At 41.2% G+C, this 115,343-nt stretch carries 77 protein-coding genes, 1 tRNA gene and 1 pseudogene (1 of these 79 running past the window's edge); 32 read left to right on the top strand and 47 right to left on the bottom strand.

Going from position 1 to position 115,343, the window contains the following annotated elements; genetic code table 11:
* The 6 genes from AB657_RS01825 to AB657_RS01800 all read right to left on the bottom strand — a co-directional run.
* On the bottom strand, positions 1-638 hold the beginning of the coding sequence (locus AB657_RS01825) for a PAS domain S-box protein (protein ID WP_047244937.1). 1,729 nt of this gene lie to the left of the window's left edge; only the first 638 of its 2,367 coding nucleotides appear in the window; it begins with the start codon at positions 636-638; the stop codon falls past the left edge of the window.
* Positions 631-1,173 (bottom strand): heme NO-binding domain-containing protein, encoded by a 543-nt coding sequence (locus AB657_RS01820; RefSeq protein WP_047244936.1) that lies wholly within the window; start codon positions 1,171-1,173, stop codon positions 631-633. Before AB657_RS01820 ends, AB657_RS01825 begins: the two co-directional genes overlap by 8 nt.
* A 77-nt stretch (positions 1,174-1,250) precedes the next feature.
* Positions 1,251-1,652, bottom strand: a complete 402-nt coding sequence (locus tag AB657_RS01815) for a response regulator (protein WP_047244935.1) — start codon at positions 1,650-1,652, stop codon at positions 1,251-1,253.
* Between the two features lie 177 nt (positions 1,653-1,829).
* The gene (locus AB657_RS01810) at positions 1,830-4,064 is read right to left on the bottom strand and encodes a DUF7133 domain-containing protein (protein WP_047244934.1); all 2,235 of its coding nucleotides are present in this window, start codon (positions 4,062-4,064) and stop codon (positions 1,830-1,832) included.
* A 169-nt stretch (positions 4,065-4,233) separates the two neighbouring features.
* Complete coding sequence (uxuA, locus tag AB657_RS01805) at positions 4,234-5,430, bottom strand: mannonate dehydratase (RefSeq protein WP_047244933.1); 1,197 nt, start codon at positions 5,428-5,430, stop codon at positions 4,234-4,236.
* A 147-nt stretch (positions 5,431-5,577) separates the two neighbouring features.
* Positions 5,578-6,396 carry an SDR family oxidoreductase gene (locus AB657_RS01800; protein ID WP_047244932.1) on the bottom strand — a complete coding sequence of 273 codons (819 nt, stop codon included), beginning with the start codon at positions 6,394-6,396 and terminating at the stop codon, positions 5,578-5,580.
* A gap of 638 nt (positions 6,397-7,034) precedes the next feature.
* On the opposite strand from AB657_RS01800, the gene AB657_RS01795 reads away from it, so the two are divergent.
* The 13 genes from AB657_RS01795 (at position 7,035) to AB657_RS01735 (ending at position 19,227) form a co-directional block, all read left to right on the top strand.
* Entirely contained in the window at positions 7,035-7,994 is a 960-nt protein-coding gene (locus tag AB657_RS01795; protein WP_047244931.1) for an NADH-quinone oxidoreductase subunit B family protein, read from the top strand.
* Between the two features lie 21 nt (positions 7,995-8,015).
* The gene (locus AB657_RS01790) at positions 8,016-9,608 is read left to right on the top strand and encodes a nickel-dependent hydrogenase large subunit (RefSeq protein WP_047244930.1); all 1,593 of its coding nucleotides are present in this window, start codon (positions 8,016-8,018) and stop codon (positions 9,606-9,608) included.
* An 82-nt stretch (positions 9,609-9,690) separates the two neighbouring features.
* Positions 9,691-10,170: a hydrogenase maturation protease gene (locus tag AB657_RS01785; protein ID WP_047244929.1), complete on the top strand. Its 480-nt coding sequence runs from the start codon at positions 9,691-9,693 to the stop codon at positions 10,168-10,170.
* Entirely contained in the window at positions 10,167-10,487 is a 321-nt protein-coding gene (locus AB657_RS01780) for a hypothetical protein (RefSeq protein ID WP_047244928.1), read from the top strand. The genes AB657_RS01785 and AB657_RS01780 overlap by 4 nt, the downstream gene beginning before the upstream one ends.
* Complete coding sequence (locus AB657_RS01775) at positions 10,484-10,741, top strand: hypothetical protein (protein WP_047244927.1); 258 nt, start codon at positions 10,484-10,486, stop codon at positions 10,739-10,741. The genes AB657_RS01780 and AB657_RS01775 overlap by 4 nt, the downstream gene beginning before the upstream one ends.
* Complete coding sequence (locus AB657_RS01770; RefSeq protein ID WP_157491547.1) at positions 10,716-12,197, top strand: hypothetical protein; 1,482 nt, start codon at positions 10,716-10,718, stop codon at positions 12,195-12,197. The genes AB657_RS01775 and AB657_RS01770 overlap by 26 nt, the downstream gene beginning before the upstream one ends.
* Entirely contained in the window at positions 12,197-12,544 is a 348-nt protein-coding gene (locus AB657_RS01765; protein ID WP_047244925.1) for a hydrogenase maturation nickel metallochaperone HypA/HybF, read from the top strand. Before AB657_RS01770 ends, AB657_RS01765 begins: the two co-directional genes overlap by 1 nt.
* A gap of 65 nt (positions 12,545-12,609) precedes the next feature.
* Positions 12,610-13,305: a hydrogenase nickel incorporation protein HypB gene (hypB, locus tag AB657_RS01760; protein ID WP_047244924.1), complete on the top strand. Its 696-nt coding sequence runs from the start codon at positions 12,610-12,612 to the stop codon at positions 13,303-13,305.
* A 70-nt stretch (positions 13,306-13,375) separates the two neighbouring features.
* On the top strand, positions 13,376-15,637 hold the full coding sequence (gene hypF, locus AB657_RS01755; RefSeq protein WP_047244923.1) for a carbamoyltransferase HypF: 2,262 nt from the start codon (positions 13,376-13,378) through the stop codon (positions 15,635-15,637).
* A 3-nt stretch (positions 15,638-15,640) separates the two neighbouring features.
* Positions 15,641-15,919 (top strand): HypC/HybG/HupF family hydrogenase formation chaperone, encoded by a 279-nt coding sequence (locus AB657_RS01750; RefSeq protein WP_013993518.1) that lies wholly within the window; start codon positions 15,641-15,643, stop codon positions 15,917-15,919.
* A gap of 6 nt (positions 15,920-15,925) precedes the next feature.
* Positions 15,926-17,020, top strand: coding sequence for a hydrogenase formation protein HypD (gene hypD, locus AB657_RS01745; protein ID WP_047244922.1), 1,095 nt, complete (start codon positions 15,926-15,928; stop codon positions 17,018-17,020).
* A 9-nt stretch (positions 17,021-17,029) separates the two neighbouring features.
* Positions 17,030-18,091, top strand: coding sequence for a hydrogenase expression/formation protein HypE (gene hypE / locus AB657_RS01740; RefSeq protein WP_232304830.1), 1,062 nt, complete (start codon positions 17,030-17,032; stop codon positions 18,089-18,091).
* Positions 18,092-18,132: 41 nt separating this feature from the next.
* Entirely contained in the window at positions 18,133-19,227 is a 1,095-nt protein-coding gene (locus AB657_RS01735) for an NHL repeat-containing protein (RefSeq protein ID WP_047244921.1), read from the top strand.
* Here AB657_RS01735 and AB657_RS01730 read toward each other — a convergent pair.
* Positions 19,224-19,928, bottom strand: coding sequence for an urease accessory protein UreH domain-containing protein (locus tag AB657_RS01730; RefSeq protein WP_047244920.1), 705 nt, complete (start codon positions 19,926-19,928; stop codon positions 19,224-19,226). The two genes, AB657_RS01735 and AB657_RS01730, sit on opposite strands and share 4 nt — an antisense overlap.
* A 365-nt stretch (positions 19,929-20,293) precedes the next feature.
* Between AB657_RS01730 and AB657_RS17580 the strand changes: the two genes are divergently transcribed.
* Together AB657_RS17580 and AB657_RS18040 are read left to right on the top strand one after the other, a co-directional pair.
* Positions 20,294-24,814: a hybrid sensor histidine kinase/response regulator transcription factor gene (locus tag AB657_RS17580; RefSeq protein ID WP_052958596.1), complete on the top strand. Its 4,521-nt coding sequence runs from the start codon at positions 20,294-20,296 to the stop codon at positions 24,812-24,814.
* A gap of 113 nt (positions 24,815-24,927) precedes the next feature.
* Positions 24,928-25,071 carry a hypothetical protein gene (locus AB657_RS18040; protein WP_198146855.1) on the top strand — a complete coding sequence of 48 codons (144 nt, stop codon included), beginning with the start codon at positions 24,928-24,930 and terminating at the stop codon, positions 25,069-25,071.
* Between the two features lie 13 nt (positions 25,072-25,084).
* Here AB657_RS18040 and AB657_RS01715 read toward each other — a convergent pair whose 3' ends face one another.
* The 16 genes from AB657_RS01715 to AB657_RS01640 all read right to left on the bottom strand — a co-directional run bounded on the left by AB657_RS01715 (position 25,085) and on the right by AB657_RS01640 (position 57,240).
* The gene (locus tag AB657_RS01715; protein ID WP_047244919.1) at positions 25,085-26,716 is read right to left on the bottom strand and encodes a sulfatase family protein; all 1,632 of its coding nucleotides are present in this window, start codon (positions 26,714-26,716) and stop codon (positions 25,085-25,087) included.
* Between the two features lie 42 nt (positions 26,717-26,758).
* Positions 26,759-29,041 (bottom strand): beta-glucosidase BglX, encoded by a 2,283-nt coding sequence (gene bglX / locus AB657_RS01710; protein ID WP_047244918.1) that lies wholly within the window; start codon positions 29,039-29,041, stop codon positions 26,759-26,761.
* Positions 29,042-29,141: 100 nt separating this feature from the next.
* Positions 29,142-29,936 carry a carboxylesterase family protein gene (locus tag AB657_RS01705; RefSeq protein WP_047244917.1) on the bottom strand — a complete coding sequence of 265 codons (795 nt, stop codon included), beginning with the start codon at positions 29,934-29,936 and terminating at the stop codon, positions 29,142-29,144.
* On the bottom strand, positions 29,936-31,315 hold the full coding sequence (locus AB657_RS01700; protein WP_084696361.1) for a glucoamylase family protein: 1,380 nt from the start codon (positions 31,313-31,315) through the stop codon (positions 29,936-29,938). Before AB657_RS01700 ends, AB657_RS01705 begins: the two co-directional genes overlap by 1 nt.
* 1 nt (position 31,316) lies before the next feature.
* Entirely contained in the window at positions 31,317-32,681 is a 1,365-nt protein-coding gene (locus tag AB657_RS01695) for a glucoamylase family protein (protein WP_047244916.1), read from the bottom strand.
* A 56-nt stretch (positions 32,682-32,737) separates the two neighbouring features.
* On the bottom strand, positions 32,738-34,453 hold the full coding sequence (locus tag AB657_RS01690; protein WP_047244915.1) for a LamG-like jellyroll fold domain-containing protein: 1,716 nt from the start codon (positions 34,451-34,453) through the stop codon (positions 32,738-32,740).
* An 8-nt stretch (positions 34,454-34,461) separates the two neighbouring features.
* Positions 34,462-35,994: a RagB/SusD family nutrient uptake outer membrane protein gene (locus AB657_RS01685; protein ID WP_047244914.1), complete on the bottom strand. Its 1,533-nt coding sequence runs from the start codon at positions 35,992-35,994 to the stop codon at positions 34,462-34,464.
* Between the two features lie 22 nt (positions 35,995-36,016).
* Positions 36,017-39,049: a SusC/RagA family TonB-linked outer membrane protein gene (locus tag AB657_RS01680; protein ID WP_047244913.1), complete on the bottom strand. Its 3,033-nt coding sequence runs from the start codon at positions 39,047-39,049 to the stop codon at positions 36,017-36,019.
* 234 nt (positions 39,050-39,283) lie between these two features.
* On the bottom strand, positions 39,284-42,040 hold the full coding sequence (locus AB657_RS01675; protein WP_047244912.1) for a helix-turn-helix and ligand-binding sensor domain-containing protein: 2,757 nt from the start codon (positions 42,038-42,040) through the stop codon (positions 39,284-39,286).
* Between the two features lie 347 nt (positions 42,041-42,387).
* Entirely contained in the window at positions 42,388-44,328 is a 1,941-nt protein-coding gene (locus tag AB657_RS01670; RefSeq protein ID WP_047244911.1) for an OmpA family protein, read from the bottom strand.
* Positions 44,329-44,339: 11 nt separating this feature from the next.
* Positions 44,340-45,272 (bottom strand): PorP/SprF family type IX secretion system membrane protein, encoded by a 933-nt coding sequence (locus AB657_RS01665; protein ID WP_047244910.1) that lies wholly within the window; start codon positions 45,270-45,272, stop codon positions 44,340-44,342.
* Between the two features lie 24 nt (positions 45,273-45,296).
* Complete coding sequence (locus tag AB657_RS01660) at positions 45,297-49,316, bottom strand: T9SS type B sorting domain-containing protein (protein ID WP_047244909.1); 4,020 nt, start codon at positions 49,314-49,316, stop codon at positions 45,297-45,299.
* Positions 49,317-49,778: 462 nt separating this feature from the next.
* Positions 49,779-51,296 (bottom strand): hypothetical protein, encoded by a 1,518-nt coding sequence (locus tag AB657_RS17575; RefSeq protein ID WP_198146854.1) that lies wholly within the window; start codon positions 51,294-51,296, stop codon positions 49,779-49,781.
* 375 nt (positions 51,297-51,671) lie between these two features.
* Positions 51,672-53,015 (bottom strand): TolC family protein, encoded by a 1,344-nt coding sequence (locus AB657_RS01650; RefSeq protein ID WP_232304829.1) that lies wholly within the window; start codon positions 53,013-53,015, stop codon positions 51,672-51,674.
* Positions 53,016-53,059: 44 nt separating this feature from the next.
* On the bottom strand, positions 53,060-56,194 hold the full coding sequence (locus AB657_RS01645) for an efflux RND transporter permease subunit (RefSeq protein ID WP_047244908.1): 3,135 nt from the start codon (positions 56,192-56,194) through the stop codon (positions 53,060-53,062).
* 14 nt (positions 56,195-56,208) lie between these two features.
* Positions 56,209-57,240 (bottom strand): efflux RND transporter periplasmic adaptor subunit, encoded by a 1,032-nt coding sequence (locus AB657_RS01640; protein ID WP_047247727.1) that lies wholly within the window; start codon positions 57,238-57,240, stop codon positions 56,209-56,211.
* A 225-nt stretch (positions 57,241-57,465) separates the two neighbouring features.
* Here AB657_RS01640 and AB657_RS01635 point away from each other — a divergent pair, with 225 nt between their 5' ends.
* The 13 genes from AB657_RS01635 to AB657_RS01575 all read left to right on the top strand — a co-directional run bounded on the left by AB657_RS01635 (position 57,466) and on the right by AB657_RS01575 (position 76,956).
* Positions 57,466-58,347, top strand: coding sequence for a helix-turn-helix domain-containing protein (locus AB657_RS01635; protein WP_198146853.1), 882 nt, complete (start codon positions 57,466-57,468; stop codon positions 58,345-58,347).
* Between the two features lie 463 nt (positions 58,348-58,810).
* Complete coding sequence (locus AB657_RS01630; protein ID WP_047244906.1) at positions 58,811-59,695, top strand: AraC family transcriptional regulator; 885 nt, start codon at positions 58,811-58,813, stop codon at positions 59,693-59,695.
* A gap of 97 nt (positions 59,696-59,792) precedes the next feature.
* Positions 59,793-61,085, top strand: coding sequence for a GntP family permease (locus tag AB657_RS01625; RefSeq protein WP_047244905.1), 1,293 nt, complete (start codon positions 59,793-59,795; stop codon positions 61,083-61,085).
* A gap of 132 nt (positions 61,086-61,217) precedes the next feature.
* Positions 61,218-62,225 carry an L-rhamnose/proton symporter RhaT gene (locus AB657_RS01620; protein WP_047244904.1) on the top strand — a complete coding sequence of 336 codons (1,008 nt, stop codon included), beginning with the start codon at positions 61,218-61,220 and terminating at the stop codon, positions 62,223-62,225.
* Between the two features lie 54 nt (positions 62,226-62,279).
* Positions 62,280-63,449, top strand: coding sequence for a mandelate racemase/muconate lactonizing enzyme family protein (locus tag AB657_RS01615; protein WP_047244903.1), 1,170 nt, complete (start codon positions 62,280-62,282; stop codon positions 63,447-63,449).
* Positions 63,406-64,875, top strand: a complete 1,470-nt coding sequence (locus AB657_RS01610) for an aldehyde dehydrogenase family protein (protein WP_047244902.1) — start codon at positions 63,406-63,408, stop codon at positions 64,873-64,875. Before AB657_RS01615 ends, AB657_RS01610 begins: the two co-directional genes overlap by 44 nt.
* Positions 64,872-65,822 carry a 2-dehydro-3-deoxygalactonokinase gene (locus AB657_RS01605; protein ID WP_047244901.1) on the top strand — a complete coding sequence of 317 codons (951 nt, stop codon included), beginning with the start codon at positions 64,872-64,874 and terminating at the stop codon, positions 65,820-65,822. The genes AB657_RS01610 and AB657_RS01605 overlap by 4 nt, the downstream gene beginning before the upstream one ends.
* Positions 65,806-66,459, top strand: coding sequence for a bifunctional 4-hydroxy-2-oxoglutarate aldolase/2-dehydro-3-deoxy-phosphogluconate aldolase (locus tag AB657_RS01600; RefSeq protein WP_047244900.1), 654 nt, complete (start codon positions 65,806-65,808; stop codon positions 66,457-66,459). Before AB657_RS01605 ends, AB657_RS01600 begins: the two co-directional genes overlap by 17 nt.
* Positions 66,460-66,586: 127 nt before the next feature.
* Entirely contained in the window at positions 66,587-67,978 is a 1,392-nt protein-coding gene (locus tag AB657_RS01595) for a sulfatase (RefSeq protein ID WP_047247726.1), read from the top strand.
* A gap of 21 nt (positions 67,979-67,999) precedes the next feature.
* The gene (locus tag AB657_RS01590) at positions 68,000-70,084 is read left to right on the top strand and encodes a glycoside hydrolase family 127 protein (protein ID WP_084696360.1); all 2,085 of its coding nucleotides are present in this window, start codon (positions 68,000-68,002) and stop codon (positions 70,082-70,084) included.
* 11 nt (positions 70,085-70,095) lie between these two features.
* On the top strand, positions 70,096-71,757 hold the full coding sequence (locus AB657_RS01585; protein WP_232304828.1) for a sulfatase: 1,662 nt from the start codon (positions 70,096-70,098) through the stop codon (positions 71,755-71,757).
* A gap of 249 nt (positions 71,758-72,006) precedes the next feature.
* Complete coding sequence (locus AB657_RS01580) at positions 72,007-75,234, top strand: SusC/RagA family TonB-linked outer membrane protein (RefSeq protein ID WP_047244899.1); 3,228 nt, start codon at positions 72,007-72,009, stop codon at positions 75,232-75,234.
* A gap of 18 nt (positions 75,235-75,252) precedes the next feature.
* Positions 75,253-76,956 carry a RagB/SusD family nutrient uptake outer membrane protein gene (locus AB657_RS01575; RefSeq protein WP_047244898.1) on the top strand — a complete coding sequence of 568 codons (1,704 nt, stop codon included), beginning with the start codon at positions 75,253-75,255 and terminating at the stop codon, positions 76,954-76,956.
* A 228-nt stretch (positions 76,957-77,184) separates the two neighbouring features.
* Here the strand turns inward: AB657_RS01575 and AB657_RS01570 are convergent.
* The 3 genes from AB657_RS01570 to AB657_RS01560 form a co-directional block, all read right to left on the bottom strand.
* Positions 77,185-77,258 (bottom strand) — tRNA-Pro (locus AB657_RS01570).
* 62 nt (positions 77,259-77,320) lie between these two features.
* Positions 77,321-78,196, bottom strand: coding sequence for an alpha/beta hydrolase (locus tag AB657_RS01565; protein WP_232304827.1), 876 nt, complete (start codon positions 78,194-78,196; stop codon positions 77,321-77,323).
* A 43-nt stretch (positions 78,197-78,239) separates the two neighbouring features.
* Complete coding sequence (locus AB657_RS01560) at positions 78,240-78,959, bottom strand: M15 family metallopeptidase (RefSeq protein ID WP_047244896.1); 720 nt, start codon at positions 78,957-78,959, stop codon at positions 78,240-78,242.
* 127 nt (positions 78,960-79,086) lie between these two features.
* Between AB657_RS01560 and AB657_RS01555 the strand changes: the two genes are divergently transcribed.
* Positions 79,087-80,208: a glycoside hydrolase family 130 protein gene (locus AB657_RS01555; protein WP_047244895.1), complete on the top strand. Its 1,122-nt coding sequence runs from the start codon at positions 79,087-79,089 to the stop codon at positions 80,206-80,208.
* Between the two features lie 8 nt (positions 80,209-80,216).
* Here the strand turns inward: AB657_RS01555 and AB657_RS01550 are convergent, their stop codons facing one another.
* The 3 genes from AB657_RS01550 to AB657_RS01540 are packed head-to-tail and all read right to left on the bottom strand — an operon-like array spanning position 80,217 to position 83,494.
* Entirely contained in the window at positions 80,217-81,035 is an 819-nt protein-coding gene (locus AB657_RS01550; protein ID WP_047244894.1) for a sugar phosphate isomerase/epimerase family protein, read from the bottom strand.
* 17 nt (positions 81,036-81,052) lie between these two features.
* Positions 81,053-81,769 carry a gluconate 2-dehydrogenase subunit 3 family protein gene (locus AB657_RS01545; RefSeq protein ID WP_047244893.1) on the bottom strand — a complete coding sequence of 239 codons (717 nt, stop codon included), beginning with the start codon at positions 81,767-81,769 and terminating at the stop codon, positions 81,053-81,055.
* A gap of 3 nt (positions 81,770-81,772) precedes the next feature.
* On the bottom strand, positions 81,773-83,494 hold the full coding sequence (locus AB657_RS01540; RefSeq protein WP_047244892.1) for a GMC family oxidoreductase: 1,722 nt from the start codon (positions 83,492-83,494) through the stop codon (positions 81,773-81,775).
* Between the two features lie 199 nt (positions 83,495-83,693).
* On the opposite strand from AB657_RS01540, the gene AB657_RS01535 reads away from it, so the two are divergent.
* Positions 83,694-85,067, top strand: a complete 1,374-nt coding sequence (locus AB657_RS01535; RefSeq protein ID WP_047244891.1) for a Gfo/Idh/MocA family protein — start codon at positions 83,694-83,696, stop codon at positions 85,065-85,067.
* A gap of 1 nt (position 85,068) precedes the next feature.
* Here AB657_RS01535 and AB657_RS01530 read toward each other — a convergent pair whose 3' ends face one another.
* From AB657_RS01530 to AB657_RS01505, 7 genes are all read right to left on the bottom strand, one after another.
* On the bottom strand, positions 85,069-86,085 hold the full coding sequence (locus AB657_RS01530; RefSeq protein ID WP_047244890.1) for a LacI family DNA-binding transcriptional regulator: 1,017 nt from the start codon (positions 86,083-86,085) through the stop codon (positions 85,069-85,071).
* 63 nt (positions 86,086-86,148) lie between these two features.
* Positions 86,149-87,465, bottom strand: coding sequence for a xylose isomerase (xylA, locus tag AB657_RS01525; RefSeq protein ID WP_047244889.1), 1,317 nt, complete (start codon positions 87,463-87,465; stop codon positions 86,149-86,151).
* A gap of 10 nt (positions 87,466-87,475) precedes the next feature.
* On the bottom strand, positions 87,476-88,963 hold the full coding sequence (locus tag AB657_RS01520) for a xylulokinase (protein ID WP_047244888.1): 1,488 nt from the start codon (positions 88,961-88,963) through the stop codon (positions 87,476-87,478).
* A gap of 265 nt (positions 88,964-89,228) precedes the next feature.
* Positions 89,229-89,849: a response regulator transcription factor gene (locus tag AB657_RS01515; protein WP_047244887.1), complete on the bottom strand. Its 621-nt coding sequence runs from the start codon at positions 89,847-89,849 to the stop codon at positions 89,229-89,231.
* A 199-nt stretch (positions 89,850-90,048) separates the two neighbouring features.
* On the bottom strand, positions 90,049-90,195 hold the full coding sequence (locus AB657_RS17915; protein WP_157491543.1) for a hypothetical protein: 147 nt from the start codon (positions 90,193-90,195) through the stop codon (positions 90,049-90,051).
* A 294-nt stretch (positions 90,196-90,489) separates the two neighbouring features.
* Positions 90,490-92,214 (bottom strand): PorP/SprF family type IX secretion system membrane protein, encoded by a 1,725-nt coding sequence (locus AB657_RS01510; protein ID WP_047244886.1) that lies wholly within the window; start codon positions 92,212-92,214, stop codon positions 90,490-90,492.
* Between the two features lie 148 nt (positions 92,215-92,362).
* The gene (locus AB657_RS01505; protein ID WP_047244885.1) at positions 92,363-93,625 is read right to left on the bottom strand and encodes a TolB family protein; all 1,263 of its coding nucleotides are present in this window, start codon (positions 93,623-93,625) and stop codon (positions 92,363-92,365) included.
* A 253-nt stretch (positions 93,626-93,878) separates the two neighbouring features.
* Between AB657_RS01505 and AB657_RS01500 the strand changes: the two genes are divergently transcribed.
* A complete protein-coding gene (locus AB657_RS01500; RefSeq protein ID WP_047244884.1) occupies positions 93,879-94,073 on the top strand; it encodes a hypothetical protein in 195 nt (64 codons plus the stop codon).
* Positions 94,074-94,080: 7 nt separating this feature from the next.
* On the opposite strand, the gene AB657_RS01495 is transcribed toward AB657_RS01500, so the two are convergent.
* Entirely contained in the window at positions 94,081-94,911 is an 831-nt protein-coding gene (locus AB657_RS01495) for a DMT family transporter (protein ID WP_232304826.1), read from the bottom strand.
* 133 nt (positions 94,912-95,044) lie between these two features.
* Entirely contained in the window at positions 95,045-97,144 is a 2,100-nt protein-coding gene (locus tag AB657_RS01490) for a tetratricopeptide repeat protein (protein WP_157491540.1), read from the bottom strand.
* Between the two features lie 577 nt (positions 97,145-97,721).
* Here AB657_RS01490 and AB657_RS01485 point away from each other — a divergent pair.
* On the top strand, positions 97,722-98,198 hold the full coding sequence (locus AB657_RS01485) for a Dps family protein (RefSeq protein ID WP_047244882.1): 477 nt from the start codon (positions 97,722-97,724) through the stop codon (positions 98,196-98,198).
* 189 nt (positions 98,199-98,387) lie between these two features.
* Here the strand turns inward: AB657_RS01485 and AB657_RS01480 are convergent, their stop codons facing one another.
* The 9 genes and pseudogenes from AB657_RS01480 to AB657_RS01440 all read right to left on the bottom strand — a co-directional run bounded on the left by AB657_RS01480 (position 98,388) and on the right by AB657_RS01440 (position 115,031).
* A complete protein-coding gene (locus AB657_RS01480; RefSeq protein WP_232304825.1) occupies positions 98,388-99,800 on the bottom strand; it encodes an endo-1,4-beta-xylanase in 1,413 nt (470 codons plus the stop codon).
* Between the two features lie 69 nt (positions 99,801-99,869).
* Entirely contained in the window at positions 99,870-101,000 is a 1,131-nt protein-coding gene (locus AB657_RS01475; protein ID WP_047244880.1) for an IPT/TIG domain-containing protein, read from the bottom strand.
* A 9-nt stretch (positions 101,001-101,009) separates the two neighbouring features.
* Positions 101,010-102,527 carry a RagB/SusD family nutrient uptake outer membrane protein gene (locus AB657_RS01470; RefSeq protein WP_047244879.1) on the bottom strand — a complete coding sequence of 506 codons (1,518 nt, stop codon included), beginning with the start codon at positions 102,525-102,527 and terminating at the stop codon, positions 101,010-101,012.
* A 20-nt stretch (positions 102,528-102,547) separates the two neighbouring features.
* Positions 102,548-105,700, bottom strand: coding sequence for a SusC/RagA family TonB-linked outer membrane protein (locus AB657_RS01465; protein WP_047244878.1), 3,153 nt, complete (start codon positions 105,698-105,700; stop codon positions 102,548-102,550).
* Between the two features lie 536 nt (positions 105,701-106,236).
* Positions 106,237-110,412 carry a hybrid sensor histidine kinase/response regulator transcription factor gene (locus AB657_RS01460; protein ID WP_047244877.1) on the bottom strand — a complete coding sequence of 1,392 codons (4,176 nt, stop codon included), beginning with the start codon at positions 110,410-110,412 and terminating at the stop codon, positions 106,237-106,239.
* A 417-nt stretch (positions 110,413-110,829) separates the two neighbouring features.
* Positions 110,830-111,138 (bottom strand): hypothetical protein, encoded by a 309-nt coding sequence (locus tag AB657_RS01455; protein ID WP_157491538.1) that lies wholly within the window; start codon positions 111,136-111,138, stop codon positions 110,830-110,832.
* 53 nt (positions 111,139-111,191) lie between these two features.
* A pseudogene (locus AB657_RS01450) lies at positions 111,192-113,866 on the bottom strand (carboxypeptidase-like regulatory domain-containing protein).
* Positions 113,856-114,638: a GLPGLI family protein gene (locus AB657_RS01445; protein WP_047244875.1), complete on the bottom strand. Its 783-nt coding sequence runs from the start codon at positions 114,636-114,638 to the stop codon at positions 113,856-113,858. The pseudogene AB657_RS01450 and the gene AB657_RS01445 overlap by 11 nt, the downstream one beginning before the upstream one ends.
* A 72-nt stretch (positions 114,639-114,710) precedes the next feature.
* Complete coding sequence (locus AB657_RS01440; protein ID WP_047244874.1) at positions 114,711-115,031, bottom strand: hypothetical protein; 321 nt, start codon at positions 115,029-115,031, stop codon at positions 114,711-114,713.
* Positions 115,032-115,343: the final 312 nt, after the last annotated feature.

Raw genomic sequence — 115,343 nt, 5'->3', positions numbered from 1 at the left:
ATTTTCACAAAAGAATTATTGGTCTTAACAATTTTTCCGTTGGTAGAAAGTACTATACCCAAAGGGGAATTTTCTACAATAAGGTCTAGTTGCTTTTTTTGATCGGAAAGCAGTTTTTTTACTTCCATCTCTTGGGTAATATCCCTTATAATACCTTGAGCCCCTATTGGTGTTCTATTTTTACCATATACAATGCTGGCATTTATCTGCACCCATTTTACGTTATCTTCATTTATATTGATCTTGGCTCGGTAATTTTTTAAAATACCCACTTTCATCAGTGATTTTACCGATTCTCTGGTGTACTCCGCAAAATCTGTATGTATAAAGCGCGAAAGGTTTACACGCTGTTTGGTATGATCCACCTGCAAAAACTCTTTGGCAGACGAATTCATGTTTATTACATCGAAATTAAGATCCATAACAACATAGGGATCTATAATATTTATAAAGACGCCGTCTAGCTCAGAAGTTTTTTCGTTCAAAAGGTTCTCTAACCTGCTATTGGCCTCTCTAAGGTGTAGGTTTACTTCATACAGTTCGTTTGATTTGTCCTCCAGTATCTTCTCCGCTTGAAGACGTGCTTTTTTTTGTCTTTCAAGTGCCTTTTTTAACAGGACAACTTCCTTACTATCCATGCTGAACTATATCAAATTTAACCTCGGTACCATCATCCTTTAATAGTTCATATGTAATTTCCGCCTTACCATTAAAGTGTTCAAAAGTTTTCTCGATTAGACCGTGTGCCAATCTGTACAACCCCCTAGAAGAAGTATAGACCATTGAAAGTGAAGTGTCTGTCTTTTCCAATATTTTAAACGTGGGCAATTCGGCATCGGGATACAACTTTTTTACATGTACATGAATATGGTCTTCAATGGAATATAAAAGCCCTATGGGTGTTTTATAATTCTGTATTACCTCTGGATGCGATTTGCTCAGACCCGAAAAAAGATACAGTCCAAAAGCATATATCAAGTCTCCCGGTTCAAGCCCTACCTCATCACTCAATTGGGTGATAAGACTTACCATTTCATTAAAATCATACGAAGCAATGGATGTATAGATTCCCTGAGAAGGCAAATCTGATTTTTCAATGATATTGTCAACGGTCTCAAGTCCAAATTTGGCCTCTACCATTTCTAAAAATTCCGTAAAAACGATTCCTTTCATACTTTTTTGAATAACACATTAAAAGTAAGAAAAGTAATACAGAAATTTAGTTTTTTGTTGTGAATCACTATTTTATGTTAGGCTTTGACCAGTTCGTTTACCTCCCAATAAGACAAAACCTTTTTAATTTTTGACTCGTAATCCTCATATTTTAAAGGCTTTATAATGTATCCAGCTATGCCTGCCTTGTAACATTCCAGTAAATCTGCCCTGTTTTCAGAAGTTGTAAGAATTATAGTGGGCAAATATTTAAATGCTTCGTCTGTCTTAAGAATTGAAAGAAATTCTATCCCGCTCATTCGGGGCATATTCAGGTCCAGCAAAATAATATCGGGCAACCTGCTATCCGATTTTAGGTACTCTAATGCTTCTTCCCCATTCTTTGCCTTGGTAATCTTATGCTTTACCTCTAATTTAGAAACGGTTCTTTCCAGTTTCATAATTTCTATACTATCATCTTCAATAAGCAATATGTTCATAAGAAGCGTTTTTAATTAAAGGTCAAAAGTCTCATAAAGTTAAGACAATAAAAGTTAGCTGTAGACGAATAACGTAAAAGTGTCGTTAGATGGTAAACCACTTTCGGTAAACGAAACCCCTTTCTAAGATAATTCTTAGCTTATTTTTCAACAAATGCCACCTTAGTTATTTGGGCCTTAACGTGTGATTTTTAATAGCTCGGTTTCGGTAAATTCCTTCCCGGTCGAAGATTTTTTGTCCCTAAGCTCTTTTATACGCTTGGTAGCCAATGTTTTAGGATTATCGGAAAAAGCATTGGTTACATACGATATAATATCGGCAATGTCCTTATCTGAAATAGTTTCGTTTCGTATAAGGCCAGGCATGGCCAAATTAATGTTATATTCCTCTCCATTGACGTGTACGGGTCCTTCCAGACCATGCAATATGATAAGCGCCAGACGTTCTGTATTTTTTACATGTTCAGAATTCATTAGCGGGGGGGCCAGCCCATCGATACCTTGCCCGTTGGGTCCGTGACAAGAAGCACATATCTGAAAAAACATTTTTGCTCCACTTGTTCTTCTATCTTCCCCCAAGAACTTTCTGGTGTAAATAGCATTCATTTTTCCTTTTTTTCTATCAAAAGTGCTTCTGACCAATCCATTCACGAACTGTGTATGCTTTAATGAATCCATAATGGCCCTATTTTCAGAAATTTTCTTTGTAACACCTCCCAGACCACTGATAACAGCTTCTACGACCGTACTGTTGTTTTTCCTTCTTTTTAAGACCTGCATCATAAAAGGTATAAACCCCTGCTCGTCCAATTTTATCCAACTACCTAGAACACTACCTAAATAAAGGTCTATTTCAAGGTCATTTCTATTTACCAAAGAATCAAAAGACAACAATGCTTTTTGTTTGTTCTTTTCGGATACAAAAGATTTAGAAAGAACTATGGCATGGGCTACAACTTCAGAATTGGTATCTTTCATCAAATCCGTTAAAAAGTCAAACGTAAGTGCGTCCCAACCTTCCAAAACGTACAAAGCATGTATCTGTGCCAAGGGGTTCTTAGAATTTAGGGCCATTTCTTTAACGGCATCTATCTGCTCCCTTAATTCCTTAAAAACCAAATAGTGTTGCGCACGGTCACGGTTCCATCCATTTTTATCCGACAAGAGAGAAACCAGTTCCAGCCCGTTCAAGGTATCAAAATCAGGAACGGCATTCCCTTTCATACCTTCTTGTTTCACCTTAAGAATTCTTCCAAAATCTATTATGGTATCTAAACCTTCTTGCGCTGTCTTTATCTTTAAATAAGGACTCATATAGGCATGGTGACCGATCATTCCCCTATGCATATCTACAATGAACATACTACCATCGGGACCATTTTTTAAGTATACCGGACGAAAACCTTCATCTGTAGAAGCCAAAAACTCTTTTCCCTGCCATGCATGCTTTGCAATGGTAGAATCTCCTGTAAAGGTCAAAAGTGTACGTTTGATCAAATTGGCTTCGGGCAAGCAGATAAAGACGTTTTGATCATAGGAAGGGGGAAAGCTTCCTCCCCGATACACCATAGGGCCACAGGCCGCTGTTGCCGCGACCAAAATACTATCGGCATTTAATACCCCCTCGGCATATCCCCTATTCACAGAAGTTGCATGTAACGGATATACACGTTGATCCGATGTTAACAACTTATCCACACTTCTCTTCGGGGTAAAGTACTTGTTATCTATCAAGGTATTTGGCAATACATAATCTCCAAGTAAGATTCTAGAATTATCATTATAATACAATCTTCCGAAGTTATCATGCGATATGCCCCATTGCCCCCTAAAAGTTGTAGGTTCTTTTTGCCAAACACCATTTTTTCTTCTATATCTAAAATTAGATTTGGCATTATAGATCCAATTATCAATATTTAGTTCCAAGCCATTAGGTTGATGTTCAGGGTTACCGTCTACCGCGTACAAAGAATCTACCAAAATACGATTTACAGGTTTGTCGTCCTCTATCTCTACAAACCATAAATTTGGCGGTTCGGCATAGAGCAAACCTCCATAAACATGCGCCAAGGCCCTTGGCATAACAAGGCTATCCAAAAATATCTTTGTATGATCGGCGACGCCATCATTATCCAAGTCTTCTAGAATACGAATACTTCCTAGTGGCAAATCTTCCTCCGAACCTTGAATATCGCTCATATAACCAGGCATTTGCGTCACCCAAACCCTACCTTTGCCATCAAAGTCGATAGCTACGGGAGCTTTTAAAAGTGGTTCGGAGGCTATGACCTCCATTTCAAAACCATCTTCAATTTTATAAGACTTTAGAGACACCTCTGTTTCTTTATAAGAAGTTTGGCAAGAAAACAACAGAGAACTTACTATGAAGGTTAAAATGAACTTAAAGCGCATAGAGCAATAACAATTTTATTTAATATGGATATTCTTGAATAAGATGAAAAATTTGTTTCCGTAAAAAACAACAGAGAATTAATATAAAAGCCTCACTTACGTAGTTAGCAGGTTTTGTTCAAAGGTTCTGGTACCATAAAATTTAGATGGATAAGACATTATCAATAATTTAAATATTTAAACCTTGCCTAACTCCCATTTCCAAACCGGAAATTTGCGCCAGCCCCATGGCCCTGCCAATTAATGAATACCCCGAATAAAACTCGTTTTGACGCTTTTTATCATCCAACAAAACATGGCCATGATCGGGCCTCATGGGTATGCTGACAATTCCGTTTCCACTTTCGTGTCTTTTGTATTGTTGTTCAACAATGGCTTTCATTACTTTATCCATTGGCACGGACCCCGAAAGATGTGCTGCTTCATAAAAACTTCCGTCTTCTGAGCGGGCCACATTTCTAAGATGTATAAAATGTATCTTATCTCCAAAATCCTCGATAATCCTTACCATGTCGTTATTGGCAGAGGCGCCTAAAGACCCTGAGCAGAACGTTAGTCCGTTACTGGGAGACGGACAGCATTCCAACAAAAACTTAATTTCCTTATAGTTTGAAACTATTCTAGGAACCCCAAAGACCGAAAAAGGGGGGTCGTCCGGATGAACCGCCATACGTACCCCGAATTTTTCCGCTTCTGGAATTATGGCGTTAAGGAAATATGATAAATTTTCTTGAAGCTTTTCTTTGCTGATCTTTAAAACAGTGGCATGGTTGGCCTTAAAATCTTCCAATGCTATCAATTTTTTAGAACCGGGCATTCCAGCCAAAATAGCTTGCTCCAACTTCTTTTTCTGTTCTTCTGTTAGCCCTTCAAAATAAGACTTAGCTTCTGTATATTCTTGTTCTGTATACGACTCTTTAGCATTTTGTCGCTTTAGTATAAACAAATCAAAAGCTGCGGCCGAGATAGGGCTATATCGCAATGCAGATGCCCCTGTTGGCAATATATAGTCTAGATCTGTACGGGTCCAATCTATTAATTGCATAAAATTGTAGCATACATTATAAATACCGTTCTCCGCAAGGTTCTTTAAAGTCTGAATATAATTGGCAATATAATGGTCTCTCTCTGGAAGCCCATATTTGATAGCCGTATGAACATTAACACTCTCTACTACGGACCATTCCATATCGTACGCCTCGATCTCTGATTTAAGTGCTGCAATCGTCTCCGAGGGCCAAACTTCTCCAAGAGGCACTTCTTGGCATGCGGCCACTATTCCCTCTACCCCCAATTGTCTTATATCGGAAAGGGCAACCCCAAATTCTGGACCGAACCACCGAAAGGTTTTCTTTAAATAATCCATGTATTATGCTATCGAATAATTAATTTAAAAAATAGATTTTCAAAATGTTCTCAATAAATAAAAGTTTTCCTTATTAAAAAAGAAATCTTGATACATTCTTCTCGCACCCTATTAGGATAAAATGCAAGTGTTATAGAATGTGTTGGGTTATACTCCTGAGAACGAACTGAATCCACCGTCAACATCAAAAACACTGCCCGTAACAAAACTAGCAGCATCGCTTAACAGGTAATGAACCATACCGTTAAGTTCAGAAGCGTCACCAAAACGCCCCATAGGAGTATTTTTAATAATACTATTGCCTCTTTCGGTATAAGATCCATCTTCGTTTGTCAACAATCTCCTATTCTGATTTCCTATAAAAAAACCGGGAGCAATGGCATTTACCCTAATCTTATCACCATGTTTCGATGCCAGTTCATTGGCCATCCATTTGGTAAATATATCTATGGCACCTTTTGCCATTGAATACCCCAGAACCCTGGAAATACTTTGCTTAGCGGCCATTGAAGAAATGTTTATAATAGAACCATAGCCTTGTTCCACCATAATTTCACTTAATATAATTGTTGGTATTACCGTACCGAACAAATTTATATCCACCACCTTTCGGGTATCCGCCATGGCTATATCCCTAATGGTTTGATCAGGTTTTAAAGTTGCCCCAGGTATATTACCTCCGGCAAGATTTACAAGTCCGTCCAAATGGGCAAACTCTTTTTTTATTTCTTCTTTTAAAGCCAGTAAGGCCTGTTCGTCCATGACATCCACCTTAAAAATGTAAGTGCTGTCGGCAACGATAGAATTTAGTACTGTTTGTTTCTTCTCCAGTTTATCCACCGATCTACCCAATAACAACACTTTAGCCCCATTCTTAACTAAGTATTCGGCAATTGACCCTCCTAGGGTTCCCGTACCTCCGGACAAGGCATAAGTTTTATTTTTTAAAGACAGTAATTCGTTCATGTATTTCTTTTTCCCTTATTTCCTGATTATTTTTCACTTTCTTTATTCCATTCATGACCGTCTTTGCCCAAACCTCAAAAGTGCTAAACCACTATATGGCCCATGCCAAGTTAAGGGTTTTATTAAAAACCCGTTGACACCATTAACCCCCATATAACAATTTGAATACTATATACGCCACTTGATGCACTATAACGATACATGCAAAAAAAACGATTAAACACTTAAAGTATGGTTATCACCCTACTGAACACAAAAGTAATGGAACAACGTATTATGGGTAATCCCTATCGTGTAATATGAACCAACTATAGTATTTATTACATTCATAGAACTGGTGTCGCCCGCCTCTTTTTTTAAGAGGACACTCAAGATCCTAATTCACTTATAAATCGCATAATGTATTGATGTTGAATATTTTGAATACATAAATATTGTTATACAACCTTGGTCAAAACAAGAGTAACGTTCATATATCAACAACCCTTTATATTTTCTTCCGGCCTATTTCTCAACCATAAAACCACATTATATTTTATCTAGAATAATTCCAAATTAATAAGAATATAATAATTTTTTTGTCAAATAAGTGTCATATTTATACTTTAATACTTCCAAACCAAATATTTCATAAGAATATGGCAAATGTATTATGGTTGCAAGGAGGTGCATGCAGTGGCAACACGATGTCCTTTTTGAATGCCGAAGAACCCACGGTGGTGGAACTCATCACCGATTTCGGACTCAACATTTTATGGCACCCCACAACGGGTTTACAGATTGGGGACCAAGTTCAAGACCTATTAAAGGATATTCTCGCCGGTAAGGTGCAGATGGACATCCTTGTTTACGAAGGTTCATTGATCCAAGGCCCGAACAACACGGGTACAATGAACTATTTCGCCGACCGTCCGATGATGGACTGGATCAAAGAACTCTCTGAAGTTGCAGGTTATGTCGTCGCTATCGGCGATTGCGCAACATGGGGAGGTATACCTGCGGTTCCTCCGAACCCCAGTGAGTCTACCGGATTGCAATTCCATAAGAAAAACAAAGGTGGTTTCCTAGGGGCCGACTATGTATCAAAAGGAGGCTTACCGGTAATTAATATTCCCGGTTGTCCGGCCCACCCCGATTGGATCACACAAATTCTTGTGGCCATCTCCGTAGGAAGGATCGGTGATGTTCAAATCGACGATTACCACAGGCCAAAGACCTTCTTTACCGATTTTGTACAAACGGGTTGTACCAATGTGGTCAACTTTGCACAAAAAGTAGATGGTGGCTTTGGTAGGCGTGGCGGATGCCTATTCTATGAGGTTGGTTGTAGAGGCCCAATGACAAGGGCTAGCTGTAACAACATTTTGTGGAACAGACAGTCAAGTAAAACGAGGGCCAATCATCCTTGCCTTGGTTGTACCGAACCCGGTTTCCCGCACCACGACCTCAAAAAGGGAAGCGTTATGAAAACCATGAAATATATGGGCACGTTTCCAAAAGAGGTTCCTGAAGGAAGAACTAAACTAGCCTATTATATGGAGGCAGGTTTCCAAAAGATCATGCCTTCGAATAAGACAGTACAGGAAACTTCAAAATAACCGAACCTTAAAGAATCAAAAATGTCAGTTAAAGAATTAAATATATCTCCTGTTGGCCGCGTTGAAGGCGATTTGGACGTAAAGGTCTATATCGACAACGGCAAGGTTACCCGTGCCCATACACAAGCGGCAATGTTCAGGGGCTTTGAAAAAATAATGGCGGGCAAGGACCCTCAATCGGGTCTCGTGGTTACGCCTAGAATTTGTGGAATCTGCGGAGGGTCTCACCTCTATTGTGCCTCTTCGGCTCTCGATACCGCATGGGGTACCAAGTTAACGCCCAATGCCCTTTTGTTAAGGGCCATCGGCCAGGCTTCAGAAACCCTTCAAAGTATCCCAAGATGGTTCTACGCCATCTTCGCGACCGATTTGGCGAATAAAAAATATGCAGATAAACCTTTATATAAGGAAGTAGTGAAACGCTGGTCCGCCTACGTTGGCGAGACCTTTCAAATTGGGTTGACCGCCAGTGGACTGCCTGTTCAGATATACGCTTTGTTCGGTGGCCAATGGCCGCACTCGAGCTATATGGTACCAGGTGGTGTCATGTGTGCCCCTACCTTAAAGGATATCACTAGGGCACATGCCATTCTTGCCCAGTTCAAGAATGATTGGTTGGAACCCGTTTGGTTGGGTTGCTCCATTGAACGTTACATGGAAATAAAGACTTGGGACGATATGTTGGCGTGGGTAGAAGAGAACGAGTCGCAGAGAAATAGCGACCTTGGGTTATTGATCCGTGCAGGAATTGAATTCGGATTGGACAAATTCGGTCAAGGTGTGGGCAAATTCTTGGCAACGGGAACCTACTTGCACAAAGACATGTACAACAACCCGACCATTGAAGGTAGAAACGACGCCCTGATTTCTTCGAGCGGATTCTTCGACGGCGAGAACTATCACGTATTCGACCACATGAAGATCAGCGAGCACGTGAAGCACTCATGGTATGACAATCAAAAAGACGGACTCCATCCTTGGGATGAGCCCCTACCAACCCCCATGAAGTCGCAGACCCTGCATGAAACCGATTTCGACAATCAGTACAGCTGGGCCAAATCGCCACGTTACGACGGCCATGCCGCCGAAGCCGGACCATTGGCCCGTGCCATCATGAACGCCAACCCGGCCAACAAAGACCATCAAATTCAAGACCCTTTGTTCGGCGACATAATTAAAAAGCTAGGCCCCAGTGTATTTACCAGGGTCTTGGCTAGGGTACATGAGGCACCAAGAATCTACACCTTTATTGAAAAATGGTTGTCAGAGATCGATTTGGATGGTGAATTCTATGTAAAACCCGTAGAAAAAGACGGCAAAGGATTCGGTGCTACCGAGGCGGCACGTGGTGCCCTCGCCCACTGGATCGAAATCGAAAACGGTGTAATCAAAAACTACCAGGTCATGGCGCCGACCACGTGGAACGTAGGTCCGCAAGACGGTAACGACAACCCTGGCCCCATAGAGACCGCCCTGTTGGGTACCGAGATAGAAGATCCGTCAGATCCCGTTGAAGTGGGTATCGTGGCGCGTTCCTTCGACTCGTGCTTGGTATGTACCGTACATGCCCACGATGCACACAGTGGCGTTGAACTATCCAGATTTAAACTGTAATTACAGATTTCGATAATAATTATCTTAGGCCTCACAGATCTCATAGACCTGTGAGGTCTTTGTATCTAAAACAAGAGAGCTTATGAAGACGGCAATAATGGGCTTCGGAAACCCCGTACGTAGTGATGATGCGGTAGGTATTTACGTCATCGAGGAACTGCGAAAAAAACTCCCCGAAACCGAAGACATCAGTATATTTGACATGGGCACCGCGGCCTTTGAGGTACTCTTTGGCCTAAAAGGGCACGACAAGATTATTTTGGTAGATGCGGTACTTAACAGCAATGAACCTGTAGGCACCTTGTTCAAGGTACCTGCCGAAGAAGTGATGAAAGCCCCACAAGACGACCCCATGGTCTTCTTGCATGGCATGAAATGGGACCAAGCCCTATCCTATACAAAAAAAATACTACGCGATGAATATCCCGAGGATATTCAAGTATATCTCGTAGCTATAGAAAACACAAAACTAGAGGTAGACTTAAGCGATGAGGTAAAGGGCGCCGGAAATAAAATTGTACAACATATTTTGGAAGACCTAAAGCTATCGATACCCTCGTGAACCCTAAAATTAGCCTAAAAACTTCCCATATTTACTTAGACCATGAGCTGATAACCCCCATTTTTGGGGAAAGTCTTTATGCTTATGTAACCTATGTAAAGGAACAGGGCCATATTTTGATCACGCCCGTTACAAGCCAGTGGTTCGTAAAAATGTACAAACCCACGCAGTTTCTATTAAAAACGCGTACCTTAAAGGGTGACAAGACCCTTGCTGTTCGCGAGTTGTTGATAGATAACGATTTGGATATGAGCGATAGGGAACTGGACTATGAAATTATTGAAAAGACCCATTTGATCAAGGTGGCTATCTCATGACGAAACAACGAAATAATTGGCTTTTGGATGCCGAGGTACAGTACAAGGTTACCCCGGTAAAAGGCCGTTGGGAAGTTTCGCTGATATTCATCAACACCAAAGACCCGAAACAGGTCTTGGTTCAGACCATAGGGGATTACAGAACGGAACGCCTGGCCGAGATATATGGCAGAAACATGATGTTGACGGCGGCGAAAGACCCCCGCGGCACACAAAAAGTAGACAAAGATGCTTACGATATTAACAACAACTGAGGCCTTGCAGAAAGCACAGGATGCGATTGCGACAGTTAACCGATTGAACGAATTGGTCACGGTAACCGACAACCCCGAAGGCATAACGGACATAAAGACGCTGACATTGGAAGCCGATACTATATCGATTCCCTTGGATTGGTACGATTTGGAACCACCCTATGTGTTTCCCAAGTTTCCATTTACCCAAAAAAATTTGCTTGCCTTGGTATTCTACAAGTTGGGAAACCATCAGAAGGCCTTTGAATTTGTTTCGGAAGAATCGTCCCTGTACCACCATCTTTTAATTGCGACCCATTTACAGTTCGGCTACGAGATTTCGCCTAACATGATCGATTTCTGCTACAACACCTCGGCCCACAACAGTGCCATTATCCACTATTACGGTGCCGTGGCGCCCTCCCAAGGGCATACCGAGCTTAAAAAGGGATTTACCGAAGCCCTAGAAAAAGCCGAAAACGATGAGATCAAAGTTTTTACGGGTAAACATTACCTGAATTTGTTACTGGATTCGGGAGAATTGGAGGAAGCCGAACAATGGACGAAAAAACTCCTTAACATTGCCGTTTCAGACGATGCCAAAAATGCGATGAACAGTCATTTGGCCGGTATTCTAATGGCCCGGTTACAAGTGCCTTACGACCCGGAAAAATTAAATGAGGTGCACGAGCTGCAGATGGGCTGCATTGCCTATTACGAAGAAAAAGGATTGGGCGTACAGGCCGGCATGTTATTGGTGGACGCCTCTGAAATTGCCAATTTCAAGAAAGACTTCATCGCGGCAAAGGAATTGATCAATAGGGCCATCCAATATTTTCGGAAGGAAAACATTCCCGAATTCTTGGGAGAGGCCATGTACAAAAAAGCCATTCTTTTGTACACCTGGTCAAAGAATGGGAGTCCACAGTATTACAAGGCGGCCATCAATGCTTTCCAAGATGTTCTCAAAGTCTTTAAGCGCGATACCCATCCACAGAAATTTGCTGATGTGCATCACAATTTGGCACTTATCTACTCGGAAATTCCGGTATCGCCCGAAGAAAAACCCATGTGGACGGCCTTTTGCGCTTCTTCCTTTAAAGAAGTGCTAGCCTTCTATACCAAAGAAAAATATCCTTACGAAAACGCCATGGCCAGCCATAATTACGCAACGGCCCTGATGCATTTCCCCCCTGCGAAAATCCATAACAATCTGGAGAAGGCGGCGGGACTTTTCAATGAGGCCCTTGAAATACGAACGGCAAGCGAATATCCGTTCGAACGTGCCCTTACCCTATTGAACCAATTGGAACTGGGGTGGCTCACGCACAACGAAAACAGTTCTGAAGAACTCAAAAAATACGAAGCAATGAAAGCCAAGGCCGAGGAGATAAAAACCTTGGTCGACGACAAAAACCTGATTGCCCAAGCCGATCAGCATTTAGAAGAATTGGAAAAAGTAAAAAGTTTGATCTAATGCACGAAACATCGATCGTAAATAGCATTATGCGCACCTTGGAACAGGAGTTCGAAAGGGAGAAACTGAACAAAATGAAGGCCATTCATCTCAAGGTGGGTATCTTATCGAACATCGAACCCCGCCTTTTGCACAATGCCTATAGCGCCTATCACCTGACCCATCCGGGGTACCACCATGTGGAATTACACATCGAATCTACCCCGCTAAAAATCCAATGCGAGGTCTGTAACCATATTACCGATGTACAGAACTATCGGTTTATCTGTGAAAATTGCGACCGGCCCAGCAAAAATGTGATCCAAGGCGAGGAAATGCTGATCCATAAAGTAGAATTTGAAGACTGACCCCAGAGGCCAGCCCATTATAACAACGAATTACGACCCTTTAGGGTCACTAAAAAAAGGAAAAAATGGTAGAAAAATCAACGAAGACGGCACGGGGTACCGTGCAATGTGAAAACACGAACATCCATTTGCTGAAGGCCAATGATTTTGTGGCCGACATCATTAAAAAGGAAATGGCCAAGACCGGCACCCTTTTGATCAATATTACCTCTTCGGCAGGAAGCGGTAAAACGACCCTTATGCAGAAAACGGCCGAAAAGCTGAAAGACAAGATAAATATTGCCGTTATGGTCGGCGACCTCGAAACCGAACGCGATGCCGAACGCATCCGCGAAACGGGCATTCAGGCCCTACAGATCGTAACCGGGGGCATCTGCCATTTGGAAGCCCAAATGGTACACCAGGTACTGGACCAATTCGACTTGGAAAACATCGATTTGCTCTTCATTGAAAATGTGGGCAATTTGGTCTGCCCCTCTTCCTTTGATTTGGGCGAGGACTACCGCGTAACCCTAATGGCCACCACCGAGGGTGACGACAAACCCAAAAAGTACCCCAAAATGTTCTTGACGAGCGACATGATGCTGGTTTCCAAGGCCGATCTGTTACCCTACGTTCCATTTTCGGTAGAGGCCGTTACTAAGGATGCCCGAGAGGTGAACCACGAAATAGAGGTATTGCAGATATCTTCCATCACCGATGAAGGTATCGATCAATGGTGCGATTGGCTGTTGAAAAAGGTAAAACAAAAGAAAGGATAGGTCTTCATAAAAGGAATCTTACAATAGACCTCGCGGGCCTTAAAGACCCGCGAGGTCTATACTTGAAACCATGGCAAAAACTTTTCAAATCATTATTTCTGGGCAAGTACAAGGAGTCGGGTTTCGCCCCTTTGTCTATGGTTTGGCACAGCAATATCGATTAAAAGGCATGGTTTGCAATAATGAGGATGGTGTCTTGATCCACCTAAATTCCAAGGAAGAAAAGGCGGAGGAATTTTTAAGGGCCCTTATTGAAAACGCCCCTGAAATTTCAGTTATTCAATCACATTCCCTTTCAGAAATAGCCTTTCGTGAATATGATACCTTCAGCATAGCTCCTTCAGAAACCCAACACCAGATCAACATTCCGTTAACGCCAGATTTCGTTATTTGTGAATCCTGCAAATCGGAAATCAGGAATACGGCCGACCGCCGATACGCTTATGCCTTTACCACCTGCACCCAGTGTGGGCCCCGGTATGCGGTAACCACAAAATTTCCTTTTGAACGGGCCAACACCACCTTATCGGACTTTAGTATGTGTACTGAATGCGAAACGGAATACACCAATGCCGATGACCGGCGCTTTCATTCACAGACCAATAGCTGTAAGGAATGTGGTATTCAATTGAACCTAACGACTTCGGATGGAACGCCCCTAGCCACCGACACTACCGAGATTATAAAAAAAGTTTCGGGATTTATTCTTTCGGGAAACATTGTGGCCCTTAAAAACACGAACGGCTATTTGCTTTGTTGCGATGCCAACAACAAAACGGCCATAGCCCGACTACGGAAAAAAAAGCAACGCCCCAGCAAACCCTTTGCCCTCCTCTATCCATCACTCGAAAAAATAAAAAACGACTTTGAACTCGGTACCGATGAAGAGAAGGCCCTTACCGCTTCGGCCGGCCCCATCGTAATTCTCCGACCCAAGAAAAAGATTACCGATTTGGCAAAACGGACCATAGCTCCCGGGTTGAACCAACTGGGTGTCATGTTGCCTTCTTCGGCCCTGCTCACCCTTTTGATGGACGCCTTGAAAATCCCCATTATCGCCACGAGCGGAAACATTCACGGTTCACCGATGATTTCCGAAGCCGCCGATGCCGTAGCGAAGTTATCGGACGTTGCCGATTACTTTGTACACCATAATTTAAAAATAGCGTTTCCGCAGGATGATTCGGTCGTCCGTTTTGCCGGAGAACAACAGATTACCCTCCGACGTTCCCGCGGGCTCGCCCCCAATTATTTGAACGCCCCCCTATCGGGAGAGAAAAAGGTATTGGCCATGGGCGCCCACCTAAAAAGTACCTTCACTTTTGTTCCCAATGCCCACACCTATGTGAGTCCCTATTTCGGAAACCTCGACAGCTACGACGTCTTAGAACGTTTCCAAGAAAACATAACAAAATTCACCTCCCTCTTCGAAACACGGCCCGAGGTCGTTTTGATCGATGCCCACCCCCAATACCAGAGCAGTATTTTGGGAAGGGAATGGGCCAACAAATGGAAGGCCGAACTACGGACCGTTCAACACCACAAGGCCCATTTTGCCAGTGTTCTGGGAGAACATCGGCTCTTCGGTTCCACAGAAAAAATAATGGGCGTGATTTGGGACGGTACCGGCTTGGGTGATGATGGTGCCATTTGGGGCGGCGAGTTCTTCGTTTTTGACGACCAAAAGATGGAACGCTTGGCCCATTTTGAGTATGTAGATTGGATCGCTGCGGACAATATGGCCAAGGAACCCCGTTTGTCCTTGCTCTGTATGCTTCCCAAAACCCAAAGGGAAGGTGTTCGGCAAAAATTCTCTAAAACGGAATGGAAGGTCTACAACACAATGTTGGAAAAAAATACCTTGAAAACCTCTTCCGTCGGCCGCTTGTTCGATGCCGTGGCCTCTCTTCTTGATTTGGGGGATACAACTTCTTACGAAGGAGAGGCCGCCATGTATTTGGAAAACGAGTCCCTAAATTATACAGGCAATGATCCTATTGATTTTTTAGAAGGAATAGTGGAGAAAAACATCCCCGTAAAAACCCTAATGTCCAACATCTTAAAAACAAAAACGGAAGGGCTTTCCAAATCACAAATCGCACATGGTTTTATCCATACCCTGGCCTTATCTATTTTAAAGATGGCAAGGCAAAACCATTGCAAAACCATAGCCTGTAGCGGCGGTGTTTTTCAGAATTCGCTATTGGTCGAAAAACTGTCTCAACTAGGAAAAAAACAAGGCTTCAAGTTAAAATTTAATCGTATATTGTCTAGTAACGACGAGAACATTTCGTTCGGACAACTATGCTACTATCAATATATTAAAAATTGAATTATGTGCTTAGCAATTCCAGGTAAAATTAAGAGTATAGAAAGTCAATATGATGGTATGGTACGAATGGCCAAAGTCTCCTTTGGCGGTATCACCAAAGAAGCCAGTCTAGAGATGCTGCCCGATGCCGACGTAGGTGATTATGTATTGGTGCACGTGGGTGTCGCCATTAGCAAAGTAGACGAGGAAGAAGCACAAAAAACGTTCAAATACCTTGAGGAAATCGGGGAGTTGGGCGATTTGGAAGATGTAGACGAATATTTACCAAAAACCGATAATTAGTGAACTATGAAGTACATGTCGGAATACCGTGACCCCGAGTTGGCAAAAAAATATTTGGAAGAAATAGAAAGAACCGTTTCCCGACCTTGGTCTATCATGGAAGTTTGCGGTGGACAGACGCACAGTCTGGTAAAAAATGGCATCATCGATATGTTGCCCGATAAGGTCACTATGATCCATGGGCCTGGTTGTCCGGTCTGTGTAACACCCTTGAACCTGATAGACAAAGCTATTTATCTTGCTTCGGAAAAGGGAGTGATCCTCTGTTCCTTTGGTGATATGCTACGTGTACCTGGTTCACAAAAAAGTCTCTTGGAAGCCAAGGCCGAAGGGGCCGATGTACGTATTTTATACTCTCCCTTGGAGGCCGTAAAAATTGCCGAGGACAACCCCGATAAAGAGGTGGTCTTCTTTGCCGTGGGCTTCGAGACGACAGCCCCTGCCAACGCCTTGTCTGTAGTACATGCCCACCGTAGAGGGGTAAAAAACTATTCCATCTTGGCATCGCATGTATTGGTTCCCCCGGCGATAAAGGCGGTTATCGACGACGAAGAAAGTAAGATTGATGGATTTTTGGCGGCAGGCCACGTATGTACCATCATGGGCAATTCGGAATACCATCCCTTATCGGCCGAATATAAGGTTCCTATCGTCGTAACCGGTTTTGAGCCCTTGGATGTGCTTCAAGGTATCTTGATGGTTATCCGCCAGTTGGAACAGAGCAAGTCGGAAGTTGAAAACCAATATGCCCGTATCGTTCGGGAAGAAGGAAATCCCGAGGCACAAAAAATCATCAACGAGGTATTCGAGGTACACAACCAAACGTGGCGAGGTATCGGTGAGATTCCCGATAGCGGCTATGCGATCCGTGACAAATATGCCCAGTTCGATGCCGCCAAAAAATACAATGTCAATATAACGGAAGCCCCCGAAAACCCTTTGTGCATTTCTGGACAGATTATGAAGGGTATCAAAAAACCTTTTGAGTGCTCACAGTTCGGAAAAACATGTAAACCGACCAACCCCTTGGGCGCTCCTATGGTAAGTAGCGAAGGGGCATGCGCTGCATACTATCACTTTTCGGGAATGGTGGAAGCTTAATCAAATTTTATGTCAGAGAAGAATAAAATACGCATGCAACTGCAATGCCCTATGCCCAAACTTGACTTTGATGTCATTACCTTGGGGCACGGCAGCGGAGGAGTACTTACCAACAAACTATTGGACAGCGGGGTCTTTGACCTGTTCAGTAACGATATATTAAACGAAAGACACGACGGTGCCTTTTTGGAATTAGATGGAAAAACGGCTTTTTCCACCGACAGTTTTTTGGTCTCACCCATTTTTTTTCCGGGCGGGAACATCGGTGAGCTTGCGGTGAACGGCACGGTAAACGACCTGGCCATGTGCGGGGCCACCCCCAAATACCTATCCTTGAGCTTTATTATCGAGGAAGGACTGCCCGTAAAGGAGTTTTGGGACATTCTGGTCTCCATCAAATATGCCTGTGAAAAAGCGGGCGTGCAAATCGTAACCGGTGATACCAAAGTAGTGGAAAAGGGAAAAGGCGATAAAATTTTTGTGAACACCTCCGGACTCGGCCCCATACATCCGAAAGCGAACATTAGCGCCAAAAACATAGCGGTAGGCGATAAAATCATCATTAGCGGCAATATCGCTTCCCACGGAATGGCCATTATGTCAGTACGTGAGGGACTGGAATTCGATTCCGAAATACAAAGCGACACCACCAACCTCAACCATACGGTAATCAAACTGATCGATGAGTTTGGCGGGGATATCCACCTATTGACCGACCCTACACGGGGCGGCGTGGCCACGGTGCTAAAGGAAATAGCCCAATCGTCGGAAATAGGAATCGACGTGTTTCAAAAAGACCTGCCTATAGACGACCAAGTAGCCAGTGCCTGCGAACTCTTGGGCCTCGACCCCTTGTACGTGGCCAATGAGGGACTCTTCATAGCCTTTGTCTCCGATGCATCGGCCGATGCAGTTTTGGAACGTTTACGGCAAGATGAAAAGGGCAAAAACGCACGGATCATCGGAAGCGTAGTCGGCGAACACCCGAAACAGGTAATCATGGAAAGCGGTATAGGCGGTAAACGCGTAATCAGCATGTTGCCCGGCGAGCAGTTACCAAGAATCTGCTAATCATAGAATTAAAAAAGTTCCAAGACCAAGAAACCACATGTATGAATTTTGACACTTTAGGTACGAACGTTACCAACCACTATATTTTTAAAGGTTCGGAACAAACGCCCTTTTTGGCACCAAGAGGCGTTTTTGTGGCCGATAACCATCTCTTTGTTTCCGATACGGGACGGAATCGGGTGTTTATCTGGAAAGAGTTGCCCACATCGGAATATCGGGAGCCAGATGTGGTCTTGGGCCAACCGAGCATTTCGGAAACAGGAAGAAATTCGGGGGGGCTGGTATCGGAACGTACCCTACACTACCCCTCCGGTATTTGGAGCGATGGCACTATATTGATCGTCGGCGACGCATGGAACCATCGGGTGCTGATCTGGCATACCCTGCCTACAGAAAATGGGCAAGCGGCCGATGTGGTCCTTGGGCAGCCCGATTTTGCTTCCAACCAACCCAATGTTGACGGAATAGGAAACGACCCTTCGGCACAAACCTTGAATTGGCCCTATGGTGTTTTTTCGAATGGAAGCAGTCTATGGATAGCCGATACCGGAAACCGCAGGATCCTTTTTTACCAAGACATCCCCAAAACCAATTTTGAAGCGGCCGACAAGGTCATCGGGAAACCCGATTTTACGACCCGCGATTACGAAAATCACGAGCCCATTTGGCCCTATTCGGTGAAAGTGAACGCCAATAACCAAATGGTCGTCGCCGATACGCAGTTCTATAGAAGCCTCATCTGGCACAATGCCGAAGAAGCTTTTACCAAACCTGCGGATGTAATCATAGGCCAGCCCGATTTTGATGCTTGTGGACAAAATCAATTTGGTCTCTTCCCCAGTTCGAAATCACTGAACTGGACCTATGATGCCTGTTTTTATAAGGACGGACTTTTGGTAAACGATACGGGGAACAGTAGAATATTGTGGTTCGACACCCTTCCACAGAACAACAATGCCGAGGCTACGGCCGTCATCGGAAAGCGCGATTTTAAAACAGGAAGTGAAAACAAGGAAACCTTGCACGGTACCGCAAGTTCGCTCTACTGGCCCTTTTCCATATCTACCCAAGGGAACAAGCTGGTCATTGCCGATACGGGCAACCACCGTTTGGTCATTACCGACCTAAAATTTTAGAGTCCCAAATACAACCAATACACCCCTACGAAAATAGCGAAGAGTCCACCCGAAAGGCGCACCATTTTGAAAAGCGATTTGCTTTGGCCTTTGGCATAGCCCGATACTTTTCCCAATAGAAAGGTATATATGGTCATGGCCAGCACCGTACCTATGCCAAAGCCTACGATATATTGAAGGCTTTCGCCCTGACTTTCGAATCCCAGTACCGGGAGCAAAAGTATAAAATGCGCAACCCCGGCAAGCCCGTGCAGCACGCCTATACCAAAGGAAGACCAAACGTTCTGTTTTACCTTTTTATCATGGGCATGTGCGTGTTCGAGTTTATTGGTGTCATGATCGTGTTCGTGTACATGGATATAGGGCTCCTCCCCATCATGTACATGGGGGTGTTTGTGGTTTTTGGTTTTGTAGAAAAGGCTGAACAGGGCCCATAGTCCGATGGCAATCAATACCACCCCCACCAATTGCTCGCTGTGTTCCGAGATTTTTTCTATGGGAATGTACTCTCTAAAGGCAAGAAAAAGGAGTCCTATCAAAAGCATTCCTACCAAATGGCCAAAACCCCAAAAAAGGCCTATTCTCCATACTTTTCGACGGGTTTCAATGGCCAGGGGCGTAACTGCCGCTAAATGATCGGGCCCCGAAACCACATGTAGTACGGCAGCCGCAATACCAGCAAATAAAGGAAAGTTGAACATAGTGTGAATTAATAGTAACAATTTAATAAAATACCGTACAAAAAAGCAAAAAAGTACTATTTATATTACTGTTGGATATTATAAATTTTGGTAGATTTTAATGTTTTAAAGATTGGTACATAATTCATAACGATCAAAACCAAAACACGCTCATATCTCCATTTAAAAAAACTGCTTTCGGCATTCTTTTAAAAAAGACATTATTTACATTTATTTCTTCCCTTGCTGGCCTTAAAACAGATAACCTCAAAAAAAACCTTTTGCCCTAAACAGCTTAACGTAACTATTTAAATTTCAGCTAGTAATTAATTCTACAATTAAGAAAAAACCTATATTTAAAAGCTATTTACCAACCATTAAAAGTATTGCAAATATATCACAAGTATAGTGATCGTGTTTCTTACACACCTTGGCCCTTAATATTCCTTATCTTTTATTTTGGATATTATGCAACCTCTTATGCCCAAGATTCTTCAAGTAGTTTTAACGAATTTTCATTTAATAACATTACCGTAAATGAAGGTCTTTCTCAAAATAGTGTTGTAAGCATTGATCAAGACACTACAGGCTTTCTCTGGTTTGCTACGCAAGATGGATTGAATAGATATGATGGAAGGGAATTTAATATTATAAAAGAACAGTTTGAAGATGTTACCAGACCAACTTATAGCAGGTTAGGCAAAGTCTTTACCGATAAAACAAACAATTTATGGGCCATTACCTACCCTGGGATATTGAAATATTACGATAGAACCAAAAACGAATTTAAAAAAGTTAATTCAGTAAATAATGCCAGTGTTATATATGAAGATTCATACAATAACCTATATATAGCCACTTTTGAAAATGGTATTTACAAAATAGCGCATGACACAAAAGATACCGTTCAGGTGTTGGATAAGGCTTACCGAAATTTAAACGTATATGACTTAATAGAACATGAAAATGATATTTGGATTGCCGCCTCGGGAGGAATTTATAAGTTAAACCCAAAAAAGCACTCCTTAGATGTGGTTCAAGAGTTGCCGGACACCAACTTTAGCTCCTTTACCCAAATAGCGGACAAACTATATATTGGCAGTTACGGCAAAGGGTTGTTCGTATATTCTACCAGTACTAATTCTGTTGAACAGTTTAGGGGGTTCAACAATAAAAGATTCCACACAAATTTTGTGATACAAGATCTATTGACAGATAATTACGATAGACTATGGGTCGCAACTTACGGTCAAGGCCTATATATAATCGATTTCAACAATAAAATAATTAGCCATTTCATGGCTGATAAGAATAACCCCTATGCCATTCATTATAACGATATACTATCCCTTTTTCAAGATAACACCGGAACCATTTGGCTGGGGACCGATGGTGGCGGACTTAGTTATTACGATGAATATTTATCAAAATTCAACACTCTTACAAACAAACAATTACCTGAATATACACATGTTGACGTTGCCCGATCTATCGTAGCCGAAAACGGAAATATATGGATCGGAACATCGGGAAAAGGATTGACAAAAATTAATTTGGCCAGCAAGGAATCGTCTACAATAAATGCGGATAATTCCAACCTGTTGGGCGATCGAATCATGTCTTTGTACCATGGCAACAATTTCTTATGGATCGGTCACCAAGACCATGGTCTTCAAAAGATGAGTATAAATGGTAATATATTCTCTATTGCAGAAACCAAAGACTTTACCATTTGGAAAATTTTAAAAGCAAAAAACAACAGAATTTGGTTGTGTACCAGAAATCATGGACTAGTACTCTATGACGTAAAAAAAGGAATAGAGGCCCAATTTAATAGGGCCAATTCATTACTTACCACAGACAATGTACGGACCATAACATATGGCCGAGACAGTATTATTTGGATCGGTACCGAACATAACGGTCTTTTTTATCTAGATACAACCTCAAACAAAATAACACAGATTAAAACCATTCCCGACAAAATAAAATCGCTTTATTACCAAAACGATACACTTTGGATAGGTACCAACGGAAACGGACTTGCACTATACAATACCATTAATGATTCTATTCAGAGGTTCACTACTAAAAATGGTCTCGCCAACAATGTTATATACGGCATTCTACCCGACAACCAGTACAATTTATGGCTAAGCTCTAATAAAGGGATCTCAAAATTTTCCTTGAAAAACGGGCAACCTTTGGTAGAGAATTATGAAAATTATGACGGATTACAATCCTATGAATTCAATACAGGCGCCTATTTCAAAGGAGCGGACGGCACTCTTTATTTTGGAGGCCTAGAGGGTATCAATTGGTTTAACCCCGATCAATTAAAAACAAATCCGTATAAACCTAAAACGGTAATAACCAATGTTAAGGTTTTTAATGCTACACGTAGTCTTTCTGAAAAGATTCCCTTAAAACATACCCAGAACACCATCACCTTTACATTTTCTTCTTTACAATTCTCACAACCGAAACTAAATCAATATAAATACAGATTAGTAGGCAACGATAACGATTGGACCTCTGCCGGCAACAATAACCAAATTCGTTATACCAATTTACCTCCGGGCAAATATACTTTTGAGGTAATATCCAGTAACTATGACGGTGTTTGGGGCAATTATCCGGCTACATACCATTTTGAAATAGAACAACCCTGGCATTTTACCAACATGGCTCCGGCCGTATTTACATCCTTTACCTTACAAGGATGCTTTATAGCTATCGGGATATTCATGTTCTTACTGTACTTTAAATTAAGAAAACCCGACTACATTCTATATGGCTCTTATATATTGCTTTTTGCCGCTTATTTTTTTCTTCGCATAGATTTAGAGCTGCAAACGGGTTTGTTCGTAAAGGACAGCAATACCATCTATAATTTCTTGACCCCACTTATCTTTTTAGTCTCGGGAATATTTATCATGTTCGTTAATTCCTTTGCCGAAATAAAAAACTACCATCCCAGATTTTCAAAAGAACTTAACTGGTTTGCCTTTACCACATATATATTGGCAGCGGTGTCATTTTTATACCTAATGGCCACCAAAAACATATCATTGGTAAGGGACCATTTAAATCTTATACTATTGCCCATGCATTTATATGGCATATACGCGGTTATAAGGGCTTATATTATCGTAAAATCCCCCTTAAGATATTATATTTTGTTAGGTAATATATTTCTCATCGGCTTAACTATGATAGGGGTTTACTACGGTTCTAGAAATGCCTTTACAGGTGGTGCCGAAGCCAATAACCTCTTAGGTTTTTACAGTTTCAATATCAGTCAAGTGGCGGTATTTTTAGAAATGATCGTATTTTCATTAGGGTTGGGGCATAAATTCTACTTTGTAGAAATAGAAAAAGATAAAATTCAAAAGACCGACGAATTAAAAACAAAACTTTATACCGATATATCTCACGAAATCAGAACCCCACTTACCCTTATCTCAGGGCCCATAGAACATCAATTGGAGAGAGAAAACCTTTCTTCTGACGATAAAAAAGAATTGACACTCATAAAAGACAATGCACAAAGACTTTTAGGACTGGTAAACCAAATGTTAGACCTATCGATGATAGACTCTGGCCATCTAAAACTAAAAGTTACCAAAGGAGACCTTAGGGGAATATTAGTACAACTGGTAGAAGCTTACTCCTATCTTGCCCGTGAAAAAAATATCGATATCAACTACGAACTAAAAAAAATGGACCGTGTTTGGTTTGATAAAGATGTGATAGAAAAGGTTGTATCCAACCTGTTATCCAATGCCATAAAATATGCACCGAAAAATAGTGAGGTTTGGGTAAATGCCAAAAAAGCACAGGGTGACCTTATATTCTCTATCATAAACCATACGGATGGAATGACTATAGAAGATCTAGGTAAACTTTTTAAACGTTTTTACCGAAATAACAAAGACACCGAAGGCGTGGGGGTAGGTCTGGCCCTGGTACGAGAATTGGTATCCTTATCAAATGGAAGTATTATAGCAAACAGTATCGGTGAAGATAAAATTCAGTTTACGCTTACCCTACCGGTAACCCAACCGGAAATAGAAACAAATACAGTGGAGGTAGACAAGCTACAAAAAAGTGACCCTATAGAAAATGCCCCAATAACACAAAACAGTGGTAAAAAGGCAACACTACTATTAATAGAAGACGATAAGGATGTGCTAAAATATATCTCTTCAATTTTTAAGAGCAATTACAAGGTAATTAAAGCACAGAACGGAAAGGTTGGACTTGAAATGGCTTTACAACATTGTCCCGACCTGATCATAAGCGATTTAATGATGCCCCTTAAAAATGGCATCGAACTTTGCCATGATATAAAGAACAATGAGTTCACCAGCCATATCGCTATTATATTGCTTACAGCGAAAGCTAACGAAGAAAGCGAATTAAAAGGATTTAGAACTGGGGCCGATGCCTATATCACCAAACCTTTTAACCCTAATATATTAAAGGTAAGGGTAGCGAAACTTTTAGAAAATAGAACGCGGCTTCAAAAACACTATTCAAGAACCTTTAAGATAGATCCTGGCCTTGTTCCTACCAAAACAGAAGCTGCATTTTTAAAACGACTTCAAAATGTTTTGGACAACCATATTACCTCTACAGAGTTTACGAGTGAAAAGTTCTCAAAACTCATGCTAATGAGCCGTTCCCAGCTGCACAAAAAACTGAATGCCATTAGCGGCATGTCTACCTCTGAGTTTGTAAGGGTGCAACGTATTAATTTAGCCAAGAAGCTCTTAAAGGAATCGGATGCCACCATTTCTGAAATTGGCTACCAAGTAGGCTTCAATACCCCTTCTTATTTTACCAAGTGTTTTAAAGAGATTGTGGGATGTACACCCAATGAGTATATATCAAAACAGTCATAGCATATGCCCCCCTCTAGCTAAGGAAACATCTATTATACAATTAAAAACATACTTACCATCCCTCTTCTTCGTTTCAAGGTACCTTTATCCACCTACCTTACCACCCCAAAACCATGAAACACAAAACAGGAGAAAATAAAATTTATTTGAGCATTGACCACCTCAAAGAAGGAAAATACGAGCTTTTTATACTGCAGGACGATAAAGTCATTAAAACTTTCGAAATAATTAAGTGGGATGGTACCGAAATAAAATAATAGTCTCTCTCTCCTATTTTCCCCTTAAGCGTTTAAATTGTTTATAGGCTTTGTCGATGTCTTCGGGCGAAGCTTTTTCAAACTCCTTGTCGGTTATTTTGTAAACCTTTTGTACAGAATCCAGTTTACGGTGCATATTCGCTACAATTCCGCTATAGCCCCTATCCGAATATACATTGTGAAGTTCGTGCGGATCTCTTTTTAGGTCGTAGAGCTCCCAAGTGTCTATATCGTCATAAAAATGCATCAGCTTAAAGCGTTTCGTACGGATACCATAGTGTTTTTTCACCATGTGAAAGGCGGGGTAGTCGTAATAGTGATAATACACAACATCCCTAAAATCGGCTTCGTCCATACTACCGTCCAACACCCCCTTAAAGGATTGGCCCTGCATGTCTTTCCCTAAATCGTTCAACCCGGCAAAATCAAGAAAGGTCTGGGCAAAATCGAGGTTTTGTACCATGGCATCTACCTTTGTTCCGGGTGCTATGGTTCCCGGTAATTGCATCAGCAAGGGCGAACCAAAGGATTCTTCGTACATAAAACGTTTGTCGAACCATCCTTTCTCCCCTAGGTAGAAACCCTGATCGGAGGTATAGACCACCAAGGTATTTTCATCGAGGCCGCTTTCTTCCAAATAATCCAAAATACTCCCCACACCTTCGTCCACTGCGGCAATGGTGGCCATGTAATCCTGTAAATAGCGTTGCCCTTTCCATTCGGCCAGTTGCCTGCCCGACAAGTTGGCCTTGTGAAAGGCATTGTTCTTTGGTAAATAGGCCGCATCCCATTGCTTGCGCTGCTCCGGTGTCATTCTCTCAAAATCGGTGGTCCATGGGTTATGTGCCAATTCGGTACTGCCATATGCCTTGGTCATCTTAAGATCGTGCCCTTCGTACATGTCATCGTAAATGGTCTGCAATTGTTCCTGTGCCGCCCGTTGGTTTTTAAAGGTCGGAAAATAGGACTCGGGCAAGGGAAATTGTACGGAGTCATATTTGTTGACATGGCGCAAAGCGGGCATCCAGTTGCGATGTGGGGCTTTGTGGTGCACCATTAAAAAGAAGGGCACGGTGTCGTTTCGTTTGTGTTGCAGCCAGTCGAGGGCATCATGGGTAATGATATCCGTGGCGTATCCTTCGATACGGGTGGTATCGCCATTTTCTATAAAATCGGGATTGTAATAATTGCCCTGGTCGACAATGATTTTCCAATGATCAAATCCTTGGGGATATCCGTGTAAATGCCATTTACCTACAATAGCGGTTTGATAGCCCGCTTTTTTCAACAGTTTGGGCAAGGTGGGCTGATTGCCATCAAAATGGTCGCCGTTCTGCCTAAACCCGTTGATATGGCTATGTTTTCCGGTTAGAATTACGGCCCTACTGGGCCCACAGATGGCATTGGTAACAAAATTATGGCGAAACAAGGCCCCATTGGAAGCCAAACGGTCTATGTTGGGCGTAGGTGCCACCTTACCAATGGGGTGACCATAGGCACTTATGGCCTGTGAAGCATGGTCGTCCGACATGATAAAGATAATATTGGGTCTTTTCTTTTCCGGAGTTTCCGATGCTTTTTCCGTTTTACAGGAAAGGACCATGCTTCCTACACAAGCCCATATCAGTATGACTTTGTATCTCATAATTATTTATGGATAGGTTTTTTCGTTGATCGTTATCAAGCTTTATTTAAGGGTAAAGCCCAGCTTTTGTTCCGTGCTGGAATCACCGCCTACAAAGACCTCGAAATCTCCGGGCTCGGCGACAAAGTCTAGATCATAATTGTAAAACTTGAGGTCGTCAATGGTCAGGTTAAAACTTACCGTCTTGGTTTCCCCTTTTTTCAAGGCCACTTTTTGAAAGCCCTTCAACTCCTTGACCGGTCTGGTAACCGAGCCCACAAGGTCTCGAATGTACAACTGTACCACTTCCTTACCATCGTAATCGCCCGTATTGGCCACATCTACGCTTACCGTCAACGTATCGCCTTCACGCATGGTATCGGAGCTTAGTTTTAGGTTTTCGTATGTGAACGTCGTATAGCTGAGACCGTAACCAAAGGGATAGACAGGTTCATTTCGTTCATCGATATAATTGGAAGTAAACTTTTCAAATTTACCTTCTTTGTTCTTTAGCGGACGGCCCGTATTCTTATGGTTATAAAAAATAGGTACCTGTCCCACGTTTTGTGGAAAGGTCGCCGTGAGTTTACCTGAAGGGTTCACATCCCCGAAAAGCACATCGGAAATGGCCAGGCCGGCCTCGCTTCCCGGAAACCACACATTGAGTATAGCCGGAACCGTTTTGCTTTCTTCCTTCAACACCAAAGGTCTTCCCGTAAACAGAACCAACACCACAGGTTTGCCTGTTTTTAAAAGGGCGTTCAACAAGTCTTTTTGTACTTGTGGAATTTCAATATTCGTACGGCTGCTGCTCTCCCCGCTAAATTCTGCCGCTTCGCCCAGTGCAGCCACGATTACATCGGCCTTATGCGCTACCTCAAGGGCTTCTTTCAGCAACTCGGCATCGGACCTATTGTCCCTGTTCAAACTCTTTCCGAACATGGTCGCCCTTGCTTCCAGTTCAGGGTCGTAGGTTAGGTTACTACCCTTTGCATAAAGTATGTCAACCTTTTTACCGGCCACTTCCTTTATTCCCTCCAACAAAGCGATCGATTTACTTTGTTCGGTAGATACGCTCCATGTACCTGCCATGTTCTCGCTGGTATTGGCCAAAGGCCCTACCAAGGCAATAGTACCGGTTCTTTTTAAGGGCAGTAATTGGTTTTTGTTCTTTAGCAATACCATGGATTGCGTAGCGACCTCCCTGGCAAAATCCCTGTTTTCTTTCGTATATACTTCTTTTTTGGCCCTTTTCACTTCGCAATATTTGTAGGGGTCATCAAAAAGACCCAGGTCATATTTGGCCTTTAAGATTCTTCGAACGGCATTATCGATCTGTTCCATCGTTACCTTACCTTCTTCCAGTGATTTGGGAAGGGTGTTCAAAAGGCCTTCCCCAACCATATCCATATCTACCCCGGCATTTAGGGCCAAGGCGGAGCTGGTCTGCAAATCGCCCATACCGTGTGCCACCATTTCATTGATGCCCGTATAGTCGGTGACCACAAAGCCTTCGAAACCCCATTGCTTTCTCAGCAAATCGGTCAGCAACCATTTATTTCCCGTAGCGGGAATTCCGTCAATTTCATTGAACGATGCCATTACCGTACCCACACCGGCATCGATAGCGGCCTTATAGGGTGGCAGATATTCATTATACATCCGGATCCGGCTCATATCCACAGTATTGTAGTCGCGTCCCGCTTCTGAAGCCCCATAAAGGGCAAAATGCTTCACGCAGGCCATGATGGTATTGTTCTTGGTAAGGTCATCGCCTTGGTATCCACGTACCATGGCTTTTGCTATTGCACTTCCCAAATAAGGGTCTTCCCCATTTCCTTCGGATACCCTTCCCCAACGTGGGTCCCTAGATATATCCACCATGGGCGAAAATGTCCAGTTGATCCCATCGGCACTGGCCTCTTGTGCCGCTACACGGGCCGTTTTTTCTATGAGGGGCATATCCCATGAAGTAGAGAGCCCTAAAGGAATGGGAAAGGTTGTTTTGTAGCCATGGATGACATCCAGACCAAATAACAAGGGAATTTTTAAACGGCTTTTTTCGACCGCTATCTTTTGTACTTCCCTAATTTTCTCTACCGAGGTAAGGTTGAGCAAGCCCCCTACCTTTCCTTCTTCGATTTTTTTTGCAATATCGGAGTTTTGGGCCTGTCCGGTGACCACATCCCCGGCACCAGGCAAATTCAACTGACCTATTTTTTCTTCCAAAGTCATTTTCTGCAAGAGGTCCTCTACAAAGGGAACTGTCTCTTGCGCCATAGATTTTGTTGTAACCAAACATAAAAGCACCACGGTCAAACAAAGTGTCGATATTCTATTTTTCATATAATTGATTCTATTATAACTAACTGAAATTAAAGCAAATAAAACCATCACTAAAGATTTCTCTTTAAGTAAATACGTTCTTTCTAAATTCTTGTATTTTTTAATTTTTGAGTTGATGTGAAAAGAGCCACGATAGCAAATCGGGTTCCGAAAATGCGGGATCCCAACTGTTGTGGTTCGCATAATCATAGAGCGTAAATCTAGGAAAGGCCCCTGCCTTGATCAATGCACTTACCATTTCAATAGAATGCAATGGAGCCACCACATTGTCCTTGGCCCCGTGGAAAGCCCATATCGGTGTATTTAAGGCATAATTTTTTATCTGTTCGGGGTCGCCGGCCCCACAAATGGGAATGGCCGCCGCAAACGTATTGGGCTTTCTTGCCAACAGTTCATAGGTGCCCATACCTCCCATGGACAGCCCCATCACATAAACCTGATGTTGGTTGACATACTTTTTTTGTTGAAACTCTTCCAATAAGGACATGACCAGTCCCATGGCCTTGGTCGGTCCTTTTTCGAACTGAAAATCGAGTTGGATAGGATAATTGCTTCGATCTACGTTTACCTGGGCCCAATAATCATCTTGCGGACATTGGGGCATCACTACAATGGCTGGGTAATTAGACCGGTTTTGCCCATCGGTAAACAAGGTGCTACCGTGGGTCAGTTGCTTTTCGTTGTCATTGCCCCTTTCGCCTGCCCCGTGTAAAAAGAGCACCAAAGGATAGGATGCATTTTTGTCAAAATCCTTGGGATACAATACACGATATAAAAGCGTGTCCCCGTTTTTGATCCACTTTTCCTTTTCAAAAAGGGAAGTGTCCTGGGCATGCCCTAAATAGACTATGCCCCACAAAAGAAGCGAACAAATAATATAGTTACGAACCCTCATCAATACGTAAAATTAAGTTTTTCAAGTCCCGATTGCACGTCCTCGTTTTGCATAAACAAATTCCAAAGCAAACCGGTCCTATAATTCTCGATCATTATAATCTGCGGACCTTGGTCTATGGCCAAATAAGCCTCGGCCACCCAAAAACCGTACTCCGGACTAAAGGCATCATAAAAGCCTGCCTCGCCCAGCAATTTATCCTTGTTTTTATAAAAATACCGTAAAGCCGCCAAAGATTCTTGCGGCGTATAGGGGATGGAACTTATGGCCGCCGTTGGTGAAATAACCCCAAGGTCGTTTTCCGGGTGATGGGCCGCATACCCTATGCTACCGTCCGAATTTCTGGAATAGCTGGCCGTTAGCCCCCAACAATCCTCACCATAGTCTTCAAAGTTCTTCGGATTCTCCACACAATACTTATAATTGATCATGGAGTGGTTTACATTCACATCCCAATAATTTACATATGCATCGGCAAGTCCGTTCGGATCAAGTCCCAAATACGAATAATGAGCCCAGAACAGGGGTCCCCCGTAGTTTTCAGCCCCATTGTGTTTTACCAAAAGTGGGTAACCGTAAGCCGTATTGGAAGACAAAATACCCCCGTTGCTTGCCCAACCAGTGGTATAAACCTCTTTTTCTATACTATAATCTGGGGAGGCGGCCGCCATTATGTAAGCGATCAATACCTCGTTATACCCCGAGAGTTTCAGGTTTATGTTAAAACCGTAATTAGGACTCCAATGCCAATAGAGTGCATTATCACCTTGCGTATACCAGTCCCACTCCACCCCTTTCCAAAGGGTATCGGCCTTTTCGGCCAAAGTTTTTTCGGTATCGGAACCTTCCTTAAAATATTCCTTAACACAGATAAGCCCTTGGGCCAAAAAAGCCGTTTCTACCAAATCGCCGCCATCATCCTCGGTACTAAAGGGAATTACGTCACCGGAGGTACCATCTATCCAATGCGGCCAAGCCCCGTGAAAACGATTGGCCAATTCTAAAAAAGTCAGTATTTTTTCCAATCGTTCTACGCCTTCATCCCTAGAAATAAATCCTCTTTCGATACCTACAAGAAGAGCCATTAGCCCAAAACCGGTTCCTCCGGTAGTCACCACATTGGCACTGTTTGAGGTATCGTCGGGGTGATAACGTTCGCGGGCACCCCCTGAGTTGGCCTCGGCAAAATCCCAAAAATACTTAAAGGTCACTTCTTGTGTCAGATCCAACAATTCATTGTCGGTAATTTCCGGTTCGTCGTCAACGGTCTCCTCCGATTCGCCGGGAATTTCAGAAGGAACATAGGTATAATCATCGCCCCCCGAACACGACCACAATAGCGCGCCCATTAAAAATATATACATCTTGGTCTTTACCATTCTAGTTTAAATAAGGAGAATTGAACCCTAACTTTTGTAATCCGGTTTTGACATCCTTGTTTTTCATAAAGAGCTTCCAAAACATACCCGTTCTGTAATTCTCTATCATTACAGGAATGGGACCTTGATCTATGGCCAAATATCGCGGCAGGTACCATTTCTTTTCGAGACTAAAGGCATCGAAAGGCCCGTACTTACCGATCAAGGAATCCTGTTCCTTATACATATACTTTAAGAACTGCATACTCTCCTTGGGCGTATACGGCATGGATGAAAGCGCCGCAGTAGGGGAAATTACACTTAAATCGTTATCGGGCCTATGACCGGCATAACCATCAATGGAATAGCTGGAAGTAAGTCCCCAACAATTTTCACCATAACCCTCATATCCCTTGGGATTGTCAACAGCATATTTGTACTGTATCAAGGCGTGGTTGACATTCAGCTTTTCGTAATCGCCATATTGATCAACAAGTCCGTTGGGATCTAGTCCAAGATACGAATAATGAGCCCAGAACATGGGGCCGACCGGCGAGGCATCGTGCTCGTAATGATCAAGGATGGTGGGCAGTCCATAAAAAACGGTGTCCTTTTTGATCGCCCCGTTTCTAGCCCAACCTTGTTCGTACACTTCCTTCTTGATGGGGTGGGTAGGTGAGGCAGCGGCCAATATGTACATTACCAAGGCCTCGTTATAGCCACCGACGGGAAAGTTCATGTCCCAGCCATGATTGGGCGACCAATGCCAATACAGGACATTTTGCCCTCCTTGGGTATACCAGTCCCATTCCACTTCTTCCCATAATTTTTGAATTTTATTGGCCAGTGCTTTTTCCCTCTCGTTCCCTTCCTTAAAATATTCCTGAACGGTAAGCATTCCCTGAACCAAAAAGGCTGTTTCAACCAGGTCTCCCCCGTCGTCCTTGGCACTAAAGGGCGTCACTTTTCCCGAGGGTAGCAACCAATGGGGCCATGCCCCGTGAAAACGGTCCGCCTTTTCCAAAAAGTCGATCGCCTTTTCATAGCGCTCCAAGGCTTGTTCTCGGGTTATAAAACCTCGCTCTACCCCTACAAGAATAGCCATAAGTCCGAAACCCGAACCTCCAATAGTGATAATATCCTTGTCATGGGCCGGATAAATATTGTCTAAATGAATACGTTCGCGAGCAAGGCCCGAAACAGGTTCGGCCCCTTCCCAAAAGTAATCGAAGGTTTGTTTTTGTACCGTATCCATCAACTGTTCGTTATTGGACAGGTATGAGGTATCGGCCTTCGTTTCCGACTCTACCATTTTCTTTTTAGAAGAATGGCCGTTACAACCGACTAACAAACTTGTAACGGCCATTGCAATGAAGATAAATCTCATAAAATTTATTAAACTAACTAACTCAAACAATTTAACTTAAACCTCTGAAGGAACTACTATTCCATCAGATCCTGAATTTCATCGGCAGTCAAAACCCTATCGAACAAATAAAGTTCATCGATATAACTGGTATCCGACAAGTGATTCCATCCAATATAATTAGGAGCTCCGGAACCAATAGACAGAATGGAGCAATTTTCCCAGTTCATGGTTTTATCGGTCATATCGCCAACATTGGCCACGGCCGTACCGTTGAAATAGATCTTGGTCTCGGTTTCGGAAACGGTGAATGCAATATGTACCCAATCCCCGGCGGTAACATCGAGTACCTCACCATCGTTCCAAACATTATCCTCTACGGCACCCACATGAAGTTTTATCCGCTGCTCGGCGGTGTCACCTTCCCTGAACAACCTAAAACCTGCCGAAAGATCGTTATCGGCACCGATCATGGGTGGTGAAACGGTCAAAATACCTGCCCGATCGGCATCCGCACTGACCTTGTACCAAAATGCGCCACTGAACTCATTACCGAACAATCCGGTAATGGGCAGGGTAAGATACGAATCGGTTGCACCTGCATAGGCATTAGTGCCTACCACACTCTCACCGGCAAAACCAGGAGTACCCACAACAGTTGGATCCGTACCATTGACCATATCGGTATTGGCACCATCAAAAGGAATATACAAGGTTGAACCAAAGTATTTCTCCTCCAATTCCCCGCCATAGATAGCAACCACTTCTTCGGTAGAAAGTGCCTTGGTGTAGAACCTAAGTTCATCTATGGCACTATTGTCTGAACCATGACCCCAATAATCATAGGTAGGGCCACCGGAACCGATGGTAAACTCTTCACAACCTGTCCAATCTATAGGAGCCGACATATCGGAAGAATTTACCTCAACACCATTGAAATATATGGTGTTTTTGGTACTGGAAATAGTCATGGTGATATGGACCCATTCTTCTGAAGACGGATCGATTACATCTCCATCGTTCCAGCTTTCACCGACTCCGGTACCAACATTCAATTTGATCCGTTGATTATCGCCGCTAGCCTCCCTGAACAAACGGAAGCCCTGTAAACGGTCGTCGGCATCGTCGCCTACTACCAAAATACCTGCACGATCGGGATCGGCGTTCACCTTATACCAAAACGAAGCACTAAACTCGTCGGACAACAAACCTTCCGCAGGAAAGGTCAAGTAAGAATCCGTTGCCCCCAAATAAGCCCCTACACCATCATGGCCGGGGTTCTCAAAGCCCGGTGTACCTACTTCCGTTGCCAATTGGAAGCCTATTTGATCCCTATAATCACCATCAAAGGCCATATAGAACGACTCTCCATCGAACAATGGTGTATAAGGAGGTGACTTGGTAAAATCCACTGAAGAGGTCGACGTTTTTCCGTCAAGGTCGGTCGCGGTTACGGTAAGGGTATGGCTACCATCCCCAAGACTGTCATAGGTAAATTCCTTAATGGCCTTTCTGTAGTCCAAAAAGCTATTGAACAAGGCTATTTCATTGCCATCCAAAAGCACGACAATATCCTTTATCTCAATATCGTCGGTAACCTCCAAGCTTACATCCAAGGTGGTCACATCCTCAAAAACCTTGATTTCCATCCCATCGGTAGGAGAATTTATGGTAATCTGCGGAGCCTCGGCATCTTCCCCTGGTGCTACGTACGTCAATGGGTCTATACCATCATCACAGGAGACCACCAAGAGCCCTAAAACAAAGAATAAGGATTTTATAGTATTTCTCATGATATCGTCTAGTTGTTTTGGTTATTATATTCGTCTAGGATCGGACTTACATCCAATTGTTCCAATGGGTAAGGCAGGTAAGCTTTTTCCATGGTAAAGGTTCTTCCGTCATAACTCAGTTCAGAAGTTTCTTCCAATCGGATCATGTCGTAGTACCTTATACCCCACTCCATCGCCAACTCGGCAAATTTCTCGTCCATGACATCATCACTGGTAACTCCGCTCAAGGCAGGCATTCCTGCACGGGCCCTGACCAAGTTTACGGCATCATCGGCAGAACCTGCCGTACCCGAAGCCCCTCTTGTCAAGGCTTCCGCATACATTAAAAGCACTTCGGCATAACGGATGACCGTGTAATTTTTATTGGTGCCGTAGTCGGTTCTACCTTCTGTTAACTGAATGGACGGCAAGTAGTGTTTTCCACTGGCGAACATGGCCCTGGAGTAGTCGTTGATCACATCGCCATCGCGTGTGGTGTTCGATACAAAATCGGGCAAAGTGGCATAATCGGGATCGGTTTGAAGATCCGCTATACCGCGATCGGTAAACAAGACACTGGTTTCCAATCGCGTGGTTTCGCCACGATCCAACATAAACTTGATGTATTTGGTACTGGGCTCAAAGAATCCCCAACCCTCACCGGCTTCGGGTACTGCGGGGGTCCACCCCTGTGGTCCGTAAAATGCGAACAAGTGGGCTTCATTGGCACCTGAAGACTGACCAAAATCGGAATATTGGATCTCTAGAATGTTCTCGTTGCACAACTTTCCGGGAATTTTAAACAATTGGTAAAAATCATCATAAAGTTCAAATTTTCCGGAATTGATGATTTCCCCCGTAGCATCGGCTACCGCCTGATAATTCTTTAATTCGAGATTGGCCATGGCCTTTACGGCCAATGCCGTATACTTGGTCATACCCCCGGGAATATCAGTTCTTTGATTGGGATGAAGATCCACAAGGTTGGGAATGGCCTCGTCCATTTGATCGGAGATCCATTGCATCAAATATTCCTTTGATTCTACCGTAATACTGGTCTGATCGGTACTTTCTATCAAATAAACATCACCGAATACCCTTGACAGCTCCAAGGTTATAAACCCTCTCAAGGTCATGGCCTCGGCTATGTACTGGTCGACCAAACTACTACTTACCCCACCTTCCCTATAAAGCTCTAACTGCTCTATTTGGGAGGTTATCTGCATCACGTCCTGGAACCAGTTTTCCCAAAGCGAATTATACATCCAATAATTGTTGTCGTAAGTGTAGTTATCGGTATCCGCAAAACTCTGTTGGTCTCCCAGACCCCCCGCGTTGACATCGTCTCCCCTTACGGCTATTAGTGGAATCTGCTCCCAGCCAACACTTTGGAAGGCCGCATAGGCCCCTACAACTGCCCCATAGGCCCCTTCGGTACTAGAATAGTCGATATCATTTTGATACGACCTAAGCTCCGCGTCCTCGTCCAACTTATTGTCACAGCTTGCCAAGTACAAACCGCAAACCAGAAGTAAACTTTTTATATATATCGTTGATTTCATTTCCCTGATATTTTTTTGATGATTATAATTTTATATTCATTCCAAAAGAGTACGTAGAAGGTATCGGATAGGTTTGACTATCTATACCGTCGAAGCCAACTTCAGGATTAAAGCCATTGTACTCCTTGGTCCAAAGGAAGGGTCTATCCGCAGTAAGCGACAATCGTATTTCCGGTAACTTGTCGTTCTTGATGGTATAGGCCAGTTGTATGTTCTGGATCCTAAAGAAATCGCCATCCTGTAAAAAGAACTCCGATAGTTTTTGATTCCAAGATTGTCTATACCCTGCAGAGGAAGGAAAGGCATTGGTAGACCCCTCACCCGTCCAACGGTTTTTGGCCAGCTCGGCATCGATATTTCTTCCGGTGGTCCAAATGACTTCGGCTCTGTTCCTGTTCAAGATTACATTGCCCCCTTGACCGTAGAAAGAAGTGGTGAAATCCCAGTTTTTATAGTTTAGGTTGATGCTACCTCCATAAAAATAATCCGGTACCGGAGACCCAAGAAAGACCCTATCATCGGCATCCAATGTACCATTGCCATCAACATCGCTATACTTAAAATACCCTGGAGCAATATCGGTACCGCCAGCAATGGCCGATTGTGCCGCTGGGTCGGCATCGACCTCCGCTTGGGTCTGGTACACGCCCTCTATATCATAACCGTAGAAAACATTTATGGGCTGCCCTTCGATAATCATCTGCCTAAATTCCGCCGATCCAGTTTCTATATAAGGCTGGGTGTACAGGTCGGTAACCTCGTTTTTGATCTTACTGAAATTGGCATTTACCGAATACCCGAAGTCTTTACCGATCTTACCACTGTACCCAACGGCCAATTCCAACCCTTGGTTTCTAACACTACCCACATTTTGGTAACTCACTTCGGTACCTACCAAAGGAGACAAGGGGATAACCATGTCTTTGGTATCCTTAATGAAATAATCGGCTTCCAAAGACAGGCGATTGCCCAAGAACTTGGCCGAAAGACCAATATTGGTCTCTTCGGTAAACTCCCAGCTAATGTCGTCGGAGATGGTCTCAAACTGCGTTCCGGTATAGTATTGATCATTAAAAACGGTCTGTACGGTACTAGAGCCCACGCCACCGTCGGATGAAGGTACTGAACCATTGGCCAAGCGTCCCCAACCACCTCTCAACTTAAGGTAGTCGATAAAGCCTACATTTTCCATAAAGGATTCCTCCGAAACTACCCAGCCCAAACCGAAGGCGGGCAAGTGCACATAGGTTTCATCGTATTTGTTAGCTCCCTCAGCCCTATATGTGGCATAGGCCATATACCTATTTTTGTATTTATAGGCAGCCCTACCAAAATAGGAGAATCCGTAAGACCGGCTACCGCCGTCATATGATGTTTGACTATCGGTAGAGGTATTCTCTAAGTACCAAGTCTGTTCTTTGTCTTTAACGAACGACCCACTTGGATCAAAATAACCAGTAGTACCAAAATAACTGTAATAATTATCTCGGTAAGACATACCGCCCATTAAGGTAAGGTCGTGTTCACCAAACGTGTTCTGATAAGTTAACACATTGTCAAAAATGTAATACTCATCGGTAACCTGACTTCTTGTAATGGAAGACTGTTCTACACTTCTCTGATAATCATCGGTAACATAATAAGGTAAGTAAACATTACGACCTGTAGTACCGGCATGATTGTATGACAAACTGGTCTTAAAATTCAATTTTTCGGGAACCAATTGAAAATCGGCATAAAAATTGGCCACGGTTCTACGTATATTACTCTTAAGATCAGAGTTGTCCATCGTAGGAAAGGGGTTTTGACTGCTTCTGTACCCCAGTTCCCTGGCATCGGAATATGGAAGCGGGTCGGCCTCGGTAAACAAGTTATCGTATACCGGCATAATGGGCACGGCAAAATAGGCCAATGACCATGCCGAACCCTCATCATCGTATTTTGTAGCATTGCTATACACCATACTACCACCTACCTTAAGCCAATCGTTCGCCTTGATATCCAATTTGGTCCTTAAATTAAAACGCTCATAGCTGTTCTTCATATCAAGGATACCGTCTTGGGAAAAGAAATTACCCCCAAGGGAATAGGCAATGTTCTCTGATCCACCATCAATGGAAATATCATGATTTTGGGTCATTGCCGTTCTCAATATCTCATCGTACCAGTCTGTATTTACATCGGGTACGTTCGGATTGACCCTACTACGACCGTAACGTTGCATTGCCTGCTCTATACTTGCTATTTCCGATTCGGAACCTGACTCCAAGGCAAAATTTACGAACTGCTCCGAATTGGCCATTTGAAGCACATTCTGCGCCTTTTGAACTCCTGTATAACCTGAATAGGTAATAGTGGCGTTTTTGTTGAACTGACCTCCCTTGGTCTTGATAACGATAACCCCATTTGAGGCCTCTACCCCATAAATGGCAGATGCAGAAGCATCCTTTAAAATGGACATGCTCTCTATTTCACTGGCATTTAAGAAATCGATATTGTCAAAGAACACCCCATCGACAACAAACAATGGAGTAGAATTACCATATACAGAGTTTACACCCCTGATCATGATCTCAGGTGATTCACCAGGAGAACCAAGGCTACTTACCTGAACACCGGCCGCCTTACCCTGTACCGCTTGCATTAATTGCCCGGTAGGAACCTTCTCTAGACTTTCTGTATCAACAGAAACTATGGCACTGGTCAAATCTGATTTTTTCTGGGTACCATAACCCACTACCACTACTTCGTCCAACGTTTGGGTATCCTCTTCCATGGTCACCGATACGGACGTTCTTCCATTAACATTTACTTCTTGTGCCATAAAGCCTATATAACTGACCAACAATACTCCGTCGGATGGAATGCCTGACAGGACAAAATTACCGTCAAAATCGGTCTGTGTACCTGTAGTGGTTCCTTTAAGAACCACACTAGCACCCGGTAATGGTTGCCCACTGGTGTCGTATACCGCACCCTGTACGGTAACACCATCCTGTGCATAACTTGCTATATGAAACAAAAAAAGCAGTATTGCTAATAATGTATTCCTCATTTTGAATAATGTTTAATTATTAGTTTTAATTTTTACCAAATTACCAATTACCCCATAGGAAGCGGACTTCACTGGCTACATAAAAAATACATCATAGCAACACCCTCCCGAATGCCCTATATTAAGGATGTTTGCAGTAATTGCTATGTTAAGTGAATATTAAATTTTAACACATTGATGTAGTAATGATGTAGGTGTACATATTGAAGGGTATTAGAAATATCGCAAAAAAACCTAGTTAAATTTGATTAAAAAGTTAGAAAGGTTCTGAGAACTGTCGATTCCTAATTTTTTTCGAAGTCGATATCTATGAATTTCCACCCCTCTATTTGAAATTGCCATAAGGGGGGCTATCTCTTTTGATGTAAGGTTCATTTTTAAATAAGCACATAATTTTAAATCCTTTGGGGTTAACTTTGGGTACATTTTTAACAAGTTTTCAAAAAAGTCTTCATGAAGTTCCTTAAAGTTCACTTCAAAGTGTTTCCAATCTTCATCGTCATTAATAGAATTATCAAGTTTTTTAACAATGGCCCCAAAACGTTTTTGATTGGAAAACTGGCTCTTGTTTACCAGTAGCATTTCCTTTAATTCCAAAATCACTTTGTTCTTCTCCGCCATACTCATTGTAATGCGGGCCAGTTCTTTTTGTTTTTTCTTTATCTCCTTTTCCAGTTTTTCCTTTTCCTTTTTGGCCAATCGCTCTTCTTGGTCTTTAAGAAACTTGGCTTTTAACTCCTTATGCCTTTTCTCCATTTTAGACCTATTGTACTTTCTTCTTAAAAAGAGAGCTGCAATAAAAGCCAGGATATAGAGTCCGATACTGAATTTGGAAAAATACCATGGTGGTGCAATATCGAAAAGTAAGCTCTTGCCCTCTGAACGTTCGTTATCTATGCCCACACTAAAAATATTGAGTTCATAAGACCCAAAGGGTAAGTTCTGAAAATTGATTTCCCCATTGTCCAAATAACCCACTTCGTCCAAAGGTCCTTTAAGACCATAATAATATTTGGCGTCCAGCAAGGCAGGTGATGCAAAGTTTACTGTGATATCACTTGCAAGTTTGTATGGTATTTCAAAAGTATCGTTATCCAAAGAGTATGAATTTTCCTTGGCCTCAAATGATACCAATTTGGGTTGCTGTAGTCCAAAATTCTCAAAATGATTTCGAAATTCTGATATATTCATTTTTCCAAAACCATCGTTTAGGGTAAAACAATAGGTAGAATCGTTGAGCTTGACGATTTTTTCGGCTTCGGGGGTCAATCTTTTTTGCAATTGCAAATCATCCAAGATATAATTGACCTCTTTTAAATCGGAGAAGAGGACTTTTTTAACACCTTCGTTGTCTATAAACCAAAAAGAGGCATCATCGTGGTACACCAAATTTTTGTGGTTATAGGCCTGAAACTCTTCGAACAGTTCTATTTTTTTTAAAATGGGATCATACCTGTGCCACACTCCTTCAATGTCCAATGCAATCTGATTTCTAATATTGAAGACCTTAACATTATAATTGGTAGGTATGTTCTCTTTCGTAAATTCCATTTTATCGACCACCTCGTCGTAGGTGTCGTTCAATACGAGCCGGTACAGTCCTTTATAAGGGTGTGCCACCCAGAGCGTATGTGCATCTTCGAAACAAATGTATTTGGCAGGTTTGTTGATTCCGGCAATCGGGGTAACGATCCAATTCCCCGAATCGTCTTTTTCATATTTGGACAAGCCGATATAGGTGCCCTGAATAAAAGAGGTGTCGGACTCAGGAACCTTCACGATCTGGTATCCTCCTGAAATTTCCGATATTTTTTCAAAACTATCCTCCTCTACCCTATAAGTGCCCGTGTTATGACCGCAAAAAAGATCGCCATCGGTAATATTCAAATCCCAGACATGACCTTGAGATCCTTCCACAAAGTGCAACATATCATCCTTAAAATAATAGACCCCCGTATTACTGGCCATATATAGAATATTTTCATGAACAGCCAGGTCATACACCGTACCCACAGCACCCGTGTAATCGGTATAATAGGTCAAAGGATAGTTGAGCTGGATTCTATCGATCCCGTTGTCCAACCCTACCCATAATTGGTCTTTATACTGTGTCATGGCCAAAACGGTATTGTTTTGGAGTCCTACTTGACGGTTTAACTTTTGACTGCTCTTTTTATCCTTATCATAAAGATATATACCGTTCTTTATGGTACCGAAGGCAATCATGTTTTCAGAAAGCGGCAAGATCTGATTGAGTTGATATTGGCTCAACTGGTCATCGATGTGGGTCTTAAAAGGCTTTAACCCTTGATCGTTCAAAACAAAGCAGGCGTTGCGCCTGGTACCTATCAAAAGACCTTCTTCGATCTCGGCCATACCTACGATCACCTTATCAGAAAACAGTTCAAGTTCTCCTAAAGGAACCAGCTCATCGCCTAAAAGTTCGTATAGCCCATTGTGTCCGGCAGCTACCATGATCTTACCCTGATATTCGGAAATATAATTGACCACAAAGTCTGGGGATATCACCTTGACCTCGTTATTTCGTAGAATATATATACCATTGAAGGACCGGAAAATTACAGCGTCGCCATGCGGCATAATTTGCCAAAATTCCTCGTTGGTAAAGGTGTGGTCCCTTATGAGGTGTGTAAGGGAAGTATATTCAAGAACACCATAGGTATTCTTCTCCCAATACCCCAACTCCTCATAAGAACCTGTATATATTTTTCCGTTAATTTGGCCCACGGAACGTATGGTTGTATTATCTGGAAGCTTATAAAGCCGCCATTTTTCCCCATTATAATGTAGTAAACCACTATTGTTTGCCACAAACAATTCTCCCGCTATATTGGTAGATAGCCCCCAATTTTTACTATCCGCCTTATACTCAAAAGTTTTATAATTATGTATTGGTGGTAAAAGATTTTGACCACTTAACCGCAAAGTTGCATTGAATACCGTTATAAGTAGAATGAAAAATAATCTCATGTAAACACCTATTTTTCTTTAAAGGGATAAAGATAAGTAGAAGTAACGTCATAGTAAGGTGTGTAAACATGAAGTATAGCAATATATAAATCTATCGAGGTCTTGATAAAAAACCCGAAATGCAAAAATTCCAAAACATGTACAACCCTTTATTACCTAAGACTAGATAGACTATTTGTATTGTACATGATATCAGAACAATTAAAAACTGAATACATTCTCTATTTGTAAATGAATCTTTACTACAGCTATGGGGTGTATATAAACTCTATTCGGCATTATAACACAAAAAAAGGGGGGAAACATCGGCCTCTCCCCCTTCTTTCACATCCAACTTTATCAATAAACTATTCTACTACTATAAACTCCGATCTCCTGTTCATCTGGTGCTGCTCTTTGCTACATGGTACACCGTTGCCACAATTGTTCGTGAGCTGCGACTCGCCAAAACCTTTGTAAGATATTCTACTTTCGTCTATACCCTGTTCCACCAAGTACGCTGCCGTAGCCTTGGCCCTTTTGGCGGACAATTGCATGTTGTATGCATCGTTGGCTCGAGCATCGGTATGGGAACGCACCTGTACTTTCACCTCAGGAAATTCGTTCAAATATGCCAAGACCTTTTCAATACTTATTTTAGCATCGTCTCTTATAAGGTACTTGTCAAAATCGAAATAGATTGGTTCAATGCCCAAGTACTTGGCGAGATCGGTACCTACAGGGGCAGATTTTACCGCTTTTACCAACATCACCTCCATATCAGTAGCCTCTTTGTCCTTGATGACTGCAAAGGCCTTATTGCCATCGTCATAATCACTTTTTGATGCCACTATCTTATAATTTCCCTCTTTACAATCGGCTTCCATGTTAAAAGCCCCATTGGCATCGGTCTTCGATGTAGAAACCACATTGTTTTCGTTATCATATACCTTAACAACTGCATGGGCCAACAGCTCACCTGTCTCTTCATCAATGACCGTTCCCGCTATCAGGGTATGACATTTAAGATCCAATGCCCTTGTCTCTACAAAACTGTAGATATCGTCACCGCCCTGGCCTCCGGCCCTGTTGGAGGCAAAAAAACCTTTTTTGGTCTCCTCGTTAAGGATATACGAAAAATCGTCCTCCTCTCCGTTCAAAGGCCTGCCCACATTTATTACCGTGCCAGATTCCATATCCTTTAAATCGACGGCGAACACATCGAGACCGCCCAAACCTGGGTGTCCGTCACTGGAAAAGTAAAGCACGTCGGAATCCGTCACAAAAGGGAAGGTTTCCCGAGCTTCGGTATTGATATTGGATCCTAAGTTTTGTGGCGCGCCAAAACTGCCATCGGCATTGATGTCCACTACATAAATATCCGATTCACCAGTTGTGCCGGGCATATCGGAGGCAAAATACAACTTGCTCCCATCTTTGTTCAACGCAGGATGTGCCACCGAATAGCTATCATCGTTAAAGGGAAGTTCTTCAATATTTTTCCATTCGTCATCTACCAGCGTAGCCCTGTATAGCTTTAACCTACTGACCCCTTCTTCGTCTCTTGAGAATTTACCGTTGTTGGAGTTGTTCCTTGTAAAGTACATGGTTTGGCCATCTTTGGTAAATGCCGTGGAGGATTCATGGGTCTTCTTGTTCAGCTTTCGGGAAAGTTTATCTACCGTAATAAAATTCCCCTGCTCATCCTGTGTGGCCTTGTAGAGATTCAAAAAGGAACCATTGTTCCATTTATGGATGTTCTTTGATATAGAACCACTATCCCTAGCCGTTGAAAATATTACGTCATTTCCATAGAAGGATGGGGCAAAATCTGACACCGCCGAATTGATTCCTAGATTCTGGATCTCGTACCGGCCCGAATTGGCTTCTATCCGTTCTAAATAATCCAAATTTTTACTGAACTGTACGGCACGTTGATCATTTGCCCTAGCTTCTTTGAATTTGTTCATCCAACTATCGGAAGCTTCATACTTACCCAACGATTTAAGGGTCTGGGCATATCGGTACATGTATTCCGGGTCAATATCCGCTTTGTCAAGTTCGAACAGTTTACCGTACCACTCCGATGCCTCTGCGTACTGGGCGTTATAATAATTCGCATTCCCCAAATTTTTGAATATCTGTTCTTCGGTATACCCTTTTGCTACCAGATCTTCATAGGACTGTATGGCAGGCGCAAAGGCAAAATTGGAGAAGTTGGCAGCCGCTTTTTCCAGTTTTCTTTCTTGAGCGTTGGCAATACAGGTTATAACGGCCAAACCACAGAAAATATATTTTACTTTTTTCATGTCTTGCGTATTTAAAAGAATCTTGGGGTTAGCACTCGTTTATACCTGTTCAAGAACTCGTATCTCAACATAATCTCGAAAGACCCGTCGTTGAAACTTGTCCCTCCTAAATCGGTAACCTCTCTATCATAGGCCAAACCTATCATTAACTGGTCGCTCAACTGAAAGCCGAACAGTCCACTCAGGGCGGCATCCCAGCGGTAGGCAGCCCCCAACGAAAACTTATCGTTGAACAAAAAGCTCGCGCTCAGGTCAACTTGCAATGGTGCTCCTTTTACAGCTTTCATTAATGCCGCCGGTTTAAATTTTGTTCTTGAATTAAGGTCGAACACATATCCTGTGATGAAATAATAATTCATGCGTTCCTTGGCCACAAAGGAGGAACTGTCAGCGTCGGAACCGTCGAAATGTTCCGTTTCCAAAAAATTCGGTACAGATAGTCCCGCATAGAAACGGTCGGTGTGGTAATAGATTCCCGCACCGAAATTTGGGGAAAACTTATTGTCGATATTGGGCAGATTGCTCTCTGCACCATAATTTCTAAGTTTCGAGAAATCGATATTCAAAAGGTGTCCCCCTGCCTTGAGACCGAAGGACAGCTTGCCCTCCTCTGAGGTATGTACCGTATAGGAAAAAGCAGCATCTATATACGTGTCCTGATTGGTACCGTTACCTATCTCATCGTTTACCACTGACAATCCGAGACCTACTGAATTTGATACTGGGGTATGAAAGTTCAGGGTTTGGGTGGTAGGAGCTCCATCAAGGCCTACCCACTGTGAACGGTGCAGGGCTGCAATACTAAATACACCACGGGAACCTGCATAGGCAGGGTTTACCGATATCGTGTTGTACATATACTGTGTATACTGGGCGTCTTGCTGCGCTTGGACCATAACAAGGCCGATAAAAATAAATAAGACTGTTATAAATCGTTTTTTCATGTTAATGGTTTGTATTGGAGAAATTTATCTGTTGATGTATAGGTATCCCGCTTTGCTCAGGCTCTCTCCATTGTTTTCATATTTGACCAAATAAAAGTATACGCCCACCGGAAGCTTAGAATCCGCTTGGATGGTCGCCCTTCCGTCGGAGACCCCCCTAAATGAATTAGGACCATTGTCGTAACCGGACGCCTCATACACCAGAACGCCCCATCGGTTATATATCTGTACCTTGTTATTAGGATAGGATTCGATATTCTCAATCTCGAAATAATCGTTTACCCCGTCGTTGTCCGGTGTAATGATCTCGTTGGTTATAGAAATATCCATATCATCAACATCTTCATTACAATCGGATTCCGGAGTAGGAACTCCATTTATGGAGTCGCAAGAATCAAGTGGATCTGTACCTTCCTCTATTTCCTGACCATCAGGAATCGTATCGCCATCCGTATCGGCTTCGTCAGGATCCGTACCTATGGCTTCTTCTTCCTCGTTGGTCAATCCATCATTATCACAATCACTTGTAGCAAGAGGAGTACCGTCTACGGAATCACAATCGTCAAGCGGGTCGGTGCCATCCAAGACTTCTTGCCCATCAGATATACCATCACCATCCGTATCGGGATCGCTAGGATCCGTACCCAAAATAACTTCCTCCTCGTTGGTCAACCCATCATTATCGCAGTCGCCGGTGCTCAAAGGTGTTCCGCCTACCGAATCACAAGAATTTAAAGGATCGGTTCCGTCGGATACTTCCTGTCCGTCGGAGATGCCATCACCATCCGTATCGGGATCGTTGGGGACGGTGCCCAAGGCTGCTTCATCGCCAGTGCTGATTCCATCGCCATCACAGGCGCTGGTGCTCAAAGGTGTTCCGTCTACCGAATCACAGTCATCCAAAGGACCGGTACCATCGGATACTTCCTGCCCGTCGGAGATACCATCACCCTCCGTATCGGGATCGTTGGGGACGGTGCCCAAGGCTGCTTCATCGCCAGTGCTGATTCCATCGCCATCACAGGCGCTGGTGCTCAAAGGTGTTCCGTCTACCGAATCACAGTCATCCAAAGGACCGGTACCATCGGATACTTCCTGCCCGTCGGAGATACCATCACCCTCCGTATCGGGATCGTTGGGGACGGTGCCCAAGGCTGCTTCATCGCCAGTGCTGATTCCATCGCCATCACAGGCGCTGGTGCTCAAAGGTGTTCCGTCTACCGAATCACAGTCATCCAAAGGACCGGTACCATCGGATACTTCCTGCCCGTCGGAGATACCATCACCCTCCGTATCGGGATCGTTGGGGACGGTGCCCAAGGCTGCTTCATCGCCGTTGCTGATTCCATCGCCATCACAGTCGCTGGTGCTCAAAGGTGTTCCGCCTACCGAATCACAGTCATCCAAAGGATCGGTACCATCGGATACTTCCTGTCCGTCGGAAATACCGTCACCATCCGTATCGGGATCGTTGGGGTCGGTGCCCAAGGCAGCTTCATCGTCATTGGAGATGCCATCGCCATCACAGTCGCTGGTGCTCAAAGGTGTTCCGCCTACCGAATCACAAGAATTTAAAGGATCGGTTCCGTCGGATACTTCCTGTCCGTCGGAGATGCCATCACCATCCGTATCGGGATCGTTGGGGTCGGTGCCCAAGGCTGCTTCATCGCCATTGCTGATTCCATCGCCATCACAGTCGCTGGTGCTCAAAGGTGTTCCTCCTACGGAATCACAGTCATCCAAAGGATCGGTACCATCGGATACCTCCTGTCCGTCAGGGATGCCATCACCATCCGTATCGGGATCGTTGGGGTCGGTGCCCAAGGCTGCTTCATCGCCATTGCTGATTCCATCGCCATCACAGTCGCTGGTGCTCAAAGGTGTTCCGCCTACCGAATCACAGTCATCAAGCGGATCGGTACCATCGGATACCTCCTGTCCGTCGGAGATGCCGTCACCATCCGTATCGGGATCGTTGGGGTCGGTGCCCAAGGCTGCTTCATCGCCATTGCTGATTCCATCGCCATCACAGTCGCTGGTGCTCAAAGGTGTTCCGCCTACCGAATCACAGTCATCCAAAGGATCGGTACCATCGGATACCTCCTGTCCGTCGGAGATGCCGTCACCGTCCGTATCGGGATCGTTGGGATCCGTACCCAAAGTTGCCTCATCTCCATTGCTGATTCCATCACCATCACAGTCGCTTGTAGCTAGAGGAGTACCACCTAACGAATCACAATCGTCCAAAGGATCGGTACCGTCGGATACTTCCTGTCCGTCAGGGATACCGTCACCATCCGTATCGGGATTGTTGGGGTCGGTGCCCAAAGTCACCTCATCGCCATTGGAGATGCCATCATTATCACAGTCGCTGGTGCTCAAAGGTGTTCCGCCTACCGAATCACAGTCATCCAAAGGATCGGTACCGTCCAAGGTCTCTTGGTCATCAGAAATACCATCGCCATCCGTGTCCGCAAGGACATCAATAGAAACAGTGGCCGTATCACAGTATACCGGGGTATCGGTAGTACATACCGAATAGGTAAATTCATCCGTACCTGTATAACCGGCATTTGGAGTATATTCGATCTCTCCAGTTACAGAATCAATGGTTAGGGTTCCATTTAATGGGGCACTGGTTATGGTTACGCTTGATACATCCAAATCTCCCATATTGCCATCGTTGTCCAATACATCGATCAATACAGGGGCACCCACTAGTGTAGTAGCGGAATCGTCCCCGGCCTTGCAAGTGGTGCACGGAGTTAAACAAAATTCTGTAGGGTCGCCTAAATCCAAAGTATTTGGGTCATCACTCGTTACCGTTGTAGAACCATTGGATATACTAGCTTGATTGGTAAAGCACTCGATAGGAGACGCATTCTCCGAAATTTTAAAGGAAACAGTAAACGAAAAAGGTACGCCACTGGTCGATGCGATGGGGGGAATTGAAATTCCATTGATGTTCAGGGTTTGTCCTGTAATGTTAACCGTACCTCCCCCGGGCGATGTGGGAGTCACGGAATTGGCCACCCAACTGAGGTTTGAGGAAATAAGTGTATCCTCAAAATCAAAAATTTGTGTCGAAGGAAAATTATTGTAGATGGTAAATTCAACATCTACAATATCTCCTGCGTGTACCCCTTCCGTTGGTACGTCCACCTCCTTTTCGAAGGAAGTTGGATAACATGCCGTTGCATCGAAAGTGGAATATGCTGTAGCCCCGACCAAATCTACAAGTTCATTGATGCTTGGGTCGTACCTAAATAACCTATTTTCTGTTTCCGCCGTACTGTTGTAATAGAAGTAGACCCTTCCTTGGGAATCGTTCCAGGCACCACCGGCGGAATACAATAATGTGGGGGAACCTGCCGGAAGGCTTACATAGGACTGATACCCGGTGCCCGGGTTTATTTTTACAATCTTTTCCTGTCCCCTCACGGTTCCATAGAGCATACCGTCATACGAAGAAAATGCCAGGTCGGCCACCAAGGAGGCTACACCAAGTGACAGTTCTTTTGTGGTATAGGTCATGGCAATCAAATCAACGGCTACCAGGTAGGCTTTGGAATCATCGGTACTTGCAAGACAATAGAACAAATTATCACTTCCCACAACCCCAGAAGCCATGTTCACATAACCCCCATTGGTATTTACACTAGAATCGGACGTCCACGAAGGCAGGCCATCACTTTGTCCCGCAACCGGGGTGGGTACGCCCATGTTCACAACATTTCCCAAGGCGTCTATCTGTACAATGTCGCCGGGATCGTTGACAGCTGCATCTCCACTAGCGATACCGTAGATAAAGTTGTCCAGAAAATTGTATCCTATGGCATTGTACCTATCCGATGTGGAAGGAGAAATCGTAGCCAAGACCACACTAGGATTCGTGGCTTCCACTACACTTAAAATGGAAGGATCTGTTCCTGAAGGAGACGAAACAAGATAGGCCGAACCATCACATTGAAAAGGTTCTTGTGCATAACCTATTCGTATAACAAAAATCAAGAACAGTATACTTTTTAAATACTTTCTAATCATAGTTAATGGTTAATGTTTAGTATAGAATAAAAGTGGTGGTGGGATATTCAATAGTTTTAAAAATCGTATCTACAGAATTTTTACAAAAATCTTAAAATCATTAACATATATCCTAAAAAACACCTATCACAAATGTTTCACATTCGTTGAAAGTCAAATGTTTTTGGGGTAAAGGACCATAAAAGGATATGTTCAGCTACCAGATATGTACTTAAAATTACCAACCAGCCATTAAGAGAGATGTAAATGGTCTGCATGAAGAAATTACACACAAGGAAATACATGACGTATATTACTATTTTTGAGGAATAACCCAATAATTAATAAATATGGAAGAAGGTACACAACCGCTTCTGCTATATTTTCTTAAAGTATATACCTTCTATACCCATCAAGAATCAGTATCACAGTTTAGGTGAAATAGTACATTGAATGCAAACCACCAAAGTTCTCCGTAGTATATTATTGTTTATTATTTTCTTTGGGTATTTCGAGACTATACCAAAGGTTAAAGTCTATATCTGAAGAAATGTTGTATTTTTTACGAAGTCTATTTTTGCGCACCTGAATAGCTCGCACGGTTACGTTTAGTATGTTGGCCAAGTCTTTGGTCGAAAAATTCAAGTGAGCCATCCCCAGAAAAGCAATGTCAGAACTAAGTACATTCGAATTACGTTTTTTAATCTCTGCCACAACTTCTGGATAAAGTTCCTCGAACAGTAATGGAAAATCTGGACTATTGGTATTGGCCGCAGTCATTAATTCTTTATGTCTGGAATCTTCTATTTCTGATTGCATTGTTCTACTATGATCATCTATCTCCGTTTCCAACACCTTAATTTTACGCTTATATTTTATTTTTCGGTAATAGATAAACCCTATAGGCACCAGACCAATAAGGAGCACCCCCAAAACAATATATTCGTAACTTCCCCCTACTTGTCTTGCAACCTCATATTTCTCTTTTAAAATTTCATTATATACATCGTCCTGTATATTTGAATTTATCGTCCTTAGAGAATCATTGTATTTATGGTACAACAACAAGTATTTTTTCCCTGTCTTAACGTCTTTCATATCGTTTATGAAGAAATCGGACATGTTTTTGTATTGACCGACAATGGCATCCAAATCTTTAAGTTCCAACGCATTTTGTAACGCCAAATCATAATACCGCTCCGCTTCTTTCAGATTACCCGTCAATTTTTCATATGTGGCATAACAATCATAATACTGAAAGAGATATCTTGAGTTGTATTTATGAAGAATATTATTTGATTTGTCCAAGTAATTCTTTGCTTCTTGAAACTTTTTGTTTTTCATAAGATTTCTGGCAATCTGACAGTAAGTAGCACTTATACTGTAAAAATTGATAGCCTCTTCTAAACGACGTACACTATTTTCCTGTAAAACCAGGTATTTATCCAAAGAGTCTTTCTTTTTGGTTTTGTCATATATATGGACCAGATTCTGATAAGACCAAAAAATGGACATTTCCCTTTGATTCCGATTTGCTATCCTTTCTGAATGCAACAATTGTTTCTTGAACTCTTTCTCTGCCAAAAGATTCATGTCCAGACTACCGTATAGTCGTCCTTTTAACCTATACGATTCTACTTGCATGTTTATGTAAGAATTGAAAAATTCCTCTCTTTCTGCCTTTACAATAAAAGACAAAGCCTTTTTGTATTCACCAATCTCAATCAATCCTTTCGCCAAGTATATGGAAGCAATCGTTTTACCTTTTGAATAGGCTATTTTTTCTGAGTCATCCAATGCCTCTTTGGCATATGATATAGATTGATAAAAATTTAATTTGGCAAACTCTTGTTTGGATTTTTCGATTTGGCCATCTATCGTTTCTTCTGTGAGCGTATAGGCATGGGCATTGGATAGATTGACAAAAAACAAAAAAAATACAATGCAAGCAGAAAAATTCATAAAAAAATCGAAACCTTGATTAGAAATACTCCTGTTCAAAAATACACTTATTTTAAGAATATTTTTCTTACAGTAATACTTCTCAAGGCTAAAAAAGAGACCTGTTAACAGGCAATGTTTTGAGTCACAAAAAGATACATTATAATTAGCATTGTGACTTTTTTTTGATTCTGTTTATTTACGTACAAAACCTTACATATCCATGTGATAAATCAGTTTCACAAAACGTAAAAATCCACTTGTCCTATTTAGGCCTATCAATAGGTTCCTTTGACCATATCGGAGGTTATTAAAGCTAGCAACCAAGTCGGTGCCAATTTCAAAACCCTTACCATTAATTCACTTTTCCATATAACCCCCTTGCAGATTGCCCCGTTTGATATACAAGTTGGTTTACAACCACTCTTTCCGCTTCTATTTAAGCCCCTCTATGGCAGGGGTGTCCAACTGGTCCGTTCTGTACAAGAAAGTGATTTCCTTGTTTTGATAATTGGTATAGGCATTGATGAGATTGGACTGCGCTTTCTGTGCCATCGCCTGCGCATCCAAGAGATCGGTGAGGTTACTTAGGCCACTGTCGTAATTGTCTCTATATACCTTTAGGTTTTCCTCGGCCAAGGCTTTATTTTCCAAGGCATACTGAATCTGTTCGTGCGCATCCAACAAATCATACCAACTTTGGGTGATGGCCACCTTTAATTGGTCTATACCGTCTTCACGATTGTTTTGGCTAATCTCTTCCTGTATCTTTTCTTGCCTTACCCTTTGCTTGCCACTACCCCACCAATCGGAAATCGGTATACTCAAGGTACCGAAGGCCAGGCCTGAAAACTGACTTTCCAGCGTATTGTCAAAAGAGCCGAACTCAAATGCCGAAAAACCAACGGCTAAAGAAGGTAAAAGATCGGCCTTGGCCATTTTTGTTCGTAATTGACTCGCGGAAATCGATTTCTCCAATAATTGGTAGTTGCTGTTTTCCGTCAGGTTTAAATCGGGCTCGGTGTACTTTAGTTCAGGAGGGGCAATATTTTCAAAGTCGGCCATAGCCCTCATTTCCGGGGAATAGGCCACCCCTACGTAAAGCGAAAAATCGAGTAAGGCCAATTTGCGCAGATTCTCCAATTTACTTTTATTCAACAATAACTCGCTGCGGTTCACTTTTACCTGTAACAATTGGTTTTTGGCTATTAAGCCCGCTTCAAGTAAATCTTCCTGTTGTTTAAGCAGTTCGTTCAAATAGGCTTCGTTGGTTTCCAATACCTTTTGCTGTTCTTGCAATTGTACCAATTGCCAAAACTTTTGTTCCGTCACCAATAAGACCGAATCTACCGCCTGTTCGGCCCTAATTTTGGAGGTTTCCGTTTGAAGGTCTGCCAAGGCATTGGAATTTCTGATTTTTCCACCGGCATAAATAACTTCTGTCGCCATGGCACTGGCACTATATAGATTATCTATGCCATTTGGCAAAATACCTGGAATTGGACTTATGATATCGTCGGGTCCGTAAAGTCCCAAAGCGGTCGCTTCTATGGTTGGAAAATAATTGGCAAGCATTTCTTGCTTAAAGGCCTTGGCCTTTTCTATGGTCAACAGTCCGTTCTTAATGGCATTACTATGTTTAAGCGCCGCTTTTTTGCTTTCCTCCAAACTTATTCCTTCTTGGGCACTTACTGTTTGAAGACCCAGAATTAGCATTCCCAAGAATGCCAGTAAGTGCATCTTTCTTGCAACTATATCCTGTAATTTGAATTTTATCATCACTACTTTTTCTTTAGTACATTTTAGTTACTACGCAAAGACCTTTACTTGTTTATCCCTTCCTTTACGATAAACGTTTCGTCGTCCCTAATCTCTCCTTCGTCTTCCTTTCTAAAAAACAGCCAATACAGTACCGGTAACACAAAAAGTGTCAGTACCATAGAAAACATTAGGCCAAAGGCGATAACGGTTCCCAGTGGCCCCCAAAGGCTAGACCGGCTTACAATCATAGGGATAACCCCCACGGCAGCCGCCGAAGATGTCAAGAAAATAGGCCGCATACGTCTTTCCGCCGCAAGAATGGCCGCCTTTTTAACACTGTAATTAAACTCGTGACGAAGCTCATCTGCGTAGTCAATTAGTATAATACCGTTCCTCACCACAATGCCACATAAGGCCAAAAGACCCAAAAAGGAGGTAAAACCAAACGGGTACTGCATTAGAATTAAGCCCAATGCAGCGCCGAAAATACTTAAGGGCATGGTAATGAAACTCAATACGGCATGCATAAGGCTCTTAAAATGCCATAGTAAAATCAAGAATATTAAAATAACACTGAGCATAAGGGAAAGTCCCATGGGTTTGTTGTTCTCTATCTGCAATTCGTACTCTCCCCCATATTCGATCTTAATATCCTCTGGAAAATCAATACTCTCTATTTTTGGAATCATTTCCGCCAATACCTCGTTCGCTACGGCTTCTTTTGTAATATCTACCCTAACGGTAAGGCAACGGGTTCCGTTTCTGTTCACAATTTGTTCCTGCTTCCATTCCGATTTGATATCCGCCACCTGGCGTAAGGGTACGGTCGTTGCTTTGCTGGGCGAAATTATGGACAGTTTCCTTAGGTCGGAAACATTTTGGTCGTGTTGGTTTTCACTCTTGATCTTTACATCGACCGTATACTTTTTATCCCATACTTCCGTGGCTTTTAAACCCGTGGTATTTACGGCCACCGCATTGGCGATATCCCTATTGTTCAATCCCAACCTGGCCGCTTCATCATGCTTGATGTCTATTTTTACCACTTCCTTCATATCACCGTAATCGGTCCTGCTCCATATGGTTTTCGGTGTGGCACGGGCCATATTGATGATGGTATCGCCATATTTCTTCAATTGTTGGATGTCATCGCCATATAGCCTGACTTCAATAGGGGCTTTGGTCGAGGCCATATCCAACTGTTTCATTCGTAGATAGGCATGCGGATACATATCGGCATACTTCTCATCATACTCCTTTAAAACCTCTTCCGTTGCCTCGTCGGAAACAGTGGTCACCAAAATCTGGGCATAGGTGGTAGAAGGCATATTGGGGGCGTAAAGCGTATGAAAACGCGGAGAGCTCTGACCAATAAAACTGGTGTAATCATCAACACGTCCATCGGCTGCCAATATTTTTTCAATACCCTTCACTACCTTCGCCGTTTCCTCCAAACTGTGGCCTTGGGCCAGGCTGATCTCAATGGAAAATTGGTTTCTTTCCACTTTGGGGAACAATTGCTGGCTGATACCACCAAAGAGCATGACCCCAATTACGATGGCCGCAATTCCTAAACCTATGGTCAATCTATAATGCTCCATGGCTGTATTGACCATTCTGTCAAAAAAGGCCTGCAGGCGATCTAGCATGGATGGTTTACCCTTTTTATCGGTATCATCGGAATGCGAATGCAGTCCTTTTTTAATGAACAACGAATTAATAAAGGGCACTAGCAATATGGATATGATCAACGATAACGACAGTGCAATGATAATCACATACGGAAAGGCACTTATAAAATCGGATGCTACACCATCCATAAAGAACAACAATGGATAAAACGTGGCAGAGATGGCCAAAGTGGCCGTAAATACGGAAGGAAACAATTCTTTGGCACTGTTCACCGCCGCTTCGGGTATGGACATCCCCTCATCCAATTTCTCAATATAATTATCGATGATCACAATAGGGTCGTCCACTACAATACCCAAGACAACGATCAATGCCGCCAAGGTTACCGTATTTAACTCTATCCCCAAAAAAAACATGATTGCCAAGGTTGCCGCTATGGTAATGGGAATGGTCGCCGCTGCCACTGAGGCCACCCTGAACGGCAGTAAAATGAGCGTTACGATCACAACGCCGATCAAAGCGTAACCAAACTCTTTCATAAAATGGCTGATCGAATGGTCCACTACCTCTGGCTGGTTGGCAATTTTGGTGATTTTGATATCATCCGGCATTTCGCTTACGATGCGCTCCAGCCGCTCGTCTATCTCTTCGCCAAATTGAACGATGTTTCCTTTTTTTGCCATTTCCAAGGTAATGATCATACCCTTGGCTCCATTGATGGTCAAATACGAGTCAGCATCGTCATACTCCCTGACGACCCTTGCCACGTCCCTTACACGCACAATGTTTCCGTTTGCTTCTGTTTTAATGACCTGACGGGCAATATCCGCTTCGTTTTTCAAGGTAGTTTCCAAGTAAATGGGTCTTTCCTTGGTATCGTTCTCCAAGGTACCGGCACCCACAACGGCCCCTTGATTTTGTAAACTCATGGTAATGGCCTGGGGCGTAATACCATAACTTGCCAATTTATCCTGGTCTACGTAAACCGTTATTTGTTCGGTCAATCCACCGGAATGCGAAATCTTTGCCAGATTCTCTATCTGCCTAAATTCATCCTCTATATCCTCTACATGGCGTTGTAAATCCTTATACGGCCTGGTTTCCGACTGCACCCCCAGAATCATGGCCGCCGTGCTACCAAAGTCGCTATTGACCATTACTCCCTGTACTTCCCTTGGCAATTGCAATTGCTGAAAAATCAGGATTTCAGATTTTAATTTGTTCCAAAATTGCTGGGTGGCATCGTGGTTTATCTTGTCCGAAACCTCCACATAAATGAACATGACCCCATCTTTGGAATAAGAATAAGTCTTGGTCTTGTCCACTTCGTTATAGGCAAATAAAAATGCTTCTACCTTCGAGGTCAACTCTTCCTCTACCTTGTCGGAAGATGCTCCGGGATAAGACCCAATGATCAAGCCCTGACGTATGGTAAAATCAGGAAATTCGTTTCTGGGCATATTTAAAAGCCCATAAATACCAACTATAAAAAGACAGGCCGCCAATGCTACGGGAAATGTAGCATGCTTAAAGGCCCAATCTATGGCTCCGCTTTTTTTCTTCATCTTCTTCAACCCTTTTAGTTAGCCTTCTTTACGATTTCTACGGGTGTGCTTTGTGTAAGCTTATGGTACCCCGAGACAATTAACTTATCTCCTTGGCCCAACCCATCTTCTATGGCAATACCATTGTCATACAACTTTCCTATTTGTACATAGCGCCTTTCGGCATGATCCTGGTCGACCACGTACACAAAATGCTTCCCGTCTTCCGTTACGGCAATACATTCCGACGGAATTATCAAGCTTTGCCCTCCCCCTTTTTTATGCTCCAGATTGTTGACGGTAACCGTGCAGGCCATACCTGGTTTTATGGTTTTATCGCTATTGTCCAATTGTACATAGGCCGCATAAACTGGGGAGCCTTGGTTGGCCTGGATGGAAATTTCATCAACAACCCCACTGATCTCATAATTGGCCAGAGCAGGAATCTTTACTGTGGCGGTATCGCCTTTACTCAGTGTATTTATCTCACCATCGGGAATAGGAATTACGGCCTTTACCGCTTTTATATTCATGATTTCCACCACGGGTTGACCCGGTTGTGCCAAATCACCAGCCTCCATAAATTGCTCACTTATATACCCATCCATGGGCGCATAGATTTTGGTGTGCCGAACATTCTGGTAGGTCATATTGGCGGCCGCCTTGGCCTGTTCGTATTGTGACTTGGCCTCCAACATTCTAATCTCTGCGATACTGCCTTTGGAATATACCTCGTTAATACGCTCAAAATTCTCCTTGGCCAACTGTTCTTGGGCCCGTTGTTGCTCGTAACGGCTGGTGTAAACCGAAGGGTCTATTTGGGCCAAAAGTTGATTCTTCTTGACAAAGTCCCCAATTTGAACGGGAATTTGAAGAACCGTTCCCGAAACTTGAAAACTGGCATTGACCGTGGCATCGGAGCTTATGGTGCCACTGTATTCCAAGACGCTATGGTTGCTATTTGACAAATCGGTACCAACCGCCATCACCTGTACCTTGATTGTTTTTTTGGTTTCCTGTCTCTCCTCCTCCCTGCAACTTACCGCCAAAAGAAGTGACAAAGCCATAAGGGGGTATTTTAGCTGAAAAAGTAGGTGTCTGTTTTTTGTTTTGAACATTGTTACAAGCATCATTTTTGGCAATTAGAATTTAAGGGGGCAAAATTAGAAGTAGTTCAAACGAATTTTGTGGTAGTATGTCATCCATTTATGGTATTTTTAGAACATTTTAGTAGTCTATACTCGTTTAAGTGGCTATTTGTAAACATTTTTATAAGTACTGAACCCATTGATATGGAAGACATACCCGCATTCGGATTACCTGAACTTTACAAGGAAACCGGTTTTAAACAGGATGATGGCAACCCCGGATTTTCCATTATTAAATCAGGGGAAGTAGGTGATGCCTTAAATAGTGGAAACCCTTTTAGGAACGTTAACTATGGCCTAGGTTTATTTAGTTCGGGGGAAGCCGAATTGTCGATCGATTTTAAATTACATGCGGTGAGGCCCAAAATGGCATTCGTCACCAGTCCTGGACAGGTATTTCGTTCCGTAAGCGAAATTACCGATGCGTACGGTATATTGTTCACTAGGGATTTTCTTGCCGGGCAGAAATCAGAACAATGGCTAAAATCCCTGGCCATGTTCCACAGGTTTTACGATCGCCCCTTGATTCAGCTTTCCGATGAAGAGCATGCCGAACTCTTGGACGATTTTCAGAAAATATGGCTCGAGTACCATTCCGATAAAGCCATGAAGTACGACGCCCTGGAATCTCTTTTGATTTTAATTTTGATCAAGCTGGCCCGTTTGTACGAAGCCGACCAAGAGATAGATAGGGGTAGCAACAAACACCATATTTTAAAACTTGAATCGCTCATCAACCAACAATTCAAGGAAAATAGAAAAGTAAGCAACTATGCGGATCAAATGTGCATGACCCCCCAACATCTTAACCGAATTACCCAAAAGGCAACCGGTAAGAGCGTAAGCGACCTAATCCATGAAAAACTAATCATTGAACTTAAACGCTACTTGGTTTATACCGATATGAGCAGTGAAGAAATTGCCCATCACTTTAATTTTCACGACAACTCCTATTTTACCAAAGCATTTAAAAAAGCCGTAGGCGAAACACCCAAAGCTTTTAGGGATAGGCAGAGGATGTTGTAATGATTCAATAACATGTCCGTCCTCCAACATTTTTTAAACCTGGCTATTTTTTGCCCAGGTCTACAGACCAATCCTGCTCCACAAAATTATACTTGGTGTTTTAGGTTATTTCTTAACTTGAACAGGTAAGGCACATACTTCAGAGCGTGGTATTTGAAGATAAATTTCCAAACTTTACAAAATTGACACCTCGCGAAACCCATGGTTGCGAAGCATATTGCACAAATAAGCCTACCAACCCCTTATATTGATTCCGGGGTACACAATCGATCCTCCAAAAGGTCGCCTTATCAAAGGCTCCACGTTTTACGGGAAATCTATTTTATTACGGACTACACAATATTACCCCTATATATTATTAAAAAGCCAATATATTGTTAATTTTATTATATTTATGAAATCCATCTCATTTAAAATGGATTGTATCCGGTTTTGACCTGAACACAACTTTTCTACCTGTATTATGAGACTAACGTACAAATCATCTGAAAAACGGCCCGAAAGTTCCTTTCTTGCAAGGCAGGACAGATTGCCATGTATTGAACAAAATTGGCACTTTCACAAAGAGATCGAGCTTATCTATTTTATTAAGAGCACCGGTACTAGGTACGTCGGCAATTCCATAGGAAATTTCGGCCCTGGCGAGCTTTATATGATAGGCAGCAACATTCCGCATTTATTTAAGAACGATAAGGAATATTATGACGAAAACCCTGAAAGGGAGGCCGTAAACCTGGTCGTAATAAAATTTGAGCCCGAATTTTTAGGAAGTCAGTTTTTGGAACTGTCGGAAGTGAAAAACTTACGAACCTTGATGAAAAGGGCCGACAGGGGCATCAAGTTTTCCCCAGCGACCACCTATTTGGTCCATAACCATATACTGGGGCTTGTCAACAATAGAGGATTGTCCAATATTGTCGGCTTGCTAACTATTTTAGACATTCTATCGGTTAACGAAAATTACAAAACCTTGTGCTCCGAGGTTATACCAAATGTATACAACAAGGACGAAAAAGACCGAATGGCAAGGGTCATTACATTTTTAACGGATAATTTCGACAAAAAAATCGAATTGGAAGAGGTGGCAAAAATAGCCTATATGACCCCCAATGCCTTTTGCAGGTATTTCAAAAAGAAGACCCGGAAGTCGTTCACCCAGTATCTCAATGAAATTCGGCTCAGACATGCCTGCCGTCTGCTGATCGAGGGAAATATGCAAATAGCCACCATTTGCTACCAATCGGGGTTCAATACCCTTACCAATTTTAACCGACAGTTCAAGGCCTTGTTGAACTGCACCCCTTCTGAATACATGGAAAAATACAACAGGACCACTGAGGCCGTCTAATTGAACAATGGTTAAGATTCAGCCACTATAGATCAATGGAGTATATATCCCCCTATATTTTTTAGCTTAGGTTTGCTAGACAAAATCCCGTTTTTAGGTGACACCGATTATCGTTCTCATTACCAGTATTGTTTTATTGATCGTCTCGGTCACCCGGCTAAAGGTACACCCAATTCCCGCCTTACTGATTTCTGGACTTGTTCTTGGCTTGGCTTCGGGTGGTTCTGTACATTCCGTTACCCAAAGTCTATTAAACGGTTTCGGGGACACCCTAAAATGGATTGGCCTGATTATTTTCTTTGGCACCTTGTTGGGAGAAATCTTGTCGGCAACGGGAGGATCGGACCTTATAGCGGACAGCATTATAAAATTATTCGGTATAAAGTATTTGCCCTATAGTATGGCCGCCATTGGCTTTATTATCGGTATTCCGGTTTTTATGGATGTTGCTTACCTCACCTTGTTGCCCACCCTTGTCGTCTTGTCCAAAAAATCCAATCATTCCATACTTACCCTTGGCCTATCACTATCTATGAGCCTTACGGTGGCACATGCACTTATCCCCCCTACCCCAGGACCTTTGGCCGTTGCCGCCATTCTCGGTATCGAGGTCGGTCAAATTATACCTTTAAATATCACCATTGCCCTAATTGCCATTGGCTGCGGACTGTTGGGTATAAGGTTGATAAGTGCCAAAGGGGCTTCGTTCGTTACATCGGATACCAAACCAAAAGCCATGAACGACCTCAGGGGAATACGTAAGGTACTACCTTTCGCAGCAATTTTAATACCGCTCTTGTTGATGTCTATCGGTACCATTTTTAACGCCGATAATGGAATTGTTGAGTTTATCAAGAACCCGGTTTGGGCCTTGATGATCGGACTAGTATTTGTGCTACCCCTATTAAGAAAGGACAACTTCACCCAAAAGTTGAACAACCACTTTCAAAATGCGGGCGCCAAATCGGCCATAGTGATATTGATTACAGGTACCGGAGGGGCTTTCGGCCAAGTGATAAAAGACACCCAAATCGTAGAATCCCTTATATCGGATGCTCCCAACTTGGCCGCCCTTGGCATTCTGGTGCCGTTTTTTCTTGGTCTATTGTTTACCACCGTAACCGGTTCGATCACCGTATCGTTGATAACCACGGCTTCCATTGTGGCGCCCATGGTCACCAATGGAACGATGGACCCCAGTTATACAACTGCGGCCATTTGCGCCGGTTCGTTGGGAGTGATCCACGTAAACAGCAGTTTCTTTTGGTTATTTAAGGAAGTACATCATCTGTCCACAACCAAGGTCTTGAAATCTTTTAGCCTTCTTTCGTTACTGGTTTCACTATCGGCCGGACTCGCCGTATTTATCCTTTCCCTGATTTTAGGATAATTTCAATAGGGGTAAAATAATGCAATCAGTGGTTAAAATGCTTTAATAGTCCGTCTAATTATTAAGGTTTCTTTGTAGAAATGTTAACCTGATTGACACATCGGTCAAAATGTTTGTAAAACCTATTCTATAATGGACAATTCCCTACTGGCTATTAGCCTAGTTATCTTAGCAAGTTTCTTTCAAGGCACTTTTGGATTGGGAATGAAGTATATGTCTCCTTTAAAATGGGAGGCCTGGTGGCTGGTACATGCCCTTATTGCCATGATTGTCGTTCCTATCTTCTGGGCCTTGATCCTTATGCCCAATTTGTTCGAAATTATTGCCCAAACCCGAGGAGCTATTGTCTGGGAGGCTGCGCTATATGGGTTTCTTTGGGGAATAGGAGGAATACTTTTTGGTGTAAGCGTCGAAAAAACCGGCATTTCCATTACCTATGGCATTGTCATGGGCCTTGCCGCTTCCATGGGTTCGATTATTCCCCTTTTTCAAATCGATGGTGCACTGTCGAATCCATCCTTTCCAATAGTTCTTCTGGGTGTATTGCTGCTATTGGTCGGCGTAGCCGTTACCGCAATTGCCGGCGTAAAAAGGGACAATTTAAAAACCGACGGCCTCGAACGTAACAACAATATCAAGCTCGGGGTTTTAATAGCCGTGCTTTCCGGTATACTTTCGGCCTTTCTTAATGTGGGCTTTGCCAATGCCTCGCCCGTAGCCCAAGTGGCGGTCATTGAGTTTGGCGTCGCCCCCCAAGAAGCAAGTTTGGCCGCATGGGTAGTGGTTTTATTGGGCGCATTTGCCATGAACGGCGGTTACGCGATCATAAGGTTGCTCCACAACAAAACCTTTGCTTCGTTCGGGGAAAAAGAAAGCGGAAAGGCTTATATGTGGGCCGTTCTTTCAGGAGTTTTTTGGTTTGCGGCCTTGGGCGTATACGGCCAGGGAGCCGCCTTGATGGGTGATATGGGGCCGGTCATAGGTTGGCCCATCCTATTGGGCCTGGCCTTGATCATAAGCAATATTTGGGCCTATAGGTCCGGAGAATGGAAAAATGCCAAAGCCCCATTTAAGCTCCTCCTGTTTGGATTGGCAATCCTTATTATAGCTGTCTGTATTCTCGGATATTCCAACTATTGAGAGCGTACGGCAGAACAAAGCCTACTTTTAATATATAGCCATAAAACAATTGACATGAAAATTGTAAAAATAGAACCCTTTGTGGTCAGCCAAAAGCTCGGTACTCCTTTTTACTTCTCACAATGGGAATATGATGCCCGTAAAATCTGCCTAGTGAGAATAACCTTGGAGAATGGAACCTATGGCTGGGGAGAAGGGTACGGTCCTGCCGACGTCATTAAAGCCGGCATTGAATTCTTTCGACAATTCCTCATAGACAAGGAAGCCCTGGAACACGAAACACTTTGGCAGGAAATGTACAGAAGGTCTATGGATTATGCCAGGAGCGGCACCCTACAGGCCGCCATAAGCGCTATTGACGTAGCCCTTTGGGATGTAAAGGGCAAATTGCTCGACCAACCTGTTTCTGTATTACTGGGCGGAATCAAAAACCCCATTATCCAGCCCTACGCTACCGGACTGTATTTTACAAAGGGTGAAGATCTAAAAACCAAATTGACGAAAGAAGCACAGCTCTATAAATCACAAGGCTTTAAAGCCGTAAAAATGAAAATAGGCCTTAGCATCAAAGAAGACCTCGACTATATAGCTGCCGTAAGAAAGGCCATAGGCCCGGAAATGAAACTTATGGTAGATGCCAACCATGCCTATTCTTGCAAAGAAGCCTTGGAACTATGCCATAAAATGGAAAAATACGACATATCGTGGTTCGAAGAACCCGTATCGCCCGAGGACTACGAAGGTTATCGTCGATTAAGGAAAAAGACCAAGATACCCATTGCCGGAGGGGAATGCGAGTATCTAAAATTCGGATTTAAAAGACTCTTGGAAAATGAATGTGTAGATATCGCCCAACCCGATATATGCGCTGCCGGAGGATTGACCGAGGCCAAGCGAATAGCTACCTTGGCCCAAAGCTACTGTAAAGATGTGGTTCCACATTCTTGGGGAACTTGGATCGCCATAAGCGCCGCCGTCCATTTTGTCGCAAACCTTGACAAAAACCCCGGAAGATTGTTCGACGATTTGTCTACCATGGAACTGGACAGGACAGAAAACCCCTTAAGGGACCATCTCACTACCAAAAGCTTTTCAATAGCGGACGGCCTCATTGAGGCACCAAGAACACCCGGCTTGGGGGTAGACGTAAACTTAGATATACTACATAAATACAGCACTAATGAAGGAGATAAAAGTCAACGACAACCTAAAGTTCGGTCATAAAAACCTATACTTCGATGGTGAACTTAAAGCAGCGCTCAACGACAAAAAATTCGAGGTAATATCCCCTGCAACGGAAAAAGCAGTGGCCACGATTTCCTGGGCCGATATAAGCGACACGCAAAAAACCTTGGAGTCGGCCAGACAAGGGTTTGAATTCTGGTCAAAACTTCCACTGGAAAAGCGCTTGGAATGGATCGACAAGTTGAGAAACAAGATTCTCGAAAATGCCGAATTGCTTCGAGAGAGCATTATGTATGAAATGGGAAAAACATGGGCAGGAACCCTCGAAGACCTTACCAGCATTACCGACTCGCTCCAATTCTATTCACAGGAAATCAAAAAAAGAACAGACCTCGTTATAGATGACAGGGAAGGAAGCCACGAACACAAGGTCATCTCCCAGCCTCTAGGCGTAGTCGTCGCATTTTTGGCCTACAATTTCCCCCTGCTCAACCTAGGGTTTAAGCTAGGCCCTGCCCTTGCTGCGGGCTGTAGCATTGTAATAAAGCCCTCCGAATACTCCCCTCTCTCGGCCTACATCCTAGGCGAACTATGCCACGAAATCAATTTTCCCAAAGGAGTCATAAATATTATTTGCGGAGATACCGAAAACGTAGGGATACCCCTTTGCGAAAGCAAAATACCCCAACTTATTACCATGATCGGATCTACGGATACGGCCAAAAAACTAATTGTTCAAAGCAGCCGAACCTCCATCAAGAGATTTAGTATGGAATGTGGCGGAAATGCCCCTTTTATTGTTTTTCCCGACGCCTCCCTCGACGATGCCGTATCAATTGCCAAGGCACTAAAAACAGGAAACTCAGGCCAAATTTGTGTGGCACCGAACCGCCTTTTTGTGCATAGGGACATTATTGAACCCTTTGCCGAAAAACTAGTGGCTCTTTTCGAAAAAACGAAGGTAGGTTTCGGTACCGACCAGCACTGGGACATGGGGCCCTTGGCCAATCGGATGTCCGTAGAAAAAATTGAAGACATTGTCGGTGAGGCCAGAGATCAAGGAGGCAAGTTTCTATGTGGAGGCCACCCTATTTCGGGAACAGGCTATTATTTTGAACCTACCGTAATCCTCCTAAACGATTCAAAGGCTAAAGTACTGCAAAAAGAAATTTTCGGTCCGGTGGCCATTCTTGTACCCTTTAGCAGTAAGGAAGAGGCCCTTCGGCTATCGAATGAAACCGATGCTGGCCTAGCTTCCTACCTCTTTACCGAAGATGCCCAGGTACAACAGTACTTTATAGAACGCTTGGAGTTTGGCGAAGTACAGATAAACGGGGTTAAATACGACATTTATCTTCCACATGGGGGTATCAAAAACAGCGGTATCGGAGTAGATTGCTCGTCATTTGCGCTAGACGACTATTTGATCAGAAAAAGGGTTTCAAAAGCAATACCAGAGCTATGAATACAAAATTCGTAAGCTGCGACTGGGGAACCTCGAATTTTCGAATAAGACTGGTAGATTTAGACAACCTGGCCATTCTTAAAGAGTTAAAATCGGAAGACGGGGTTAAGTTTCTTTACCAAAAATACGCCGTTCAGGACCAAAAGGACCGATTGTCGTTTTACCTAAGTTTTTTAAAGGACAAGTTAAAACTTCTCAGGTTGGAAAATGAAAAATACAACATCGTATGCTCCGGAATGGCCTCTTCCAATCTTGGCCTAAAAGAATTGCCCTATTCAAGTTTTCCCATCGATCTTTCGGGCAGTACCCTTAACACCACAAAGATCAAGCTTGCACCCCATTATAACCTATACTTGGTTTCGGGGGTTAAGAACGATTACGGAATGATGCGCGGCGAAGAAGTTCAGGCGATTGGGCTTGAAAACTATGTCAAAAAATTCGAAAAAGGCGTTCTTATCCTCCCCGGAACCCATAGCAAGCACATTTTTTTTGAGGATGGTTTCTTTACGGACCTGTCCAATTATATGACAGGAGAACTTTTTGATGTTCTAAGCAAACAAAGTATCCTATCCAATTCGATCAGACATGGCCAATTTGACGAAGCCCACTATCATCCATTTCAACATGGGGTTTCTCTCGGCCTTGCCGGAAAATTGACCTCCTCCTTGTTTGGTATTAGAGCCCGGCATATACTACATAACCACGACCTTGAGGAAAACGGTGCGATGTTAAGTGGATTATTGATCGGCGATGAACTCTCTTATTTAAAACACCATACCGACCAAGTAATTCTGGCCGCCCCCGAATCAATTTCAAAGCAATACCAAATGGCCTTGACGTCGGTGTTGGATAAAAGTAAGTTGACCGTCATAGATGCCAATCAACTTGATAAAGCCCTTCTCGAAGGACAAAAAAAAATTTTGAACCTCCATGAAAAACAATACTGATTTCTCTTCGGAAAAATTTGAACAAACCCCCGTTGTGGGTATTTTAAGGGGATATGACCTAAAAACGGCCCTATTTATAGCCGAAACCTATCTTAAGGCGGATTTTTTTACCTTGGAAATAACCATGAACAGCCCTAATGCGGCCAAGATAATTTCAAGTCTACGTAAAAATTTCCCTAAACTCAATGTGGGTGCAGGTACCGTTTGCGACCTTACCGACTTAAAATCCTCACTGGATGCAGGCAGTCAATTTACGGTTACCCCGATTATAAATGAAGAAGTAATTTTGGAATGTACAAGTAAAAAAATCCCGATCTTCCCCGGAGCTTACACCCCAACCGAAATATACAGGGCATGGAACTTGGGAGCAACGGCCGTTAAGGTATTTCCAGCTACGCAGTTAGGCCCCCAATTTATCAAGGATGTTCTCGCCCCCTTGAATAAAATAAAGCTATTACCAACCGGGGGAGTCGACGGGCATAACCTAAGGCACTTTTTTGATGCCGGTGCCATAGGTGTCGGCATGGGCAGTTCGCTCTTTAAAAAAGAGCTGATTACCAAAAAGAGCCCAACCGGATTATTGGACCATTTTAGGGCAATCAAAAATCAAATACCGCCCTTGGCACAGCAAGGCTGACCTTTTGAAACCCACCATACCTACAATGGTTAAAAAAGTGCCATTACAGGATAAAATCATCCAATCGAACGATGGCATAATTGATTTTATTTGTAGATAAGTGAAACTGGCTATGAATGCAATTGACATGAAAAACACACTTTTATTCTTACTATTATTGATTGGCTGTATCCACTGCAAGGCACAGGAAAAGCCTAATATTGTATTGCTTTTTGCCGATGATGCCGGATATGCGGATTTTGGTTTTCAAGGAAGCAAAGAGATGAAAACGCCCAACTTGGACAAGTTGGCGAAACAAAGTTTAAGATTCACTCAGGCCTACGTAACCGACCCTACCTGCGGTCCCTCGCGAGCAGGTCTGATGACCGGCAGGTACCAACAGCGCTTTGGTTTTGAAGAAAACAATGTGCCTGGATTCATGAGTCCGGTATCGGCCAAGGACGGCCCCGCAATGGGGCTTCCGGTCAATGAAACCACCATTGCCGATTACCTTAAGAAAAGAGGCTATTCAACCGCGTTCTATGGTAAATGGCACCTCGGCGGTGAAGACAAATTTCACCCCATGAAACGCGGGTTTGACGAATTTTACGGGTTTCGTGGTGGCGCGCGCGATTATTTCCCCTATGAAAAAGAACCCAAAGAAAAGTTGAACAAACTGGAAAAAGGCTTTGGGAATTTTGAGGAACACAATGGCTACCTGACCGATGAACTGGCCAAGGAAGCCTTGGCCTTCATCGATCGCAGCCATAAGAAAGGTACGCCCTTCTTTGCCTTTTTATCCTTTAATGCAGTACATACACCAATGGATGCCACCAAGGAAGACCTCGAACAATTCCCCAACCTCGAAGGAAACCGCAAAATTGTAGCCGCAATGACTCTGGCCCTGGATAGGGCTGCGGGCAAAATCATCGACAGGTTGGAAGAATTGGGCATTGCCGAAAACACACTTGTCGTTTTTACGAATGACAACGGAGGGCCAACGGACAAAAATGCATCCATCAACCTACCCTTGAGCGGTACAAAATCGAATTATTTGGAAGGCGGCATCAGGGTTCCCTTCTTAATGAAATGGCCCGGAAAAATCAAACCCAACTCCACTTACGACAAACCTATAAGTACAATGGATTTATTACCCACTTTTTATGCGGCCGCAGGTGGTAATGCAAATGAATTAAAAAACATTGACGGGGTAGACTTATTACCGTTTTTAACCGGAAAATCCCAAAAAGTACCCCACGAGACCCTATTTTGGAAAAAAGATGCACGGGGTACCATTCGAAAAGGAAACTGGAAACTATTAAGGTTTCCCGATAGGCCTGCCAAGCTCTTCAATATAGAGGAAGATCCGAAAGAATTGAACGATCTGGCGGCCCAAAGGCCAGAAATCGTAAAAGCCTTGTACAAAGAGTTGTTCCAATGGGAGAGTTCCCTTATGAGACCTCGATGGCTGCTGAGAAAAAGCTTTGAAAAGGATGATATAGATAGAATGGACGCCTATTGGCCCCTTCAATCAAACTAACTACTAAAAAACTCAACTAAAATGAAAAAATTACTTTTCGCCTTATTGGCATTTCAGGTTATCTCGTGCACCGGGGAGAAAAAAGAGCCTTCTGTCGCTTCCTCGCACAGTTCTACAGAAACACTGGCCTTAAACCTCGATGAGGGAAAGGGAATCGTAAATTATTCCGACAGCCCCCATGTCGCCCTAAAATCAATAGACATTGGCGATTGCCGTTGGACCGAAGGTTTTTGGGCCGATAAGTGGAAAATTGCCGAAGAAACCATGGTTCCGCATATGGGCGAAATCCTCAAAGGGGATATCGGCCATGCCTATAACAATTTTAAAATAGCCGCAGGACTTAAGGAAGGCGAACACAAAGGTTTTTGGTGGCACGATGGAGATTTTTACAAATGGATGGAGGCCTCTACCTACATCTATGCCGTAAACAAGGATGAAAAAATTGCGGAAGAACTGGACGAAATTATCTCGGTCATCGCACAGGCCCAGTTAGAAAACGGCTACCTGTCTACGCCCATTATCATTAGGGATGATATTGAACCCTTTAGCAACCGAAGATACCACGAATTGTACAACAGCGGACATTTGATGACCGCAGCCTGTATACACAATAGGGTAACCGGCAAAACCAATTTTCTCGATATTGCCATTAAGAATGCAGACTACCTTTACAACCTTTTCTCCCCCAAGCCAGAACATTTAAAACGCTTTGGTTTCAACCAAACCCAAATTATGGGACTGGTGGAATTGTACCGAACCACTAAAGACAAGCGCTACCTAGAACTGGCCGAGCAATTTATTAACATGCGGGGTACGTACAAAATTGAGGATGACGAAACCACAAAAGGATATCCTATTGGCGATATGGTACAAGAACGGGTTCCGTTGAGGGAAGAGACCGAGGCCGTAGGCCATGCCGTACTCGCACTTTATTACTATGCGGGTGCTGCCGATGTGTATGCCGAAACCGGCGAAAAGGCCCTAATCGATGCATTGGACAGGCTTTGGGAGAATGTAACGCATAAAAAAATGTACGTTACGGGGGCCGTGGGGCAAACGCATTATGGCCGTTCGTCGAGGTTGGATAAGATAGAAGAAGGGTTTATAGACGAATATATGATGCCCAATTTAACCGCCTACAACGAAACCTGTGCCAACATTTGCAATTCTATGTTCAATTACAGGATGTTATCGTTGAGCGGCGATCCGAAACATGGCGACATCATGGAACTGGTACTGCACAACAGTGGTCTGTCAGGCATTAGTCTGGAAGGAACCCATTATTACTATTCCAACCCGTTGAGAAAAATTGACGGCGCCCTGGATTACGAAAAGATGAATGTCGAATTTCCTGAAAGGCAACCCTATCTAGAATGTTTTTGTTGTCCTCCAAACCTCGTCAGAACAATTGCCAAATCCCCTTCATGGGCCTATAGCAAGTCGCAAAACGGTATTGCGGTAAACCTCTATGGCGGCAATGAGCTAAATACCGAACTACTGGATGGCTCACCCTTAAAACTAAGGCAACAATCCAATTATCCATGGGACGGGGCAGTTAAAATCACCATTAATGAATGCAAGGGGGATGCCTTTGACCTCTTATTGCGCATTCCGCAGTGGGCCAAGGGCACTACCATCAAGGTCAATGGGGAAGCGGTCGAAAACGTAACGCCGGGCCAATTTGCAAAGATCAACAGAAAATGGTCCGCCGGGGATGTAATAGAAATGGATATGCCCATGGAAACAAAATTTATCGAAGGACACCCAAGAATAGAAGAAGTACGCAATCAGGTAGCCCTTAAAAGAGGTCCGGTAGTGTATTGCATTGAATCGGCAGACTTGCCCAAAGGCACCGATATCACAGATGTATACCTCTCCTCCGACCTGAAGTTCTCCCCAAGCTACAAGCCCGATTTTCTAGGCGGGGTAACCACACTCGACGGTGATATTCTGATTAGAAACGATAAAACCAATGGTATGTACAGCGTTGTGGAACAGCCCAAATTCACGACCTATTCCACACATTTGATCCCTTACTACGCTTGGAGCAATCGCGGGCAGGGTGAAATGAGCGTGTTTCTTCCCATTATTTGGAACAGACAATAAAAAAGACGGTAATGATGACAAAATTCATCCTCAAAAGCGTGTCCCTGGCCGTGGTATGTCTTTTGACCCACCTGGCCTGTAATGCCCAAAACGGTCTTGGGACCAAAAAAAACATGGGTAGACCCAACATTTTGTTTATTGCCATCGATGATTTAAGACCCGAAATAGGAGCCTACGGTTCAGAGATCGCGATTACCCCCAATTTAGATACATTGGCAAGCGAGGGCATATTATTTGAACGGGCCTACTGCCAAGAAGCCATCTGCAGTCCATCGAGGGCAAGCTTAATGACGGGGGCCAGGCCAGAAACCATTGGGGTCATTGAGAATTACACATACTTTCGTGATATAAATCCAGATATTGTTACGCTGCCGCAACACTTTTGGAACAACGGTTATGAAACGGTGTACTGCGGCAAAATCTACCATGGAAAATTTACGGACGACGAAAAATCGTGGAGCAGAAAGCCGGCAACGGAAAAGGTTCCTTTTGAAAAGCCCAATCTACCGGGAGGTTATGCCCTTGCAGAAAACCAAAGGATATTCAAGGACAACCAAAAGGAAGTAAAGAAAAAGTATCCCAATATCGACCATTATGCCTTGGGAAGAGGGCCCGCCTTTGAATGTGCCGATGTAAGCGACCAGACCTATATAGATGGCTACAACACCGATCTTGCGATAGCCACCATGAAAGATATGGCCGCAAATGGGAACAAACCTTTTTTTCTCGGCCTAGGTTTTAAGTTGCCCCATTTGGATTGGAAAGCACCCAAAAAGTATTGGGACCTATACCATAGAGACAGCATTCCCTTAACAACCTACCCCGCCCCTCCAGTAGACGGAGCTTCAACGGGGCTCCATGCCTCCTTTGAACTTCGGGTAAGGCACGGGATTCCCAAAAGTGGGCCGATCGGCGACGAGCTTGCCAAAACCTTAAAACATGCCTATCTGGCATCGGTCAGTTATGTCGATGCACAAATAGGACGGATGCTAACGGCCCTGGAAGAAGCAGGACTAAGGGAAAATACCATAATCGTCGTATGGAGCGACCACGGGTGGCATTTGGGAGATATGGGAATTTGGGGCAAAGCCACAAACTACGAAGTGGCCACGCGTGTACCGCTTATAGTAAATTCACCTAACATTCCCCAAAAAAACAAAGGAACAAAATCAAATGCCTTGGTAGAGCTGGTAGACCTTTATCCCACCCTTTGCGACCTTGCCGGATTGCCCAAACCCGAACACCTCGAAGGGTTCAGCTTCTCACCACTCTTACATACCCCTGACCGGGAATGGAAAAAAGCGGTCTTTAGCCAATATCCGAACCCCGCACTTAGGGAGTGGGCCGCCAACCCCTTGACCAAGGAAATGCGTGAAACCTATTTTGGCCCCCTCATCGATAAGGTAGAAAAACGGATTAAAAATCAAATGCATCAACAATGGGATCGGCAAATGTTTGAAAACGACTTAATGGGGTATTCGATGCGAACCCAAAAATACCGCCTTGTTGCGTGGAAAAACAAGAATCAATTGTCCGACCCGCCCCTATTCATCGAATTGTACGACCTTAAAAAGGATCCTACCGAAGTCCTGAATATTGCGAAAAAACATCCGCAATTGGTAAAAAAGTTGCTAAATCAATTAAATGCCGGTTGGCAACAAAGTCTACCCTAAGAAAATTCTATCAGCTGTTTTTACCCCCTTCACAAGTTGATATACCCATTATTATCAAATAGGTTAAAATAATGTAATCAAAAGATAAAATCGACAAAAAAGACACCTCTTTTTTATCATTCTTTTGCATAAGACCTCTAAAAATTAGAAATAATAAGGAAAGCACACAACGCTCCAACTATCTAATGTTCAATGGTTTTTCAATGGAAAGGCCACATTGTAACTATTCTAACTTAACAATTCTAAACTATGAAAAAAACCAGATTCAATAAAAATGAAGGATGCCTTCCCCTTTGTGGAAACAAATGGGTTTTAAGGTCTGTTCTTATTATGTTGGTCCACTTAACGGGAACGGCATATGCTGTTGAAAGGGACGAAACAGATAAAAGAACGGTCCTGTGGCCTTCCCATGAAACAACCCGACCACAATCTGTAATTCGCGGGACGGTTAGTGACGAACTAGGTCCACTCGCTGGGGTCACCATAATTGTAAAAGGGACCACAAAAGGGACTACGACCGACTTTGACGGCAATTACAGTTTAGAGGTGGATGATGCGGATGCAGTGCTCGTATTCTCGTATATCGGATATGCAACCCAGGAGATTCCCGTCAAAAATGGCGACACGATTAATGTGGTCATGGTCGAGGACGCTTCCAAACTAGAGGAAGTGGTTGTACTCGGATATACCACAAAAAAGAAAGGGGAACTAACCGGTTCCGTTAGCACGATCGATAGCAAATCGATAGAACAATCATCGAATAAAGACCTTGCCAAATCGTTGGCAGGAAGGGCGTCGGGGCTCATTATTAACGACCGTGGCGGCCTTCCGGGAGCCGGTAACGGTGCGGGCAATAATACCGATGATGACGCTACTACCATTCTCATAAGGGGAAAATCTACCCTAAACAATAACTCTCCCCTAATTCTTATCGATGGAATTCAAGCAGGTTCGTTTTCCAATTTATCGCCCCAAGACATTGCATCGCTTACCGTTTTAAAAGATGGTGCCGCCGCTATTTATGGGTCTAGGGCAGCAAATGGGGTTATTTTGATAACCACCAAAAGGGGAGCATCAGGAAAACCAAAAATAAATTTTACGACATCCTACAACATATCCTCGTTCACAAGAGCCCCTAGTCTAATGAGTTCGGAACAATATGCCATTTACGAAAATGAAATCGCCTCTAGGTACGGACTCGAACTCCCTTATTCACAAGGAGACATTCAGAATTATGCCGCCGGTACCGACCCCATCCAATTCCCGAATACCGACTGGGCCGCACTTACCTTTGCGAAATCCTCGCCCGAATCCAGAAACACAATTTCGATTTCCGGCGGCGGTGAAAGTGTAAAGTACTTTGTCAGCGGCGATGTTTTGAGTCAAGAAGGAATCTATAAATCAGGGTCTTTGGATTATAAGCAAAAACAAGTGCGCTCCAACCTTGACATCGACATTAGCGATGATATCAAATTAGGGGTCGATTTACTGGGAAGCTTTGGAAATAGGGAACAGCCGGGGGTAGACGACAGTTTTATCTATAAGCACATTTATACCAATTTACCTACCCAGGTTGGCCTTTATCCGAATGGCCTACCCGGTTTTGGAGGCGAGAACGGGGCCAACCCATTCATAATGTCCAGCAACCAATCGGGGTTTATCGATACCAAAAGTACGGACCTAAGAGGAAAGTTCTCACTAGACATCAATTTAAACAAAATAGTAAATGGCCTAAGGTTTAAAGGGTTTGCCGGGGTTCGTAAAATGAACAACGATGAAAAATCGTGGTACACCCCTTGGACGTACTATACCTTTCAAGCAGGCACAAATGAATACATTCCCCAGACCGGATTCTCTCAACGGGGCAACGAACGCATACTAAGGGAAAGTTTTTGGAAATACGATGAAGTACTTTTAAATGCCACATTACATTATTCTACCTCTCTTGGAGAGAACCACTCCCTCAGTTCCTTTGTCGGATTGGAAAACTTAAACTCCGATACCCGGAACTTTTGGGCCGAAAAAAGAGGTTTCCCTACGCCCGACCACGCCGAACTTTTTGCCGGCAGCGACGAAGGACAGCAATCGTACGGAATCTCCAGCGAAAGTGCAAGAATGGACTTCTTCGGTTCCTTATCCTATGACTTTAAAAAGAAATATTTTATCGACCTGACCCTTAGACACGACGGATCGAGCAATTTCGGACCGGGAAAACGATATGGAACTTTTCCAAGTGCTGCAGCCTCATGGGCCTTGGACCAAGAAAATTTCTTGGCCGGATCAAACTGGATTTCTTCCCTGAAATTAAGGGCTTCGTGGTCTAAAATGGGAAATGACAGGATAGCCCCTTTTCAATACCTGACAAGGTATCAATACGGAGGAATCCCCAACACGCCCCAACCCAATTACTACATATTTGGAAGTCCGGGTGTGGCACTCAATGGGTATACCGCATCTACCGTTCCCAACCCCGATGTTACGTGGGAAACCGCCAAAATGCAAAACATCGGCTTAAGCTTTGGTTTCTTTGACGGAAAGTTATCGGGCGATTTCAACTACTTTCATCAAAAAAGGGAAAACATCCTTGCTACAAGGGTAGCTGCCATTCCCGACTATGTTGGCTTGGAGCTGCCCGCCGAGAACTTTGGGGAGGTAAAAAATTACGGAGTGGAATTTGAACTGGCCTGGAACCACAATCTAGGTGATTTCAATTACAATTTGGGCGCCAATTTTTCACAGGCCAAAAGTGAGGTTCTCTACCTAGCGGAGGCTGCCGATGTACCCGAGGCATTAAAAAGGGAAGGCAAGCCTATCGATTCTTATATCGTTTACCCCACCGACGGTATTTTCAGGGACCAGGCCGAAGTTGAATCGACACCGGTAAAATTGGATGGTACCGTTGAGGGCGAGCCCAAATATCTAGATACCAATGGAGATGGTACCATCAATGCAGATGACCGTATTAGGGTGGGATCATCAAACATCCCCGAAATACAATACGGTATTTTCGGAGGGTTTTCCTATAAAAACTTGGATTTTAACTTTTTACTTCAAGGCCAGGCAAAAGCGGAGACCTTGGTGTTCTTTGACCAAAACGGGGCAAAGCCCGACTACGTTTTTAATCAGCGATGGACTCCCAGCAACAGGGATTCGCGGTATCCTAGAGCCTTTGGCCTAGGAGACCCCTACAGCGGCAACCAAAGTGGTAACGCCGATAATTTTCAGGGAGCGGATTTTTGGTTGCACGATGCCTCCTTTGTTCGACTAAAAGAGGTCGAATTGGCATATACTATTCCTGAGAAGGTAGTTGGCTTCGGCAATCTTAGGTTATTTCTTAGAGGATACAACCTACTTACCATGTTTTCCGACATCTATGACCTAGGGCTAGACCCCGAAGCTACCGGTTATAACAATTTTAGGGATGCCACTTATACCCCTTTAAAAACGTACACAGTTGGTTTAAATCTTAGTTTTTAATCAAAAAAAGAAAGCATAATGAAAAGTTTCAAATATTATTACCTGTTAGCCCTTGGCATATTTTTTATGTCCGCTGGCTGCGAAGATGCCCTTGAAATAGAAGCGTCAGATGCGTTTACCGAAGATTTTATCTATTCGAATCCCGACCAACTGGAACGTTTGGTGTTTACCGCCTACAATAGTACGGAAAGCTGGGGAATCAATAAATTCCAGTGGTGGTCGCGCAGATTCAATATAGAGGGAGCCTCTTTTGAGGCCAAATTCAATTTTAACGACCTAGACCTATTTAGGGTACGCGCCGGATGGAACCCCAGCAATGTAGGGGTACTGGGCGACATATGGCGGAACTACTGGGATTACATCAGAGACATTACACTCTTCTTGGATGAAGTAGATGAAAGTGAGGCCATGCAAATGGACACCGAAAAGGTAACCGTTCTTAAGGCCGAAATGAAATTCCTAAGGGCCAACCTCTACAGTAAACTGATAAAATTTTATGGCGGGGTACCCATTATAGAGACCGCGGTCGGCCTAAATGATAATTTTGATATTCCCAGAAACAGCTATGAAGAATGTGTACAATTTATTGTCGCGGAATTGGACGAGGCAGCAAGTGTGCTCCCTGAGACCAGGCCCGACAATGAATATGGCCGCGCGACCAAATTAGCAGCCCTAGCTGTCAAATCAAGAACCTTATTGTATGCGGCCAGCAAGCTCCACGACCCCGGTACTGAGCCAAGCGGACCATTGTATGACTATTCCAACCCCAATAAATGGCAAGAGGCCGCGGACGCGGCCAAGGAATTGATCGATTTGGTAGGGGCGAGGGACCTCATCGAAGTGCAAGACGCAACCGAATATCAAAACCTTTTTCTGTCGCCCAACGAGGACATACTCTTCGCCCGGCCTTACGGAGCTACCTTCTATGATTTTGGAACGGATGTAAACTCTCTTTGGAACCAAACCCAAGCCCCCAGTGGATATGGAGGATGGGCCCTGTCGTCTCCCACCCATAACTTTGCATTGTTGTTCAACATGTCGGATGGAAGCTCTACGGACGGCCCCCTTTATGACGCAAACAACCCGAACGACAATAGGGAAATGCGCTACTATGCCAACCTAAATTACAACGGGGCCCAGTTTAGGGGCCGTGATGTGCAATACTACTTGTCGGAAGATGTGGATGCTTTTCCACACGGACTCGATTCTCCCGAAGGTTTGGGCAACACCCTGCACTCATCCAAAACCGGGTACAATATTCGAAAATTTCAGGACGAATCAGTGGGACTTACGGATACCTCTCCAAATAGGCCCTTTATTCTATATCGATTGGCGGAAATCTACCTTAACTATGCCGAAGCGCAATACCATTTGGGCAACGAAGCGGTCGCCCAGGAATATGTAAACAAAATTACACGAAGAGCCCTATTACCCGAAATTACCTCTAGCGGGGAAGCATTATACGAAGCCATAAAAAGGGAAAGACGGATCGAATTGGCTTTTGAAGGTCACAATTTCTTTGACGAAAGACGTTGGATGAACGAAGAACATCTGGGCTTTGACGTCAAAGGACTTAAATGGACCAAAGAAATCGACGGTACTTTGAGCAATGAAGAGTATACCGTAGTAAACCGCCCTTGGTTTGACAGGCAGTACTATTTGCCCATTCCACAGTCTGAAATCGAAAAGGCTCCTGACTTGGAACAAAATTATGGATATTAAGTTGTTGGTTTAGTTAGTTTGCAGGGTCCCTAAAATTTTAGGGACTCTGTTATTTTACTATCTGGACCAAACGGAAACCTTCATGAGTTTGATCAAAACAAATGGCAAAATTGGTTGGCCAACCTTTGTTACTCCATCAATAGCCGCCAATAACCCCCACAAAAAACACAAAAACCTGTTAATCGTACGATTAACAGGTTTTTTGATAGTAATTGATATTACAATTCGTCGGGATGACAGGATTTGAACCTGCGACCACTCGACCCCCAGCCGAGTGCGCTACCGGACTGCGCTACATCCCGAAATCGGATTGCAAAAATAGAAAAGTTGACCAGAACTAAGAACAATTTTTGAAAAATTATTCTTATTGGGGTTCGTTGGTCCAGTTAATCAACTTTTGTGTCCAGTCTTTTAAATAGGGTTGGTCTTTTGCCAAGCTAAATCCATGCCCCCCTTTTTCGTATAAATGCAATACACACTTCTCTTTTGCCTTTACGTTGTGTAAACCATGAAAGTATTCGCTATTTTCTTTAACTACCACCTCATCGTCCATGGCATGAACCATAAAGGTCCTTGGTGTATTTTCATCAATATTTAGTTCATTTGAATATTGCACCACCAATTCAGAAGATGGTTGTTCTCCCAACAAATTATCCCTAGATCCTTGATGCGTCTTTTCTCCCATGGTGATTACCGGATAGATCAAGGCCATAAAATCGGGTCTTGCACTTAAATCATCGGCCTTATCAATAGACTTATACACTTTTCTGTCGTATTGTGTTCCTAATGTGGAAGCCACATGCCCTCCCGCCGAAAAACCGATTACACCTATCTGGTTTGGGTCAATGTTCCAATTTTTGGCCTTACTTCTTACCAGCCTTATGGCACGCTGTGCATCTATCAAGGGAACATTGTGCTTATCTACCTGTGTCTCATTAGATGGCAATCTATATTTAACTACAATACCGGCAATACCGTGCGAGTTTAAAAACTTTGCAATATCCGTTCCTTCCCAGTCGTAGGCCAGTATACTATAACCTCCCCCTGGAAAAATTAAAAACGCTTTTCCTGTAGCTATCGATTTTTCGGGTAAATACACTTCTATGGTAGGCTCTTGAACTTTGGATATTCGAAGAATACCGTCTATTTCATGAACTTCTTCTAAATTGTTCGTAATTTGATTGGGTACGGCCCCTTTTGGCCATAAGGAAATAACCGTCTCTTTTGAAGTACAGCCCATTAGATAAAATGTTAAAATAAAGATTATATAAAAACTGTAGTTATTAATTCTCATCGCATTCCCATTTAAAATTAGCTATCGGATCTTTGGAAGCTCCTTGTAAGTTATAGTGCCACCATTCGGTTCTCGTAGACCAAAAACCATGTTTTTCCATAGTTTCCTTTAATAATTTTCTATTGTCAAGAACTTCTTGTGGAAGGTCATAATTGTCATGGTAGGCCCGTTTTCCAAAGAAATCAAAATCGGTACCCATATCCAGTTCCTCACCTTCCATGTTCACCAAAGTAATGTCTACGGCCCCACCTTTATTGTGAATAGAACCTTTTACCGGGTTGGCAACATATTGCGGATTGGGTACTATATCCCACATTTTATACTGCACAGAATTTGGACGGTAACAATCATAGAATTTTATCTTTGCCCCCTTTTTCATAAAATCTTCGTTGGCCGCAATCAACGCTTTTACCGTTTTTACCCTCGTATAACATTCTGCACAGTCATAAACCTTTGCCTTTAAAAAATTATTTTCGGTGGCATATCGCATATCGTACATAAAATTGTCGCTGTAATCCGCCAATCTCACAAAGGTGGTATCCGCCAAACTATTAAGGTCTGGCTTATCTATTTTTTTAATATCAACCTGTTCTATTGTATCTATTATTTGAGAAGGTGGTTCTATTGCTTTCTCATTCATTTTTTCTTTTTCTTTTTCCCCACAGGATATCAAGAGCAGTAGCACTAGGCTATAATAGAAATATTTCATACTAAGGTTAAACAATGAAAAATACGTTTATTTTATTAAAACACCCATAAAGATTAGGTCATATTCCGAGAACGGAATTAAATTATTACCTTACCATTATGCTAATAAATCATTAAAATTCAACAAAATGGATGTAAGGTTATTATCTCTTTGTCTATTGGTTTCTTTCTTTTCATGTAAAGATACTACAACTCAAAAAAAAGCCGTTAAAAACCGCGGCGCGGATATGTGGCTCTTAGGATTTGAAAAGACAAAAAAGAATCCGATAATGACAGCAGATTCCAGTTATGTTTTTATGGATCCCGTTACCAATCAGGAGGTACAATGGCAAAAGGCGGATGTTTTTAACCCAGGTGCCATTGTACGTAACGATACCGTGTTTCTACTGTTTCGTGCGGAAGATAACCCCGACGCCATTTTAGGGGAGCGCACTTCAAGAATTGGACTGGCCTACAGTACCAATGGTATCGATTTTACCAAATACCCTACTCCCGTTCTTTTCCCCGATACCGATGAATTTGCCCAATGGGACCAGCCCGGAGGCATAGAGGACCCGCGTATTGTGGAAACCCCTGACGGCACATATATTATGCTTTATACCAGCTGGAACAAAGATGTGGCCCGACTATCAAGTGCTACATCTAAAGATCTAAGAAACTGGACAAAGCAAGGCCCCGTTTTTGAAGATGCCCATGGTGGAAAATTTTTGGATACATGGAGTAAATCGGGCGCTATCATCACCGAATTAAAAGATGGTAAATTGGTCGCTAAAAAGATTGATGGCAAATATCTAATGTATTGGGGAGAACTGTTTGTGAACCTTGCCACCTCTAAAAACGGAGTGGACTGGGAACCTACACTAAATGAGGATGGTAGCTTGTTACATAGCTTTAAACCCACTTTGAACGATTTTGACAGTCATTTGACCGAACCCGGCCCCCCGGCCCTTTATACCGATAACGGAATTCTTTTATTATACAATGGCAAAAACCTAAACGGCGAGGGTGCAACCGACAAATATCCAGAAGGTACTTATTGTGGCGGACAAGTATTGTTCGATAAAAACGACCCTACAAAAGTACTGGCCAGATTAGATACCCCTTTTATATGCCCTAGCCTTCCGCACGAGGTAAGCGGACAATATAAAGCTGGAACCACCTTTATAGAGGGCTTGGTCTATTATAAGAGCAAATGGTTCCTATATTATGGTACGGCAGATTCTATGATAGGGTTGGCCATTAAGGAATAATATTTTTTCTAATCCAAGCTTTTTAAATATTCTAAACTTTGGGGTACTTGCGAAACCACTCTAGAGGATTCGTCTTCTATGAACATATATTCTATACCCAATTTTTTGGCCTCTGCCACTACCCCGGCAATATTAATTTGTCCGGACCCCAATACCACGTTGGTATCATCATCCTCGTGCCCTGTATTGTTACCCACGATTCCATGTTCCATATCCTTAAGATGCAATAACTTCATTTTGTCGGGATATTGTCTCATTAGGGCCAATGGGTCCGCACCACCATGTTGTGCCCAGAACACATCCAGTTCAAAAGCAAAATCAGTGGCATTTTCGGCCATATAATCGAAAAGGGTACCGTTCTTATAAGGTCTAAATTCGTAACCATGTGCATGGTATACCAATGTAAGTCCATTTTCTTTTAACCTTCTACCCGCTTCATTAAAAACATTGGTAGCATGTTGGGTTTCTTTAAGGTCCCACTTGTTATCGTCGTGAGGTACCCAAGCACACATGACATAAGTAGCACCAAAATCTTTTGCGTTTTTAATTACCTTATCTATATCATTCTCCAAGTCCCCAAAATCGGCGCCAACGCTCACCATCTTTAAATTGTATTGGGCAAGAAGCTCCTTAAAGTCCTCTAGGGGCATCCCATAGGTTCCCCCACCTTCAATTTTAGAAATACCCCATTCATTGATAAGTCCCAATGTATTGGATACATCTATTTTAAACTGATTGCGTAAACTATACAACTGTATACCTACTTCCTGCGCCTGTGACATAAAACCGCTACCCAATAGGATAGCGGTTATAACTAGTTTCTTCATATCATCTTTAATTGGCTCTATGTGAGCAGGTTGCCGTTTTCGTCCCATTCAGCGATAACATTTCGCTTACTTTGGTCTACACACTTGGCAATCCATTCTGGATCATACGCCACTCCGTGTTGGTCCAATACATCTTGTGGCACCCCATCCCATACATTAGGGGTATTTCCCTTATAGCCCAAATCGGCTATACCTACTTTAGAGGTATAATAACCAGTTACCACGAGATTTCGCATCAAAGCAAAAAATTGTATTTCGAGTGGCTGCTCATCCAACGGCTTCTCTATATCGTGCCAGCAAATTTCGTCACATATCTGTTTCTGTTGCTCTAAGGTCGCTGCTTTGAACTCAACGCCAAATTCTTTGTTGCACTTATGGTCCAGCCACATTAAACCGCCCTTTAAAGTAGGTTGCATTTCTGGAATATCCTTGCCCATAAACTCTATCATTTCCGGCACCTCGGCCTCAATAGGACCTCCGAAGGGTTCTTTTGGCGGTAATATAACCAAACTTAAGGCCGTAATGGTTTCCATATCATGATCGGTGAACAATCGTTCTGCATTGAGCTTCTCTATACGTTCCAATTCTGCCGGCGTACGGCCAAAATACTTAGTATCTGTATTTACGGCTACTTCTTCTGCCGGTTTACTATTCTCTGTGTTACAACCATGAAACGCCAATGCCGAAGCACCTACACCTAGAATCATGGTCTCTATACTCTTTCTTCTATCCATGGTTTAGATATTTTGTTGTTTTAATTGCTCAATAATATAATCGGAAGCACGCCATGAGAGTGCCAAAATGGTCCAAGTACAGTTCTTGTCGGCCTGTGAAACAAAAGGTCCGGCATCTACGATGAAAACATTGTCCACATCGTGCAATTGATTAAACTTATTGGTTACAGATGTTTTGGGGTCGTCGCCCATACGGGTAGTACCCACCTCGTGAATAATTTCTCCGGGAGCATGTAGGCCATAATCCTTATCTTTTCCTGGTTTTTCACCTAAATAATGCCCTCCCATATTGTGGATCAACTCTTCAAAGGTATCTTGCATATGCTTGGCCTGATTTCTTTCAAAATCTGACCATTTATAATGAAACTTCAATACAGGAATACCAAATTGATCTACGGTTGTTGGGTCTATTTCACAGTAGTTCTCTTTACGCGCAATACTTTCACCACGACCACCGAACCCTATCACAGAGCCATAGTATTTTTTTACATCGTCACGCAGGCTATCGCCGTACCCCCCTACTTTTAGACCAAAGAACTTATTAAAATCGTTGGGGTTCATTCCAAAACCATAATTAGGTTGCCCCATACCTCCCCATACTTCGATGTGGTAACCCCTTGGAAAGTCTAGTTTGGAGTTATCTCCCCACCATGGCGAGTACACGTGCATACCACCTACGCCATCTTCGTTGTATGATGTTTTACGGTTCATTAGTCCAGGTATAAAACCTGCTGCACTGGCCCCTGTAGAATCGTGAAGATATTTACCTACAAGGTTACTACTATTACCCAGTCCGTTCGGGTGTTGCCTACTTTTTGAGTTTAACAAAATACGGGCCGAGCTACAGGCCGATGCTGCCAACACCACTACTTTTCCCCTTAATTTATATTCCTTTCTATCTTCTTTGTTGATATAGGAAACACCGGTTGCCTTACCTTCTTCGTTCGTGGTTACCTCTCGTACCATACAGTTTACGTATAGCTTCACTTTGCCCCCACTTTTTTGGGCCGGGAATATTAAACAGCTACCTGATGAGAAATCGGCATATACCTGACAAGACCTACTACATTGACCACAATAGAAACATACACCACGTTCGTTGTTAATTCTTTTGGTCAACATGGACAGCCTACCCGGAATTACCGGAATTCCTGATTTTTTTGCTCCATTGATATAAAAAAGTTCGTGTAAACGTGGTTTTGGCGGGGGAAGAAAAAAACCATCGGGATCGTTTTCCAAGCCTTCATTTGTTCCAAATACACCGATGAGCTTATCTACCTTATCGTAGTATGGTTTTACATCTTCGTAACCGATCGGCCAATCGTCTCCGTGACCGTCCCTGGTCTTTCCCTTAAAATCTTTAGGCCCAAAACGCAAAGATATTCTACCCCAGTGGTTTGTTCTTCCCCCCAACATTCGTGAACGCCACCATTTAAAGGTGGTTCCCTCCGCATGAGTATACGGTTCGCCTTCCACTTCCCAATCTCCGTAAGACATGTCCCATTCGCCAAATGCTCGATCGGTATTTGCTCCTCTACGAGGAGATTCATAAGGCCATTTTAATTGGGTCATGGTAACAGGGTCAGCTGGGTCAAAAAACGGACCTGCTTCTACTACGGCAACATTAAGACCCGCATCCGCTAATTGCTTGGTGGCCATACCGCCACCTGCTCCCGAACCTACAATAATAACATCGTAGATTTCTGAAGATTCCTTTATTTGCATAATTTGTAGTTTGATTTTGTGTACAATTTAAAGAATTAATCAAAAAAAAAGAGGGTTTTGAATATATTAACAAATACAAATTCATGAATTATTTGGTAATATTCGAACCCCATGCCATTCCTAATTATATTTATAAAAGAGAATTTTGGATAAAGGCTATTTTTAAGTATTTGAAAACCTATCTTTTAAACCGATCATTATGACCAACAAACCATCACAGTTTAACAGAAGACATTTTATAAAAGGCACATCGGCCGCATTGCTTTTTTCTACGGTGCCATCTTATGGTTTTAGCTTTTTTAAAGACGAAACACCAAAAAAGGTGGCACTTATTGGTTGTGGCTGGTACGGCACTAGCGACTTGCTACGGCTTATTCAAATAGCCAATGTAGAAGTTACCTCTTTATGTGATGTGGATTCCAACTTTTTGAACAAAGTAGCAATTTTGGTATCCGAAAGGCAAAAGAACGGTATAAAGCCCAAACTGTATTCCGATTATCGAAAAATGCTTGCCAAAGAAAAGTTGGACATTGTACTTATAGGTACCCCAGACCATTGGCATGCCCTTATGTGCATAGAAGCCATTAAGTCGGGGGCACATGTCTATGTACAAAAGCCCATAAGTGTTGATGTTATAGAAGGAGAGGCTATGGTTGCCGCAGCAAGAAAATACAATAAGGTGGTACAAGTTGGCACCCAACGGAAAAGCACTCCACATTTGATAGAGGCAAAAAAACAGATTATGGACAAAGGCCTATTGGGAAAAGTTGGCCATGTAGACATTTGTTGCTACTATCATATGCGTGCCAATGGTAACCCTGCCGTACGGCCCGTTCCAGAATTTTTGGATTATGAAATGTGGACAGGCCCTGCCCCCATGAGGCCTTACAATGGTATTCCACATAGGGGATGGTGGCGCACTTTTAGGGAATATGGCAATGGCATCGTAGGTGATATGTGTGTGCATATGTTAGATACCGTACGTTGGATGTTAGATTTAGGCTGGCCAAAACGTATAAGCTCTGAAGGTGGTATTTATGTTCAAAAGGAAGGCAAATCGAACATCTCGGATACCCAAACCGCCGTTTTTGAATACGATGACCTAAACTGTGTTTGGCAACATAGAACTTGGGGCAACGCCCCAGACCCGGAATACCCATGGGCCTTTTTTATTTATGGAGAAAAGGGAGTTTTTAAAGGTGATGTCATGAAGGCGGAGTTTGTACCTAGTGATGGCAGTGAAACCATTCGTTTTGATGTATTGTGGGAGAAAGAAAAATATCCAGAGGATGTAACCGAAAAAGACATTGAACTACACACGGCACCTGCTACCAGAAGACACATGATCAACTTTCTGGAAGCCATTGAAAACAACACAAGACCTATTGCCGATATTGAAGAAGGGCACATTTCTACGGCCAGTTGTATTTTGGCCAACCTATCTATGGACCTAAAGAGACCTCTAGTATATGACCCCGAAAGCAGGACAGTTTTAAACGATCCCGAAGCTACCCGGCTCTTACAGCGCGATTACAGAAATGATTGGGAGCACCCCCACCCAAACAACATATAGGCTATTGTAATTTTTTGGTAGATTCCCTTACCAGAAGACTGGTTTTCACCACTTTTGTTTCATAAGGTTCCTCTGGATTTTTTATTCTCTTGATCAAAAGCTCGGCCGCCTGCTCCCCTATAAATTTACCATGTTGACTGACCATGGTCAGCGGAGGTGTGACATATTGTGAGAGTTGACCATTTGTGAAACCTATAACGGATACATCGTTAGGCACGTTATACCCCCTAGATTTTACGATATGCAATATTTTTACGGCCGTAATCTCATCTAAACCCAAAATACCGTCTATGGGCTTATAATTTAAAAGAAAGGACATTAATAGATCTAGGTCGTCCTTTATGGTAAAGTTTAGGACCAATTTTTTGTCGAACTCCCTACCTGCCTCCTCCAAGGCCTTTTTATACCCTGCCAATCTTAATTTACCCACACTGGAATTGCCTATTGGAGAAACAAATGCGATATTTTTACATCCGATATTAATAAAGTGCTTGGTAGTTTTATAACCTGCTTCAAAATCATCTACCACAACCTTGTCGCAAGCTATCAGATCAGACACACGATCAAACAATACCAAGGGAATCTGACTATTTGAAATCGCCTGTAAGCCTTCTACCCGCTCCATTACCTGGGTTTCCTCTGCCAAGGAAATTATTAGACCATCTACCGTTCCGGAATCTAAAAACTCCAAGGTCTTGGATTCCTTTTCAAAAGACTCGTTACTTATACAGCTAACTATGTTATACCCTTGTTCATTGGCCACCTTCTCTATTCCGTACAATACCTGCACAAAAAAATAATTCAATATATTGGGCACTATTACACCTATTGTTTTACTACTTCTATTTAACAGGTTTAATGCCAACTTGTTAGGCTTGTAATTATTTTCCTTTGCATATTGCTGTATGCGCTTTTTAAGATCATTACTGATCTCATGGCTATCATTGACCGCCTTTGATACGGTCGAAATGGACACATCAAAATACTGGGCAATATCCTTAAGGGTTATTTTTCTCATTCCTATAAACTAAAAAGGCCTTGACAATATACATCAAGACCTTTTAAACTATATATATGTGTACTAAATATATTGATTAATAATATTCTCGAACAACTCTTGTTTTCCACTCACTAAAGGAAGTTCCCCATTTTCATGTGCTATTTTGTACAAGTCGTTCAAGTCCAGTTTTCCTTCTTCGAAATCTTTTCCTTTTCCGGAGTCAAAAGAACTATATCTCTTTTCCCTAAGACTATTGTAGGCAGACGATGTAATTATTTTATCTGCTGTGATCAATGCCCTGGCAAAAGTATCGGCACCGCCAATATGGGCCAAGAATATATCTTCCAAATCGGTAGAGTTACGCCTAATTTTCGCATCAAAATTAATACCGCCGCCCTGTAGGCCCCCGGCTGCCAAGAACACTAACATTGCTTCGGTCGTTTCTTGAATGTTGTTGGGAAACTGGTCGGTATCCCATCCATTTTGATAATCTCCCCTATTGGCGTCTAAACTACCTAACATACCTGCCTTACCGGCCACCGCAATTTCATGCTGAAAAGTATGTTGTGCCAAAGTAGCATGGTTTACCTCTATATTGATCTTAAAGTCTTTCTCTAGACCGTACTCCCTTAAAAATCCGATTGCGGTAGCGGTATCAAAATCGTACTGGTGCTTCATAGGCTCCATTGGTTTTGGCTCTATAAAGAAATTACCTTTAAAGCCCTGGCTACGAGCATAGTCTCTACACATGGCCAAAAACCGTCCCATATGTTCCTGTTCTCTGCCCATATCGGTATTCAACAAAGACATATAACCTTCTCTACCTCCCCAGAACACATAATTTTCTCCATTAAGTTCCATGGTGGCGTCCATAGCCAGCTTTATTTGTGCTCCAGCCCTGGCCAAAACATTAAACTCTGGGTTTGTGGCCGCCCCGTTCATATAGCGCGGGTTGGAAAAACAGTTTGCCGTACCCCATAACAACTTTGTACCCGTAGTTTTCTGTTTGTCTTTTATATAATCTACAATAGTGGACAAACGCTTTTCGGATGCCACCAAAGTGTCTGCCTCCTGAATTAGGTCAAAGTCGTGAAAACAGAAGTAATCGAATCCTATTTTTTCAAAAAACTCAAAAGCCGCATCTGCTTTATCTTTTGCTGCCTGAACAGGATCTGAAGCTTGGTCCCATTCAAAATTCTGTGTTCCAGGACCAAAAGGATCTGCCCCTTGGCCACAGAAGGTATGCCAATACGCTATGGCAAACTTAAAATGTTCGCGCATGGTTTTACCTGCAACAACCTGATCCGGGTTATAATATTTGAATGCTAACGGATTGTCAGATTCCTTTCCTTCGAATTTAATTTTATCTATTCCTTTAAAATATTCCTTATCTGCCATTATTGTAGTTTTATAAGTTGTTCAATGTTAATTCCAATTCTTTTTTCCAAAGTTGATAAGCGGTATTGTACGCTTCTTTATTTTGTATAGGTTCAAAACTCATTATATAATCGTTTTCCATAATTGTTTTGCCATAAGTTTCAAAATCGCCGTTTTGCAAAACACCGGCCCTAGCGGCACCGATGGCTCCTGTAGTATTATAAATTTCTATATCGTACCCTATTAATGTAGCCACCGTTTCCGAAAAAATTATGGATCTAAAAAGATTGTCGTTTCCGGCTCGCAAAACATTTACTTCTATACCGTCTGATTTCATAATCTCCATACCATATACAAAGGAGAAGGCGATGCCTTCCAATGCCGCACGGCACAAATGCCCCTTACCGTGATTGTTAAGATTAAGGTTAACGATTCTTGTACCCACTTCACGGTTATTGAGCATACGCTCCGCTCCGTTTCCAAAAGGTATAATTACCACACCATCGGAACCTACGGGCACTTCTTTGGCAAGGTTGTTCATTTCTTCGTAAGAGGAAACATCCAGGTTATTAAGCAACCATCGGTACTGAATACCAGATCCATTGATGCATAAGAGCTTACCTATTCTGGCATCCTCTTTTGGTTTATAGTTCACATGGGCAAAATTATTTACCCTGGCACTTTCTTTAACCGAAAGGTTATTGGTCACCGCATAGACCACTCCAGAAGTACCGCCTGTTGCCGCTACTTCACCAGGATTAAATACATTTAACGACAATGCATTATTGGGTTGATCGCCTGCTCTATATAAAATAGGAGTCCCCACTTTTAATTCACTTTCGATAGCTCCTTTTTGATCTACATGGCATTGCTCGCCAAAGGTGTCCACGATATCCGGAACCATATGGGCGTCCAATCCGTAATAATCCATTAAAAAATTGGCTATCCCTTCTTTTTTAAAGTCCCAAAAAACTCCTTCCGACAATCCCGAAACGGTGGTGTTCATTTCTCCCGAAAACCTCATCGCTATATAATCGCCTGGTAACATAAACTTATATACCTTGGCATAGACCTCGGGTTCGTTTTCCTTTACCCATTTAAGTTTTGACGCGGTAAAATTTGACGGAGAATTTAAGAGATGCTCAGAACATTTGTCCTCTCCTATTTCCTCAAAAGCACGCTGCCCTATGGCTACTGCCCTACTATCGCACCAAATAATCGAATTTCTTAGGGCTTGCCCCTCTTTATCGACCAATACAAGACCGTGCATTTGATAAGAGATCCCAATACCTATGATGTCATCTGCAGAAATATCGTTTTCCTTAATTATACGGTCTATTCCATTACATACATGAATCCACCACTCATTGGGATCCTGCTCGGCCCAGCCATTTTTAATAGCCAACATGGACATCTCGGTTTCCGGTTCTTGTACGACCGCGACACTTTTACCCGTAGCCGATACCACTAATGCAATTTTGATAGAAGAACTACCGATATCCAAACCTAAATAATACATCCTTTTTTGGGTTTAACAGCAAAGGGATTTTTGCTACTTAAAATTAAAATAAAGAATCTGTTTTACAGTTAGCCACCCAAATTATATTTATGAATTATCCAATTACGGACATCATTATATATTATTTTATAATTTTTATACACCTGATTATTAGATATTTATATTTTTTTCGTGATTTACGAAAATTTACCGAAACCGTTTTCGTAAAAAAACCCCTGTAAACGAAATTGTTCACAAGGGTTCAGCCAAATGTATAAGTAGGTATTTACAATTGTTCAAGTTTGCTCAATGCCTCCGATTTAGAGTTTACATTAAGTTTTAAGTATATGTTCTGAATATGAAAGTTGACTGTACTAGTGGTAACAAATAGTTTGTCGGCGATCATTTTATAGGTGGCCCCATGGCACAGATAATCTATAATCTGATTTTCGCGTTCAGAAAAGAAGTTGAACGACTTTCTATGAAAGGTAGATATCACTTGTTTTACGATATCATTGCTCAAGGTAGCGCCTTCTTCTTTTATACTGTATAATGCATGAGACAATTTATCTGCGGTCAATGGTTTGGTCAAATATCCATTGGCTCCTCTTTTAAAACTTTTCTTAATAATCTCAAAATCGTTGTTCTCACTGATCATTATAATTTTTACGTTCCAGTCCTTTCTTCGAAAAGATTTAATGGCGTCTATACCGCCAATTCCATTTAGGTCTACTTCTGAAATAATAATATCGGGCGCACTCCTACGAAAATCTTTAAGTGCCTTTTCGGCAGAGGTATAAATTCCCATTAGCGAAAAATCCTCTAAGCTTTCAAGGTGGGTTTGGTAAGCTGCGTGTAGGCTTTCATCTTTGTCCAGTATGATAATTTTTAAATCTTGAGCTTTCATAAATAAGTTGTATTGTCCCATGCCGTGCTATAAAAGAGCACCGCAATCGGGGTTAGTATTGAGTAAATTGTTAATAGTTAGAACAAGTAGCCGCCGGCAAATCAAAATAAGATGCCATAAGAATTATATGCCAAGACCTTGGGTGGGGCCTAGTTTAATAAAACTTGCGTGTTAAATGTTCGAAAAAAATGAACTAAGCTCAGGAATATCTTGTTCCCGTGTTCATAGGGTTCATGACCTGTTTAAGAATAAAGTCTAAATAGTTTAAGACTTTGGACAGGTCTCTACTGTTTGTCGGTAAGAAGGAGTGCTTATTGGTAGTAAGCTGTAGGTAAAAATGTTCCATGTTTTTGGGGGGATTTGGGGTTAAACAATGGTTTTATTTATGTTTGAGATTTAAATATAGTTAATTACAAAACACATCGGATAAAATACCATTAATTTTCGTTAAAATGCAATTTTTGATGTATTTCACCGAGTAGTATTATCTAATTTACTAATAATAAAAAAGGAGGGGAATTAGTTATCCCCCCGGATACCACCCCTCCTTCTGTCGACAATTTACTCAAACATAGAAATACTCTAACCTGTATCGTACTACTAATATTTTAAAATCTATTTTCCTTCTTAAATGTTTTCCTTAATAAGAATCATCGTCCTCAAAAGTATTGGAGGCGGTAGCTGTATTTTCGTCTACCTGCATGATCCATTTTTCGTCGTTGTACTTACCGTTTAGGTTAGATACAAATGCTGTTTGTGCTTCTTGCTTATAATCGTAATCAGCTAAATAAACGTAATACAAACCATTTTCTTTATTGTAAAATTGTCGTGGTTCCAGTCCTTTTTTCTTTAGATCGTTCATAAAGGCATTTAAATATTTCTTATTGCTATATACATTGGCAATTACATAATATCCCGATTTTACACCAATTACATCTGAATCTCCCAAAACCCTGATAGGCAGTTTCTTGTATTTTTGAGCGTCTTCGGCGGCCACGGTGGCTGCGTGCTCTTCTTCCATCTTCTTGGCGGCCATCATAGTCTTTTCTTCCAACTTAAAGTTGTGCAGGTTTGAATTGATATTGTTCTTGATATCGTTTCTTAACAGCCTTACAATGGTCTCAAATTTTTGCTCAAAGGCCCGGTTACGTGCTTTCTCTATAGAGTCTTGTCTTAATATAAGCTCGTCTAAGATCAAGCGGTTTTGGTAAGCTATATCGTTCGGGTCTCCTGTAACGATAGATGCCGTTTCTATGACCTCTTTGTTCTTTTCTTCTTTATTCTTTTCCTCTTTTCTCTCTTTTCTTTTGGCCTTGTCCCTTTCCGATATCAAATCGGCGATCTGCTCTTCATAGTTTCTTACAATACGGTCTATCTTGGCATCGGTTGAACTATCTACATAGCCGTTTCCAAAATCGTCCTGGTCGTCCTTAAAGGTGTAGGCCAATGAAAGTTCGTGGTTCCAGCCCAAGTTGGCCTCGTCTTGCGAAAGGTTCTTTTCCATTAAATAACCCAAAGACATTTTCTTGCTTAAATTAAAGCCTATACCGGCAGAAATACCGTACTCTTGGTCTATGGTACCTTGTAACCAGCCATAGTTGGGCAAGTCTAGCAATATAGAACCTAAATAATAGATGCTACCATCCTCATTTTGTCCAATTTGTGCCAAGGGCATTAGGCGTGCGTTCTCGAACAAGCCTCTACTTGTATTAAAGGTATGGGTATATTGTACAGATGCCTTTACGCTTTTAGTGGATAAATTGGTTAAAAATTCGTTCGTGGTCTGGTTGTACCTTAACAGGTCTTCTGCATACAATCCGAAATCAAATTTTCCGATAGACAGGTTGATTCCCGGTTGTACGGCAATTTTACTTTCTTTTCTTGCATCTGCCACTTCTGGGTCGGTTTCCGTTATAATTACACGGTTTTTATCCAATCCCTGATTAAAATAGGTAACGTTGGTACCAAAGGTAAGTTTACTCTTGTCCCCTAATTTTACGGCCGTGGCATAATTGGCATTGAAACCAAACTCTTGGATCACTCCAGACCATTGGCTATACACCCCAATACCTACTGCCGTTCTTTCGCTTAATTTGTTACTGAAACCCAAAAAATAATTTTGACTGTTATCGTCAAATGTAGCATACTGGTTTCTGTGAAGAATGTTCAAGTACGATTTGTTTTCGCGTACCAGTGAAAAGGTCGGGTTTATCAAAAATCTGTTGAAGAACAATTGATTGTGATAGGTGCTGCTAGAACTCAAATCGGAACTAGTTTCCTGGCCGAGAACGGAAAAACTTCCGAACAGCATCACTAGGAAGGCGGTGCAACCTATCTTGGCGGGTATTTTATGTAGTAAATTCATTTGAGTAGGGTTTTAAATATTCGAGTAAAAATTGCGGGCAAAGGATCGGGTGCATCAACTTGATCTGTTTGGGTAGGACGGATCAGGGCTGATATCCTTTGTAAGGGTCTGTCTTCAAATTTTCATTTCACTTGGGTATTGCCTATTATTATTTCTCGTCTTCAAATACCGAAGAAGAATATTGTAATTGGCTTTCTGTGTTCAGGGCTTCCATTAACTGGTAGTCTTTTGTATGATTAAAGTCTTTTTTTCCAATGTAGGAGAACGCTACCTTATGTGCTGTCTTTTCTCCATTTCCTCGGTTAGACATTACATAGCCCATTCCTTGATCATTGGTCAATTCAATTGAAAAATCATCGCTGGGGCTATTGATGGGGCTTCCCAAGTTCATGGCCAGGCCAACTTTTTTCTTTTCTACCTGTACCATATATATATCCATACCTCCATAACCTTTATGTCCTTCCGACGAAAAAACCAAGGTATTGCCTTCTACTACTTTGGGGAACATATCGTTTTTCTCGGTGTTTACTTTCTGGCCCAAGTTTTTTGCAATACCTACCATACCTCCTTTTTTAATGTTGGCTACATAGATATCGTACTTTCCAAAAGAACCTGGCATATTGGAAGCAAAGAACAACCTAGAACCATCTTCTGAAATGGCCGGATGCATCGCAGAATATCCTTTAGGGCATAAGGGAAGTTCTTTTATACTTTTCCACTCCCCGTTTACCTTATCGGCCCTATAAATACGGTGCTGCTTTTCCTTTTTTGAAAAAATACCGGTCGTAGGCTTCTCCATTACCACCTTACTAAAATAAGCGGTATTGCCATCTGGGGTCACCACAACGGGGCTTTCGTACTTATATTCATCATCTTTAAGAAAATTATCGCTATTGGCCCTGTAGGGCATTACGTTTCCCAAAGATGCCGTTCTTGTTTCGGTGTTAAAGTGCAACGGTTTAAAATTGTCTCGAAAAGATGTTCTTCTGGCCATTTTTTTTGAAGAGGCATCTGTCATATGGTAATCTGCCTTTACCAACTCGGTCCAATTCTCATCTTGTTCTTTTTGGTCGGTGGCTGTTTTACCTAATTTAGAAAGTGCATGGTCATATCTTTTTTGGTATGATGGCTCTAGGGTTCCATCTTCACTGATATTGGTCAGTTTATCATACCAATACAGGGCACTCTCATAATTACGCGACAAAAAATGTGCGTTTCCTAGATCTTCATAGATTTCCTTTTCAGTATAACCTAATGATTTTAACTCTTCATAGTTTTGAAATCTTTTTTCTGTGTCGTTCAAATGATATGCTTCATTTGAAGAAACAAATGCTGTCTGGGCGGTCATAGCAGTGCAAGTCAGCGACATGACGCACCCTAAAGCCATTTTGTAGATTAAGATATTTCTCATGATTACATGATTTTGGGGTTAACATGTCAAAGATCTTAAAAGATGACCGACAAATACTTAACAAAAATTCATAGGTTTTTAATTATTTTTCGAATTTTCTGTTAAAATTTTAAAATTATTTTCTGATTTAGAGCGACTTAGACCCTATAGATACACCTGCTAACACCGGTTGAAAGCTTGCTATGGACAATTTTCTTAATTATTTGTTAAATTTTAAAAATTGTATTATCTTTCTATTGTAAACCAATCAGTTATGAAAATGGATACCTCAAGGCCAAAGTTAGACACACAATTATTATCCGATTTATTAATGATAGCTATGGTAATGGTGCTCACCATATTATTTTTTGAGTATTACGACACCCTAGAAGAAGAAATAACAACGGCGGTTCTCAACTCTATCCATGATATTAACAATAGTATTGCAGAAACAAGGGTCGGTAGCTGATAACTTGCTATTTTTTACCTATTAAAACGTTGGCGCTCAGCGCCAAAATAATCATGGAAATGCCCAATAGGCTCCAAATAGTATATACATCACCAAACCAGAAGACCCCTAAAGAAATCGTAAAAATAACTTCTATATACTTTAATGGTGCCACCACCGTGGTCTTTGCCGTTTGAAAAGCCTTTGTCATAAATATTTGACCAAAAAAACCAAAAACACCCAAACTCAATAGAAAAAACCAGTCGTTGCCCTTGGGCATCTCAAAACTGTCTATACTTAACAGCCCGGCAATTACCGTACCCGTAAACATAAAATAATTGACGACCACCATCGGGTGGTCCCCCTTCCCTATCCTTCTGAGGATAACATAGACCATTCCGCTAAATACAGAGGCCATAAGGGCCAATAACAACCCTGTAGTATTTATAGTACTGTCAAAACCCTTGATTACCAAGACGCCGCAAAAAGCAATAATGAACAATAACCACTGTACCGCCCTTAACCTTTCCTTTAATATCAATACGGCAAATAAAGTGGCAAATATGGGCGCTATGTATCGCAGGGAAACCGCTGTACCTACCGACAAATACTTTAATGACATAAAAAACAGGCTCATAGCCGTTAACCCCACCACAGACCTGAGCAACATAAGTTTTCTGTTGTGCCCCAATATGGGTATACCTTTCACAAAAATATAGCTAGACGCCAATACCAAAGACCCAATAGATCTAAAAAAGACTATCTCAAAGGTGGGAAAATGGTTTAGATATTTTACGAACGCGTTCATTAATGTGAACGAGAACGTACTGATCGTCATAAAAAGAATGGCTTTTTTCAAAAGAAAGTTTAAGACGGACCGTAGTCACTAAAATTTCGACAAATTTAGGGCTAATGTAAAAGTATGCCCTCTCATTTTTTGGTTAATTCGGTTTGTTATGAAAAATTTAAACATAGCAGTACCTGTTCCCATTTTAGGCCAGGCCTACCTTCGGAATAGAGAAATAGAAGCAACTACCTTCATTTAAGGTACTTTCTACCCATACGGTACCATCATTTTTCTCCACCATTTCCTTACATAGCACCAAGCCAATGCCGGTACCCTTTTCTTGGTTGGTTCCAAATGTGGAGAAAGTCTCTTGGGCATCAAAAATCTTTGATAAGGCCTCTTGGCTCATACCTATTCCTGTGTCCTTGACGTATATTTCCCAAAAATCTTCCTTTTCATTGGCCCCTATCGTAACCGAACCGTGCTTTGGAGTAAATTTTATGGCATTGCTCATTAAATTCCTGATTACGATATCTATTTGGTTCGTGTCACACCAGGCCCTTATAGATTGGTCCACTTCATTATATAATGTAATCGATTTTTGCTCTGAAATATCAGAAAGTAAATGTACATTTTCGTTTACCAATGCCCGTAAATTGGTCATTTGGTGCCTTGTAACCATTCCGTTCATTTGTGTTTGCCCCCAAGAAAGAAGATTGTTCAAAGTAAAGGCTATACTATTTATATCGTCCCTGATCTTGGGCATAAACCCCATAAATTCATCTTTACCTATTTCTCCGGTTCCTATAAGATCAAACAAGGTTTTAAAAGAGTTGATAGGGCCTCTTAAGTCATGGGCTATGATAGAGAATAGTCTACTTTTGGTATTGTTGGATGCCCTTAGATCTTTCTCTTTTCGTTGTAATTCTCTCTTTTGTGTCTTTAAACGTTGGTTTAATTGATCTTGGATCTTGTTGTTTCTTCTAAGAATAAAAATGATGATACCAAACGTTAAAATGATAAAAAGAGCACTGTAGAAATATGCTTTTTGCTGGGTAACCTTTTTTTCACTTTCTACCAGATACCTTTCTTTCTCTTGATCGAACTCCAGTTTGGACTTTAATATCCGTAGCTCTTTTTCATTCTTTCTTTTGTTTATGGTATCCTCTACACGTTTATAGGCCTCCAAGTAAGCTAGTGCCTGTATGGGGTCTTCGGTCTCCTTTTTTATATCATAAAGAATTTTTATGCTTTTTGCCTTACCTTCAATATTGTTCAGCTCTTTAGCAAACTCCAATGCCCTTAAGGCGTAGGTCTCTGACTTTTCATAATCCCTAAGCCCCAGATAGGTTTTGGCCATATCGTTGAACAAAGGTATCTTATACCGTATTTGAGCAATACTGTCATGGATTTTCTCGCTCTTTTTAAACCATGAAAGTGCCGAACCGTACTGCTCCTTTTTTAAATAGATATTTGCTTTTAGTTCATAGGCATAGGTCAACCACTCACGCAGGCCCAATTCTTCTAACAGCCGAATGCTTTCCCCTATATTTTCAGAAGCTTTTTTTAAATCGCCCAGTTCTATATAGGCCGAAACCAAATTGGCCATCGTTACCGCGGTCACCTTATCGTTACCCGCCTTTACGTTCAATTCTTTGGCCTTGGTCAAAAAATGAATGGCCTGCTCGTACTCTTTTTGATCGTGGTAGTGATTGGAAGTGTTTACATAAAAAGTGGACAGCCACGTATCCAATTGGTGCTGTTTGGCTATTTCAATACCGTCTAAATACTGTTTGATCGCCTTTGCATACTGATCGTCATATTCATATTCTATGGCCAAAAAGTTTTTGGCACGTAACAATATATCGTAATCCCCGATACTTTCAGATATGGAAAGTGCTTCTTTAAAATGTGTTATGGCCTCCTCTTGTTTACCGGTATCGGAAAAATAACTGCCCAAATTAATAAGGCCTTTTGCCTCCCCTTTCTTATAATCTATGGCCTGACTAAGCTTAATGGTCTCTTTGGACAATTTTAACAAGCTATCTTGATCGTAGTAACAAATTTCTCGGCCTATATCAAAAAGCAGGTCAATGTAAAGGGTATCCTTTTCAAAATTCGGATGCTGTTTTAATTCTTTGAGTTTTGCGGATAGATCTTTTTGCGCTCCATTTTGCGCCAGTAAAGGAGTGTAATTAAACAAAAATAACCCTATGGCCATTATTAATGGTTGTAGGCATTTTGTCTTGTTTCTACTTAAAAATCGACTCACTGTTAATTTAAGGATATCCGTAATCTTTTCCACAAATTAAATGTTCTTACCTGTTTAAAACATATTTAGTTGTTAAACACCTATTTAAGTAGGCAAAACCCTACAAAAATGTAGTTTGAAATATTGTTATTACTTGGTTATGATTCATTTTTCAGGCATCTTATATACTACTATCAAGGCCATTGCCCAAGCCCGTTTAAGGATTTCCTCAAAATATTAAGAGGCAATCCACCCTTGAAACAAGCAAAAAATATTACTTATGAATTGTATTGGTTTCGGGGGAGGACTCGAAAGATATGACATTATAAGTAAAAAATTCTCTTTTATTATGGTCTTTCATGCTTTAACTATATTGTTTTTTCCTATACCTATAGTTAAACAGCACCAGCCAAACATCATTACATAAGGTCTAATTTGGCCCTACTTCCTAATGTAAACCAAATAGTACATTATTTGTAACAAAATATGAGCAATCAAGAAAAAAACTAAAAAAAACCCTTCTATTTTATAAATATTGGAATAGATAAAATCAATGGACTATGTAACACATGTTACCATCCGTAAGACACCTCCGAGGTAATTTTACAGAACAAATTAAAACACATTTATTATGGAAACTACAGCAATACAAACCGGGTTAGATCAAACATATAAAATAGATATTACCAACAAGCTTAATCTTCTTTTGGCCGATTATCAAGCCTATTACATGAATCTTAGGGGATTACACTGGAACGTTAAGGGCAACCATTTTTTTATGTTGCACGAAAAGTACGAAGAGCTTTATACAGATGCCAGTGAGGTGGTGGATGAAATTGCGGAGCGTATTCTCTCTTTAGGGTTAACTCCGTTGCACACTTTTGAGGATTATCTTGAAAACAAGACCATTATGACCGTTAAGGATGTAGCTGACGGTAAAACTGGTGTTCAATTGATCGTAGAAAACTTAAATGTATTATTAGATCACGAACGTACCGTACTGGAAATTTCAGGCGAAAACAACGATGAGGGTACGGCTTCTTTAATGAGCGACCTGATCGGCAAACAAGAAAAACTCATCTGGATGCTTACTTCCGTTTTGCAATAAGGGGTAACAATACATTAAAAATCAAAAAAAGTAGCGATACCAAACAGGTCGCTGCTTTTTTTGTATTAACAACCTTTGCCAACAATACGTCTATATAACGTAAAAGCCTAAAAATACTTTAATGCAAAAAAAATCACCTGAATATGCTTCTTCAGGTGATTCTCCATAACTAACAACTAACTAACTAAATCAATCTAACCCCTCTAAAAATCCTGTATGAGCCTTTTTCAATTCAAATTTATTATTATACAATAGCGGCCAGTCATTTCCTGGATGATTTAAATCCGTACTATAAGGTATCCAAGATTCATTATCTTTAAAACCCCACACTGTTAAAGCATATTTATTTGTCTCAGGAAGTGCGTTGTATATTTTAACTATTTCTTTATACTTTTCCTTTTGAGCCAATGCCCTTTCCGCTGTTAGGTAAGTGATATCATTATTTTGGTTCACTTGAATATCCAACTCAGAAACATGAACTTTCAGGCCTAAAGCAACAGCTCTATTAATATCGGTTTCTATTTGTTCTTTAGTAGGACTCAAATACGTATTATGCATCTGAAAACCAACACCATCAATAAGATTACTTGCTTTTAAATCATCTACGATACTGAATACTTGATCCTGTTTGGGTATATTGGTTGATGTGGCATAATCATTATAGAACAATAACAAGTTAGTATCGCCGGCTGCATTTGCGGCGTCTCTCGCCCATTGGTAGCAATCTTTAATGTAATCAGGACCCATTTTTTGGAGAAAAATGGTATTCCTCATATTACCATTATCATCAACTGCCTCATTTACCACATCCCATGACCTTACTTTTCCCGCATAACGGGTAACCACGTCGGTGATGTATTTTTTTACTTCCAAAGCAAACTCAGCGTCTGTACCCGAAAAATCAGATAACCAATCGGGGACGGCATTATGCCACACTAAAGCATGGCCATGAACATTTATCCCGTTATCATTTCCGTAATTAACTATTTTATCGGCGGCATCCCAATTATAAGATCCGCTCCCTGTAGAAATTGGATCCATTTTCATTTCGTACTCAGCCGTAATGCTGCTAAATTCATTTTTTAGCACCACATCATAAGCACTCCCCTCCGTTAATTGATTCGATTTAACCGCTACACCGACAAAAAAAGGATTTTCCAAGGCATTTGCTTTAACCTTAAGAAAAGTCGGGTCTTCAGATTCTTCAGAGGCAACTCCTGTTGTTGTAACCGTTATAACATTTGAATTATTGGTGATTTCGGTGCCTTTTTTAGCTCTTACCCTGTAATAATAGTTATTTGCTGGAGAAAGTCCCGTAACGTTAACGTTGTTATCTTGAACGATTAGAGCATCGTAACCATTAAGCATAACAGAAAAATCACTATCTGTTGAAACATCCACCAAATAACTCTCTGCTTCGGGAATTAAACCCCAATTGGCCTGAAAGGAATTATCTGTAATATTACTAGCTGTTGAGGCAAACGGTATTTCTAACTTAGTAGAAGGTTCTTCGGAATTTCCTTTATCATTATCTTTACTACAACTTAGTAATGTAAGTACCAAAAAAAAGGCTATTCCCATTATTATTTTGATTATTCTCATTTTTATATATTTAAAAAAGGTTACTATTTTTTTTATTTAGTAACCTTTTATTCTACTCTATAAATTGGGTTACTCTTCTACCCTGAATGTAATATCATCAAATTTTACACTTGAAACATTACCATTGTTAGGTAAAGAGACTTTAACCTGTAATACACCGGAAGGATCTATTTTTTCTGTATCCGTAGCAGCATTACCAGGGTTATAACCAGATCCAAATTCATCTAACCTAGCTGAAACTTCTTGCCATCCACTTGTTTCTAGGGTAAAATTATAAGCCCACGTGTCTAGAATAACATCAAAAGAGGAACCTGCATCGGCATTTACCTTCATTTTGAAGGTAACTTTAGATGCATCAGTAGCGGAACTGGGTAAAAATGCGCCAGCCTCATTGTTTTGGCACCCATTATAACCGTTTGCTGTTGCTCCGTTATAATCATATTGAGCACAATTACCAGTTTCACCAGCTGCGGTTACAGATAAAGCACCTGCATCACCATAAAATCCCCAAGTACTGGTATACAAACCATTTCCATCAAAATCTTCAAACAAATAATCTACAAATCCTAAATTGATATCAACGAATGTAGTGTTTTCGATACCAGGTCCTGGCTCCACGATTGCAGTGCTTCCCGCATCGGTCGTAATAACTACATGTTTCCCTTCGGTTGCATCAGTAGGTACTGTAAAATACATTTCTTGATCCGAAACCAGATTATACTCTATGGGTTCCCCTCCGAAGGTCACCGATTGAACACCTATAAACCAACTACCTTCTATGGTTACTTTTTCACCAACTTTAGGATTAAGAACATTAAATTTATCGAAAACAGGAGCAGGTTGTATAATGTTAATTTCAGAATCAATTTCACCATTTTCCATGATGAACCGTATAGGTTGAACCCCAAAATTATATGGGTTTTCAAAATCATAATTAGGTATATTGAAAAAAATCGCATTATCCGAATTTAAATTCGGATTAAAAGAGACCTCCAATGTATTGTTCAGAATAATTTTTTCCAAACCCGTTAAATTTGTTCCTTCAATCTTAAGCAACTCACCAGGTGTACCTGATGCATTTGGGCTTGACTGTGAAGAAAAAGTAGCGATTGTCGGCATTTCAACCTCATCTTCTGAACATGAAAATAATGTAAGGGCAAAAACTGCCGAAACTAAATATATTTTTATCAAATTTTTCATAATTGAAGTTTAAAAATTAAATGGAACAGGTTCATCTGTCAAATTCTCATTGATACTTATGGCGCCAGATGGTAGCGGCATAGAGAAAAAATCATCTGTTGGTGTTATTTTAATGGAATTTAACTCAGTTCTGGCATCGTCACCGTAGAAACCTCTTTCTTGGGCGGCAATTTCTGCCAATGCATCGGCTCTATTTCTACGTTGTAGATCAAAATAATATTGCCCTTCCAACAAAAACTCTATTCTTCTTTCTTTAAATAAACTGGCTTGGGTTATGGTACTCACCGGACTTAGACCTGCGCGAGAACGCACTCTATTAAAAGCAGATAGCGCTTCACTGTCAGAGGTAGAGGCATTGGTTCCTAATTTGGCTTCGGCCATCATTAATAGTACGTCTGCATATCTTAACATATTAGTGTTTTGGTCTGTTCTCATAAAACAAACATTATAGCCATCATCTGCAGAACCCACAATATACTTTCTAAAGTTTAATGCGGTTTGCGATGGTAGTTTATCAAATGTATATCCACCTTTTTTACTTAACAATTCTGGGTAAAAATCACCGTCCATCATAATAGAGGGTTTTCTTCTTTTATCACCATCTTCGTACAATCCTGGTAAATCAGTGGTAGGCATGTAAGTACCCCATCCATCTCCGCCTCCGGTTATACCGGAACCCGATGGTACGATAAAGGCTTGTTCGGTATTTTGAGTACCCCATTCATTACAATTTACCGTCCATTGTAAAGAGAATAAACTCTCTATGCTATTGTTATAGTTTGGGTTGTTGAATAAATTTCCGTAATCTTCAAGCAAATCGAACTTGCCACTTTCTATGACCCCTCTACATAAATCGGCAGCCTCATCATATTTTTTTAAATTTAATTTCACTTTTGCCAACATACCCATGGCAGAGTATTTCCCAACTCTTCCCGTTTTTGGCTCTGTGGTTAATTTTTCTACGGCATCCTCTAAATCCATCTCGATGAATTTATAAACATCGGCTTCTAAATTCCTTTTGGCATTTATACCATCAGAGTTTTCGTCAAAAATCGGAACGGGGCCCCATATTCTAACTAAATAAAAATAAGCAGTAGCTCGCATGAATTTTGAAACTCCAATTCCTTGAATATAGGCGTCTTCAGGAATATTATCTTTGTCCCTGATCAAATCTTGTATTAAAGAATTAGCTTGGTTCACTACAGAAAACAACGCTGTCCAATTACTATTGAGGACGGCATTATCATTCAACACGGATGCTTCCGCGAATTGTCTGAATTCATTATCGTTGGCCCACACATTACCGGCATAGGTATCTCCTTGGGTTATCATACCCTTAAAATTATAATCAAACCAGCCTTTAGTATACATCCCGTTTTGAATGCCTTCATAAGGCGATGCTCCTGGAGGTAAACAGTCTACGCACAATGAATTCTCCGATCTAAGCTCGGTAAAGTCATCTGAACATGATACCATAGAAAGAATCACGGTCAATAGCATCAATGCCTTTTTTATTTGTTTTTTCATAATAATCAATTTTAATTTTATTAAAATGTTAGATTAACACCTAAGGTTATTGTTTTTGCCAATGGGTATCTACCCACATCTAAACCTGCAAACCTTATATCTGAATTTCTACTTCCAATTTCTGGATCTAGACCGGAATACTTGGTGAAAGTGAATAAATTCTGTCCTGAAAGATATACTCTTGCTTTAGTGAAGAAATTTGTTTTACTTAAAACATCAGGATCAATATTATACCCCATGGTAATATTTTGTATTCTGAGGTAGGACCCGTCTTCTACAAAGCGATCGGAAACACGCGTGTTGGAATTACCGTTCGCCAAATCAATTCGTGGAATGTCGGTGTCTTGGGCAATATTTGCCGCATCATCTAAAGTAACACCATCCGGCAAATAATTTACAACAAAGTGATTTAAGGCATCGGTGGATTGATTTTCTCCCAAGAAACGTAATGCCTCGGTATAAAATCTATTTTGATTGTAAATTTTGTTGCCATAAGATCCGTTAATCACAACACTTAAATCAAAATCTTTATAAGTTATATTGTTGTTTACACTATAAGTAAATTTTGGAAGAGCTGATCCTATATACGTTCTGTCGTCAAGTGTAATTTCACCATCATTATTCAAATCTTTAAACTTAATATCCCCTACACTGGTTTTACCTGGAACTTGTATAGCGCTTTCATCAACTTCTTGTTGGGTCCTGAAAATACCATCTGTAACAAAACCGTAAATTTGACCTAAAGATTCTCCTTCTTCAACATAGCTATACAATAATTCTCCATCTGACTGTGGAATATTAGCTGTCAATGGTTTTGTACCACCATAGAATTTGGTCAATTCGTTCTTGTATGTTGAAAATATGAAAGTGGAATTCCATGAAAAATCATCTGTTTCGTAATTTCTTGTGTTCAATTTTATATCAATACCCCTATTTAGCATTTCACCTACATTCTCATATGGCAGCACCCTTCCTGCCGTTCTATCATCAGCTGGTCTTTGAATTAATAAATCTGAGGATTTCTTTTGATATAGGTCAAGATCCAATCTAATGGCATTATCCCACAAACCGATTTCCAGACCAATATTCGTTGATTTCAAAGTTTCCCATTTAATATCAGGGTTCCCATCTACCGTATATACATAGGACAGTCCGCTAGATGAAGGAACGGCAGCAAATTGTGTTTGATACAAAAAGCTAGGAATATTCTGGTTACCCACTTCACCATAACCTGCTCGTAATTTCAAATAATTTATCGGCCCAGATGAAGATTTCATGAAATTTTCATTTGAAATGGTCCAGGCACCAGAAACTGATGGAAAGTAACCCCATTTATTATTTGGCCCGAAGTTTGAAGACGCATCAGCCCTCATAGAAGCAGTTAAATAATATTTACTGTCATAGTTATAATTGGCTCTTGCAATGTACGATTGCATAGCCCACGCGTAGCTTTGGTTATCTACCTCTGAGGTCGATTTTAACCCCAACACTAAATTATCAAATTCATTATTCCCTTCTAGATCTCTTCTGGATCCCCTTAAGTATTCAAAATTACTTTTCTGACTTTCTTGACCTAGAATTACATTAACATTGTGCTTATCAAAAGAGTTGTTATATGTTAAAAAGTTCTTTACCGTCCAATAATAACTTTGATCTTGCTGTTTTAGTGAGGAGTTCACTTCATTTGCAGCTGTACCAATGTTCTCATATGTAGGAATAAATACCCTACTGTCTCCTGCATTTAAATCATATCCTAATTCACTTCTAAAAGTCACATTTTTTAAAAATGAAATTTCCGCGAATAAATTTCCATTTATTTTGAATTTTTTATCTAGGTTGTTAACATATTCTGAATAGGCTACAGGGTTTACTGCTTCATAATTGTTCGAGGCACCATTTACGCCTCCTCCAGGAGCTCCATAGCTGCCATCTGGGTATCTTACAGGGATTAACGGACTCAAACGTAAGGCTGAAGAAACAATACCACCTCTATCATCATTCTTAACGATACGTTGTTTAACATTACTTAAAGATATATTGTTACCTATTTTAAACCAGTCATTAACTTTTGTTTCTATATTTAAACGCATTGAAATTCTTTCGAAATCTGTATTTACAATAACACCTTCTTGTTTAAAATAACCAAGGGATGTATAGTAGCGTGTTCCATCTTTTTCCCCTGAAACAGAAAGTTGGTTATTTGTGACTAGCGCACTTCTAAAAATTTCTTTTTGCCAATCTGTTCCTTTCCCCAGTAAACTAGGGTTTTGAAATATAAACGGAACATCTCTATTATCTGATTTCAATAAATCACTGGTATATTGCGCGTATTCTTGTAAATTCATCATGTCATAGTATTTAGCGACACTTTGTATACCCGTATAATTATCGAAAGAAATGGTAGTTTTACCTCTTTTACCTTTTTTTGTTGTTATCAAAACAACACCATTGGAACCATTGGCCCCATAAATAGCAGTGGCCGATGCATCCTTTAATATATCAATAGATTCAATATCGGACATATTTAGACCGGACAAAGCGGAATTTACATTTTGCCCAGAACCACCTCCTGAAGCCGCTCCCAAATCTAAAGAGGTATTATTTCTATCTGCAAATATTGGGGTACCATCTATAACATAAAGAGGTTCATTGCCATAAAGCGATGTTATACCTCTAATCTTAATTGAAACACCGCCACCTGGAGCTCCTGAGTTTTGAGAAACCGTAACACCGGCAGCTTTACCGGTTAAGGCTTGGTCAACAGAAGAAAAAGGCTGGTCTTTTAGCTCTTCTGCAGAAACAGAGGATATAGCTCCTGTTAAGTCCTTTCTTTTGGAAGTCCCGTAACCAATTACTACAACTTCTTCTAATTGCGAGGTATCTTCTAATAATGTAACGTTTAAATCATCTTTGCCTTTATATGCGACTTCTTGTGTTGCAAATCCTAAATAACTAAATACCAATATACTGTTCGGTTCTACATTTCTGATCATATAATTACCATCAAAATCTGTCGAAGTTCCGTTCGTAGTACCTTTTACAAGAACATTTACCCCTGGCAACGGAACCCCTTCCTTATCGGAAACCACGCCAGAAAGCGTTTTAACCTGTGATAATGCATTTTGCACACATAGTATGGTCAGTGCAATACCTAAAAGTTTTAATTTTGTCATATTACTTAGTTTAAGTTATTATTCAGTTCAAGAGTTAATTGTTTTAATACTATACCGTTCTTCGATACATTTGTTCTATAGGCATTCGCTAGACCTTTAAAACCATGTTGTTTTTATATGTAATCGAAAATGAGAGAGAGTAAAAACAACATGAATATTACAATCAGCACTTCTACCCAGATTTTATGTTTTTTTTTTTTAGGTTCTATCATTATTGTTTATTGAAGAGATAGTACAAACGAATATAATTAGTGGTCAACGCCAAGACTATGACTAATAAAGCAAGTGTTAGAAGAATTGTTGCAATAGTAGCATTTCAGCTTTTTATGCAACATAAGAGATATTACGTGCTACATTTGTTGTAGAGAAGATATGAAGCGTACCCTCTAATCGGTTTAAAAAATAAATGGAGTATTTAAAGAACAACGGTCCATGACCGAATACAAATATGTAACCGGTATTTATCTGAATAAAATATCTAAAAATTATTGGAAGATCTGTTTAAGCTTAGACAGACTGCTTGATAAGGCCGGCCATTAGGTATTTGATTCAATTTCTGTTGGTAATATCCCGAAATGCGCCTTGAAACATTTAGTAAAATAAGAAGGTGATGAAAACCCTACATTATAACAAACCTCACTTACTGAAGCACTGCCACTTTCCAGTAACTGCTTGGCTTTTTGCAATCGTATTTTTCTCATAAACTCGTTGACCGTTTGCCCCGTCAACGTTTTTATTTTTCTATAGAGCTGACTTCTGCTTAGGTTGAGTTCTTCTGCCAACAATTCTACACTTAAATTTGAATCGCTCATGTTTTCATGAATATAGTTCAATACTTTTTGAATAAACTCTTTATCGATAGATGTTGTGTTCTTGTTTTCTTTGGCTCCACTTATTTTGCCAAAGTACTTATCAAAAATTAATTTTCTACTGGTAATCAATTGTGATATCCGAAGCTTTAACAACCTTAAATCAAAAGGTTTTACCATATATGCGTCCGCTCCATATCCGATACCCTCTATCCGATCATCTATTCTTGTCTTGGCTGTGAGCATTAATAATGGGATATGACTTGTACGAATGTCAGATTTGATTATCCTACAAAAATCAAAACCATTCATTTCAGGCATCAAGACATCTGTCATAATCACATCCGGAAGCACTTCTCGGGCTATTTCTATACCCTCTTTACCATTGTTCGCTACAAAAATCTTATAATCTTTCTTGAATTCGTTCTTTAGATAATTCCTGAGTTCGGTATTATCCTCAACAATCAATACAGTATGGGATTTAATCGTTTTTTCAGCTTTGGGGCCGCTATCCTCCGGTGGCTTTGAAGCAACGATAGAAACGATGTTTTCATACAACGGAATTGAAGAAGTTATTTCGGATAGAAGTTCATCTTCCTTAAAATGATTTTTTCCTGCCGGAAATAAAATTTTAAAAGTAGTTCCTTCTCCTAATTTACTCTCAACTTCAATTTTCCCCTTATGTAATCGAACAAAATTCTGAACTACCTCTAGGCCTATTCCCGTTCCTCCATAATAGTTTTTGTTAAGGCTTTCTACCTGATAAAAGCGTTCGAATATTCTGCTTACTTGATCTTTTTCTAGTCCGGGTCCCGTATCGGATATAATAATTTCTACGACCTCAACAGGCTTTGTTTCGTTGACTAACGGCAAGATAAATTTGTCGTTTCTGGCTAATATATCAATCTTTATAGCGCCGCCATCCGGCGTTACCTTAATCGCATTGGAAAGTATGTTAAATATAATCTTTTCCAACATACTTTGATCTGCCCAAAGGGGAATACTAGGTAAATCCGAATCTAAAACCAAATGAATGTTTCTATTGAAAGCCTCTTCTTTATAGTAACCGATAATTTCCGTTGTGAAATTTACAAGGTTTAATTCTTGCGCTCTTATCGACATTTTATTGAGCTCTAATTTTCTAAAATCCATTAACTCATTGATGAGCCTATAAAGTCGAACCGTATTCTTGTAAACTACATTGTGCTTTTCTTTAATACGTACTGGAAAATTTAAAGTATCATCATTAATAATATCCCGTAATGGGTTTATCATTAAAGTTAACGGTGTTCTAAATTCATGAGAAATATTAGTGAAGAACTGGATTTTATTTTTGTGTAGTTCATCTTCTTGAACTCTTTGAATTCTTTCATTCCGTAACAATTCCTTTTCTTTGATACGACGTTGAGCCACTATATTTAACATATAAATTGCTCCTAAAAATAATATGACATACATTACCAGTGCCCAATTGGTTTTCCACCAAGGAGGTAATACAGTTATTTTTAATTCTAATGGCGTATCATTCCAAACCCCATCATTATTAGATGCTTTTAATTTAAAAATATAAGTTCCCTTGTCTAAATTTGTATAAGTTGCGCTTCTTAAGTTTCCTACATAATTCCAAGATTCCTCTAAACCTTCCAAATAGTAGGCATATTGATTTTTTTCCGGTCTAGTATAACTTATTCCCGAATACTCAATGGTAAAAACAGATTGGTTATGGTTTAGTTCTATTTCTTCGGTTTCGGCCAAGACCTGATTTAAAGGAGAGTCTTCTTTACCTGGTAAGACTTCTTTGTTAAACAACTTAAGATTAGTAAGATATAATGTTGGGGCAATTTTATTTAAACTAATATCTTTTGGATCAAAAAAATCTACTCCTTTATAATTTCCGAAATACAAATACCCATTCTTATCCCTATGAACAGCATTAAAATTGAATTCGTTAGACAACAGCCCATCGTTCAATGTAAAGCTAGTTAATTCATTATTTTTTAAATTCACTTTTAATAATCCTGAATTAACACTAACCCACAAATTACCATCCTTATCCTCAATGATACTGGATACGCTTTCCTCTGGAAATTCATACAATTCACTATACCATTGAAATTCCCCATTGCCAGTGTAACGACACAACCCCGAGCCTCTGGTACCAAACCAAATTGAGCCATCGGAACTTTGATATAAGGACAATATGTGGTTGGCACTTTTTATATTCCTTTTAACGTTCGCTTCTTTATTTAAGATAGATTCTACTTGATAATCGTTATTCCTGTTTTTATTAATTTTAAACAGGCCTTCGGTAGTACCTACCCAAACGTTATCCTCTAAATCGACCAACACTTTTCTAACGGCGTTCCCTATCAATTCCTTTTTTGGAAATGGTGACATATACTGATTTGTAAACTTTTTACTTTCTGGATCGTACATAACAACCCCGCCATGAAAAGTGCCTATCCATATGATCCCATTTGAATCTTCGTCAAAACTTAATATACTATTGGCATCGAGATTAGGTGTGTTCTCCGAATTATAATTGATGAATTTTTTTGACCCGTTTTTCTTAAAAAACAGACCATTGTTCCAGCTTCCTGCCCAAATATTTTTATTGCTATCAATAAAAAGGGTTTGAATATCTAAACTGTTCAATCCAGTATAGCCTGTTGTGCTTGTTTTACTAATATGCTCAAATCTTTTGGCTTTAGGATAATAAATATCTATACCTCCACCATCCATACCAATCCAATAATTCCCCTTTTCATCTTGTTCTATGGCCGTAACAGATGAGAATTGCAATGAATTAGGATTACCGGGCACACTTTCCAAACTATTAAACTTATCATATAATTGGTCATAAACAGCAACCCCACTATTGTAATACCCCATCCAAATCCTTTCGTCACTATCTACGAACAAAGACCAAATTGAGTTGGATTTTATACTATCCTTATCCGTCTTATCTAAAGTATAATTTTTAATTACGACGCCATTTTGGTCTATATGAATCAACCCATCATTTTCTGTACCTATTAACAAAGTACCGTCAGGAATTTGAATCATTGACAGTATTCGTTTCTTGGTTATTTTATAATGGGTTAAATCAAAAGAACCTTGATTACCATTATTTGATATAGCCGCCCTGTATAGACCATTTTCGAGCGTGCCTACCCAAATATTATTTGAGTTGTCCAACAATATAGATTCTATGGAATCATCTATCGAAATGTTTCCTTTTTCAGAAGAAAAGAGACATTTTTTTAGCATATTAGCTGTACTGTCATATTCTAGAAGCCCAATATTGGAACCTACATAAACCTTACCGTTCTCACTAACTTGAATACCATTAATATTGATATAGCTCGTTTCTAGATTTATTCCATCTACAAGTATTTGTTCTATTTTATCATTATCGACATCATACCTATATAGTCCATTTTCAAAAGTGCCCACATAAATATTACCAGATTTATCCGATCCCAAACTACTGACGGTAACGGACATATTTTTGTTTTTCTCTACCCGTTGGATGGGAATTTTTTTAAATCTATCAAACTTTCTTTCATATAAATTAAGTCCTTCTTCAGTACCTATCCATAATCTATTTTTATAATCTAGATGAGAACAATATATTATATTACTGATTAAAGAAGTTGAGTCGTTAATTACATGCTTGTATGAAAGATAATCTATACCGTCAAACCTATATAATCCGCCACCGTTAGTCCCGATCCAAATAAATCCGTCATTATCTTGGGTAATACCAGATACCGCTACTTTAGAAATGCCATCTTTTAAGTTAATAAAATTGAATTCCTTAAAACTTTCTTGAGCCTGTGTCTGATATATAAAAAGGAAACAAAAAACTAGAAACTTGTATATATGATGATTGTTAAACATTTAATATTATTATTGCTTAAATGTAATATTTTTTGTCACTATTAATCAATATTATTATAAATGTGTTGGTGTGCGCATTGGAGCACAGAATTTTTGAAAATAGATTTCGCAATAGTATTATTCCGGCAATTGCCTTTTCTCCTCATTGATTGTATTACCAGAAAATTATGTCCTTTAAGTATAGTAGGTAAGCTTGTAGCCGTTATATCATAAGCTCTTATCTGAATACAAATAAACCTGTGTGTTATTTGTTAAACCTTAACGTCATCCTCCAAGCAGAAACTATGGCTTTTATCGTACCAAAGATCCCATACCATTCAAAGTGTTTCCTTCAAAACGGGTAAACGAAAGCCTCTATTTTACATGTACGGCCATTGCCTATGGTACTATCATATTAAAATAGCACAGTTCTCCCCATCAAGAAATGGCTATTGTGATTGTGAGTAAAATGCTGATCAATGTTGCGACAGATAGTCCCTTGATCAAATCCTTTCTTTTTCTAATGCACGAAAGAATTAACAAAGGCACCGGATAAATAAATAATACCCCAAGAATAATGGCATATACATCGTTGGCCATAAAATGAAGTATGCTCAATATTTCACCTTTCACCTCCGTGTCTTTTGCTATAATCATACCTACAACAAATACGTATATGAGTATTAAAAGGATATAACCATAGGTATATTGAATTCTATTCTTTTCATCTATACTCGTTTTAATCAAACATAACTTATTGACATACAAATTATTAAAATACATTTTTTTCTATTCCAATATCAAAATCTGTATTCCATTTTTACAAGTACAAACCTTGGCAACAATCTATATTCTGTCGTTGATGTTCCAATATCGCTGACCGAAAAGTTTCTGAACCTTTCGGTATTGAAGAGGTTTTTACCTGTAAGCCCTAAAGTCAGTTTGTTCTCAATGAGTTTATATTTAGCATCAAAGTCCAAAAAATAATAAGTATTATCGGCTTGTAGATTGCCAAAATAGTAACGTTCTGACTGTACTTGAACATCAAACTTTTTATTAAAAACGAAAGACAAGTCCAAAAAGCTAATGTTGTCGGTAAAAGAATTATTTATGGTCGTTTCTATTTCTGTGGTTGTCCATTTTGTGCCTATATGGTAGTTAAAGATACCTTTAAACCCAGAGCGCATTTCCAATCCATAATTGTAATTTTTGGATGTGACTATACGAAAGTCAGAGCTATTTACGATATTCTTAAATTCGCTTTGCGCATAGCCTACATCCAATTTTAGATTTGAGGATATAAACTTAAAATAGTAATCGAGTTTTGAATTGATGTTAACGAATTCACGGTCTTCGATCAGAATTTTTTCTGCTTGGGCGTAGTTTTGCGCAATCAAGGTGTTGGTAGAGAAGAAATCGTGGTTTTTGCTGTAAACTATAAATGTGTTGGCAAAAAACCTATCGCTCCAATTTCCCAGTTGATAATTAAAGAATAAACTTGAAGCATCAAGTTGATTAAAACCACCTGTACCTTTTGAAAACGAGCGAAATCCCGTTAACACATAATCGCTGTAAACATCCTGAATTTTTGCATTGGTAGTGTTATAGGAATAGGAAGTGATAATTTTGTTCTTTTCGTTTATTTCCCAGTCAAGCCCTATACTAGGGTTGATAAAGAATGGATTTTGATTGGACGAGATTTGATTGTCCTTTAATTGGTTAAAGAGTTGATGAAAACCCAATTTTCCCGTAAGCCCTAAGTCTTTGATTTTTAAACGGTATTTGCTTTTGAAATATAAGTCGTTTACTTGATAATTAGTTTCATTTTGGTAACCGTTGGGCCGTTCTAAAAGAGTTTCATCTTCCAATAATGAAAACGTAGTGGATAATTCATCCTTTCTATATTCATTTCCTAATTGAAGTTCCAACAAGTCCCCATTTTTCTTACGGTCCAGTAAGTGGGCATTGATGCCCGCAAACTGCATTTGGTTCTCGCTCAATTGCGTAACGTTGTTTGCATTTTCACTATCGGGAAACAAATCTTGGTAAAAGAATTGATTTAAACGATAGTTTTGAGGTGTTTGTTCATCAATGAATCTCCCAGTCAATAAAAAAACCTTTTTATCTTTAAATTTATTGGTGTAGCTTATCTTCTGGTCAAAAAGCGTGTTTTGGTGCTGTAAATTTTTAATGGTAGAATTGCCATTGAACACTAAGTTAGAGCCATCGTTAAAATCGCCATTGTTATATTTTGTTGTGGCTTCTAGCATTTTGGTTTTAGAGATGTTGTAGATAACATCTAGCTTACCAAAAGCCATTCTTTTTTTGTTACGTAATTCATAATTTTCTGTATTCGTGAAATTTGTTCCATTGACGTCTACAACATCCATGCTGTTTCTATAAAAATCGGTCTCGTCCCAATTAAAAAAGCCAAGCGTTTTTATTTTCAGTTTTTCCGTTGGATTAAAAATGGCGTTGAGCGAAACCAGTTCAGCATTGTTAAAATTGGTTCTACTCCGTTTAAAATTAAGTTGGTTTGGCGATAGGCTTAAAATAGAATTGACGCTTTGATTGTCGCCTATGCTTGCTGGTTCATCTCTATTTCTAAATGGACGAACTAAGTTTTCAATATCACCTGTGGCATCGTAGCCTATATTGTTGAGATTGGTCAAAAAGTAGTATTTGTTCTTTTTTCCAAAATTTGCCAAGTTCAATTTTGCCACGTAATTGTTTTCTAAAACTGTACTGTAGCCAACATTAATACTACCAAACCATATACGTTTAAACTTTTTTTTTAATTTTAAATTTAGTGCGACTTTATCACTTTGCTCTATATCTTTCAAAAGCCTGTTATTAGAGTATTTGTTTAAAACTTCTATTTTATCGACAGGATACGAAGGCATATTTTTGGAAAGTATTTTACAACCTCTATCAAATAGGTCATCGCCGTCCACCATTAATTTCTCGATTTCCTGATTTCCTACTTTGATTGTGCCATTATTGTCAATTGAAATACCTGGAATTTTTTTTAATAAATCTTCAACTGTTTCCTCATTACCTACAGTAAAATATTTTGCATTGAAAACTATCGTGTCCTTTTTAACTTTAATGGGTTTATCAGCTGTGACAATTACTTCATCTAGCGTAAAAGCCTTTTCATTTAAAACCACGTTTTGGATAATTTTTGATTCCGAGTTTTCAACGTTGATTTCTATCGTTTTAGTCTCATAGCCCATCTTAGAAAATGATAAAGTATAAACACCATTTTCCTCTATTTTAATGTCATAATTTCCTACCTCATTAGAATAAGAATAACTAATCACGGATGAATGATTAACTTTTTTATGGTAACATTTACATAAGGCATCACTTTTTGATTATCATCCTTGATGATTCCTTTTATTATTGTTTGAGACCAACAAATTTTAAAACTTGATAAAATTAATGCTATTACTAATAGTAATTTATTGCTCATTCTTAAATAGTTCAATTTCTTCCCTGCAATCATCACAATCTTCATCATAAACAAGAGGGCCATAACCTTTTGGAAGTCTGCTTGAAAGTTTTGCAAAATCTTCTTTTATTAATTCTACCTTCTTTTTCAAATATTGTTTAATAGTTAAGGCTTCTTGAAATTTCAATAAATCAACTTTTATCTCACATTTATCTTGCTTTTCAATTTCTACTTTTTTTGCAACTATATGGAAAACTTTATCCTTATCGCAAACTTCAAGAATAAGTCCTGGTAAGCCTTGAAATTTCCAAGGTCCAAATGGAACAGATATTTCATTTGTAAACCAAGCTGTGTATTCCCTACCTCTAAACTTTATGTTAGCTTTTTGACAATTAAAAGCACCTATTTTCCTTACTTCATCTTTTAAGTCCCATCTCCAAGCTAATGAGTCTTCTTTGACAAATAGTTCTTTATCAAACCAAACTTGCATAAAATGAAAACTTTCTCTATCATTATAAAAAAATTCTGGATTAAGGTTATTTCTCGGGATTTCCCTAATTAATTCTTGACCTTCGTCTTTATTAGTCTGTTCTATTTTCTCTTTTTTCTCGGTAATGTTTGTTTCTTTATATATTGATTCATCATTATTAAATCTTAAAATAAAGTCTCGAGAAAAATCTCGAGAAAAATGTGTGGATTGAACATACTCAACTTCTCCACAAGTTTTTAATTCTTGTGCTTTTATTATAGTACTTAGAAGGCATATGGCTATAAATAAAATAGTTTTTTTCATTATATTTTGTTTTAAATACCTGTATTTACCTTAAAGATAAATACAGGCATAATTTGACTAAATAAATGGCTATTATCGCTTAGGTGTAATAACAACTTCGTCTAAACATTCACCATAAGTCCAAGCTGTACATCCAACTTTAACTCCATTTCTGTAAGTACAGGTTCTCCATCTACAAGGACGATCTTCACCAGATATGTTTTCAAGCTGGATTTTACTTGTAAAAGATAAATCATCAAAAGATTGACCCTCATAAGTTGAGCTCAAACTCTTCTGAATTTGAACATTTTCAACTTGTTTTACATCATTTTTAATTTCAGATGTTACTTCTGTGTTTGCAAAAGCAAACGTTCCCGCTAACACAAAGGCAAAAGCAAAAAATACATTTTTCATAGTATTCTAAATTTTAAGGTTATGCCTACTTTCAGAATTTTAAGTCGCTGTTTCAGCTTTGTCTCACCGGGCAATTTCCAAGTATTCACTTTATTAGAGTCAAATTCAGTGTTTATATCGTATTCTGTAAGTCGGATGGTCATAAATTACTCTCTTCAGTGACCAAATGAACAATAACCCATTCATATACAATGCTTTAAAAATATAAATTCCTACAAAATTTTCTTACAGAATAGCAGAATACCTCCTAAAAGCTATCTATTATGTCCACCGTTTAGAGGCTATTTTTTCAACTATACCATGCTTAATCAC

It is taken from the genome of Maribacter thermophilus (genome assembly GCF_001020565.1).
Taxonomy (GTDB): Bacteria; Bacteroidota; Bacteroidia; order Flavobacteriales; family Flavobacteriaceae; genus Maribacter; species Maribacter thermophilus.
This window is presented reverse-complemented; position numbering and strand designations above follow the sequence as displayed.

Excerpts from the sequence above, each read along its gene's own strand:
- AB657_RS01820 (WP_047244936.1), bottom strand. The coding sequence starts at position 1,173 with ATGAAAGGAATCGTTTTTACGGAATTTTTAGAAATGGTAGAGGCCAAA.
- AB657_RS01815 (WP_047244935.1), bottom strand. The coding sequence starts at position 1,652 with ATGAACATATTGCTTATTGAAGATGATAGTATAGAAATTATGAAACTG.
- AB657_RS01810 (WP_047244934.1), bottom strand. The coding sequence starts at position 4,064 with ATGCGCTTTAAGTTCATTTTAACCTTCATAGTAAGTTCTCTGTTGTTT.
- uxuA (WP_047244933.1), bottom strand. The coding sequence starts at position 5,430 with ATGGATTATTTAAAGAAAACCTTTCGGTGGTTCGGTCCAGAATTTGGG.
- AB657_RS01800 (WP_047244932.1), bottom strand. The coding sequence starts at position 6,396 with ATGAACGAATTACTGTCTTTAAAAAATAAAACTTATGCCTTGTCCGGA.
- AB657_RS01795 (WP_047244931.1), top strand. The coding sequence starts at position 7,035 with ATGGCAAATGTATTATGGTTGCAAGGAGGTGCATGCAGTGGCAACACG.
- AB657_RS01790 (WP_047244930.1), top strand. The coding sequence starts at position 8,016 with ATGTCAGTTAAAGAATTAAATATATCTCCTGTTGGCCGCGTTGAAGGC.
- AB657_RS01785 (WP_047244929.1), top strand. The coding sequence starts at position 9,691 with ATGAAGACGGCAATAATGGGCTTCGGAAACCCCGTACGTAGTGATGAT.
- AB657_RS01775 (WP_047244927.1), top strand. The coding sequence starts at position 10,484 with ATGACGAAACAACGAAATAATTGGCTTTTGGATGCCGAGGTACAGTAC.
- AB657_RS01770 (WP_157491547.1), top strand. The coding sequence starts at position 10,716 with ATGCTTACGATATTAACAACAACTGAGGCCTTGCAGAAAGCACAGGAT.
- AB657_RS01765 (WP_047244925.1), top strand. The coding sequence starts at position 12,197 with ATGCACGAAACATCGATCGTAAATAGCATTATGCGCACCTTGGAACAG.
- hypB (WP_047244924.1), top strand. The coding sequence starts at position 12,610 with ATGGTAGAAAAATCAACGAAGACGGCACGGGGTACCGTGCAATGTGAA.
- hypF (WP_047244923.1), top strand. The coding sequence starts at position 13,376 with ATGGCAAAAACTTTTCAAATCATTATTTCTGGGCAAGTACAAGGAGTC.
- AB657_RS01750 (WP_013993518.1), top strand. The coding sequence starts at position 15,641 with ATGTGCTTAGCAATTCCAGGTAAAATTAAGAGTATAGAAAGTCAATAT.
- hypD (WP_047244922.1), top strand. The coding sequence starts at position 15,926 with ATGAAGTACATGTCGGAATACCGTGACCCCGAGTTGGCAAAAAAATAT.
- hypE (WP_232304830.1), top strand. The coding sequence starts at position 17,030 with ATGTCAGAGAAGAATAAAATACGCATGCAACTGCAATGCCCTATGCCC.
- AB657_RS01735 (WP_047244921.1), top strand. The coding sequence starts at position 18,133 with ATGAATTTTGACACTTTAGGTACGAACGTTACCAACCACTATATTTTT.
- AB657_RS01730 (WP_047244920.1), bottom strand. The coding sequence starts at position 19,928 with ATGTTCAACTTTCCTTTATTTGCTGGTATTGCGGCTGCCGTACTACAT.
- AB657_RS18040 (WP_198146855.1), top strand. The coding sequence starts at position 24,928 with ATGAAACACAAAACAGGAGAAAATAAAATTTATTTGAGCATTGACCAC.
- AB657_RS01715 (WP_047244919.1), bottom strand. The coding sequence starts at position 26,716 with ATGAGATACAAAGTCATACTGATATGGGCTTGTGTAGGAAGCATGGTC.
- bglX (WP_047244918.1), bottom strand. The coding sequence starts at position 29,041 with ATGAAAAATAGAATATCGACACTTTGTTTGACCGTGGTGCTTTTATGT.
- AB657_RS01705 (WP_047244917.1), bottom strand. The coding sequence starts at position 29,936 with ATGAGGGTTCGTAACTATATTATTTGTTCGCTTCTTTTGTGGGGCATA.
- AB657_RS01700 (WP_084696361.1), bottom strand. The coding sequence starts at position 31,315 with ATGGTAAAGACCAAGATGTATATATTTTTAATGGGCGCGCTATTGTGG.
- AB657_RS01695 (WP_047244916.1), bottom strand. The coding sequence starts at position 32,681 with ATGAGATTTATCTTCATTGCAATGGCCGTTACAAGTTTGTTAGTCGGT.
- AB657_RS01690 (WP_047244915.1), bottom strand. The coding sequence starts at position 34,453 with ATGAGAAATACTATAAAATCCTTATTCTTTGTTTTAGGGCTCTTGGTG.
- AB657_RS01685 (WP_047244914.1), bottom strand. The coding sequence starts at position 35,994 with ATGAAATCAACGATATATATAAAAAGTTTACTTCTGGTTTGCGGTTTG.
- AB657_RS01680 (WP_047244913.1), bottom strand. The coding sequence starts at position 39,049 with ATGAGGAATACATTATTAGCAATACTGCTTTTTTTGTTTCATATAGCA.
- AB657_RS01675 (WP_047244912.1), bottom strand. The coding sequence starts at position 42,040 with ATGAGATTATTTTTCATTCTACTTATAACGGTATTCAATGCAACTTTG.
- AB657_RS01670 (WP_047244911.1), bottom strand. The coding sequence starts at position 44,328 with ATGAAAAAAGTAAAATATATTTTCTGTGGTTTGGCCGTTATAACCTGT.
- AB657_RS01665 (WP_047244910.1), bottom strand. The coding sequence starts at position 45,272 with ATGAAAAAACGATTTATAACAGTCTTATTTATTTTTATCGGCCTTGTT.
- AB657_RS01660 (WP_047244909.1), bottom strand. The coding sequence starts at position 49,316 with ATGATTAGAAAGTATTTAAAAAGTATACTGTTCTTGATTTTTGTTATA.
- AB657_RS01650 (WP_232304829.1), bottom strand. The coding sequence starts at position 53,015 with ATGATAAAATTCAAATTACAGGATATAGTTGCAAGAAAGATGCACTTA.
- AB657_RS01645 (WP_047244908.1), bottom strand. The coding sequence starts at position 56,194 with ATGAAGAAAAAAAGCGGAGCCATAGATTGGGCCTTTAAGCATGCTACA.
- AB657_RS01640 (WP_047247727.1), bottom strand. The coding sequence starts at position 57,240 with ATGGCTTTGTCACTTCTTTTGGCGGTAAGTTGCAGGGAGGAGGAGAGA.
- AB657_RS01635 (WP_198146853.1), top strand. The coding sequence starts at position 57,466 with ATGGAAGACATACCCGCATTCGGATTACCTGAACTTTACAAGGAAACC.
- AB657_RS01630 (WP_047244906.1), top strand. The coding sequence starts at position 58,811 with ATGAGACTAACGTACAAATCATCTGAAAAACGGCCCGAAAGTTCCTTT.
- AB657_RS01620 (WP_047244904.1), top strand. The coding sequence starts at position 61,218 with ATGGACAATTCCCTACTGGCTATTAGCCTAGTTATCTTAGCAAGTTTC.
- AB657_RS01615 (WP_047244903.1), top strand. The coding sequence starts at position 62,280 with ATGAAAATTGTAAAAATAGAACCCTTTGTGGTCAGCCAAAAGCTCGGT.
- AB657_RS01610 (WP_047244902.1), top strand. The coding sequence starts at position 63,406 with ATGAAGGAGATAAAAGTCAACGACAACCTAAAGTTCGGTCATAAAAAC.
- AB657_RS01605 (WP_047244901.1), top strand. The coding sequence starts at position 64,872 with ATGAATACAAAATTCGTAAGCTGCGACTGGGGAACCTCGAATTTTCGA.
- AB657_RS01600 (WP_047244900.1), top strand. The coding sequence starts at position 65,806 with ATGAAAAACAATACTGATTTCTCTTCGGAAAAATTTGAACAAACCCCC.
- AB657_RS01595 (WP_047247726.1), top strand. The coding sequence starts at position 66,587 with ATGAAAAACACACTTTTATTCTTACTATTATTGATTGGCTGTATCCAC.
- AB657_RS01590 (WP_084696360.1), top strand. The coding sequence starts at position 68,000 with ATGAAAAAATTACTTTTCGCCTTATTGGCATTTCAGGTTATCTCGTGC.
- AB657_RS01585 (WP_232304828.1), top strand. The coding sequence starts at position 70,096 with ATGATGACAAAATTCATCCTCAAAAGCGTGTCCCTGGCCGTGGTATGT.
- AB657_RS01580 (WP_047244899.1), top strand. The coding sequence starts at position 72,007 with ATGAAAAAAACCAGATTCAATAAAAATGAAGGATGCCTTCCCCTTTGT.
- AB657_RS01575 (WP_047244898.1), top strand. The coding sequence starts at position 75,253 with ATGAAAAGTTTCAAATATTATTACCTGTTAGCCCTTGGCATATTTTTT.
- AB657_RS01565 (WP_232304827.1), bottom strand. The coding sequence starts at position 78,196 with ATGGGCTGTACTTCAAAAGAGACGGTTATTTCCTTATGGCCAAAAGGG.
- AB657_RS01560 (WP_047244896.1), bottom strand. The coding sequence starts at position 78,959 with ATGAAATATTTCTATTATAGCCTAGTGCTACTGCTCTTGATATCCTGT.
- AB657_RS01555 (WP_047244895.1), top strand. The coding sequence starts at position 79,087 with ATGGATGTAAGGTTATTATCTCTTTGTCTATTGGTTTCTTTCTTTTCA.
- AB657_RS01550 (WP_047244894.1), bottom strand. The coding sequence starts at position 81,035 with ATGAAGAAACTAGTTATAACCGCTATCCTATTGGGTAGCGGTTTTATG.
- AB657_RS01545 (WP_047244893.1), bottom strand. The coding sequence starts at position 81,769 with ATGGATAGAAGAAAGAGTATAGAGACCATGATTCTAGGTGTAGGTGCT.
- AB657_RS01540 (WP_047244892.1), bottom strand. The coding sequence starts at position 83,494 with ATGCAAATAAAGGAATCTTCAGAAATCTACGATGTTATTATTGTAGGT.
- AB657_RS01535 (WP_047244891.1), top strand. The coding sequence starts at position 83,694 with ATGACCAACAAACCATCACAGTTTAACAGAAGACATTTTATAAAAGGC.
- AB657_RS01530 (WP_047244890.1), bottom strand. The coding sequence starts at position 86,085 with ATGAGAAAAATAACCCTTAAGGATATTGCCCAGTATTTTGATGTGTCC.
- xylA (WP_047244889.1), bottom strand. The coding sequence starts at position 87,465 with ATGGCAGATAAGGAATATTTTAAAGGAATAGATAAAATTAAATTCGAA.
- AB657_RS01520 (WP_047244888.1), bottom strand. The coding sequence starts at position 88,963 with ATGTATTATTTAGGTTTGGATATCGGTAGTTCTTCTATCAAAATTGCA.
- AB657_RS01515 (WP_047244887.1), bottom strand. The coding sequence starts at position 89,849 with ATGAAAGCTCAAGATTTAAAAATTATCATACTGGACAAAGATGAAAGC.
- AB657_RS17915 (WP_157491543.1), bottom strand. The coding sequence starts at position 90,195 with ATGGAACATTTTTACCTACAGCTTACTACCAATAAGCACTCCTTCTTA.
- AB657_RS01510 (WP_047244886.1), bottom strand. The coding sequence starts at position 92,214 with ATGAATTTACTACATAAAATACCCGCCAAGATAGGTTGCACCGCCTTC.
- AB657_RS01505 (WP_047244885.1), bottom strand. The coding sequence starts at position 93,625 with ATGAGAAATATCTTAATCTACAAAATGGCTTTAGGGTGCGTCATGTCG.
- AB657_RS01500 (WP_047244884.1), top strand. The coding sequence starts at position 93,879 with ATGAAAATGGATACCTCAAGGCCAAAGTTAGACACACAATTATTATCC.
- AB657_RS01485 (WP_047244882.1), top strand. The coding sequence starts at position 97,722 with ATGGAAACTACAGCAATACAAACCGGGTTAGATCAAACATATAAAATA.
- AB657_RS01480 (WP_232304825.1), bottom strand. The coding sequence starts at position 99,800 with ATGAGAATAATCAAAATAATAATGGGAATAGCCTTTTTTTTGGTACTT.
- AB657_RS01475 (WP_047244880.1), bottom strand. The coding sequence starts at position 101,000 with ATGAAAAATTTGATAAAAATATATTTAGTTTCGGCAGTTTTTGCCCTT.
- AB657_RS01470 (WP_047244879.1), bottom strand. The coding sequence starts at position 102,527 with ATGAAAAAACAAATAAAAAAGGCATTGATGCTATTGACCGTGATTCTT.
- AB657_RS01465 (WP_047244878.1), bottom strand. The coding sequence starts at position 105,700 with ATGACAAAATTAAAACTTTTAGGTATTGCACTGACCATACTATGTGTG.
- AB657_RS01460 (WP_047244877.1), bottom strand. The coding sequence starts at position 110,412 with ATGTTTAACAATCATCATATATACAAGTTTCTAGTTTTTTGTTTCCTT.
- AB657_RS01445 (WP_047244875.1), bottom strand. The coding sequence starts at position 114,638 with ATGAAAAAAACTATTTTATTTATAGCCATATGCCTTCTAAGTACTATA.
- AB657_RS01440 (WP_047244874.1), bottom strand. The coding sequence starts at position 115,031 with ATGAAAAATGTATTTTTTGCTTTTGCCTTTGTGTTAGCGGGAACGTTT.